Annotated in this window: 103 protein-coding genes, 2 tRNA genes and 2 riboswitches; of the genes, 61 read left to right on the forward strand and 44 right to left on the reverse strand. The window is 69.8% G+C overall.

All coding sequences use genetic code 11. The features are described from left to right. Positions 1-149 precede the first annotated feature (149 nt). The 3 genes from QRN26_RS05175 to QRN26_RS05185 all read left to right on the forward strand — a co-directional run bounded on the left by QRN26_RS05175 (position 150) and on the right by QRN26_RS05185 (position 2,763). Positions 150-221 (forward strand) — tRNA-Gln (locus tag QRN26_RS05175). Positions 222-268: 47 nt separating this feature from the next. After that, positions 269-1,750, forward strand: coding sequence for a bifunctional UDP-N-acetylglucosamine diphosphorylase/glucosamine-1-phosphate N-acetyltransferase GlmU (glmU, locus tag QRN26_RS05180; protein ID WP_285035689.1), 1,482 nt, complete (start codon positions 269-271; stop codon positions 1,748-1,750). A 35-nt stretch (positions 1,751-1,785) separates the two neighbouring features. Continuing rightward, positions 1,786-2,763 (forward strand): ribose-phosphate diphosphokinase, encoded by a 978-nt coding sequence (locus QRN26_RS05185; protein ID WP_056007484.1) that lies wholly within the window; start codon positions 1,786-1,788, stop codon positions 2,761-2,763. A gap of 136 nt (positions 2,764-2,899) precedes the next feature. Here the strand turns inward: QRN26_RS05185 and gnd are convergent, their stop codons facing one another. Continuing rightward, on the reverse strand, positions 2,900-4,360 hold the full coding sequence (gene gnd, locus QRN26_RS05190) for an NADP-dependent phosphogluconate dehydrogenase (RefSeq protein ID WP_056007481.1): 1,461 nt from the start codon (positions 4,358-4,360) through the stop codon (positions 2,900-2,902). 274 nt (positions 4,361-4,634) lie between these two features. On the opposite strand from gnd, the gene QRN26_RS05195 reads away from it, so the two are divergent. The 3 genes from QRN26_RS05195 (at position 4,635) to pth (ending at position 6,631) form a co-directional block, all read left to right on the forward strand. Then, positions 4,635-5,138, forward strand: a complete 504-nt coding sequence (locus tag QRN26_RS05195; RefSeq protein ID WP_285035693.1) for a gluconokinase — start codon at positions 4,635-4,637, stop codon at positions 5,136-5,138. A gap of 174 nt (positions 5,139-5,312) precedes the next feature. Beyond that, on the forward strand, positions 5,313-5,921 hold the full coding sequence (locus QRN26_RS05200) for a 50S ribosomal protein L25/general stress protein Ctc (protein WP_056007478.1): 609 nt from the start codon (positions 5,313-5,315) through the stop codon (positions 5,919-5,921). Between the two features lie 128 nt (positions 5,922-6,049). Further along, positions 6,050-6,631 carry an aminoacyl-tRNA hydrolase gene (pth, locus tag QRN26_RS05205; RefSeq protein WP_056007476.1) on the forward strand — a complete coding sequence of 194 codons (582 nt, stop codon included), beginning with the start codon at positions 6,050-6,052 and terminating at the stop codon, positions 6,629-6,631. A 51-nt stretch (positions 6,632-6,682) separates the two neighbouring features. On the opposite strand, the gene QRN26_RS05210 is transcribed toward pth, so the two are convergent. Together QRN26_RS05210 and folP are read right to left on the reverse strand one after the other, a co-directional pair. Further along, entirely contained in the window at positions 6,683-7,468 is a 786-nt protein-coding gene (locus QRN26_RS05210) for a pyrimidine reductase family protein (protein ID WP_285035696.1), read from the reverse strand. Between the two features lie 22 nt (positions 7,469-7,490). After that, a complete protein-coding gene (gene folP / locus QRN26_RS05215; RefSeq protein ID WP_285035697.1) occupies positions 7,491-8,429 on the reverse strand; it encodes a dihydropteroate synthase in 939 nt (312 codons plus the stop codon). A gap of 125 nt (positions 8,430-8,554) precedes the next feature. On the opposite strand from folP, the gene mfd reads away from it, so the two are divergent. The 15 genes from mfd (at position 8,555) to QRN26_RS05290 (ending at position 25,042) form a co-directional block, all read left to right on the forward strand. Next, on the forward strand, positions 8,555-12,178 hold the full coding sequence (mfd, locus tag QRN26_RS05220) for a transcription-repair coupling factor (RefSeq protein WP_056778434.1): 3,624 nt from the start codon (positions 8,555-8,557) through the stop codon (positions 12,176-12,178). Between the two features lie 72 nt (positions 12,179-12,250). Then, a complete protein-coding gene (locus tag QRN26_RS05225) occupies positions 12,251-13,219 on the forward strand; it encodes an alpha/beta fold hydrolase (protein WP_285035698.1) in 969 nt (322 codons plus the stop codon). A gap of 53 nt (positions 13,220-13,272) precedes the next feature. After that, positions 13,273-14,724 carry an aldehyde dehydrogenase family protein gene (locus tag QRN26_RS05230; RefSeq protein ID WP_285035700.1) on the forward strand — a complete coding sequence of 484 codons (1,452 nt, stop codon included), beginning with the start codon at positions 13,273-13,275 and terminating at the stop codon, positions 14,722-14,724. Continuing rightward, positions 14,721-15,401 (forward strand): nucleoside triphosphate pyrophosphohydrolase, encoded by a 681-nt coding sequence (locus tag QRN26_RS05235; RefSeq protein WP_285035703.1) that lies wholly within the window; start codon positions 14,721-14,723, stop codon positions 15,399-15,401. Before QRN26_RS05230 ends, QRN26_RS05235 begins: the two co-directional genes overlap by 4 nt. Positions 15,402-15,453: 52 nt before the next feature. Continuing rightward, the gene (hisS, locus tag QRN26_RS05240) at positions 15,454-16,761 is read left to right on the forward strand and encodes a histidine--tRNA ligase (protein ID WP_082455874.1); all 1,308 of its coding nucleotides are present in this window, start codon (positions 15,454-15,456) and stop codon (positions 16,759-16,761) included. Positions 16,762-16,903: 142 nt separating this feature from the next. Continuing rightward, positions 16,904-17,902, forward strand: a complete 999-nt coding sequence (locus QRN26_RS05245) for an endonuclease/exonuclease/phosphatase family protein (protein ID WP_056778423.1) — start codon at positions 16,904-16,906, stop codon at positions 17,900-17,902. A gap of 116 nt (positions 17,903-18,018) precedes the next feature. After that, positions 18,019-19,299, forward strand: a complete 1,281-nt coding sequence (eno, locus tag QRN26_RS05250; protein WP_056007454.1) for a phosphopyruvate hydratase — start codon at positions 18,019-18,021, stop codon at positions 19,297-19,299. Between the two features lie 74 nt (positions 19,300-19,373). After that, positions 19,374-20,168: an FtsB family cell division protein gene (locus QRN26_RS05255; protein ID WP_285035707.1), complete on the forward strand. Its 795-nt coding sequence runs from the start codon at positions 19,374-19,376 to the stop codon at positions 20,166-20,168. 38 nt (positions 20,169-20,206) lie between these two features. After that, positions 20,207-20,728 carry a DUF501 domain-containing protein gene (locus tag QRN26_RS05260; RefSeq protein ID WP_056007448.1) on the forward strand — a complete coding sequence of 174 codons (522 nt, stop codon included), beginning with the start codon at positions 20,207-20,209 and terminating at the stop codon, positions 20,726-20,728. A 101-nt stretch (positions 20,729-20,829) separates the two neighbouring features. After that, complete coding sequence (locus QRN26_RS05265) at positions 20,830-22,056, forward strand: S8 family serine peptidase (RefSeq protein WP_350223910.1); 1,227 nt, start codon at positions 20,830-20,832, stop codon at positions 22,054-22,056. Between the two features lie 66 nt (positions 22,057-22,122). Then, positions 22,123-23,676, forward strand: coding sequence for an NAD(P)/FAD-dependent oxidoreductase (locus tag QRN26_RS05270; protein WP_082455872.1), 1,554 nt, complete (start codon positions 22,123-22,125; stop codon positions 23,674-23,676). 102 nt (positions 23,677-23,778) lie between these two features. After that, a tRNA-Leu gene (locus QRN26_RS05275) sits at positions 23,779-23,852 on the forward strand. A gap of 36 nt (positions 23,853-23,888) precedes the next feature. Continuing rightward, the gene (locus tag QRN26_RS05280; RefSeq protein ID WP_200936392.1) at positions 23,889-24,104 is read left to right on the forward strand and encodes a histone-like nucleoid-structuring protein Lsr2; all 216 of its coding nucleotides are present in this window, start codon (positions 23,889-23,891) and stop codon (positions 24,102-24,104) included. 104 nt (positions 24,105-24,208) lie between these two features. Next, positions 24,209-24,457 (forward strand): hypothetical protein, encoded by a 249-nt coding sequence (locus QRN26_RS05285; RefSeq protein ID WP_157579812.1) that lies wholly within the window; start codon positions 24,209-24,211, stop codon positions 24,455-24,457. Positions 24,458-24,730: 273 nt separating this feature from the next. Then, positions 24,731-25,042 (forward strand): rhodanese-like domain-containing protein, encoded by a 312-nt coding sequence (locus QRN26_RS05290; protein ID WP_056007442.1) that lies wholly within the window; start codon positions 24,731-24,733, stop codon positions 25,040-25,042. A 65-nt stretch (positions 25,043-25,107) separates the two neighbouring features. On the opposite strand, the gene QRN26_RS05295 is transcribed toward QRN26_RS05290, so the two are convergent. Beyond that, entirely contained in the window at positions 25,108-27,315 is a 2,208-nt protein-coding gene (locus QRN26_RS05295; RefSeq protein WP_285035711.1) for an Ig-like domain-containing protein, read from the reverse strand. A 296-nt stretch (positions 27,316-27,611) separates the two neighbouring features. On the opposite strand from QRN26_RS05295, the gene QRN26_RS05300 reads away from it, so the two are divergent. From QRN26_RS05300 to QRN26_RS05320, 5 genes are all read left to right on the forward strand, one after another. Next, positions 27,612-28,856, forward strand: coding sequence for an MFS transporter (locus QRN26_RS05300; protein WP_285035713.1), 1,245 nt, complete (start codon positions 27,612-27,614; stop codon positions 28,854-28,856). Beyond that, entirely contained in the window at positions 28,856-30,100 is a 1,245-nt protein-coding gene (locus QRN26_RS05305; RefSeq protein ID WP_285035715.1) for an alanine racemase, read from the forward strand. The genes QRN26_RS05300 and QRN26_RS05305 overlap by 1 nt, the downstream gene beginning before the upstream one ends. Then, positions 30,097-31,410 (forward strand): D-arabinono-1,4-lactone oxidase, encoded by a 1,314-nt coding sequence (locus tag QRN26_RS05310; protein WP_502927372.1) that lies wholly within the window; start codon positions 30,097-30,099, stop codon positions 31,408-31,410. The genes QRN26_RS05305 and QRN26_RS05310 overlap by 4 nt, the downstream gene beginning before the upstream one ends. A 132-nt stretch (positions 31,411-31,542) precedes the next feature. Further along, a complete protein-coding gene (locus QRN26_RS05315; RefSeq protein ID WP_056007430.1) occupies positions 31,543-32,109 on the forward strand; it encodes a LemA family protein in 567 nt (188 codons plus the stop codon). Positions 32,110-32,127: 18 nt separating this feature from the next. Then, positions 32,128-33,012 (forward strand): M48 family metalloprotease, encoded by an 885-nt coding sequence (locus QRN26_RS05320; RefSeq protein ID WP_056007427.1) that lies wholly within the window; start codon positions 32,128-32,130, stop codon positions 33,010-33,012. Positions 33,013-33,147: 135 nt separating this feature from the next. Here QRN26_RS05320 and QRN26_RS05325 read toward each other — a convergent pair whose 3' ends face one another. Beyond that, positions 33,148-34,689, reverse strand: coding sequence for a zinc ribbon domain-containing protein (locus tag QRN26_RS05325; protein WP_285035721.1), 1,542 nt, complete (start codon positions 34,687-34,689; stop codon positions 33,148-33,150). A 109-nt stretch (positions 34,690-34,798) separates the two neighbouring features. After that, complete coding sequence (locus tag QRN26_RS05330) at positions 34,799-36,073, reverse strand: winged helix-turn-helix domain-containing protein (protein ID WP_285035723.1); 1,275 nt, start codon at positions 36,071-36,073, stop codon at positions 34,799-34,801. 107 nt (positions 36,074-36,180) lie between these two features. Here QRN26_RS05330 and QRN26_RS05335 point away from each other — a divergent pair, with 107 nt between their 5' ends. Further along, on the forward strand, positions 36,181-37,503 hold the full coding sequence (locus QRN26_RS05335) for an AI-2E family transporter (RefSeq protein WP_285035725.1): 1,323 nt from the start codon (positions 36,181-36,183) through the stop codon (positions 37,501-37,503). Then, the gene (ilvA, locus tag QRN26_RS05340; RefSeq protein ID WP_285035727.1) at positions 37,500-38,756 is read left to right on the forward strand and encodes a threonine ammonia-lyase; all 1,257 of its coding nucleotides are present in this window, start codon (positions 37,500-37,502) and stop codon (positions 38,754-38,756) included. The genes QRN26_RS05335 and ilvA overlap by 4 nt, the downstream gene beginning before the upstream one ends. Before the next feature lie 92 nt (positions 38,757-38,848). Here the strand turns inward: ilvA and greA are convergent, their stop codons facing one another. After that, a complete protein-coding gene (gene greA / locus QRN26_RS05345; protein ID WP_235522561.1) occupies positions 38,849-39,340 on the reverse strand; it encodes a transcription elongation factor GreA in 492 nt (163 codons plus the stop codon). A gap of 152 nt (positions 39,341-39,492) precedes the next feature. After that, a complete protein-coding gene (locus QRN26_RS05350) occupies positions 39,493-39,972 on the reverse strand; it encodes a DUF4307 domain-containing protein (protein ID WP_285035730.1) in 480 nt (159 codons plus the stop codon). A gap of 167 nt (positions 39,973-40,139) precedes the next feature. Between QRN26_RS05350 and mca the strand changes: the two genes are divergently transcribed. Together mca and QRN26_RS05360 are read left to right on the forward strand one after the other, a co-directional pair. Beyond that, positions 40,140-41,015 carry a mycothiol conjugate amidase Mca gene (gene mca, locus QRN26_RS05355; protein WP_056007409.1) on the forward strand — a complete coding sequence of 292 codons (876 nt, stop codon included), beginning with the start codon at positions 40,140-40,142 and terminating at the stop codon, positions 41,013-41,015. Then, on the forward strand, positions 41,012-41,332 hold the full coding sequence (locus QRN26_RS05360) for a hypothetical protein (protein ID WP_056007406.1): 321 nt from the start codon (positions 41,012-41,014) through the stop codon (positions 41,330-41,332). Before mca ends, QRN26_RS05360 begins: the two co-directional genes overlap by 4 nt. Before the next feature lie 45 nt (positions 41,333-41,377). On the opposite strand, the gene trhA is transcribed toward QRN26_RS05360, so the two are convergent. Beyond that, positions 41,378-42,094 (reverse strand): PAQR family membrane homeostasis protein TrhA, encoded by a 717-nt coding sequence (gene trhA, locus QRN26_RS05365; protein ID WP_056007403.1) that lies wholly within the window; start codon positions 42,092-42,094, stop codon positions 41,378-41,380. Between the two features lie 73 nt (positions 42,095-42,167). Between trhA and QRN26_RS05370 the strand changes: the two genes are divergently transcribed. The 4 genes from QRN26_RS05370 to QRN26_RS05385 all read left to right on the forward strand — a co-directional run bounded on the left by QRN26_RS05370 (position 42,168) and on the right by QRN26_RS05385 (position 46,427). Continuing rightward, positions 42,168-42,950, forward strand: a complete 783-nt coding sequence (locus tag QRN26_RS05370) for an isoprenyl transferase (protein WP_285036065.1) — start codon at positions 42,168-42,170, stop codon at positions 42,948-42,950. Beyond that, positions 42,947-44,113: an aminotransferase class V-fold PLP-dependent enzyme gene (locus QRN26_RS05375; RefSeq protein ID WP_285035733.1), complete on the forward strand. Its 1,167-nt coding sequence runs from the start codon at positions 42,947-42,949 to the stop codon at positions 44,111-44,113. Before QRN26_RS05370 ends, QRN26_RS05375 begins: the two co-directional genes overlap by 4 nt. Before the next feature lie 221 nt (positions 44,114-44,334). After that, complete coding sequence (phoH2, locus tag QRN26_RS05380) at positions 44,335-45,738, forward strand: RNA 5'-3' helicase PhoH2 (protein ID WP_235522560.1); 1,404 nt, start codon at positions 44,335-44,337, stop codon at positions 45,736-45,738. Between the two features lie 167 nt (positions 45,739-45,905). Beyond that, a complete protein-coding gene (locus QRN26_RS05385; protein ID WP_285035736.1) occupies positions 45,906-46,427 on the forward strand; it encodes a prepilin peptidase in 522 nt (173 codons plus the stop codon). Between the two features lie 70 nt (positions 46,428-46,497). Here the strand turns inward: QRN26_RS05385 and QRN26_RS05390 are convergent, their stop codons facing one another. From QRN26_RS05390 to xseA, 5 genes are all read right to left on the reverse strand, one after another. Next, positions 46,498-47,901, reverse strand: a complete 1,404-nt coding sequence (locus tag QRN26_RS05390) for a class II fumarate hydratase (RefSeq protein WP_082455866.1) — start codon at positions 47,899-47,901, stop codon at positions 46,498-46,500. A gap of 67 nt (positions 47,902-47,968) precedes the next feature. Next, positions 47,969-48,610: a carbonic anhydrase gene (locus QRN26_RS05395; RefSeq protein ID WP_056007395.1), complete on the reverse strand. Its 642-nt coding sequence runs from the start codon at positions 48,608-48,610 to the stop codon at positions 47,969-47,971. Further along, positions 48,607-49,302, reverse strand: a complete 696-nt coding sequence (locus QRN26_RS05400; protein WP_056778388.1) for a DUF4245 domain-containing protein — start codon at positions 49,300-49,302, stop codon at positions 48,607-48,609. Before QRN26_RS05400 ends, QRN26_RS05395 begins: the two co-directional genes overlap by 4 nt. Further along, complete coding sequence (locus tag QRN26_RS05405; RefSeq protein ID WP_056007389.1) at positions 49,299-49,535, reverse strand: exodeoxyribonuclease VII small subunit; 237 nt, start codon at positions 49,533-49,535, stop codon at positions 49,299-49,301. The genes QRN26_RS05400 and QRN26_RS05405 overlap by 4 nt, the downstream gene beginning before the upstream one ends. Positions 49,536-49,544: 9 nt before the next feature. Continuing rightward, positions 49,545-50,804 carry an exodeoxyribonuclease VII large subunit gene (gene xseA / locus QRN26_RS05410; protein ID WP_056007386.1) on the reverse strand — a complete coding sequence of 420 codons (1,260 nt, stop codon included), beginning with the start codon at positions 50,802-50,804 and terminating at the stop codon, positions 49,545-49,547. A gap of 121 nt (positions 50,805-50,925) precedes the next feature. Here xseA and QRN26_RS05415 point away from each other — a divergent pair, with 121 nt between their 5' ends. After that, positions 50,926-51,957, forward strand: coding sequence for a 4-hydroxy-3-methylbut-2-enyl diphosphate reductase (locus QRN26_RS05415; protein ID WP_056011366.1), 1,032 nt, complete (start codon positions 50,926-50,928; stop codon positions 51,955-51,957). Then, positions 51,954-52,556, forward strand: a complete 603-nt coding sequence (locus tag QRN26_RS05420; protein ID WP_056007383.1) for a DUF6264 family protein — start codon at positions 51,954-51,956, stop codon at positions 52,554-52,556. Before QRN26_RS05415 ends, QRN26_RS05420 begins: the two co-directional genes overlap by 4 nt. Positions 52,557-52,618: 62 nt before the next feature. Here the strand turns inward: QRN26_RS05420 and fbaA are convergent, their stop codons facing one another. Continuing rightward, positions 52,619-53,644, reverse strand: a complete 1,026-nt coding sequence (gene fbaA / locus QRN26_RS05425) for a class II fructose-bisphosphate aldolase (RefSeq protein ID WP_056007380.1) — start codon at positions 53,642-53,644, stop codon at positions 52,619-52,621. Positions 53,645-53,720: 76 nt separating this feature from the next. Between fbaA and QRN26_RS05430 the strand changes: the two genes are divergently transcribed. Together QRN26_RS05430 and glpX are read left to right on the forward strand one after the other, a co-directional pair. Continuing rightward, entirely contained in the window at positions 53,721-54,716 is a 996-nt protein-coding gene (locus QRN26_RS05430) for a fructose-bisphosphatase class II (RefSeq protein ID WP_285035742.1), read from the forward strand. Positions 54,717-54,766: 50 nt separating this feature from the next. Further along, the gene (glpX, locus tag QRN26_RS05435; RefSeq protein ID WP_194669535.1) at positions 54,767-55,765 is read left to right on the forward strand and encodes a class II fructose-bisphosphatase; all 999 of its coding nucleotides are present in this window, start codon (positions 54,767-54,769) and stop codon (positions 55,763-55,765) included. Positions 55,766-55,843: 78 nt separating this feature from the next. On the opposite strand, the gene QRN26_RS05440 is transcribed toward glpX, so the two are convergent. Further along, the gene (locus tag QRN26_RS05440) at positions 55,844-57,223 is read right to left on the reverse strand and encodes a DNA recombination protein RmuC (protein WP_285035744.1); all 1,380 of its coding nucleotides are present in this window, start codon (positions 57,221-57,223) and stop codon (positions 55,844-55,846) included. 58 nt (positions 57,224-57,281) lie between these two features. After that, complete coding sequence (locus tag QRN26_RS05445; protein WP_056007371.1) at positions 57,282-57,863, reverse strand: exonuclease domain-containing protein; 582 nt, start codon at positions 57,861-57,863, stop codon at positions 57,282-57,284. A 120-nt stretch (positions 57,864-57,983) separates the two neighbouring features. Between QRN26_RS05445 and ychF the strand changes: the two genes are divergently transcribed. Further along, positions 57,984-59,057 carry a redox-regulated ATPase YchF gene (ychF, locus tag QRN26_RS05450; RefSeq protein ID WP_056778371.1) on the forward strand — a complete coding sequence of 358 codons (1,074 nt, stop codon included), beginning with the start codon at positions 57,984-57,986 and terminating at the stop codon, positions 59,055-59,057. 174 nt (positions 59,058-59,231) lie between these two features. On the opposite strand, the gene QRN26_RS05455 is transcribed toward ychF, so the two are convergent. Together QRN26_RS05455 and QRN26_RS05460 are read right to left on the reverse strand one after the other, a co-directional pair. Continuing rightward, on the reverse strand, positions 59,232-59,945 hold the full coding sequence (locus tag QRN26_RS05455) for a hypothetical protein (protein ID WP_285035750.1): 714 nt from the start codon (positions 59,943-59,945) through the stop codon (positions 59,232-59,234). 50 nt (positions 59,946-59,995) lie between these two features. Further along, complete coding sequence (locus tag QRN26_RS05460) at positions 59,996-60,514, reverse strand: hypothetical protein (RefSeq protein ID WP_285035752.1); 519 nt, start codon at positions 60,512-60,514, stop codon at positions 59,996-59,998. A 122-nt stretch (positions 60,515-60,636) separates the two neighbouring features. Here QRN26_RS05460 and QRN26_RS05465 point away from each other — a divergent pair, with 122 nt between their 5' ends. Beyond that, positions 60,637-61,806 (forward strand): hypothetical protein, encoded by a 1,170-nt coding sequence (locus QRN26_RS05465; protein ID WP_285035754.1) that lies wholly within the window; start codon positions 60,637-60,639, stop codon positions 61,804-61,806. 42 nt (positions 61,807-61,848) lie between these two features. Here the strand turns inward: QRN26_RS05465 and QRN26_RS05470 are convergent, their stop codons facing one another. Continuing rightward, positions 61,849-62,196, reverse strand: a complete 348-nt coding sequence (locus QRN26_RS05470; RefSeq protein WP_285035756.1) for a LysR family transcriptional regulator — start codon at positions 62,194-62,196, stop codon at positions 61,849-61,851. A gap of 45 nt (positions 62,197-62,241) precedes the next feature. Continuing rightward, on the reverse strand, positions 62,242-63,525 hold the full coding sequence (locus QRN26_RS05475; RefSeq protein WP_285035758.1) for an ice-binding family protein: 1,284 nt from the start codon (positions 63,523-63,525) through the stop codon (positions 62,242-62,244). A 209-nt stretch (positions 63,526-63,734) separates the two neighbouring features. Between QRN26_RS05475 and QRN26_RS05480 the strand changes: the two genes are divergently transcribed. Beyond that, the gene (locus QRN26_RS05480) at positions 63,735-65,390 is read left to right on the forward strand and encodes an ABC-F family ATP-binding cassette domain-containing protein (protein WP_056778351.1); all 1,656 of its coding nucleotides are present in this window, start codon (positions 63,735-63,737) and stop codon (positions 65,388-65,390) included. Positions 65,391-65,403: 13 nt separating this feature from the next. Here the strand turns inward: QRN26_RS05480 and QRN26_RS05485 are convergent, their stop codons facing one another. The 7 genes from QRN26_RS05485 to QRN26_RS05515 all read right to left on the reverse strand — a co-directional run bounded on the left by QRN26_RS05485 (position 65,404) and on the right by QRN26_RS05515 (position 72,226). Then, positions 65,404-65,973, reverse strand: a complete 570-nt coding sequence (locus QRN26_RS05485) for a carboxymuconolactone decarboxylase family protein (protein ID WP_285035761.1) — start codon at positions 65,971-65,973, stop codon at positions 65,404-65,406. A gap of 221 nt (positions 65,974-66,194) precedes the next feature. Next, positions 66,195-66,410: a hypothetical protein gene (locus QRN26_RS05490; protein ID WP_056007346.1), complete on the reverse strand. Its 216-nt coding sequence runs from the start codon at positions 66,408-66,410 to the stop codon at positions 66,195-66,197. Between the two features lie 107 nt (positions 66,411-66,517). Continuing rightward, a complete protein-coding gene (locus QRN26_RS05495; RefSeq protein WP_285035765.1) occupies positions 66,518-67,660 on the reverse strand; it encodes a cysteine desulfurase family protein in 1,143 nt (380 codons plus the stop codon). Between the two features lies 1 nt (position 67,661). After that, positions 67,662-68,513: a carboxylating nicotinate-nucleotide diphosphorylase gene (nadC, locus tag QRN26_RS05500; RefSeq protein WP_285035766.1), complete on the reverse strand. Its 852-nt coding sequence runs from the start codon at positions 68,511-68,513 to the stop codon at positions 67,662-67,664. Next, complete coding sequence (gene nadB, locus QRN26_RS05505; protein ID WP_285035768.1) at positions 68,507-70,138, reverse strand: L-aspartate oxidase; 1,632 nt, start codon at positions 70,136-70,138, stop codon at positions 68,507-68,509. The genes nadC and nadB overlap by 7 nt, the downstream gene beginning before the upstream one ends. A 1-nt stretch (position 70,139) precedes the next feature. Beyond that, positions 70,140-71,447, reverse strand: a complete 1,308-nt coding sequence (gene nadA / locus QRN26_RS05510) for a quinolinate synthase NadA (protein ID WP_285035770.1) — start codon at positions 71,445-71,447, stop codon at positions 70,140-70,142. Further along, the gene (locus QRN26_RS05515; RefSeq protein ID WP_056007334.1) at positions 71,444-72,226 is read right to left on the reverse strand and encodes an NUDIX hydrolase; all 783 of its coding nucleotides are present in this window, start codon (positions 72,224-72,226) and stop codon (positions 71,444-71,446) included. Before QRN26_RS05515 ends, nadA begins: the two co-directional genes overlap by 4 nt. A 146-nt stretch (positions 72,227-72,372) precedes the next feature. Beyond that, a riboswitch (glycine riboswitch) is annotated at positions 72,373-72,458 on the forward strand. A gap of 1 nt (position 72,459) precedes the next feature. After that, positions 72,460-72,562: riboswitch (glycine riboswitch) on the forward strand. A 56-nt stretch (positions 72,563-72,618) separates the two neighbouring features. Between QRN26_RS05515 and gcvT the strand changes: the two genes are divergently transcribed. The 3 genes from gcvT to gcvP are packed head-to-tail and all read left to right on the forward strand — an operon-like array spanning position 72,619 to position 77,042. After that, a complete protein-coding gene (gene gcvT / locus QRN26_RS05520; RefSeq protein ID WP_285035774.1) occupies positions 72,619-73,743 on the forward strand; it encodes a glycine cleavage system aminomethyltransferase GcvT in 1,125 nt (374 codons plus the stop codon). A 3-nt stretch (positions 73,744-73,746) separates the two neighbouring features. After that, the gene (gcvH, locus tag QRN26_RS05525; protein WP_056007329.1) at positions 73,747-74,121 is read left to right on the forward strand and encodes a glycine cleavage system protein GcvH; all 375 of its coding nucleotides are present in this window, start codon (positions 73,747-73,749) and stop codon (positions 74,119-74,121) included. Further along, a complete protein-coding gene (gene gcvP, locus QRN26_RS05530) occupies positions 74,121-77,042 on the forward strand; it encodes an aminomethyl-transferring glycine dehydrogenase (protein WP_285035778.1) in 2,922 nt (973 codons plus the stop codon). Before gcvH ends, gcvP begins: the two co-directional genes overlap by 1 nt. An 84-nt stretch (positions 77,043-77,126) precedes the next feature. Here gcvP and QRN26_RS05535 read toward each other — a convergent pair whose 3' ends face one another. Further along, positions 77,127-77,936 carry a CPBP family intramembrane glutamic endopeptidase gene (locus QRN26_RS05535; protein WP_502927368.1) on the reverse strand — a complete coding sequence of 270 codons (810 nt, stop codon included), beginning with the start codon at positions 77,934-77,936 and terminating at the stop codon, positions 77,127-77,129. 336 nt (positions 77,937-78,272) lie between these two features. On the opposite strand from QRN26_RS05535, the gene QRN26_RS05540 reads away from it, so the two are divergent. The 4 genes from QRN26_RS05540 to QRN26_RS05555 all read left to right on the forward strand — a co-directional run bounded on the left by QRN26_RS05540 (position 78,273) and on the right by QRN26_RS05555 (position 83,603). After that, complete coding sequence (locus QRN26_RS05540; protein WP_056007321.1) at positions 78,273-79,895, forward strand: peptide ABC transporter substrate-binding protein; 1,623 nt, start codon at positions 78,273-78,275, stop codon at positions 79,893-79,895. 75 nt (positions 79,896-79,970) lie between these two features. Further along, positions 79,971-80,903: an ABC transporter permease gene (locus tag QRN26_RS05545; RefSeq protein WP_056007318.1), complete on the forward strand. Its 933-nt coding sequence runs from the start codon at positions 79,971-79,973 to the stop codon at positions 80,901-80,903. Positions 80,904-80,916: 13 nt separating this feature from the next. Continuing rightward, on the forward strand, positions 80,917-81,855 hold the full coding sequence (locus QRN26_RS05550) for an ABC transporter permease (protein WP_082455862.1): 939 nt from the start codon (positions 80,917-80,919) through the stop codon (positions 81,853-81,855). Next, entirely contained in the window at positions 81,852-83,603 is a 1,752-nt protein-coding gene (locus QRN26_RS05555; protein ID WP_056778319.1) for a dipeptide ABC transporter ATP-binding protein, read from the forward strand. Before QRN26_RS05550 ends, QRN26_RS05555 begins: the two co-directional genes overlap by 4 nt. 79 nt (positions 83,604-83,682) lie before the next feature. Here the strand turns inward: QRN26_RS05555 and QRN26_RS05560 are convergent, their stop codons facing one another. The 4 genes from QRN26_RS05560 to QRN26_RS05575 are packed head-to-tail and all read right to left on the reverse strand — an operon-like array spanning position 83,683 to position 88,355. Next, on the reverse strand, positions 83,683-84,297 hold the full coding sequence (locus QRN26_RS05560) for a hypothetical protein (protein WP_157579811.1): 615 nt from the start codon (positions 84,295-84,297) through the stop codon (positions 83,683-83,685). 48 nt (positions 84,298-84,345) lie between these two features. Next, a complete protein-coding gene (locus QRN26_RS05565; protein ID WP_056778313.1) occupies positions 84,346-86,481 on the reverse strand; it encodes an ABC transporter ATP-binding protein in 2,136 nt (711 codons plus the stop codon). Then, positions 86,444-87,367: an ABC transporter permease gene (locus QRN26_RS05570; protein ID WP_082498644.1), complete on the reverse strand. Its 924-nt coding sequence runs from the start codon at positions 87,365-87,367 to the stop codon at positions 86,444-86,446. Before QRN26_RS05570 ends, QRN26_RS05565 begins: the two co-directional genes overlap by 38 nt. A 4-nt stretch (positions 87,368-87,371) precedes the next feature. Continuing rightward, positions 87,372-88,355 carry an ABC transporter permease gene (locus tag QRN26_RS05575; protein ID WP_056007303.1) on the reverse strand — a complete coding sequence of 328 codons (984 nt, stop codon included), beginning with the start codon at positions 88,353-88,355 and terminating at the stop codon, positions 87,372-87,374. 296 nt (positions 88,356-88,651) lie between these two features. On the opposite strand from QRN26_RS05575, the gene QRN26_RS05580 reads away from it, so the two are divergent. The 3 genes from QRN26_RS05580 (at position 88,652) to QRN26_RS05590 (ending at position 92,947) form a co-directional block, all read left to right on the forward strand. Then, a complete protein-coding gene (locus QRN26_RS05580; RefSeq protein WP_285035787.1) occupies positions 88,652-90,376 on the forward strand; it encodes an ABC transporter family substrate-binding protein in 1,725 nt (574 codons plus the stop codon). Between the two features lie 161 nt (positions 90,377-90,537). After that, a complete protein-coding gene (gene typA / locus QRN26_RS05585; protein WP_056007297.1) occupies positions 90,538-92,445 on the forward strand; it encodes a translational GTPase TypA in 1,908 nt (635 codons plus the stop codon). Positions 92,446-92,515: 70 nt separating this feature from the next. Beyond that, positions 92,516-92,947 carry a hypothetical protein gene (locus tag QRN26_RS05590; RefSeq protein WP_056007294.1) on the forward strand — a complete coding sequence of 144 codons (432 nt, stop codon included), beginning with the start codon at positions 92,516-92,518 and terminating at the stop codon, positions 92,945-92,947. Between the two features lie 41 nt (positions 92,948-92,988). Here the strand turns inward: QRN26_RS05590 and efeB are convergent, their stop codons facing one another. From efeB to efeU, 3 genes are all read right to left on the reverse strand, one after another. Next, positions 92,989-94,320, reverse strand: a complete 1,332-nt coding sequence (efeB, locus tag QRN26_RS05595; RefSeq protein ID WP_056778305.1) for an iron uptake transporter deferrochelatase/peroxidase subunit — start codon at positions 94,318-94,320, stop codon at positions 92,989-92,991. Between the two features lie 110 nt (positions 94,321-94,430). Then, the gene (gene efeO / locus QRN26_RS05600; protein WP_056778302.1) at positions 94,431-95,642 is read right to left on the reverse strand and encodes an iron uptake system protein EfeO; all 1,212 of its coding nucleotides are present in this window, start codon (positions 95,640-95,642) and stop codon (positions 94,431-94,433) included. A gap of 57 nt (positions 95,643-95,699) precedes the next feature. After that, the gene (gene efeU / locus QRN26_RS05605; protein ID WP_285035794.1) at positions 95,700-96,548 is read right to left on the reverse strand and encodes an iron uptake transporter permease EfeU; all 849 of its coding nucleotides are present in this window, start codon (positions 96,546-96,548) and stop codon (positions 95,700-95,702) included. 201 nt (positions 96,549-96,749) lie between these two features. On the opposite strand from efeU, the gene QRN26_RS05610 reads away from it, so the two are divergent. The 4 genes from QRN26_RS05610 (at position 96,750) to QRN26_RS05625 (ending at position 100,210) form a co-directional block, all read left to right on the forward strand. Continuing rightward, positions 96,750-97,283, forward strand: coding sequence for a hypothetical protein (locus tag QRN26_RS05610; protein ID WP_056778299.1), 534 nt, complete (start codon positions 96,750-96,752; stop codon positions 97,281-97,283). Between the two features lie 38 nt (positions 97,284-97,321). Further along, positions 97,322-97,645, forward strand: a complete 324-nt coding sequence (fdxA, locus tag QRN26_RS05615) for a ferredoxin (protein ID WP_056007281.1) — start codon at positions 97,322-97,324, stop codon at positions 97,643-97,645. A 4-nt stretch (positions 97,646-97,649) separates the two neighbouring features. Beyond that, positions 97,650-98,771 (forward strand): succinyldiaminopimelate transaminase, encoded by a 1,122-nt coding sequence (gene dapC, locus QRN26_RS05620; RefSeq protein ID WP_285035798.1) that lies wholly within the window; start codon positions 97,650-97,652, stop codon positions 98,769-98,771. A gap of 179 nt (positions 98,772-98,950) precedes the next feature. Next, positions 98,951-100,210: a citrate synthase gene (locus QRN26_RS05625; protein WP_056011358.1), complete on the forward strand. Its 1,260-nt coding sequence runs from the start codon at positions 98,951-98,953 to the stop codon at positions 100,208-100,210. A 138-nt stretch (positions 100,211-100,348) separates the two neighbouring features. Here QRN26_RS05625 and dapD read toward each other — a convergent pair whose 3' ends face one another. Then, entirely contained in the window at positions 100,349-101,326 is a 978-nt protein-coding gene (gene dapD / locus QRN26_RS05630) for a 2,3,4,5-tetrahydropyridine-2,6-dicarboxylate N-succinyltransferase (RefSeq protein WP_056007275.1), read from the reverse strand. A 70-nt stretch (positions 101,327-101,396) separates the two neighbouring features. On the opposite strand from dapD, the gene dapE reads away from it, so the two are divergent. The 3 genes from dapE (at position 101,397) to QRN26_RS05645 (ending at position 103,984) form a co-directional block, all read left to right on the forward strand. Further along, positions 101,397-102,494 carry a succinyl-diaminopimelate desuccinylase gene (dapE, locus tag QRN26_RS05635; RefSeq protein WP_056007272.1) on the forward strand — a complete coding sequence of 366 codons (1,098 nt, stop codon included), beginning with the start codon at positions 101,397-101,399 and terminating at the stop codon, positions 102,492-102,494. Continuing rightward, the gene (locus QRN26_RS05640; RefSeq protein WP_285035802.1) at positions 102,484-103,707 is read left to right on the forward strand and encodes a hypothetical protein; all 1,224 of its coding nucleotides are present in this window, start codon (positions 102,484-102,486) and stop codon (positions 103,705-103,707) included. Before dapE ends, QRN26_RS05640 begins: the two co-directional genes overlap by 11 nt. 103 nt (positions 103,708-103,810) lie before the next feature. Continuing rightward, positions 103,811-103,984, forward strand: a complete 174-nt coding sequence (locus QRN26_RS05645; RefSeq protein WP_079002123.1) for a DUF3117 domain-containing protein — start codon at positions 103,811-103,813, stop codon at positions 103,982-103,984. Between the two features lie 87 nt (positions 103,985-104,071). Here the strand turns inward: QRN26_RS05645 and QRN26_RS05650 are convergent, their stop codons facing one another. Then, positions 104,072-104,704 (reverse strand): O-methyltransferase, encoded by a 633-nt coding sequence (locus tag QRN26_RS05650; protein WP_056007266.1) that lies wholly within the window; start codon positions 104,702-104,704, stop codon positions 104,072-104,074. 71 nt (positions 104,705-104,775) lie between these two features. Here QRN26_RS05650 and QRN26_RS05655 point away from each other — a divergent pair, with 71 nt between their 5' ends. Next, positions 104,776-105,204 carry a twin-arginine translocase TatA/TatE family subunit gene (locus QRN26_RS05655; protein ID WP_056007264.1) on the forward strand — a complete coding sequence of 143 codons (429 nt, stop codon included), beginning with the start codon at positions 104,776-104,778 and terminating at the stop codon, positions 105,202-105,204. Positions 105,205-105,244: 40 nt separating this feature from the next. Here the strand turns inward: QRN26_RS05655 and QRN26_RS05660 are convergent, their stop codons facing one another. The 3 genes from QRN26_RS05660 to QRN26_RS05670 are packed head-to-tail and all read right to left on the reverse strand — an operon-like array spanning position 105,245 to position 108,231. After that, on the reverse strand, positions 105,245-106,405 hold the full coding sequence (locus QRN26_RS05660) for an Mrp/NBP35 family ATP-binding protein (protein ID WP_285035805.1): 1,161 nt from the start codon (positions 106,403-106,405) through the stop codon (positions 105,245-105,247). Further along, positions 106,398-106,940: a DUF1003 domain-containing protein gene (locus QRN26_RS05665; protein ID WP_056007258.1), complete on the reverse strand. Its 543-nt coding sequence runs from the start codon at positions 106,938-106,940 to the stop codon at positions 106,398-106,400. Before QRN26_RS05665 ends, QRN26_RS05660 begins: the two co-directional genes overlap by 8 nt. Continuing rightward, positions 106,918-108,231 (reverse strand): magnesium transporter MgtE N-terminal domain-containing protein, encoded by a 1,314-nt coding sequence (locus QRN26_RS05670; RefSeq protein WP_056007255.1) that lies wholly within the window; start codon positions 108,229-108,231, stop codon positions 106,918-106,920. The genes QRN26_RS05665 and QRN26_RS05670 overlap by 23 nt, the downstream gene beginning before the upstream one ends. Positions 108,232-108,299: 68 nt before the next feature. On the opposite strand from QRN26_RS05670, the gene QRN26_RS05675 reads away from it, so the two are divergent. Then, a complete protein-coding gene (locus QRN26_RS05675) occupies positions 108,300-108,803 on the forward strand; it encodes a YflT domain-containing protein (RefSeq protein ID WP_056778286.1) in 504 nt (167 codons plus the stop codon). Between the two features lie 42 nt (positions 108,804-108,845). Here QRN26_RS05675 and QRN26_RS05680 read toward each other — a convergent pair whose 3' ends face one another. Further along, positions 108,846-110,243: an aminopeptidase P family protein gene (locus QRN26_RS05680; protein WP_056007250.1), complete on the reverse strand. Its 1,398-nt coding sequence runs from the start codon at positions 110,241-110,243 to the stop codon at positions 108,846-108,848. 41 nt (positions 110,244-110,284) lie between these two features. Beyond that, positions 110,285-111,322 (reverse strand): endonuclease/exonuclease/phosphatase family protein, encoded by a 1,038-nt coding sequence (locus tag QRN26_RS05685; RefSeq protein WP_285035810.1) that lies wholly within the window; start codon positions 111,320-111,322, stop codon positions 110,285-110,287. Between the two features lie 82 nt (positions 111,323-111,404). On the opposite strand from QRN26_RS05685, the gene QRN26_RS05690 reads away from it, so the two are divergent. Beyond that, positions 111,405-112,259, forward strand: coding sequence for a PHP domain-containing protein (locus tag QRN26_RS05690; protein WP_056007244.1), 855 nt, complete (start codon positions 111,405-111,407; stop codon positions 112,257-112,259). A 145-nt stretch (positions 112,260-112,404) separates the two neighbouring features. On the opposite strand, the gene QRN26_RS05695 is transcribed toward QRN26_RS05690, so the two are convergent. Beyond that, entirely contained in the window at positions 112,405-113,964 is a 1,560-nt protein-coding gene (locus QRN26_RS05695; RefSeq protein WP_502927369.1) for a DEAD/DEAH box helicase, read from the reverse strand. Positions 113,965-114,086: the final 122 nt, after the last annotated feature.

Here is a 114,086-nt window from a genome sequence, read left to right on the forward strand (position 1 = left end):
CTGCCCATCCATGGCAGAATTGACCACGCTCCGCCGTCAGGCTGAGTGGTCCGCCCATGGATGCAGTACGGCCGGCCTTCGTTCAGCGCTGACGAGGCTGCTGCCCATCCATGGCAGAATTGACCACGCTCCGCCGTCAGGCTGAGTGGTCCGCCATAGTGTAACGGCAGCACGGCAGCCTTTGGAGCTGTTCGGTCCAGGTTCGAATCCTGGTGGCGGAGCGACCGATCACCGACCGGGCGAGTGCCCGGACCGAGGGGGAGCACACGTGACCGACGACCGTCTGGCCATCATCATCCTGGCCGCTGGCCAGGGAACCCGCATGAAGTCGGCGACGCCGAAACTGCTGCATCCGCTCGGAGGCGTCCCGATCGTCGGGCACGTGCTCGCGACGGCGCGTTCGCTCGACGCCGCGCACGTCATCGCCGTCGTCCGCCATGAGCGCGACCGGCTCGTCGAGGCCATCGAGGCCGAACTGCCCGGCGCGACCATCGTCGACCAGGACGAAGTCCCCGGCACCGGCCGCGCGGTCGAGCAGGCGCTCGTGGCGCTGCCCGACGACTTCGACGGTGACGTCCTCGTCGTGAACGGCGACGTCCCGTTGCTGAACGCCGCGACGCTCACGACACTGATCGAACGCCACCGCAACCATGACGTCGCCGCGACGATCCTCTCGGCCGTGCCGGACGACGCGACGGGCTACGGGCGGATCATCCGGACCGACGCCGGGGCGCTCGACTACATCGTCGAGCAGAAGGACGCGACCGACGCCGAGCGTGCCGTGAACGAGATCAACGCCGGTGTCTACCTCTTCGGGGTGGGCCAGCTCCGCGACGCGTTGGCCGAGGTCACGACCGACAACGCGCAGGGTGAGAAGTACCTCACGGACGTCATCGGCCTGCTCCGGCGTGCCGGGTCCGAGGTCTCGGCGCTCCCGGTGAGCGACTCCTGGCTCGTCGAGGGCATCAACGACCGCGCGCAGCTGAGCGCCGCTGCGGCGAAGCTCAACGCCCTCCTCGTGCGCGCCTGGCAGCTCGCCGGCGTGACCGTCCAGGACCCGGCGACGACGTGGATCGACATCAAGGCGCGACTGCACGCCGACGTCACCCTGCTGCCGGGCACGCAGATCCTCGGAGCCACGGTCGTCCAGTCCGGCGCGACGATCGGTCCGGACACGACGCTCGTCGACACCGAGGTCGGTCCGGGTGCTCGGGTGCGCCGGACGGACGCGACGCTGTCGGTCATCGGCGCTGGTGCCGAGGTCGGGCCGTTCGCCTACCTCCGCCCCGGCACCGTGCTCGGCGAGCGCGGCAAGATCGGCACCTTCGTGGAGACGAAGAACGCCCAGATCGGCGAGGGCAGCAAGGTCCCGCACCTCAGCTACATCGGCGACACCGAGATCGGCGTGGAGTCGAACGTCGGCGCGGGCACCATCACCTCGAACTACGACGGCGTGCACAAGCACCGCACGACCATCGGGTCCCATGTCCGCACCGGTGCGCACAACACGCTCGTCGCTCCGGTCAGCGTCGGCGACGGCGCCTACTCGGGAGCCGGTTCGGTCATCCGCAGGGACGTCCCCGCCGGAGCGCTCGCCCTGACGGTCGCACAGCAGCGGAACGTCGAAGGCTGGGTCGAGCAGAAGCGCCCGGGTACCGCGGCGGCGTCGGCTGCAGCCGCGGCGACCGCGCCTCCGGCCGTGGATCCCGTGTCGGGCGACTCGGCTGCGGCTGGTAACGTCGACTCGTGAGTGAGGCCGGAGGATTCCGGCAGAAGGCAGGGTCTGTGTCAGGCATCACGGCGGACAACAAGAAGCAGCTGGTCCTCGTCTCCGGACGAGCCCACCCGGAACTCGCCGAGGCGATCGCCGCAGAACTCGATTCCGAGCTCCTGCCCACCGACGCCAGGACCTTCGCCAACGGCGAGATCTATGCGCGGTACGACGAGAGCATCCGCGGGACCGACGTCTTCGTCATCCAGTCCCACACCGCTCCGATCAACGAGTGGCTCATGGAGCAGCTCATCATGGTCGATGCGGCGAAGCGGGCGAGCGCGAAGCGCATCACCGTCGTCGCCCCGTTCTACCCGTACGCCCGCCAGGACAAGAAGGGTCGTGGCCGCGAGCCGATCTCGGCCCGTCTCGTCGCCGACCTCTTCAAGGCCGCCGGTGCCGACCGCATCATGTCGGTCGACCTCCACGCCGCGCAGATCCAGGGCTTCTTCGACGGCCCCGTCGACCACCTCTTCGCCATGCCGGTCCTCCTCGAGCACTTCCGCGCGAAGCTCGACCCGTCGACGCTGACCGTCGTCTCGCCCGACATGGGCCGCGTCCGCGTCGCCGACATCTGGAGCGACAAGCTCGGTGCGCCCCTCGCGATCATCCACAAGCGTCGCGACCCGCTGGTGCCGAACCAGGTCAGCGTCCACGAGATCGTCGGACAGGTCGAAGGGCGTGTGTGCCTCCTCGTCGACGACCTCATCGACACCGGTCGCACGATCGTCAAGGCGGCCGAGGCGCTCAAGAACGCCGGAGCGATCGGCGTCGTCGTCGCCGCCACGCACGCCGTGTTCTCCGACCCCGCGGTCGAGCTCCTGCAGAGCGAAGCGATCGACTCCGTCGTCGTCACCGACACGCTGCCGGTCGACGAGGCGAAGCGCTTCGACAAGCTCACCGTCCTCTCGATCGCCCCGCTCATCGCCCGCGCGATCCACGAGGTCTTCGACGACGGCTCCGTGACGAGCATGTTCGACGGCGCCGCATAAGGCCGAACCGCCAGAGTGACGCGAAACGCCCGGTCCGTCACGGACCGGGCGTTTCGCGTGCCGCCGGAGAGCCGGAGCAACGCAGAACGCCCGGTCCGAGGAAGACCGGGCGTTCCGCGTGTTCAGGGGCTGGGAGCTAGTGGCTCGAGCCCTCCTGCTCGACCTCGCTGCGGTCGCCCGACCACAGCGTGTGGAAGGTGCCGTCGAGGTCGACGCGCTTGTAGGTGTGCGCGCCGAAGAAGTCGCGCTGCCCCTGCACGAGCGCTGCGGGCAGACGCTCGGCGCGGAGCCCGTCGTAGTACGACAGCGACGAGGAGAACGCGGGGGAGGGGATCCCGGCCTGGGCGGCCGCGACGACCACGCGACGCCAGCTGTCCTGCGCCTCGGCGACGGCATCGCTGAAGTACGGTGCCGTCACGAGGGCGACGAGCTCGGGGTTCTCCTCGTAGGCCTCCGTGATGCGGTTGAGGAACTGCGCACGGATGATGCAGCCACCGCGCCAGATCTTCGCGATCTCGCCCTTCTTGATGTCCCAGCCGTACTGCTCGGCACCGGCGACGATCTCGTCGAAGCCCTGCGAGTAGGCGATGATCTTCGAGGCGTAGAGGGCCTGGCGCACGTCCTCGACGAACTGGTCGGGGTCGGCGACCGTCCACTCCTCGGAGGGGCCGGCGAGCTCACGGGCCGCGGCGCGCTGCGCCGGCTTCGACGAGAGCGAGCGGGCGAACACGGCCTCGGCGATACCGGACACCGGGATACCGAGGTCGAGGGCCGTCTGCACCGTCCAGGCACCAGTGCCCTTGGCACCGGCCTGGTCGAGGATGACGTCGATGAGCGGCTGCCCGGTCTTCGCATCCACCTGCTTGAGGACCTCGGCGGTGATCTCGATGAGGTAGCTCTCGAGGGTGCCGCGGTTCCACTCGGCGAAGATCTCCGCGATCTCGGCGGGCGACTTGCCCGTTCCACGGCGGATGAGGTCGTAGGCCTCGGCGATGAGCTGCATGTCGGCGTACTCGATGCCGTTGTGGATCATCTTCACGAAGTGACCGGCGCCGTCGGTGCCGACGTGGGTCACGCACGGCTCGCCCTCGGCGACCGCGGCGATCGACTTGAGGATCGGGCCCAGGGTCTCCCACGCCTCGGCGGAGCCGCCAGGCATGATCGAGGGACCCTTCAGGGCGCCCTCTTCGCCACCGGAGATGCCGGCGCCGACGAAGTTGATGCCCGTCTCGCGAACCGCGTGCTCGCGACGGATGGTGTCGGTGAAGAGCGCGTTGCCGCCGTCGACGATGATGTCGCCCGGCTCGAACACCTCGGTGAGCTGCTGGATGACGGCGTCGGTGCCCTTGCCCGCCTGCACCATGATGATCGCCGTCCGCGGCTTCGACAGCGAAGCGGCGAACTCCTCGATGGTCTTCGACGCCACGAAACCGGCCTCGGGGTGCTCGGACACGAGCAGCTCGGTGCGTTCGGGGGAGCGGTTGTACACGGCGACCGTGTTGCCCTCGCGGCTCGCCAGGTTGCGAGCGAGGTTGCTGCCCATGACGGCCAGACCGACGACGCCGATGTTGGCGTGCGCTTCGGCGGTGTTCACCATGTGGTTCTCCTTCAGAGTGGGTGATGCGGGAGGCGTTCCGAGTGCTCGGGGCTCGATCCGGCGGCGGTGTGACAGCAGTGACGCCCTCGTCGATCCGGGCACGGCCCGTGCTGCAACCGTAGCAAAGGGAGGTGTTCGCGCACCTCTCAATGACCTCCGAGGGCGGTGCGGTCCTGGGTCGATCAGGTGGGCTCCGACGGCGGTCGGGTATCGTGCTGTCCTGGTCGGACGAGCCGGCCACCGGTCACCGGCCGGATACCGCAGGGGGTTCCGTGTGAATGCACCGCTCGTCGTCGTCATGGGCGTGTCCGGGTCCGGGAAGAGCACGACGGGCGTCCTCATCGCCGATCGGCTGGGTGTGCCGTTCGTCGACGCCGACGCGCTGCACCCGCTCGAGAACGTCCGCAAGATGGCGGCGGGGACACCGCTCGAGGACCCCGACCGGTGGCCGTGGTTGGCCCTCGTGGGCAAGGCGCTCGCCGACGCCGAGGACACCGGGCTCGTGATGGCCTGCTCTGCGCTCCGCCGCGTGTACCGCGAGGCGATCCTCGCGGAGGCGCCGGGCGTGCGGTTCGTCCTGCTGCACGGCTCGCGCGAGGTGCTCGGCCGCCGCATGGAGGGCCGGAGCGGGCACTTCATGCCGCTGTCGCTGCTCGACTCGCAGTTCGCGCTGCTCGAGGAGCTCGACGCCGACGAGCCGGGGTTCATCGTCGACGTCGACGCGACCGTCGACGAGATCGTGGACGAGGCGGTCGCGGGCCTCCAGGCCGTGCGGTAGACTCTCCCATTGAACTTCGGCGAGGGAAGCGGCCCGTGGCAGCTTCCGTGATCGACGCGGTGGTCTGGCTTCCGGCTTTTCCTCACGCAGATACGCGTTCGAGTTGACTCATCCATTCCGCCGCGCAGCGTCGCGGCACGACCAACCGGGTGCAAGACCCGTGAGGAGAACATCATGTCTGAAGACCTGAAGGTAGCCGCGGAACTCCGCGAATCGTTCGGCAAGGGCGCAGCCCGCAAGCTCCGTGCCCTCGGCAAGATCCCGGCCGTGCTCTACGGCCACGGCACCGAGCCCGTGCACGTCTCGCTGCCCGGCCACCAGATGCTGCTCATCCTCCGCAAGTCGAACGCGGTCCTCGAGCTCGACATCGACGGCAAGGGCCAGCTCGCCCTGGTGAAGGACGTCCAGAAGGACCCCGTGCGCCAGATCATCGAGCACCTCGACCTCATCGTCGTCAAGAAGGGCGAGAAGGTCCAGGTCGACATCCCCGTGACCATCGAGGGCGAGTCCGCTGCCGGCACCATCCTCAACCAGGACGCCACCACGGTCAGCCTCGAGGTCGAGGCCACCCACATCCCCGAGCGCGTCACCATCAGCGTCGAGGGCCTCGAAGAGGGCGCCCAGATCCTGGCCGGCGACCTCGAGCTCCCGAAGGGCGCGTCGCTCATCACCGAGGCCGACGTCCTCATCGTCGCGATCACCGTGCCGTCCGCTCCGGCCGACGAGGAGACGGAGGCCGCTGAGGCCGCCGCCGAGGAGACCGCAGCCGAGGCCGCAGAGTAGTCACCACCCCAGCAGACGAACCTGTCGCCCGCCGGCCCCGATAGTCTCGGGGCATGGCAGGCGGCAGGTTCGCTCGGTTTCTGGCCGGTCTCACCGGGCGTACCGAGGCGTTCGATCAGGAAGGCAGCATGGCTGCAGACACATGGCTCGTCGTCGGGCTCGGCAACCCTGGCGAGCAATACGCCCGCAACCGGCACAACGTCGGACAGATGGTCCTCGACGAACTCGCGAAGCGGATCGGTGGCACCTTCAAGAGCCACAAGGGCAACGCCCGCGTGGCGGAGGGACGACTCGTCCCCGGAGGCCCGAAGCTCATCCTCGCGAAGCCGAACAGCTACATGAACCTGTCCGGTGGGCCGACCGCGGCGCTCGCCCAGTTCTTCTCGGTGGAGCCCGACCACGTCATCGCCGTCCACGACGAGCTCGACATCCCGTTCGACTCCATCAAGCTCAAGCAGGGCGGCGGCCACGGTGGCCACAACGGCATCCGCGACATCGCTGCGGCCCTGAAGACCCCGGAGTTCTCGCGGGTGCGCGTCGGCATCGGCCGCCCGCCCGGCCGTCAGGACGCAGCCGACTTCGTCCTCAAGGACTTCGCGGGGACGGAGCGGGAGCAGCTTCCGATGCTCGTCTCGGACGGGGCGGACGCCGTCGAGCTCCTCGTGTCCGAAGGGCTGCTGGCGGCCCAGACCCGGTTCCACGGGGCCTGACCCCCGAGAGTCGCAGAAGCGTCGGCGCCCAAGTGGTGCGCCGGGGGCGGGTCACCGGGTAGACGACTCCGGCGCGGACGTCGGTCGGGCTCGCACGTACCGGGAGAGCAGCAGGTCCTCCGAACGCAGGAGGTGCTGCAGGTGGAACCCGCGCGGCGCCGCCGGCGACGGCCCGGCCGAGATCCGCGAGCTCTGGCCACCGACGAGGGTCGGGCTGATCGTCAGGCAGAACTCGTCGACGGCGTCCGCGTCGATGAACGAGCCGAACAGCGCCGGCCCGCCCTCGCAGAGGATCTGCCGCAGGCCGCGTTCCGCGAGCGCCTCGACCACCCTCGCCGGTTCGACGTGCTCGTCGCCGCACACGACGACGTCGGCGACCGCTTCGATCGCCGCGCGCTTCGCCGGGTCGGCCCGATCCGTCGTGACGACGAGCGGGCGGACGGGAGCGAGGGTGAAGACGTCCGAGCGGAGGTCGAGGTCGAGCGAACCGGAGACGATCGCGAACACGGGGTGCAACGGGAGGTCGTGTTCGTCCCGCCAGGTCGCGGCGTCGACGTCGAGGCGCATCGCCCCGTACCCCTCGTCGCGTACCGTGCCCGCTCCGACGAGGACGACGTCCGCCAGTCGGCGCAGGATGTCGAACACGACCTTGTCGGCCGGTCCGCCGAGGTCTCCGGAGACGCCGTCGACGGTCGCGCCGCCGTCGAGGCTCGCCACGAAGTTGACGCGGACCGTCGTGACGGCGCGATCGTCGACGGTGTACGCGGCCACGAGGTCGTCGATCGACATGGCCTCGTCCCGTCCTGGGACGAGACTGGTGATGGTGGGGGTGCTCATCGGGCTCCTCGAGGGGTGTGGGTCAGAGGTTGTGGACGGGCGCGACCGGCGCGCGGAAGCCGAGGATCGCCTCGACCATGCGCACGGCGGCGATGGACTCCGGCACGGCGTGCATGCGCACGATGCGGGCACCGAGCAGGATGCAGGCGGTCGCCGCGGCGAGTGACCCTTCGAGGCGCTCCGTCTTCGGGCGGTCCAGGGATTCGCCGATGAAGTCCTTGTTCGACACGGCGGCGAGCGTCGGGAAGCCGAGTGCGGCGACCTCACCCAGGTGGCGGGTCAGTTCGAGCGTCTGCACCGTGGTCTTGTTGAGGTCGTGGCCCGGGTCGACGATGAGTCGGGACTCGGGGACGCCGTGTGCGATCGCGAGCTCCACCCGGTCGGCGAGGAACGCGGCGACCTCGCGCGCGACGTCGTCGTAGTGCGGTCGAGGGTGCGGCTGCCGGGGCTTCGCCAGGCTGTGCGTGATGACGAGCGTCGCCTCGCTCGCGGCGACCACGTCGGCGAGTGCCGGATCGTGGATGCCGGTCGTGTCGTTGATCACGGAGGCGCCGGCCGCGATGCAGGCGGCGGCGACCTCGGGGCGGAAGGTGTCGACGGAGATCACGACGTCGCTGCGAGCGGCGAGCGCCTCGACCACCGGGAGGACCCGGTCGAGTTCCTCGGCCGCCGGGATCTCCGGACCGGGGGCGAACTTCGCGCCGCCGATGTCGACCCAGTCCGCGCCCTGTTCCGCGGCCGTCACCGCCGCCTCGATGGCGCGGTCGAGAGAGAACGTCGCGCCCTGGTCGAAGAAGGAGTCGGGGGTGCGGTTGATGATCGCCATGACCGCGACCTGCTTCGAGAAGTCGAACGTCCGTGCGCCGATCCGGCGGATCGGCTGACGGATGGGCGGGAGGGGGAAGCCGCGAACCGGCTCCACCGCTGCGTACTGGTCGGGCCGGGGCTCCGTGCTGGTCATGGTTCAATCATGGCGCGTCAGGCGGACCGGGACGGCGCATGGGGCATCGTCCGCAGCCGATTGACAGCGGTGGCGGACGGGCCCGTCCGGTCACCGGTGTCGGTGGCTCGGCGTAGGCTGTCCCGGTGACGCTTCAGGGTTTGACTCACGCGCTTCGGCGCGCCGCAACGATCGACGACGCCCTCGCGTACGCGGGCAAGAGCGCGGACTTCTCCGTGATCGACGGCCTCCGTGCCCCGCTCCTCGCGGCGCTCATGGACGAACGCGGTCGCCAGGGTGCATCCCAGGCGGCCCTCGTCGTGACGGCGACCGGCCGCGACTCGGAGCGGCTCCGCTCCGCGCTCAGTGACCTCATGCCGGAAGCCGAGATCGTGGAGTTCCCCGCCTGGGAGACGTTGCCGCACGAGCGCCTCAGCCCGAGCGCGGAGATCGTCGGACGACGACTGGAGGCGCTGCGGCGGCTCGGCGCCTGGACCGGCGAGCGTCCGTTCCTCCTCGTGGCGTCGGTCCGAGCGGCCCTCCAGCCCGTGGCCGACAACCTCACCGACACCGCCCCGATCGAGCTCGTCCAGGGAGGCCGCGGGCACGACCTGGCCGCCATCGCCCTCCGGCTCGTCGAGCTGGCGTACACCCGCGTCGACATGGTGTCCCGGCGCGGCGAGTTCGCGCTGCGCGGCGGCATCCTCGACGTCTTCCCGCCCGTCGCGGACCACCCCTACCGGGTCGAGTTCTTCGGCGACGAGGTCGACGGCATCCGGGCGTTCTCGGTGGCCGACCAGCGCTCGCTGCCCGAGCCGGTCGACGCCATCCGCCTGCCGCCGTCGCGTGAGCTGCTCCTCAGCCCGGCCGTCCGGCAGCGCGCCGCGGAGATGCAGCACGAGTTCCCGAGCCTGACGGGCATCCTCGAGAAGATCGCGGAGGGCATCGCCGTCGAGGGCATGGAGTCGCTCACCCCGGCGCTCGTCGACCGCCTCGTGCCGCTGACGCACTACCTGCCGGACGGCGCGGCCGTGGCCGTCGTCTCACCGGAGCGCGTCGTGACGCGCTCGATCAGCCTCGCCGAGACGAACCGCGAGTTCCTCGCCGCCGCCTGGAGCGCGGCGACCGTGGGGGCGAACGCGCCGATCGACCTCGCGTCCGGCGACTTCATGTCGCTCGGGGCGCTGAAGGACTCCGTCACGTTCAGTGCGCCAGGGGCTCCGGCCCCCGACCACCCGTGGTGGACCCTCAGCGGCTTCCGTGCCGGGCCCGACGTCGAGACGCTCCCCGAGCACCTCGAACTCGACGAGCTGCTCACCGTCACGGTCGAGGGCGACACGGTGCCGAGTTTCCACGGCAACGTCGAGGGCGCCATCGAGCACGTCGCCGCCCGCGTCCGTGAGGGCTGGACGGTCATCGTCGCCGCGCGCGGGGTCGGCCTCGTCGAGCGAGCCGCCGACGTCCTCGCCGAGCACGAGATCGCCGCACGCATGGTCGACGAGCTGCCCGCCGACCCCGAGCCCGGGGTCGCCTATCTGCTGCAGGCCGACGTCGAGGGTGGCTTCGAGCTCGAGCCCTCGAAGCTCATGCTGCTCGGCGAGACCGAGTTCTACGGGCGGACGGCCGGCTACGACTCGCGACTCGTCAAGAAGCTCGCCACCCGCCGGAAGAACGTCGTCGACCCGATGCAGTTGCGCTCGGGCGACTTCGTCGTGCACCAGACCCACGGCATCGGCAAGTTCGTCGAGATGACCCAACGGGAGGTCTCGAGCGGTGGCCGCAACCCCGTGAAGAGCACGCGTGAGTACCTCGTGCTCGAGTACGCGCCGTCGAAACGCGGGTACCCGGGCGACAAACTCCTCGTCCCCACCGACCAGCTCGACCTCCTCACGCGCTACGTCGGCGGCGAGGCCCCGCAGCTCAGCAAGATGGGCGGCAGCGACTGGTCCCAGGCCAAGAGCAAGGCGCGCAAGGCCGTCCGCGACATCGCGGTCGAGCTCGTCAAGCTGTACTCGGCCCGCATGGCGTCCAAGGGGCACGCCTTCGGGCCCGACACCCCGTGGCAGCGCGAGCTGGAGGAGGCGTTCCCGTTCGCGGAGACGCCCGACCAGCTGCAGACCATCGACGAGGTCAAGGCCGACATGGAGCGGGAGATCCCGATGGACCGCCTCCTGTCCGGCGACGTCGGGTTCGGCAAGACGGAGGTCGCCGTCCGGGCGGCGTTCAAGGCGGTCCAGGACGGCAAGCAGGTCGCGATGCTCGTGCCGACGACGTTGCTCGTCAAGCAGCACTTCGAGACCTTCCAGGAACGCTTCGCCGGATTCCCGGTGCACCTCCGACCGCTCAGCCGGTTCCAGAGCGACAAGGAGGCGAAGGAGGCGCTCGCCGGACTGGCGGACGGCACCGTCGACGTCATCATCGGCACCCACCGCCTGCTGACCGACAAGGTGCACTTCAAGGATCTCGGTCTCGTGATCATCGACGAGGAGCAGCGGTTCGGCGTCGAGCACAAGGACGCCCTCAAGAAACTGAAGACGAACGTCGACATCCTGGCGATGAGCGCGACGCCGATCCCGCGCACGCTCGAGATGGCCGTCACCGGCATCCGGGAGATGTCGACCCTGGCGACGCCGCCGGAGGACCGGCACCCCATCCTGTCGTTCGTCGGGCCGTACAACGGCAAGCAGGTCTCGGCGGCGATCCGGCGCGAACTCCTCCGCGAGGGGCAGATCTTCTTCGTCCACAACCGTGTGTCGTCGATCAGCCGGGTCGCGGCCGACCTCGCCGAGCTCGTCCCGGAGGCGCGGATCGCGATCGCGCACGGCCAGCTGGGCGAGGCCGCACTCGAACAGGTCGTCGTCGACTTCTGGGAGCGCCGCTTCGACGTCCTCGTCTGCACGACGATCATCGAGACCGGCCTCGACATCTCGAACGCGAACACGATCATCATCGACCGCGCCGACAAGTACGGCCTGAGTCAGCTGCACCAGCTCCGTGGGCGGGTCGGGCGCGGTCGCGAGCGCGCCTACGCGTACTTCCTCTACGACGAGCACAAGCCCCTCTCCGAGACCGCCCACGACCGCCTGTCGACGATCGCGGCCAACAACGAGCTCGGCAGCGGCATGCAGGTCGCGCTCAAGGACCTCGAGATCCGGGGCGCCGGCAACATGCTGGGTGGCGAGCAGGCGGGGCACATCGCCGGTGTCGGGTTCGACCTCTACCTCCGCATGATCGGCGAGGCCGTGTCCACCTTCCGCGGTGACGTCGCCGAGGGCCAGACGGAACTCCGGCTGGAACTGCCGGTCGACGCGCACATCCCCGAGGAGTACGTGGACAGCGAGCGCCTGCGGCTCGAGGCCTACCAGAAGCTGTCCGCCGCCTCCGGTCCCGCCGCGAAGGACGGCCAGATCGACCTCGTCATCGACGAGCTCACCGACCGCTACGGCGAACCGCCGGCGCAGGTGAGCACGCTCGTGGCGGTCTCACGGCTGCGGCAGCGGGCGCAGCGTTCCGGACTCAGCGACCTCATCGCCGTGGGGCCGAACCTCCGGGTCACGCCCGCGGATCTGCCGGATTCGATTCAGACCCGGTTGCGTCGCATGTACCCCGGTGCGAAGTACCTGGCTCAGACGAACACGGTCATCGTGCCCTTGCCGCGGGTGGGTGATGAGGCCTTGGCCGACACGGACCTCATCGCGTGGGTCCAGCAGTTCCTGAACGCGATCTACCCGCTGCCGGAGGTACCTGCGGCCGAGACGCCGCGGTCCTGATGGGACTTCGGGACGACGAGATCGGCACCCGCGGCTGATCCGACAGGTGTCGTTCCTTCCTAGCGTGGAGGGATGAAGAAGTTCCTCCGCATCGTCCTCACCGGGGTCGTGGCGCTCGTCGCGCTCGTGCTCGCCGGGCTCCTCACGACCACCATCGTCAACACCGCCGCATCGGCTTCCGAGGCCACGCGCATCGAGGACTACGGGCAGCGGGTCGAGGTCGACGGCGGACGCATGAACGTCCAGGTGGCGGGGGAGGGCCCGCAGACGATCGTCCTGCTGCCGGGCTTCGGCACCGGTTCGCCCGTGCTCGACTTCTCGCCGCTCACCGACGAGCTGTCCGCGACGTACCGGGTGGTCGTCGTCGAGCCGCTCGGGTACGGGCTCAGCGACCAGACCGACGCGCCCCGCACGACCCCGAACATCGTCTCCGAGATCCACGAGGCCGTCTCCGAGCTCGGCATCGACCGGTACGTGCTCATGGGGCACTCCATCGCCGGGATCTACGCACTGGACTACGTCGAGCGGTTCCGTGACGAGGTGACGGCGTTCGTCGGTATCGACAGCAGCGTCCCCGACCAGCCCGGGATGGACGCGGCCCTACCGGTCGACGCCCTGCGCGCGGCCAAGGCGCTCGGTATCACCCGTCTCGTCACGGCTCTGTCGGGAGACCCGTACCCGGATCCGCCCTACGAGCAGCACACCCGGGAGCAGCTCGGGATGATTTCGCAGCGGAACACCTCGAGTGCCACGTCGTCGGACGAGATGTCCCGCATCGCGGCGAACTTCCGCGCGGCGAAGGGGAAGACCTTCCCGAGCGACCTCCCGGTGCTGCTGTTCGTGCAACGCCACAACCCGACGGTGGAGGGCTGGCTCCCGCTGCACGAGGACCAGGCGGCGAGCGTCATCCGCGGCGAGGTCGTCCCGCTCGACGCCGACCACTACCTGCACCACACGAGATCGCCCGAGATCGCGGCCGGGGTCGGGCGTTTCCTCGCCGCAGCCGGCGTCGATGAGGCAGCCGTCCCGCCCCGCGGGTGATCGGTCGGCGGACGTATGCTGGGGCGCACGATCCCGTCGAGTCGGAGGAACCCATGGCGACCAGTACCCGGACGATCCAAGACCCGGAGGCGGTCGTCGCCGACACCGTGGCCCGGCTCCGACAGGCCTTCGACCGCGGAGCGACGAAGCCCCTCGCCTGGCGCATCCGGCAGCTCCGTGCGGTGAAGCAGCTGCTGCTCGAGCGCGGGGACGAGTTGGAGCGGGCGCTCGCCACCGACCTGGGCAAGAGCGGCACGGAGGCGCAGATCACCGAGATCGGTCTCCTCATCAGTGAGCTCGACCACACGCTGAAGCACCTGAAGCGCTGGGTCAAGCCGCGGCGGGTGGCCGTGCCGCTGACCCTCGCGCCGGCCTCCGCGTCGGTCGTGGCGGAGCCGGTCGGCGTCGTCCTCGTGATCGGGCCGTGGAACTATCCGGTCCAACTGTCCCTCGGCCCGATGATCGGAGCGCTCGCCGCCGGGAACGCCGTCCTGCTGAAACCGAGCGAGCTCGCCCCCGCGACGAGCGCGGCGCTCGCCCGGCTGCTCCCCGAGTACCTCGACGACCGCGCGGTCGCGGTCGTCGAGGGCGATGCGGAGGTCGCCACCGCCCTCCTCGCCGAACGGTTCGACCACGTCTTCTACACGGGAGGGGCCCCCGTCGGGCGGGTCGTCGCCCGGGCGGCGGCGGAGCACCTGACGCCGATCACCCTCGAACTCGGTGGCAAGTCGCCGGTCTACATCGATGACACGGTCGACCTCGCGGACGCCGCCCGACGGATCATGTGGGGCAAACTCATGAACGCCGGACAGACCTGCGTCGCCCCCGATTACGTGCTCGCCACGAAATCCGTGGCCGACCGGCTGGTCCCGTACCTGCGCGATGCGGTCGCGCACCTCTACGGCGCCGATCCCGCCGGGAACGCCGACTACGGTCGCATCATCTCCGACCGACACTTCGGGCGGGTCAGCGGCCTCCTCGACGGGCTGGAACCGGTCATCGGCGGTGTGGTGGACGCATCTCAGCGGTACATCGCCCCGACGGTCGTGAACGGCGTCGACGCGTCCGCCGCGATCATGCAGGAGGAGATCTTCGGGCCGATCCTGCCGATCCTCCACGTGTCGGGTCTCGAGCAGGCCATCGCCCACATCCGCGCGGGGGAGAAGCCGCTCGCGCTCTACGTCTTCAGCGACAACGCGACCACCCGTCGCCGGTTCACCCGGGACACCTCGTCCGGGGCACTCGCCTTCGGCGTCCCGGCCGCCCACCTGATGGTCCCCGGACTGCCGTTCGGTGGCGTGGGAGCGAGCGGGATGGGTGCGTACCACGGTCGCCACTCCTTCGACACGTTCAGCCACGCCAAGGCGGTGTTCTCCAAGCCCCTCTCGCCCGACACCCTGTCGCTCGTCTATCCGCCGTTCACCGAAGCCAGGGACCGCATCGTACGGCTGCTGTCCCGGACCGGGCGCGCGGGCGACGCTCGTCTCGGCGGACCGCGCCGATGAGCAGTGTGCCTGTCGGCGACACCTCCGGTGCGCGCCTCGTCGACGCGATGCGCCAGATCCGCGACCGGTGCGTGTGGACGCAGGGCATCGACCACCGGATGCTCGTCCCGTACCTGATCGAGGAGAGCTACGAACTCGTCGAAGCCGTCGAGGCGGGGTCGCGCGAGGATCTCGTCGAGGAGCTCGGTGACGTGCTGTGGCAGGTCGTCTTCCACGCGGAGATCGCGTCACGCGACCCGGACGCACCGTTCGACTTCGACGACGTCGCCGAAGCGGTCACCCGCAAGATGGTCCACCGGCACCCGCACGTCTTCGGTGACGAGCAGGCACCGACCCCGGAGGACGTCCTGCGGGTCTGGAACGCCGCGAAGGCGACCGAGAAGGCGCAGCGGGCGAGCGCCCTCGAGGGGATCCCACAGGCGATGCCCTCGCTCGCCCTCGCCGACAAGGTGCTCGGCCGGGCCGCCTCGCTCGGCGTGCGGCCGGAGCCAGAGGCGGAGCGGTTCGCCGACGAGGACGCCCTCGGCGACCACCTCCTCGCCGTGGTCGCCGCAGCGAAGGCCGACGGGCTCGACGCCGAGCGGGCGCTGCGCACCGCGGTCCGTCGGCTCAGTGCACGGGTCCTCGACGCCGAGCGCCCCGGTGCGGCACCGACGACGGCCGACCGGGACGGCTGATCGCCGGTCACACCCTCACTGGACACCGTCGGCGCCGTGCCAGAATTGAGGCATGGCTGCTCCAGTGAACCCGCCGCGCGGCATGCGTGACTTCCTCCCCGCCGACAAGGCCCGTCGGGAGCACGCGCTGGGCACCATCCGCCGGGTGTTCACCGCGCACGGCTTCGACGAGATCGAGACACCGGTGGTCGAGGAGTACGACCGCCTGCACTCCGGGCTCGGCGGCGACAACGAGAAGATGGCGTTCAACATCCTCCGGCGCAAGCTCACGCCTGAGGCCATCGTGGCCGCGGCCGAGAACCAGACCGAGCTCACCGACCTCGGGTTGCGGTTCGACCTCACGGTGCCGCTCGCGCGGTTCTACGCCTCGCACCGGGCGGAGCTGCCACCGGTGTTCCGCTCCATCCAGATCGCGCCGGTCTGGCGCGGCGAGCGCCCGCAGCAGGGCCGGTACCGCCAGTTCGTGCAGTGCGACATCGACATCATCGGCGAAGCCTCGAACCTCGCCGAGGCCGAGCTCATCACCGCGACGCTCGCGACCCTGGTCGAACTCGGGATCACCGGGTCCACGGTGCGCATCAACGACCGCCGCCTGCTGATCGGCATGCTCGACGCCCTGGGCTTCCCCGCCGAGACGCACGCGCAGGTGCTCATCACGATCGACAAGCTCGACAAGATCGGCGAGGCGGGTGTGGTCGCCGAACTCCGCGGACGTGGTGTCGACGAAGCGGCGGTGGACGCCCTCGAGGCCTTCTTCTCCCGTCCGCAGACGATGGAGTTCAACACCTTCGGCGAACGCGCGATCCGGAAGGCCCTGCCGGCCGGCGCGGACGACACCGTGGTGGCGGAGCTCGACGCGCTCGGCAAGGCCGTTGCCGCGGCGAGCCCGCTCCAGGGTCAGCCGGCCGACCCGTTCGCGAACCCCCTCGTCTTCGACCCCTTCCTCGTCCGCGGGATGGGCTACTACACGGGTGCGATCTTCGAGATCGCCCACCCGGATCTCGGATACTCGCTCGGTGGTGGCGGCCGCTACGACGGGATGATCGGTCGCTTCCTCGGTCAGGACGTGCCCGCCGCCGGGTTCTCGATCGGGTTCGAGCGCATCGTGGACCTCGTCGAGCTCCCGAGCGACGCCGCCGGGGAGTCCGTCGTCCTCGTGCACGACCGCGACGTGGCCCCGGCCACGCTCGTCGCGCTCAAGGCGAGACTCGTCGCCGAGGGTCGCCGCGTCCGCCTCGAGGCACGGGTGAAGAACCTCCGAGCGCTCCTCGAGCGCGTGACGGCGGCCGGGTTCGGTTCCTTCGCCTTCGTGGCGGCGGACTCGACGCGCGAGTCGCTCGAGTTCAAGCCGCTCGACTGAGCCTCCGCGCGACGAGGTCCGCGACGCACGGCGCGCTTCCGAGCGCCTGCCCAGCTCTTCGGGGCAGGATGGAGCATTCCGACGGAACCGCACCGCGAGGTGGACGCCCGCTCACGACCCCTCGACCGAAGAACTGGTTCCGATGACCGCCATGGCCTCCCCGCCGCGCTCGCGCCGCGCGCCGGAGACGGCCGTCCCCGTCCGCCGCGGCGTCGGTCGTGTCCGTCGCAAGGCGACCACGATCGCGTTGCTCGTGGGCGTCCCGCTCGCGCTCCTCACGGCCGCACACACGCTCGTGCCGGATGTCCTCGGCCTGGGCCTCGTGTGGGACAACGCGTTGCCGTGGACCTGGGTCGTGCTCCCCGTCCTCGCCCTCCTGATGCTCGTGGCGCGCACGCCGGGAGCCGTCATCGGCCTGCTCGCCCCGACGCTCGTCTGGGGCTTCCTGTTCGGGCCGGGCGTCGTCCCGCTGGGCGATGCGCGGCAAGCCGTCCCGGCGGCGGCCTCACTGTCCGTCGCCAGCCAGAACCTCGGTCCCGAGGGCGACCCGGCGGTCATCGCGGGCTCGCTCGCGGCGAGCGGGGCCGACCTCATCGCGCTGCAGGAGATCGAGGACCAGGACCGAGAGCCCCTCGCGGCGACCCTCGACGCCGCCTACCCGTACTCCGTCGTCACCGGGACCGTCGGCCTCTGGAGCCGGTATCCGATCGAGGACTCGGTCGGCCTGAAGCTCGGCCTCGACTGGTATCGGGCGATCAACGCCGTCGTGGAGACGCCGGCGGGTGCGGTGAGCGTCTACGTGATCCACGCCGACTCCGCCCGCCCCGGCGCGCACGCCGAGCGCGACGTGATGCTCGAGGAGCTGGCGGAGGCCGTCGCGGCGAACACCAGGGACCGCGTCGTCGTCATGGGCGACTTCAACGCCTCCGCCTCCGACCGCGCGCTCGCCGCGTTGCAGAGCGAGGTCTCGGAACCGAATCAGAGCGAGGGCGGGTTCGGCCTCACCTGGCCGGCGGGCACCCCGCTCATGCGACTCGACCACGTGTTCGTGCGCGGCATGGTCGCGACCCACAACGCCGTCGGCGACGCGCAGGGGAGCGACCACCACGGCATCGTCTCGAGCTTCCGTCTCGACCGCTGAGGCGTGTCACCCGTCGACGGACCGGGGCCCTGCGCCCGTTCAGCCGATGTCACTAGACTGAGCGCGGGCGGCCGTCGTACCCGTCCCACGTCCCAATCCCCACAAGGAGAACATCAGTGGCACTCATCGAGGCAGTAGGCGCTCGCGAAATTCTCGACTCCCGAGGCAACCCGACCGTCGAGGTCGAGGTGCTCCTGGAGGACGGCACGGTCAGTCGTGCAGCAGTCCCGTCCGGCGCATCGACCGGTGCGTTCGAAGCGTACGAGCTGCGTGACGGCGATGCCGCACGGTACCTCGGCAAGGGCGTCGAGAAGGCGGTCGACGCCGTCCTCGACGAGATCGGCCCGGCCCTCGAGGGCATCGAGGCGGACGACCAGCGTCTCGTCGACCACACCATGATCGAGCTCGACGGCACCGAGAACAAGAGCCGCCTCGGCGCGAACGCCATCCTCGGCGCCAGCCTCGCGGTCGCCCGTGCCGCTGCGGACTCCGCGGACCTCTCGCTCTACCGGTACGTCGGCGGCGCCAACGCCCACGTCCTGCCCGTCCCGATGATGAACATCATCAACGGTGGCTCGCACGCCGACACCGGCGTCGACATTCAGGAGTTCATGATCCTGCCGATCGGTGCTCCGAGCTTCCGTGAGGCGCTCCGCTGGGGCACCGAGACGTACCACACGCTGAAGGGCCTGCTGAAGTCGAAGGGCTTCGCCACCGGCCTCGGCGACGAGGGCGGCTTCGCCCCCGACTTCGAGCACAACCGCGCAGCCCTCGACTTCATCGTCGAGGCCATCGAGCAGGCCGGCTTCACGGTCGGCACCGACATCGCGCTCGGCCTCGACGTCGCCTCCAGCGAGTTCTACAAGGAGGGCGCCTACCAGTTCGAGGGCAAGGCGCTCAACAGCACCGAGATGACCGCGTACTACGCCGACCTCGTCGCGAACTACCCGCTCATCACGATCGAGGACCCGCTGGCCGAGGACGACTGGGCCGGGTACGCCCACCTCACGCCGGAGCTCGGTTCCAAGGTCCAGATCGTCGGCGACGACCTGTTCGTCACGAACCCGAAGCGTCTCGCCGACGGCATCGCCAAGGGTGCGGCGAACTCGCTGCTCGTCAAGGTCAACCAGATCGGTACGCTCACCGAGACGCTCGACGCGGTCTCGCTCGCGCAGCGCTCCGGCTACACCACGATCCTCTCGCACCGCTCCGGTGAGACCGAGGACACCACGATCGCCGACCTCGCCGTCGCCACGAACGCGGGCCAGATCAAGACCGGTGCGCCTGCACGAAGCGAGCGGGTCGCGAAGTACAATCAGTTGCTGAGGATCGAAGAGGAGCTGGGCCAGGCAGCCGTCTACGCCGGCCGCAGCGCCTTCCCCCGGTTCACCGCCTAAGCATCGTCACCTGAAGGCTCTCAGGGGTGCCGATCGGCACCCCTGAGAGCCTTCGTCGTGTGCGGGAGGCGCCTGTGAAGAAGCCATCGATGCCGGCCGGAGGCGAGCCGAAGGGCACGCCGCCGACGAGCGGGACGTCGTCCGCCGGCACGGCGAAGCAGCGGTCGTCGGCGTCTCGGCGGCCGTCAGCCGACAAGGCGACCACGCCGCGGGGCGCCGCGCCGTCCAAGCGCGCAGCGGGAGCCACGGCGAAGCCGGCGCGATCCGCGACGAAGGCGACGCGACCCGCGACCAAGGCCGCCCGCTCGGCGGCCGCCGGTTCCTCGGGCCCGCGGACGCGGAACGGATCGACGAGGACGGCCCCGGCACGTCCGTCCGAGGCCGGCGGATGGCTGCGGAGTCTCCGCCTCTCGGGGTTCAGCGTGCTCCTCCTCGGCATCCTCGTCCTCGGTGTCGTCGTCCTCGCACCGAACCTCAAGACCTTTCTCGAGCAACGGCAGCAGATCGCGGTCCTGCAGGCCTCGGTCGCCGACACACAGGCCAAGGTCGACGCCCAGCAGGCGGAGCGCGAACGGTGGAACGACCAGAGCTACGTCATGACGCAGGCGCGCGACCGCCTGTTCTACGCGCTGCCCGGCGAGGTGAGCTACATCATCATCAACGACGTCGACCCGGCGTCGTTGCCCACGACCGAGACCCCGGTGAGCGACACCCTCGTCGACGCGAAGTCGGACTGGCTCGACGGACTGCTGGCCTCGCTCGTCGCCACGGGGTACTCGCCGGCACCGACCGCGACCGACGCCACCGACCCGGCGCAGACACCGGCGCCCGCGCAGACGACACCGGCCGCGCCGCCCGCCGGAGGCTGACGTCGAGCGACGTCGGTGATCCCGGCGATAATGGAACCATGAGCACCCCTCCCTTCGGCCCCGTCTCCGAGCGCGACGTCGAGATCGTGTCGGCGCAACTCGGACGTCCGGCACGGGACGTCGTGGGCATCTCCGCGCGCTGTGTGTGCGGCGCCCCGACCGTGGTCTCCACCGCACCGCGTCTCGCCGACGGCACGCCGTTCCCCACCTTCTACTACCTGACGCATCCTGCGGCCACCGCCGCGGTGTCCTCACTCGAGGCGACGCAGGTCATGAACGAGTACACCGAGCTGCTCGCCGAGGACGAGGAGCTGCGGAGCGGGTACGCGAGCGCCCACGCCGCCTACCTCGCCGACCGCACCTCCATCGCCGAGGTCGCGGAGATCGACGGGATCTCCGCCGGCGGCATGCCGGTCCGGGTCAAGTGCCTCCACGCGCTCGTCGGCCACGCCCTCGCGGCCGGCCCGGGCGTCAACCCCATCGGCGACCTCGCGCTCGAGCGCGCGACGTGGAGCCCGGAGGTCTGCGCATGCGCGGACGGCCAGGCGGGTCTGGGATAGCCCCCGCACGCGACGGAGGTCGCACGCGGGGGAGCGTCGGGGAGCGACACGGACGCCGTCCGCGTGGTCGCCGTGGTCTGCGCCCCGCGCTGGGTGCCCTGGTGGCGGTCCTCCTCGTCGTCGCACCGGCACTCCCGGCCTCGGCGGACACCGTCCGCGACATGCAGTACTGGCTCGACGACTACGGGTTCACCACGGCGTGGGAGACGACGAAGGGCGCCGGGGTCACCGTCGCGGTCATCGACACGGGCATCGCCGACGGTCCCACGGAGTTGAACGGTGCGGTGGCGGGCGGCGTCGACGTCTCCGGTCTCGGCAGCGCCGACGGACGGACCCCGGTGGGGTCCGAGGGGAGTGAGCACGGGACGCTCGTGGCGTCGATGATCGCGGGCCGCGGCCGGACGGGTGGCGCGGGCGTCATCGGCGTCGCGCCGGAGGCCCGGCTGCTCTCCATCTCGGTCGGGTTCGGCTCGGAGGGGTCCTCGGTCGTGCCCTGGGACGAGCAGATCGCCACGGCCGTCCGGTGGGCCGTCGACAACGGTGCGGACGTCATCAACATGTCCCTCACCCGCAACAGTCTCGACTGGCCGACCAGTTGGGACGACGCGTTCCTGTACGCCTTCTCGCACGACGTGGTCGTCGTCGCCGCGGCGGGCAACCGGGGGAGCGGGACCGTCGAGGTCGGCGCCCCCGCCACGATCCCCGGGGTGCTGACCGTCGCGGGAGTCGACCGGACGGGCTCGGCGAGCTTCGACGCCTCGAGTCAGGGCATCACGATCGCGGTCGCCGCGCCGAGCGAGCAGCTCGTCGGGGTGACGCCGGCCGGTTCCTCCGTGCAGTGGCAGGGCACGAGCGGTGCGGCGCCGATCGTCTCCGGGCTGGTCGCGCTCGTGCGCTCGGCGTGGCCGGACCTCAGCGCGGCCGACGCCATCGAGCGGGTGACCGCCACAGCGAAGCAGGTGGGCGATTCCGCCCAGAGTCCGATCTACGGTGCGGGCCTCATCGACGCCGAGCGGGCGGTCAGCGCCACCGTCGGGCCGGCGTCGACGTCTCCGGAGGAGCAATTGTCCGACTGGATCACGCTCTACCGACGCGCCCCGCAGGACACCGATCCGGCCGACGGGTTCCACCGGCCGACACCGGAACCGCAGCCACCGGCGATCCCGGAGGGCGAGGCCGTCGAGGTCCGCGCGAACCCCTTCCTGCCCACCCCGAGCACCCTGCTCTACGGGTCATTGCCGCTGGCGCTCCTGCTCGGAACTGGTAGCCTGGTGGCGCTCGGTGTCATAGGCGCTACCAGGCATTTCAAGCGGGTACTGCGGAAGTAGTACTCTGTTCCGATATTCTCAGACATTGATCTGAACCAATCGTCTTGACGTAGGAGATCGTTCGCCGTGCCCAAAATTCTGATCGTCGGTGGTGGTTACGCCGGGTTCTACACCGCCTGGAAGCTCGAGAAGCAGCTTCGCCGTGGCGAAGCCGAAGTCACCATGGTCGACCCGCTGCCGTACATGACCTACCAGCCGTTCCTCCCCGAGGTCGCCGCCGGTTCCATCGAGCCGCGTCACGCGGTCGTCTCGCCGCGTCGTCACCTGAAGTCCACCAACGTGATCACCGCCAAGGTCACGGGCATCAACCACGCCGAGAAGAAGGCGACGATCACGCCGGAGATCGGCGAGCCCTGGGAGGTCGACTACGACATCATCGTCGTCACCGCCGGCGCCGTCTCCCGCACCTTCCCCATCCCGGGTGTCGCCGACACCGCGATCGGTCTGAAGACGATCGAGGAGGCCGTCGCGATCCGCGACCGCGTGCTCTCCAACTTCGACAAGGCGGCCAACCTGCCCGCCGGTCCCGAGCGCGACCGCCTGCTCACGTTCACCGTCGTCGGTGGCGGGTTCGCCGGTATCGAGGTCTTCGCCGAGCTGCGTTCCTTCGCCAGCTCGCTGCTGAAGTTCTACCCGCAGCTCTCCTTCGAGGACACGCACTTCCACCTCATCGAGGCCATGGGGCGCATCATGCCCGAGGTCAAGATCGAGACGAGCCACTGGGTCCTCAAGAACCTGGCCGAGCGCGGCGCGCTCGTGCACCTCGACACGCAGCTGCAGTCCGCGGTCGACGGCAAGATCGAGCTCTCCACGGGTGAGTCGTTCGAGTCCGACCTCATCGTCTGGACCGCCGGCGTCATGGCGAACCCGGGTGTCGTCCGTGGTGGCGACCTCCCCGTCGAGGAGCGTGGCCGCATCAAGACCCGCGCCGACCTCCGCGTGGGCACCGACGACGACATCGTCGAGGGCGCCTGGGCGGCCGGCGACGTCTCCGCCGTCCCCGACCTCAGCGGCGGCGGCGTCGGCGGGTTCTGCGTGCCGAACGCGCAGCACGCCGTGCGTCAGGGCAAGCTCCTCGCGAAGAACATCACCGCGGTCCTCCGTGGCGAGGAGCCGAAGAACTACTTCCACAAGAACATGGGCGCGGTCGCCGGTCTCGGCATCGGCGTCGGCGTGTTCCAGTCGGGCAACCTCGCGATCAAGGGCCTCCCGGCCTGGTTCGCCCACCGTGGCTACCACGGTCTGGCCATGCCGAGCTTCGAGCGCAAGTTCCGCGTCTTCGGTGGCTGGTGGAACAACTTCTGGCTCGGACGCGACATCGTCTCCCTGCAGGCCGTCCAGACGCCCCGCGAGGCGTTCGAGACCTTCGCGTCGCGCCCGAAGCCGCCGGCGGACGCCGCGGCTCCCGCTGCGGCTCCAGCGGCTCCGGCAGCCGCAGAGAAGCCCGCCCGGAAGGCTCCCGTCAAGCGCAAGCCGAAGGCCGCTCCGGCCGAGGCCGCAGCGCCCGCCGCTGAGGCTCCCTCGTCGGAGGCTCCCGCCGCCGCCGCAGGTGCCCCGACCGGTGCCGGCGACGAGCAGGCCTACGCGACGCCTGCAGAGGACGTCAGCGCGAGCAAGTAGTGCGGCTGGAGCGTCCCGCTCCGTCCTTCGAGAGGCGCATGTCACCGGTCAGCCGGGACATGCGCCTCTCGGCGTCTCACGCCTCGATACGATGAGAGGCACGCCCCCGTAGCCCAACTGGCAGAGGCAGGCGACTTAAAATCGCCGCAGTGTGGGTTCGAACCCCACCGGGGGTACGACGATCCCCTCTCGGGAGGTGGGAGGATGGACGTATGGCCACCCGAACGATCACGACGCTCATCGACGACCTCGACGGTTCCGACATCCCACGCGGACTGGGGGAGACCGTCCGCTTCGGCATCGACGGCGAGAACTACGAGATCGATCTGACCGACGAGAACGCGGCTGCGCTCCGCGAGACGCTCTCCGCGTACGTCGAGGCGGCCCGGCCGATCGTCGCCGCGGCGTCGCTCCGCCGCCTGCACTGATCGCGGCCGAGGCGAACCGTCCCGGTGGCCTCGGAGGTCTGCACGTTCTCGACCATCCTGCAAGGGGCCGGGTGCGGACCGCGATGGCCAGTAGCGTGCTGAGCATGAGTACTCCGAACGAATCCGGCCTGAACGACGACGAGCAGACGACCAAGGACCGCTCCTACAGCCCCTCGAGCGAAGCCGAGACGGAAGCCAAGCAGGACGACGGACAGCCGGTCGTCCGCGACCCCGACATCGCCTCGGGCATGATCAACGTCGCCCCCGGTACGGGCGGGCCGGACGACGTCGGTGACGTGGACGTCGACCCGGGCGAGCTCCACCTCCCACGCGACCCCGACAGCGCCCACTGACCCTCCCGGCCGTCGGTGAGCACCCCCGAACGGGGGTCGCAATTTTCGCCTTCCGGGTCGCGACACGGCGGTCGACGTCACGGAAGGGGCCGACGGTCCGCTACCTTCGAGTGGGGGCGTCACCCGTGAGCCGGTCCCGGAAGCCGCAAGCTTCCAGGTCGATCGGTTGCTAGACGCCTCAAGTGAGGGCGAGGTATTCGGGTTACCTCGCCCTCACGTCTGCCCGCCGTCGGACCAGGCCGCGGGGCAGCGATGCGAGGGTAGGCTGATGCGATGCAGGAGATCACCCCAACCGAACTGAGCAAGCTCGACGACGCCGTCATCATCGACGTCCGTGAGGCCGACGAAGTCGCCGTCGCGAGCGTGGCCGGCGCGAGGCATCTGCCGATGTCGTCCTTCCTCGACCACCTCGACGAGGTCCCGCGCGAGGAGACGGTCTACGTGATGTGCCACTCCGGTGGCCGCAGCGCACGGGTCGCGGGGTACCTCGAGCAGCAGGGCTACGACGCGGTGAACGTCACCGGTGGCATCTCCGAGTGGGCTGCCAGCGGCCTGCCCGTCCAGCGCGCCGCAGACGCCGGCTGACGCTCCCTCCGCGTCCACCTGCCGAATCGCGTCCAGCGGGGCCGTCCGCGGACGCCACGGCGCCCTCAGTGCGCGTCGAGGAGCGGACGGATGTGTCGACGCCACGCCCACGCGCCGGCACCGATCGCCGCGAAGACGAGCGCACCCAGCAGGATCCCGACGAGGGTGTCGGTGGCACCGGGCATCGTCGCCGTCGGACCCAGGAGTCCGAACAGCAGGGTGAAGCCGAGGAAGGCACTCGCGAGCCACACCGGCTTGGACCAGTCGAGGACGGCGCGACCGCCCAGCGGACCCAGGGGGAGGAGCGCGATCGACGCCGACCCGATCCCGGCGATCGCGGTCAGGTTCACGGCCTCCACGGCCATCGCGCCGACGGCGCCGCTCGGCTCGCCGGCCAATGCGGACACGAACCAGGCGAGGGATCCGATCCCGGCGGCGGCGGCGATCCTCGCCAGAGCGAGGTGACCGGCGGTCCGTGTGGAGACGCCTGCCGCACGAGCCGGCGTGACGGTCCCTGAGGCCGTGTCGGCGTCATCAGACGCCTCAGCGCTCGGAGCTGGACGAAGGTCCGCCAGGAGGGCGAAGAGCAACGCGGGTTGCAGTGCGAACAGTCTCGACAGCGCGGTCACGAGGCCCACGGTCACGAGGCCACCGCTCCGGATGCTGACCCGCATCGGACCCAGTGCGGACCGCCGGGCGACGACGAGCTGGGCGAGGAGCCCTGCGACGTTGATGACGACCACGGCCAGCACGGATGCGAACCACAGGCGGAGGTAGGCCGGCTGTCCGACGACCGGGTGCGCGAACATCAGGATGCCGGCGGCGAGGACGGTGGTGACGACGGCGAGGATCGACCGGCTCGGCAGCGGCACGGACGGCGGGCGCTCGAACTCGCTGCGGGGCCGGTTGCGCCCCGTCACGGGTGCTCGACGGTGTTCGCCGACCATCGACAGCCATCCGGCGGTCGAGGTCGCGAGGAGCCGCGCCGGGACCGCGATGAGGGCCACGGCTGCGAGCGCGAGCAGGGCCGCGAGCCACCAGACGGGCTGACCACGGCCGTCGATCGTCGAGGAGAGGGTCTGGGAGAATGGCGTCGAGCCCGACCAGAGCCCGCCGCCACCACCGACCGGGGGAGCCGCACCGGGCGTCGGCTCGCCGCTCGGTGAGGGTGCCGGCTGCTGCGTCCCCGGCGGCTGGCTCCCGGGGGCTGGCGCCGGCGAGGCGCCCTCCGTCGGCAGCGGGGACGGCTGGGAGGGTGCGGGTGTGGCGGGTGCTCCGGCGGCGTCCCCGAAGGTGAGGGTGACGGCCGTGCTCGCGCCGCTCGTGTTGCCTGCCGCGTCCTGCTGGATGGCGAGGACCACGTGCGCGCCGGCCGGGACACCGGCACCCGAGCACGTCCAGGAGCCGTCGACGACGACCGCCGTGCAGACGGAGGTGGAGTCGGCGAACACGGTGACGGTCGCGCCCGCTTCGCCGGTGCCGGCGTAGGTGGAGGCGCCCAGGGGCATCGCCTGGCCGGCGACCGGCGAGGTCATCACCGGGGGAGCGGGCGCGTCCCGATCGATCGAGAGGACGACGGGGGCGGAGGCGTCGGAACGCTGTCCACCCGTGAACGACGCCTGCTGCGTGGCGGTGACGGAGAGGTCGCCGGCCGGCAGCGGCTCACCCAGCACGCAGAACCAGCTGCCCGAGCTGTCCGCCGCGAAGCTGCAGGTGGCGCCGGAGTCCGCACGCACGGTCACCGTCGCTCCCGGGTAGGCGGTACCGCGGACGCCACCGTTGCTCGGGGTCCCGTCCGTGATCGTGGGCGGGCCGAGCGCGGACACGGAGACCTGCGCGGACAGGGTCTCGGAGGCGCCGACCTCGACCGCGGTGATCGAGATGCCGCCGCCGTCCGGGAGGACGACCGAGCAGGACCAGTCGGTGCTGTCGTCCTGCGGCAGGATGCAGGCCGGTTCCATGCCGTCGCCGAGCTGGAGTTGGATGCCGGTCCCGGTGTCCTTCGTGCCCGTGACGGTGACCGACCCGCTGCCGATGAACGAACCGGCGGCCGGACTCGTGATCGTCGGACCGTCGAGTGGCGGCGGGGTCGGGGCCGCCGAGGTGTCGCTCGGGCTGGGAGCCGGAAGCGGTTCGGGCGTCGCCCAGGCGGGGGCGGCGACGGTCGTCGTCCACAGCCCCGCGAGCAGGAAACCGGTGAGGAGGATCGCGACGCGTCCGATCGAGCGATTCGATCGGACTCCTGTTCCTGCGCGCGCGTGTTCCCCGGTCACCGTCTCCATTCCCCCAAGATCGCCGCGCGAAGTCAACCTCCCTCGCCAGATCGGCCGACAATTCCCGGGCGATCCGCACCGGAGCCCGGCTCGGACAGGTGCGCCGCGACCGCTCGTCCGACATACTGGCCCGACTGGGTCGTCTGCCCCAGGCGGGCCGGTGGCGATGGAGCGGTACGACCCGGGAGCGCACCTGGAAGGGTCGCCATGGCGAGGATCCCCGCGATGCAGGAGCCACCGAGTGTCTCCGCCATGCGGACGCCCGGTCTCGAGCCCCAGGCCGAATCGCGACGACGATGAGCGGCACGGATACCGCCATGGTGGACCGACGCATCACCGGTCGCTGGGTCACCGCGTTCGCCGCCGCCTGGTTGGGCGTGTGGATGGCCCAGCTCGCACCCTTGCAGCTCCTGCTGCCGGCGCAGATCGACGCCCGGCTCGCCCCCGAGCACTGGGTGGACAGCGTCGTGGCCTTCGGCCTGGTCGCGGGGGCCGCGGGGCTCTGCTCCATCGTCGTCTACCCGCTGACCGGCGCCCTCTCCGACCGCACCAGGTCGCGGTACGGCCGGCGGCGACCGTGGATCGCCGCCGGGACGCTCTTGTTCGCCCTCGGACTCGTGCTGCTCGGTCTGCAGACCGACGTCGTCGGTATCGGCGTCTGCTGGTGCCTCGCCATCGTCGGCTTCTGCGTCCTCGGAGCGGCACTCACCGCGACCATCTCCGACCAGGTCCCCGTGGAGCGACGCGGGTTCGTCTCCGGATGGATCTCGGCACCCCAGGCCGTCGGCGTCATCCTCGGCATCGCCCTGCTGCTCCTCCTCGACACCCAGCCGTTCGTCGGCTACCTCGCGCTCGCGGTGATCCTCGTCGCGCTCGTCGTGCCCTTCCTCCGCCTGCCCGACCCGATCCCGGCGGGGGAGCGGCCCGCGCCGCTCACCCCGCGGACGCTCATGGAGAGCCTCTGGGTCTCACCGCGTCGGCATCCGGACTTCGCCTGGACGATGCTCAGCCGCGTCCTCGTCAACCTCGGCAACGCGTTCAGCACCTCCCTGCTCTTCTACTTCCTGCTGTACGGGCTCGGCGACGCCGACGCGGAGACCGACCTCCTGCTCGTCACGATCGTCTACACCGTGTTCGTCGTCGCGTCCTCGATCCTGCTCGGCCGCCTCTCCGACCGGCTCGGTCGTCGCCGGGCCTTCGTCGTCGCCGCGTCCGTGTCGCAGGCCCTCGCCGCGCTCCTGCTCGCGATCTGGCCGTCGCTGCCGATGGGCTTCGTCTCGTCCGCGTTGATCGGACTCGGCTACGGCTGCTTCATGTCGGTCGACCAGGCGCTCGCCACGCAGGTGCTCCCGGACCCCGCGTCTCACGGCAAGGACCTCGGCATCATGAACATCGCGCAGGCCGTGCCGCAGGCGGTCGCGCCGCTCATCGGCGCCGGTCTCGTCGCGTGGCTCGGCGGATTCGCCGGGCTGTACCTCGTCTCGGCGGCGTGTGCCGTCGCCGGGGCGATCGCCGTCACCCGAGTCAGAGGAGTGCGCTGATGTCCATCGAACTGACCGCGGGCGGTCGTGTGACCGACCCGACGCCGTGGCTCGACCCGAGGCGGTACTGGGGCGGCATCGAACGCGCAGTCGCCCACGTCGACTCGCCCGCCGCCATCCTGCACCTCGGGGCGCTCCGGTACAACACCCACGACCTGCTCCGGCGGGCCGCAGGCAAACCCATCCGCATCGCCAGCAAGTCGATCCGCGTGCGCGGCGTCATCGACGCCCTCCTCCGCCAGCCCGGCTACGAGGGCGTCCTCGCGTACTCCCTGGCGGAGGCGCTCTGGCTCGCGGAGACCGTCGACGACGTCGTGGTCGGGTACCCGACCGCGGAACGCGGCGCGATCGACCGGCTCGGCGCCGACGAACGGGCGGCTCGGAGGGTCACCATCATGATCGACTCGGTCGAGCACCTCGACCTCGTCGACAGCGTCGTGCCACCGGGGCGTCGCGCCGAGATCCGGGTCTGCATCGAGCTCGACGCCTCCTTCCGCACGCCGGCGCTCGGCCACATCGGCGTCCGCCGCTCACCGCTCCGCACCCCCGACGCGGTCCGGGCGCTCGCTGAGGTGGTCGACCGCCGGCCGGGCTTCCGGCTGGTGGGTGTCATGGCCTACGAGGCGCAGATCGCGGGGCAGGGCGACGACCTGGCCGGTCGGCCCGCCTGGTCGGCCGCCCTCCGCGCGATCCAACGGCGATCGTGGGCGGAGCTCCGGGAGCGGCGTGCCGCCGTCGTCGCCGAGGTGCGCGCGGTGACGGACCTCGAGTTCGTGAACGGCGGAGGGACCGGGTCGCTCGAACTGACCGCGTCCGATGACGCCGTGACGGAGATCGCCGCCGGCAGCGGTGTCTTCGGCGGCCACCTCTTCGACCACTACCGGGCCTTCACGCCGGCTCCCGCAGCTGCCTTCGGCCTGTCCGTGGTCCGCAAGCCGTCGGCCGAACTCGCGACCGTCCTCGGTGGCGGTTGGGTGGCTTCCGGGCCACCCGGGCTGGACCGGCTCCCGGCGATCGCCTGGCCCGAAGGCCTGCGGATGCTCCCGCGCGAGATGGCGGGGGAGGTCCAGACGCCGGTCTCCGGCGCGGCGGCGGCGGCTCTGCGGCTCGGCGACCGTGTCTGGTTGCGACACACCAAGTCGGGCGAGCTCAGCGAGCGCGTCGACGCGTTCCACGTGATCGGCGACGACGGGGTCGAGGCCGTCCTCCCGACGTACCGCGGTGAAGGCCGGGGGTTCATCTGATGCGCGGTCGGAGTGTGTGGACGAACTGGGCGCGCACCGAACGGGTGCGGCCGGTGCGCGTCGAATGCCCGGCGTCGATCGTCGAGGTGCAGCGTCTCGTGCGTTCCGCGGCAGGCGCCGGGCTGCCGATCAAAGCCGTCGGTGCGGGTCACAGTTTCACCGGGATCGCCGTGGCACCGGGGGTGCTGCTCGAACTCGACGCCTTGTCCGGGGTGGTGCGGGTCGACCGGGAGCGCGGCCGCGTGACCCTGCTGGCGGGGACCCGCCTCCACGACGTCCCGCGGCTGCTCGAACCCTATGGGCTCGCGATGCCCAACCTCGGCGACATCGACCGGCAGTCCATCGCCGGCGCGATCTCCACGGGGACGCACGGGACGGGGTCGGCCTTCGGCGGGATCGCCACGCAGGTCGTCGGCGTGGTGCTGGTGACCGCCGACGGCGAGCTGCTGACCGCCGACGACGAGCAGGAGACCGCGCTGCTGCCGGCGCTGGCGCTCGGTCTCGGAGCGCTCGGTATCCTGGTCGAGGTCACCCTGCAGTGCGTCCCCGCTTTCGTGCTGCATGCCGTCGAGCGACCCGAGCCGCTGGACGGGCTGCTGTCGGAGTTGCTCGCTCGGGCCGCCGCCGTCGACCACTTCGAGTTCTACTGGTTCCCGCACACCGGGACCGCCCTCACGAAGACGAACGTGCGACTCCCGGGTGATTCCGCGGTGCGCCCACTCCGGCCGCTCGAGCGGTGGGTCGACGACACCCTGCTCGCGAACGGGGTGTACCGCGTGCTCTGCAACGTCGGCACCGTGGCGCCCGCCATCGTCCCGGGGGTGAATCGACTCGCCGACCGGCTCGTCGGTGATCGGGAGTTCGTCGACCGGTCGACGGCGGTGTTCACGACCAGCAGGACGGTGCGGTTCGTCGAGATGGAGTACGCCGTCCCGCTCGAGCAGCTGCCGACCGCCTTCGCGAGGGTTCGAGCCCTCATCGAGGAACGCGGGTGGCGGATCTCGTTCCCGATCGAGGTGCGGGTCGCGGCATCCGACGAACTCTGGCTGTCCACGGCCTCGGGCCGGGCGACCGGCTATGTCGCCGTCCACCGGTTCTTCCGCGAGGATCCGGGGGAGTACTTCCGGGCCGTGGAGGCGATCATGACGGAGCTCGGGGGTCGGCCGCACTGGGGCAAGCTGCATGCTCGCGACGCCTCGTCCCTCCGGGGCGTGTACCCGCATTTCGACGACTTCCTCGCCCTTCGCGACCGTCTCGACCCGGGCCGGGTGTTCGGCAACCCGTACCTCACGCGCGTCCTCGGCGAGTGACGCCGGAGCGGGGCCCGCAGGCGCTGGCTGCATGGCGGCTGCGTGCTTCCTGCGAAGTCCCCAAGGGTTGCCGCGCCTCGCGGATAGAATAGACAGACCCGCTCTCCATCGATTCGCAAGGAGCCCATCCTCATGGAATGGCTGATCCCAGTCCTCATCGTCGTCGCCCTGGTCGTCATCGTCGGCATCTACTTCTGGGTGACGTACAACTCGCTCGTGACGCTGAACGTCCGCGTCGAGGAGGCTTGGAGCGACATCACGGTGCAGCTGAAGCGCCGCGCCGACCTCATCCCGAACCTCATCGAGGCGGTGAAGGGCTACGCCGCCCACGAGAAGGCGGTGTTCGAGAACGTGACGAAGGCCCGTGCCGAGACGTTGACCGCCCAGGGGCCGGCCGCGGTGAGCGAGGCTGAGACGCACATGCAGCAGGCGCTCAAGAGCATCTTCGCCGTCGCCGAGGCCTACCCGCAGTTGCAGGCGAGCCAGAACTTCCTGCAGCTGCAGTCGGAGATCGTCGACACCGAGGACAAGATCCAGGCCTCGCGTCGCTTCTACAACGGAGGCGTCCGGGAGCTCAACACGAAGATCAAGGTGTTCCCGAACAACCTCTTCGCCAAGGGGCTCGGCTTCTCCGAGAGCGACTTCTTCGAGGTCACCGACAACGCGGCGATCGCCGAACCGCCGCGCGTCCAGTTCTGATCGCCTGAGCGCCGTCCGGTGTACCGAGCGATCGCGCGGAACAAGCGCAACACCGTCCTGATCTTCATCGTCTTCCTGGCGATCATCGGCGGGCTCGGGTGGCTGGCCGGATACCTGTACCAGAACCTCACGATCACGATCATCGTCCTAGTCGTCGCCGTCGTGTACGCCTGTATCCAGTACTTCTTCGCCGGCCGCCAGGCGATCGCGATGACGGGCGCGCAACGCATCGAGCTCGCCGACCACCCGCGTCTGTACCGCATCGTCGAGAACCTCGCGATCACCACCGGTACACCGATGCCCGAGGTCTACCTCATCGTCGATCCGGCGCCGAACGCCTTCGCGACGGGACGCGATCCGGAGCACGCCATGGTGGCCGCGACCACCGGCCTCCTCGAGATCCTCAACGACGCTGAGCTCGAGGGCGTCATGGCGCACGAACTCGGCCACGTCCGCAACTACGACATCCGCGTCTCGATGGTCGTCTTCGGGCTCGTGGTCGCGATCGGGTTCCTCTCGGACATGCTCCTCCGGATGACGATCTGGGGCGGCGGCAACCGCAACAACAACAACGGCGGCAACCCCGTCATGCTCGTCATCGGGATCGTCGCCATGCTGGTGGCGCCATTGCTCGCGACGCTCGTCCAGTTGTCCATCTCGCGGCAGCGCGAGTACCTCGCGGATGCGACGGGCGCGCTCACCACCCGCCACCCGGAGGCCCTCGCGAGTGCGCTCGGCAAGCTGGCCGCCTACGGTCGACCCATGGCGAAGCAGAACTCGTCCATGGCGCACTTGTGGATCGCCGACCCGCTGAAGCCAGGGGCCGTGGCCCGACTCTTCAGCACGCACCCGCCGCTCGTCGAGCGCATCAAGCGACTCAGCACCATCGGCGACGGGTTCTAACGGGCAGGTCGGGTTCTCGGGGGCACCGTCTGGTTCCTGTCGGCGCGGTCTGGACCGGTCAGGGTTTCGAACCCGGACACACGAATGGGGCGACACCCGGAGGTGCCGCCCCATTCGGCGTTCAGGCGAGGACCGTTATTCGGTCTGCTCGTCGGAGTCGAACGTCACCGTGACCTTGTCATCGGCGTCGATCGTGATCTTGCCCGGGAAGTTCAGGTACGTGTCCCACACCTGCTGCCCGGTGACGGCGCTACCGTACCAGGAGGCGTCGAACGAGCCGTCGATGCGGCCGGCCGAGGTGTAGAAGTACGAACCGCTCTCATCGACCTCGACGGTCGGGGGAGAGGTGAGCGTCCACGTGACCGGACCGACGCTCGAGAACTGCTTCTGCTGCCAGTCGGGCATGACACCGCACTCGGTGTCGAGCGTGGTCGCGCCGAGGCACTTCTCGATCATGGCGACGACCTGCTTGGTCACCTCGGTCGTGAGGGCCTCCGTGGCCGTCACGTCGATGTCGACGAAGGCCGAACCTTCGCCGGCGGTGTACGAGGTCAGGGTGATGGTCTGCGCGTCGCCCTGCAGGAACTTGCTCTCCGGCGGCGCGATCGTGTACACGGCCGGGTAAGCGAAGAGGCTTGCGTCAGCCGCACCGTCGAAGTTGACGCCGTTGACGCTGAACGCGGTGCCGCCGAGACCGGTGTACACGCTGATGCTGCCGACGAGCGAGCTCGCGAGCTTCCACTGGTCGAAGAACAGGAACTGCTTGCCTTCGCTCTCGAGCGTGACCGTGTCCTCGTACTTCTTGCCGCCGAGCTCGTACGTGACCTGCACGCGAGCCTCGCCGTTGCGGTTGTAGACGCGGCCGACCTTCGGGTCCTTGATGCGCTCGTCCGCGGCCTTGAGGACCTCGTTCGTGAGCAGCGCCGTCGGCTTCACCGCGGTGGGAGCTGCAGCATCGGCGTCAGCGTCATCGTCGGGGGCTGCCGACTCGTCGGGGTCGGGGGTGGCTTCAGGTTCCTTCGTGGCTTCGGGCTCCGCCGTGGCGTCGTCCGTGCTGCCGACGATCGAGGGGTCGGGGGCCACGAGGCTGTTGGCGAGCTTGGCGTCACCCGCGGCGATGGCCTTGAGGTACTCCTCGACCTTCGCCTGCGGTCCGAAGGCCGTGGTGTTCAGGACACCGATCGTGATGGCTGCCGCTGCGATGAGGACGAGCGCTCCACCGGCGATCGACGACCACATGATGATCCGCTTCTTCTGCTTCGGATCCATCGGCTGCTTGGGCGCGCCCGTCGCGTAGGGGTTCTGCGCCGTCGCGTACTGGCCGTTCGGCTGCTGGCCTTGCTGGCCCTGCTGGTACGGGTTCTGCGCGCCGGTCTGGTGCTGGCCCTGCTGGTACGGGTTCTGGCCACCGGTCTGCTGACCGGTCTGCTGGCCGTACGGAGCCGGAGGTGCCTGGTTCGGCGTCTGCTGCTGGCCCGACTGGTAGGGGTTCTGCGGCGTCTGCTGGCCCTGCTGGTAGGGGTTCGGCGTCTGCTGCTGGCCCGACTGGTACGGGTTGTCGGACGGCTGCTGACCCTGCTGGTACGGGGACTGCTGCTGCCCCTGGTACGGCTGGTTCGGCTGCTCGTCCGGGTTCGGTCGGCCGGGTTGTGCGGGTGTGGTGTCGTCGTTGCTCATGGGCGGGTTCCCCTCGTTTCGGACCATGAAGGTGCTCATCAACTTAGCAGTCGGTGTGCATCCCCTGAGAGTGATTGCGCCCCCTGAGCATGGGGAGTAGTGCCCATGCCTACGCGGGTGGACGGGAGACGAGCGCGGTGCCGACCGCATGGGCCAGGGGAGCCGCGAGCGTCCCTCGATCGACGACGACCACTGCCTCGAGTCCCTGCCAGTGGGCCGTCTGCTCGAGCAACCCCGCGAGGCGCCCCGCGATCGCGTCGTCGGCGATGGGACGGAGCCCTCGGGCGATGTCATCCTCATGCCCACGCTCGAACCACGCGGACTGGACACGGAGGACCCCCGCCTGGCGGTCGCTCTTCAGATCGACGCGCGCGACGATCTCGCCGTCGATGAGGACCGGCAGGACGTAGTACCCGTAGACGCGCTTGGGCTCCGGCGTGTAGATCTCGATCCGGTAGTGGAGTCCGAACATCCGCAGTGCGCGTTCGCGGAACCAGACGATCGGGTCGAACGGGCTGAGGAGCGCAGCCCCCTCGACGCGTCGCGGTCGTCGGGCGTCGCGGTGGATCCAGGCCTCCTGCGGCCCGCCGCGTCGGTCCCAACCGGCGACGGAGACCGGCTCGAGGACGCCGGCGTCCACGAGCTCGTCGACCGCCAGGCGGACCGCCGTCTGCGGCTTGATCCGGAAATAGTCCGCCAGGTCGGCGAGGGTCGCGACGCCCTGCGCCGCCGCGGCCTGTTCGACGAGCGCGCGGATCGCGTCGGGCCGGGCGACGTCCACGTCGAGGAGGTGCTGCGGCAGCACCTGCTCGGCGAGCGCGTACCGGCGCTCGAACCGGTCGCGGCCGGCCGTGACCACCTCGCCGTAGAGGAACAGCACCTCCAACGCCCGCTTCACGTCGGACCATCCCCACCAGGGTCCGCGTCGGACGTTCGCGTCGTGTTCGATCTCGCTCGCCTTCAACGGCCCCTCGGCGCGCAGCAGGGCTCGCACCCAGTCCAACATCTCCGGGTTCTGGCTCGCCCAGGTGCCGTCGTCGCCCGCATGCTTCGCGCGGTTCGCCTCCATCCGCCAACGGAACAACGGCCACGACTCGCGGGGGATGAACGCCGCCTCGTGCGCCCAGTACTCCAGGTAGGGTGAGTCGGCCGCGAGGGTCAGGCGGTCGAGGAGGGCCTTGTCGTACCCGCCCAGCCGCGCGAAGAGCGGGAGGTAGTGACTGCGCTCGAAGACGTTGACGGAGTCGATCTGCAGGAGGCCGAGTCGGTCGATCGTGGAGCGGAGCGTGCGGGTCCCGGCCGGGGACGTGCGCGGTGGCCCGCCGAGGCCTTGCGCACCGAGCGCGATCCGTCGGGCGAGAGCAGGGGAGAGGGGAGCGGGCACGGCCCGACGCTAGCACCGGCCGCCGACACCCGGGCGGCCCACGACGAGGGCACAGAGCCCGTCATCCGCATGCTCGGACCGGCATGTGCCAGCCCTACACTTGAGCAATGGCGGACGACACTCCGAAGACCTGGTGGGGACGCTTCCTTCCCGAAGCGGCAACGCCCGTGCGCGAACCCGAGCTGAGCGGCTCGAGCAGTGTTCCGCGCGGCATGCGCGTGGCCGCAGCATGGTCCTGGCGGATCCTCCTGGTCGCCGCGGTCGTCGCACTGCTCGTCTTCCTCGTCGTGCAGCTCCGCCTCATCGTCATCCCGCTGCTCATCGCCGTCCTCGTCTCGGCGCTGCTGAAGCCCGTCGTCGACGTCCTGGTGCGGCATCGCTGGCCGAAGGGCCTCGCCATCGCGCTCGCGATGGTCGGCACGCTCTCCGTGGTCAGCGGACTGATCTTCCTCGCCATCTCGCAGATCACCTCGCAGTTCGCTTCCGTGCAGGCCCGCACCATGACCGCCTACGGCGACTTCAAGGCCTTCCTGCTCGCCAGTCCGTTGCACGTGACCGAGGCGCAGCTCAACGACTTCATCGCCCAGGCCTTCGACTCGCTCCAACAGGACGGCCAGGTGCTCCTCTCCGGCGCGCTGTCGATCGGTTCGACGCTCGGCCACGTCGCCACGGGCGTCTTCCTGACCCTCTTCTGCCTGCTGTTCATGCTCATCGACGGTCGGACGATCTGGCGCTGGACGGTACGCGTCTTCCCGCAGCGGGCACGTCCCGCCGTCGACAGCGCGGGCCGCGCGGGCTGGCGGACGCTCGGCAACTACGTGCGCACGCAGATCCTCGTGGCCTCGATCGACGCGGTCGGCATCGGCCTCGGCGCGTTCATCCTCGGGGTCCCCCTCGCCATCCCGGTCGCCGTGCTCGTCTTCCTGGGTTCGTTCGTGCCGATCGTCGGCGCCGTCGTCACCGGGGCCGTCGCGGTGTTCCTCGCACTCGTCTACAACGGACCGTTGATCGCCCTGCTGATGCTGGGTGTCGTCCTCCTCGTGCAGCAGCTCGAAGGGCATGTCCTCCAGCCACTGATCATGGGCACCGCGGTGAAGGTGCACCCCCTGGCCGTGGTGCTCGCGGTGGCCGGCGGCACGCTCGTCGCGGGCATCCCCGGCGCGTTGTTCGCCGTACCCGTGGTGGCCGTGATCAACGTGATGGTCCACACCATCGCCAGCGGCACCTGGCGGACCGGCGGCACCGCTCCACCGGAGCCGGACGCCGACGGCGCCATCTGGCAGACCGTCCCGAGCCCCAGGCGAATCCGTCCGGGCTCCCGCTCGTCCCACGAGCCCAAGGATCGCCCAGCCGATCAGGAGCCCCAGCACCCCAGCGACGACCTCCCAGCGACCCCGTCCCCAGAAAGTCCAGGACCCCGCACACCATGACCGATTCAACGACCACCGCACCTGTGATCCCCGGCCCGTCGCTCGCCGCGTTCGAGCGTGCCAGGGACACCCTCGTCGGCACCGTCCAACGCACCCCGATGGAGAGCTCCCGCTACCTCGCCGACGTCCTCGGCGTCCCGGTGCATCTGAAGTGCGAGAACCTCCAGCGCACCGGCTCCTACAAGATCCGTGGCGCGTACAACCGCATGTCGAGCCTGACGCCGGAGGAACGCGCTCGGGGCGTGGTCGCGGCCTCCGCCGGCAACCACGCGCAGGGAGTCGCGTTCGCCGCGCGCGAGCTCGGCATCGCCGCGACCATCTTCATGCCGGTCGGGGTCCCGCTGCCCAAGCTCGCCGCCACCCGCGACTACGGTGCCCACGTCATCCTGCGCGGTCACACGGTCGCCGAACCGCTCATCGCCGCCGCCGAGTTCGCCGCGGAGACGGGTGCGATCCTCATCCCGCCGTTCGACCACCCCGACGTCATCACGGGGCAGGGCACGCTCGGCCTCGAGATCCTCGAGGAGGTGCCCGACGTCGAGACGGTCATCGTCCCGATCGGCGGCGGCGGCCTCATCTCCGGCGTGGCCGGCGTCATGAAGCAGCGGGCGGCCCTGGACGGTCGCACCATCCGGGTGATCGGCGTGCAGGCGGCCAACGCCGCCGCGTACCCGGTGTCCCTGGAGGCGGGCACGCCGACGACCATCACCGTGCAGCCGACGATCGCCGACGGCATCGCCGTGGCCCGTCCCGGCGAGTTGAACTTCGAGATGATCAGTGCGCTCGTCGACGAGGTCGTCACCGTCTCCGAGGACGACCTGGCCCGTGCGATCGTCGTCCTCCTCGAACGCGCGAAACTCGTCGTCGAGCCGGCCGGGGCGGCCGGGGTCGCGGCGATCCTGGCCGGCAAGATCGAGCCGACCGGGACGACGGTCACGATCCTCTCGGGTGGGAACATCGACCCGCTCCTGTTGCAGCGGGTGGTGAGCCACGGGCTCGCCGCCTCTGACCGCTACCTGACCCTCCGCATCCCACTGCCCGACCGTCCCGGACAGCTCGCGCGGACGGCCGAACTCGTGGCGCAGGCGAACGCCAACGTCATCGAGGTGCTCCACACCCGGCACGGCCACGGACTCCAGATCAGCGACGTCGAGCTCGAGCTCAGCATCGAGACGCGCGGCCCCGACCACCGCGACCTGGTGGTGCAGACCCTCCGTGAGGCGGGCTACGACCCGCAGATCGTCGACGACTGAGTCGGGACGACACCACGCTCGACGACGAAGGGCCCCACCGCATCGGTGGGGCCCTTCGTCACGTCCGGGCGACCGCGGTGCGGCCGCCGGGATCAGGAACCGGTGTAGGTCTCGACGGCGCTGATCGACACGGTGATCTCCTTGCCGTTGGGCGCCTCGTAGGTGGTCGTCTCGCCGATCTTCAGTCCGAGGATGGCCGCCCCGAGCGGGCTGCCCTCGCTGTAGACATCGAGGTCGGTGTTGCCGGCGATCTCGCGGCTGCCGAGCAGGAAGCGCTCTTCGCCGCCCGCGACGACCGCGGTGATGACGGTGCCGGACTCGACGACGCCGTTCGACTCGGGGGCCTCGCTCACCTTGGCGTCGCGCAGCATCTGCGTGAGCGTGCGGATGCGCGCCTCCTGCTTGCCCTGCTCGTCCTTCGCGGCGTGGTAACCGCCGTTCTCCTTGAGGTCGCCCTCCTCGCGAGCCGCTTCGATGCGCTTGGCGATCTCCTCGCGGCCCGTGGTGCTGAGGTGCTCGAGTTCTGCCTGCAGCCGGTCGAAGGCCTGCTGGGTGAGGAACGTCTCCTGGATCTGCTCGGACACGATGGAACTCCTTTGCATGGTGGGTCGCACACGACGTCCGAAACGCCCGTCATATGCCAGACGCCCCGGCGGAATGCCGGGGCGTGAGAAGTACGTCCATCGAGTATCGCACGATCGCCGCAGGAGTGCGGCGCGGGCCGGGGTGCTCCGGGTCAGGAACCGTCCTCGACCACCCAGCACGTGTCGACGACGCCGGTGTTGCTGAGCTCCGTGGTCCGGACGAGTTCGGTGAGGTTCCGGGTACGCTGCTCCGACGGCGGCAGTTCGACGACCTTCCAGCCGACCACCGCGAACTGCTCGTTGAGCGCCTGCACCGAGCAGGCCATCGGGGTGTCCTGCGGGCCGGTCACCTCGAAGGAGACACTGACGAGGGTGTCGTCGACGATCTCGTGCGCGGTGTTGCGCGACTCGATGCTCGGGCGGCTGCCGTCGAGGCCCGCCCAGACAACCCAGGCGACGAAGACGACGGCGAACGCGGCCGCGGCGGACCAGATCAGGCGGCGGTCCCGAGCCCGATTCCGGGACGTGCGTCCGTACCGGGCCGCGATGGCGTCCGGGAGGACCGCCGACGGCGCTGCGGTGTCCTGGGAGTCGGCCGCGTGCGGGGCGGCGTTCCGAGGGGAGGGGGTCACGTCACGGGCTCCGGTTCGAACGGTTAAGCTTGACCAGGAGCGCGAGACGGCTCGAGGTCGACACCTCAAGCGTATTGCCTCTTCCTGGATGCGGCGTCCCGACCGCGTCGCCACGTCACGAGTCGCGAGGCCGTTCCTTGCGCAGACCAGCCGGAAGGCGGAGCACCATGACCATGAGACTGCTCGCGGTGCACGCCCACCCCGACGACGAGTCGAGCAAGGGTGCCGCGACGCTCGCGTACTACCGCAGCCTCGGCGCCGAGGTCATGGTCGTGAGCTGCACGGGAGGCGAACGCGGCGACCTCCAGAACCCCGGACTCGCCGACGTCGCGATGATCGAGCGCGACCTCCCCGGGTACCGCCGCCTCGAGATGGCCGCGGCTCAGGAGATCCTCGACATCGAGCACCGCTGGCTCGGCTACCAGGACAGCGGCATGGCCCGCGACGACGGCACGGTCCCACCGGCGAGCTTCGCCGACATCCCGCTCGAGGTCTCGACCGGCGTGCTCGTGCGGATCGTCCGGTCGTTCCGGCCGCAGGTCATCGTCACCTACGACGAGAACGGCGGGTATCCGCACCCAGACCACATCCGGTGCCACGAGGTGAGCGTCGCCGCGTTCGACGCCGCGGCCGACGCCGACCGCTACCCGGAGGCCGGCGAGCCCTGGCGCGTGGACAAGCTCTACTACGACCGCTCGTTCAGCCCGGCCAGGCTCGAGGCGGTGTACGCCTATCTCCTCGAGCACCACCCCGACGACCCGGCGGTCGAGCGACTGGCGGAGATGCGCGAGTGGATGGCCGGTCGGCCGGACCTCGCCACGACGCACGTGCGTGTCGGCGACTTCTTCGAGGCACGCGACGACGCGCTCCGGGCCCATGGCAGCCAGGTGCCGCCGGACTCACCGTTCTTCTTCTGGCCGAACGACGTCCTGCGCGCCGCGTGGCCGTTCGAGGACTACCAGCTGGTCACCTCGCACGTCGCGTCGGCCACCCCAGAGTCGGAGCTGTTCGACGGCGTCGACACCAGTGAAGGAACCGCATGATGCACCACCTGCTCACCGAGCTCGTCCTGGCGGTCACTCCGTCGCCGTCACCCTCACCGCAGTTCGACGAGAACCAGGTGACGCCGGGGCCCTGGGGCTTCGTCATCACCTTCGCCATCGCCGGCATCGTGGTCTTCCTCGTGATCGACATGGTGCGCCGTGTTCGCCGGGTCAACTACCGTGCCGAGATCGACGAGCGCCTCCAAGCGGAGGTCGCCGAGCGGGATGCGGCACGCGCCGACGGCGCTGACGGTCCGATCGCCCCCGATGGCGGCTCGACCGATCCCCTCCGGAAGCCGGACGACCCGCGCCGCTGAGCCGACGGTGTCGCACGGTCGGGCGTGCGCCCGACGCGACGATGATCAGCGGTGGTACACCGGGTCGATCGCGATCAGCAGGATGCCGCTCCAGTGGCACAGGAACGCGAGCACCGTGCACAGGTGGAACAGTTCGTGGAACCCGAACCGCCCGGGCCAGGGGTTCGGCCGCTTCATGGCGTACATGATCGCCCCGACCGTGTAGAACAGCCCGCCGGTCGCGATGAGCACCATCGTCGCGACGTTGCTGTTCGCGATCTCGCCGAGGTAGGCGACTGCGCCCCACCCGAGCGCGAGGTAGAGCGGGACGTAGAGCCAGCGCGGAGCACCGATCCAGAACACTCGGAACCCGATGCCGAGGAGCGCGCCACCCCACACGAGGACGAGCAGGAGCGTTCCCTGCTCCGGCGGGAGGGCGAGGACCGCGAGCGGGGTGTAGGTACCGGCGATCAGCAGGAAGATGTTGGCGTGGTCGATCCGCTTGAGGAGCAGCTTCACGCGGGGCCGCCAGGAGAACCGGTGGTACAACGCCGAGTTGCCGAACAACAGCATCGACGTGAGCACGAACACGGTCGAACTCCACTTCGCCGCAGCACCCTGCGCCAGCGTCACGAGCACGATCCCGGCGATGATGGAGATGGGGAAGATCCCGGCGTGGAGCCAGCCGCGCCAGCTCGGTTTGACCTCGTCCGGTGTGGCGGCGTCGACGGCGGCGACCTCGAGCAAGGGCAGGTTCGGCAGCTCGGGCTCTCCGGTCGTCATGTGCTCAGGATACGGGGTGGTGCGGAACTCCTCCTGGGAGCAGCGGAGGAAACTGCACTAGCGTTGCAGGGTGATGACGAGGCATTCCGCACCGGTGGACGGCTTCCTGTACGGCCTCTACGCGAGACGCCTGCGGAAGACGTTCAGTCCGCAGACACTGCCGCACCATGTCGCGATGATCATCGACGGCAACCGGCGGTGGGCCAAGCAGCTCGGCTACGAGACGGCGGCCCACGGTCACCGCGCCGGTGCAGCGAAGATGCGCGAGTTCCTCACCTGGTGCGACGACCTCGGCATCGGTGTCGTCACCCTGTACCTGCTCTCGAGCGACAACCTCGTGAACCGGGCCCCGGACGAACTCGACGACCTCGTCGACATCATCGCCGATCTGGCCGAGAGACTGTCCCACTACCGCGACTGGCGGGTGAAGCACGTCGGGTCGAGCGCGGGGCTCCCCGAATCGCTGCGCACCGCGCTCGAGAGCGCCGAGGAGCGCACCGCCGATCGCGCGGGGATGCACATCAACCTCGCCGTCGGGTACGGCGGACGGACGGAGATCGTCGACGCCATGCGGGCGATCGTCGCCAAGCACCACCTCGAGGGCAGAAGTCTCGAGGACCTCGCTGCCCTGCTCACCCCCGACCTCATCGGTGAGCACCTCTACACGGGTGGCCAGCCCGACCCTGACCTCGTGATCCGCACGAGCGGGGAGCAGCGGATGAGCGACTTCATGCTGTGGCAGAGCGCGCACAGTGAGTTCTACTTCGTCGAGGCGCTCGGTCCAGACCTCCGAGAGGTCGACTTCCTGCGTGCCCTCCGCGACTTCTCCAGGAGGCAGCGGCGGTTCGGCGGATGAACCGGAACCCCGACGAGCAGACCGCGGACCAGGGCGACGCCGACGACCGTCTGTCCGCTTTCCAGGGCGACTTCGGCGAGGACACCGGCTACCTCAACTACGGCAGCGTCGGGCCGCTGTCCCGGAGCGCCGGAGCCGAGGCCGCCCGGTGGAACGAGGTGCTCGGTCAGGCGGCCTTCGGCGGGCTCGTCGACGTCGACGCGATGGACGCGCGGATGCGCGCCGCCGTCGGTGCGCTCACGGGGTTCCGGCCCGATCAGATCGTCGCCCAGCCGAACACCTCGCAGGGCCTCGTCCACACGATGTTCGGCCTGCGCGGCGTCGTCCTCCTCTCCGCGGCCGAGTACCCCTCGCTCCCGTTGGCGGCTGAGCGGGCGTCGCAGCACCGGGGCGTCCTCACACCGCGCTGGTTGGAGACCGATCGCGGCCACGTGACTCCGGACCGCATCCGCGCGCAGCTCGACGACGAGGTGACCGCGGTCGCCGTCAGCCTCGTCGACTACCGGACGGGGTTCCTGGCCGACCTGCACGCGATCCGCGAGGTGATCGGGGATCGTCTGCTGATCGTCGACGCCATCCAGGGCTTCGGCGTCGTCGACGCGCCGTTCGAGGCGGCCGACGTCGTCGCCAGCGGCGGACAGAAGTGGATGCGGGCCGGGTGGGGCACCGGGTTCCTCGCCATGAGCGATCGGGCCCTGGACCGTCTCGAGCCCGTCCTCTCCGGGGTCACCGGAACGGACGAACCCTGGCCGTTCAGCGCGACCCCGGAACCGAGCCGGACCGCGAGCGCGTACTCGATCACCCGGGCCGACCCCCTCGCGGCTGCACGCTTCGCCGCATCCCTGGAGGCCACCTTGGCCTTGGGCACACCGGTCGTCCAGAGCACCATCGCCGGACTCGTGAGTGAGGTCATCGAGCTGGCCGACGAGTTCGGCATCCCCGTGCTCACCTCGCGCGACGAGCGTGAACGAGCCGGGATCGTCGCGTTGGAGCCCGAGGAGGCGGTCCTCGAGACCCTGTCGACGTCGCTGGCGAACCACGGCGTCACCGCGACCACGCGCGGCACGACCGTGCGGCTCAGCGTGCACGCCGGCACCACACGCGAGACGCTGGAGCTGCTCCGCGGGGCACTGGTGTCGTTCGCGACCGCAGCGAGCTACTGATCCGCCGCTCCACCGCCGGTTCGTCGGGCGACCCCCATCTGTTCACCTCCCCGTAACAGGACACGGGGCGTGTCGTCGCATCGATGTCGGTGGCCGGACGTACGTTCATCTCATCGGGCATGGAGCCCGGTCGAGACGGCCACACAAGTTCGGCTCGAAACCCTGCAGGCGGCCGTTTCGCACAGTGATCCGAGCATCAGTTGCTCGGGGTGGGAGTGGTTGTGGCCTCGCGAGACATCCAGAACACGTCAGCCGACACCGAGACGCGGACCGCGTCGACGGACACACGCCGACGACCCGCAGACCGCACGGCGAGCGGAGGTGGTCAGGCGCAGGCCGAGATCACCTACGTGCTCGACACCTCCGTGCTGCTGTCGGACCCGAAGGCGCTCTTCCGCTTCGCCGAGCACGCCGTCGTCATCCCGGTCGTGGTCATCAGCGAGCTGGAGGGCAAGCGCAACGACCCGGAGATCGGGTACTTCGCGCGTCAGGCGCTCCGCATCCTCGACGAGTTGCGGATCGAGCACGAGCGGCTCGACTTCCCGATCCCCGTCGGCGACGGCGGCTCGTTGCGCGTCGAGCTCAACCACTCGAGCATGGCGGCTCTGCCGTCGGGGCTTCAGCTGGGCGACAACGACTCACGCATCCTCGCGGTGGCCCTGAACCTCGCCAACGACGGCCTGGCCGTCACGGTCGTCTCCAAAGACCTGCCGCTCCGGGTCAAGGCGGCGTCCATCGGTCTGCAGGCGGAGGAGTACCGCGCGGAGTTGGCGGTCGACTCCGGTTGGACGGGGATGTCCGAGATCACCCTCGGCGCCGACGACATGAGCGTCCTGTACGAGCGCGAGGAGGGGACCACCCCGCTCGTCGAGGACATGCCCGTCAACACCGGACTCGTCATCCACTCGGATCGCGGCTCGGCACTCGGGCGGGTGACCGGCAAGCGCAGCTACAAGCTCGTCCGAGGCGACCGCGACGTCTTCGGCCTCCACGGTCGTTCGGCCGAGCAGCGCCTCGCGATCGACCTGTTGCTCGACCCCGAGATCGGGATCCTGTCGCTGGGAGGTCGAGCAGGGACGGGGAAGTCCGCGCTCGCCCTCTGCGCGGGTCTCGAAGCGGTCCTCGAACGCCAGGCGCACAAGAAGATCATGGTGTTCCGCCCGCTGTACGCGGTCGGTGGTCAGGAGCTCGGGTACCTGCCCGGCGACCAGGGCGAGAAGATGAACCCCTGGGGACAGGCCATCTTCGACACCCTCGGTGCCGTCGTGTCGCAGAACGTCCTGGACGAGGTGGTGGAGCGCGGCATCCTCGAGGTGCTCCCGCTGACCCACATCCGTGGTCGATCGCTGCACGACGCGTTCGTGATCGTCGACGAGGCGCAGTCGCTCGAGCGCAACGTCCTGCTGACGGTGCTCAGCCGGATCGGGCAGAATTCCCGGGTGGTGCTCACGCACGACGTCGCGCAGCGCGACAACCTCCGGGTCGGCCGCCACGACGGGGTCGCGTCGGTGATCGAGACGCTCAAGGGACACCCGCTGTTCGCCCACGTGACGCTGACGCGCTCCGAGCGCTCGGCGATCGCGGCGCTGGTCACGGAGATGCTCGAGGGCAACGAGCTCGCCTAGCCCTGGCCCGGGCGGAGTCGGGGTCGGTCGACCTCGGCTCCACCCGGGGCTGTGGAGAACTCCCGCGGCGGTGGCGGCGGCCGACCTATCCTGACGGCATGCCGACACGTCCGAGGAGCCGTCCTCGCTCGCGCCGCAGGCTTTCCTCGGCCGTATGGATGGTCCCGATGGCCGCAGTGCTCATCGCCGGCACGGTGGCGAGTGAGGGGCTGCACCTCCGCCCGGTGGCGATCCTGCTGGTGTGGCTCGCCTGCATCACGCCGCCACTCGTCCGCATCGACCTCGCCGAGCATCGCCTGCCGAACCGCATCGTGCTGCCGGCGCTCGCGGTCGCCGTTCCGCTCGGCATCTTCGACGCGATGGTCGTCGGGCGGATGCCCGCCGAGCCGCTCCTCGCAGGCCTGCTCGTCGGTGGGGCGTTGTACGCGTGCGCAGCTTTCGGCGGCCTCGGCATGGGCGATGTGAAGCTCGGCGCCCTGCTCGGTGTGACGGTGGGGTGCTTCGGGATGACGGCGGTGCTGCCGTTCGCTGTGGTGTCGATCTGCTCCGCCGGGGTCGTCGGCGCGATCGTCGTGGTCGCCACGCGGTCCACCGGCGGTTCGGCCGGCTGGAGGACGAGGATCCCGTTCGGACCCTTCCTCCTGCTCGGCTGCTGGAGTGCGGTCGCCCTGCTCGTCATCACCGGTTAGGGCGACGGAACGGCCCCGGATCCGAGGGGATCCGGGGCCGACACGGTGGGTCTGCGCGAAGCGTCGAGACTCAGCCGGGGTGCGTCATCGAGAGGACGTCGAGGGCGGTGTCCAACTGCTCCTCGGTGATCTCGCCGCGCTCGACGAAGCCGAGGTCGACGACGGCCTCACGGACGGTCAGGCCCTTCGCGACCGAGTGCTTCGCGATCTTCGCCGCCGACTCGTACCCGATGATCTTGTTGAGCGGGGTCACGATCGACGGCGAGGAGCCGGCGAGGGCTGCCGCGCGGTCGAGGTTCGCCTCGAGGCCGTCGACGGTCTTGTCGGCGAGGACCCGCGTGGCGTTCGACAGGAGCCGGATGCTCTCGAGGAGCGCCGTCCCCATGACGGGGATCGCGACGTTGAGTTCGAAGGAACCGGAGGCACCGGCCCAGGCGATGGTCGCGTCGTTCCCGATCACCCGGGCGCCGACCATGAGGACGGCTTCGGGGATCACGGGGTTGACCTTGCCGGGCATGATCGAGGAGCCCGGCTGGAGGTCGGGGATGTGGAGTTCGCCGAGGCCGGTGTTCGGCCCGGAACCCATCCAGCGGAGGTCGTTGCAGATCTTCGTGAGGCTCACGGCGATGACGCGGAGGGCACCGGAGGCGTCGACGAGTCCGTCGCGAGCGCCCTGGGCCTCGAAGTGGTCCTGGGCCTCGGTGATGGGCAGCTCGGTCTCCTGCGCCAACAGCTCGATCACGAGCTGCGGGAAGCCCTTCGGCGTGTTGATGCCGGTGCCCGTCGCGGTGCCGCCGAGCGGGACCTCGGCGACCCGGGGGAGTGCCGTGCGGACACGCTCGATCCCGAGGCGCATCTGGCGGGCGTAGCCGCCGAACTCCTGGCCGAGCGTCACCGGGGTGGCGTCCATGAGGTGCGTCCGGCCGGGCTTCACGGCGGTCTTCCAGAGCTCGGCTTTGCGCTCGAGCGACACGGCGAGGTGGTCGAGCGCGGGGATCAGGTCGTCGATGAGCGCGCTCGTCACCGCGATGTGCACCGAGGTCGGGAAGACGTCATTGGAGGACTGCGAGGCGTTGACGTGGTCGTTGGGGTGCACGGGGCTTCCGAGACGCGCACTCGCGAGCGTCGCCAGGACCTCGTTCATGTTCATGTTCGAGGAGGTGCCGCTGCCGGTCTGGTACGTGTCCACCGGGAACTGCGCGTCGTGCGCGCCGGTGATGACCTCGTCGGCCGCGGCGGCGATCGCGTCGGCGACACCCTGGTCGAGGACGCCGAGCTTCGCGTTGGCGAGTGCCGCGGACTTCTTGATCCGTGCCAGCGAGGCGATCTGCGCCGACTCGAGTCCGCTGCCCGAGATCGGGAAGTTCTCGACGGCCCGCTGCGTCTGCGCACCGTAGAGCGCGTTCGCGGGGACCCGCACCTCACCCATGGTGTCGTGTTCGATGCGGTACTCGGTTGCTGAGGTGTCTACCACGCTGTTCGTTCTCCTTCGTGCGATTGCGTCGGTGCTGCGCTCGACCGGTCGGCCGGCGCGGTGGAGGTCATTCGGGGACGGTGACGTCGCCGATCACGATGTCGGCCACGGCGGTGCCCTCGAGGAGCTTGTAGTTCGCGCCGATGATCGCGACCGTCCCGGCGGCCACGGCGTCGCTGATGAGCTCGGAGCGCGAGACGACCTCCATGACGGTGCGGCGGAGGTGGCGTCGTCCGACTTCGGAGGTGTCCACCGAGGCGGCGTCGATCGGCGCCGGGCCGGCGACCGCACTCACAGCGGGGACGATCTGCTGGATCAGCTGGTCGATGTAGGGCGGCAGCGGGACGGCGTCCTCGATCTGCGAGTCGATCGCCGCGCGGACCGCACCGCACTCGTCGTGCGCGAGCACGAGGATGAGCGGGACCTCCAGGACGCCGACCGCGTACTCGAGGGTGCCGAGCACCGAGTCGGAGACGATCTGGCCGGCGTTGCGGACCACGAAGAGGTCGCCGAGGCCCTTGTCGAAGATGATCTCAGCAGCGAGACGGGAGTCCGAGCAGCCGAAGATGACGGCCTCAGGAGCCTGCGAGTGCGCGAGGGTCGCTCGTCGCTCGACGTCCTGGCGGGGGTGGGCTGGCTGTCCGGCGACGAACCGCGCGTTGCCGCGCTGCATCTCGCGCCAGACGGCACCGGGGCGCTTCTGGGTCATTCTGAGTCCGTTTCTGCAGGGGCGCCCGATGGGGCGTCGAGGTTGGCGGTGACCCCGGCGCGCACGGAGCGTGCGACGTCGAGGACGTACTCGGGCTTCGCCGTGCCGAACACGGCGATGGTGCTGCGCCCGGCGACGGTCGAGAGGGCGTAGCCGACGTTGCCGTCCTCGGCACCGCTGCCGTTCGCGTATTCGACCCAGTCGACGCCGTCGATCGTGACGGTGCCGGTCGGGCGGGCGTCGTCCAGTTCGGCCACCAGCCAGGTGTCGTTCGCGTCGACGCCCTGCACGAGGCCGACGAACTCGTCGTCGGGGGAGATCAGGCCGACGTTCCAGGAGCGGATGTCGGGGGTGCCGGCGACGGGCGAGCTGCCGGTGCGCACCTCCGCGTAGTTGCTGCCCCAGTCGTCGCCGAGTTCCGGCGTGAGCAGCGGGACCGGGAGGTCGGGCTGTGCCTGGCCGGCGAGCTGCGCGTAGTCGACGGTCGGACGCTCCGGTGCTTCACCGCGGGGGACGGCGAGCACGATCACGACGACGAGCCCGACCGTGGCCAGGAGCGAGAGGACGAGGTTGTTGACGGTCTTGCGGGATCGGTAGAGCCGGGAGTTCTCGGCCTTGCGGTCGGCGGTCTCCTGCGGCGTCTCCGGGCGGCCGAGCTCGGCCACGACGCGAGGGGGCTTGGTGTCCTTCACCGTGGCGCGTCCGTCGGTGCGGATCCGAGCTGTGCCGCGCGGGCGGCGTCCAGCCGGGCCTTCGCGCCGATCAACCATTCCTCGCAGCGTTGGGCGAGCTGTTCGCCGCGTTCCCAGAGCCGGAGGGAGTCCTCGAGCGAGGCCGAGCCCTGTTCCAGCTCGGACACGACACGCACGAGTTCGTCGCGTGCCTGCTCATAGCTGAGCTCCTGGACATCGGAGGGGGTTGGCATGCTTCCATCCTATTCGTCGTCGGTCACGACGGCAGCCGTGGCCGGGCCGGTGCTGGCGGCGCCGATCGCGCCGGAGGCGAGGGTGATGAGGAGTTCGGTGCCCGCCGGGGCGTCGCCGTCGGCACGGATGACCGCGCCGCCGGGCACGTCCCCCTGCGGGTCGGCCCGCTGGACGATGGCGTACCCGCGATCGAGCGTCCGCTGCGGCGACAGGGCGCGGAGGTGGGCGCGGAGCTCCGTGACCTCCCGCTGGGCGCGCTCGACGGCGCGGTCGACCAGCTCCGCGCCGCGCGCGACGGTGCGGGTGAGCTCGTCGGCTCGGGAGTCGACGATCCACGACGGGTCGGCGAGGGCTGGACGCGTCCGGAGGGTGGCGAGTCGGTCGATCTCGTGACCGATCATCGACGTCACGCGGGACGAGAGCCTGGTGCGTGCCTGCTGCACTCGGGCGAACTCCTCCGCGACGTCGGGGACGACCCGTTTGGCGGCGTCCGTGGGCGTGGAGGCCCGGAGGTCGGCCACGTCGTCGAGCAGAGGGCGGTCGGCCTCGTGGCCGATCGCACTCACGAGCGGGGTGCTGCACGCGGCGGCCGCCCGGACCACCCGCTCGTCGCTGAAGCCGAGGAGGTTCTGGAAGTCGCCGCCACCACGAGCGACGATGATCACATCGACCTCTGGATCGGCGTCGAGGGTCTGGAGGGCGCTCACCACCTCGCCCGGCGTGCGGTCGCCCTGGACCGCGGCGTGGACGACGCGGAACCGGACCGACGGCCAGCGCAGCTCCGCGTTCCGCAGGACGTCCTTCTCGGCGTCGGAGTCCTTGCCGGTCACGAGGCCGATGCACTGCGGCAGGAAGGGGAGCGCGCGCTTCCGGGACGCGTCGAAGAGCCCTTCGTCGGCGAGCTGACGCCGCAGCCGCTCGAGGCGCTCGAGGAGGTCGCCGATCCCGACGTGCTTCATCGCCATCACCTGCATGGTGAGGGTGCCGCCCTTGAGCCAGTAGTTCGGCTTGACGAGCGCGACCACGTGGTCGCCCTGCTTGAGGTCGGCAGGGATCTTCGCCCGAACGGACGACCAGATGGTGAAGCCGACGGTCGCGTCGACCTCGAGGTCCTTCAGCTTGCCGTAGACGTTGCCGCCCGAGGCGCCCCACTGGGTCAGCTCGCCCTCGACCCAGACCGTGCCGAGGCGGTCGATGTAGTCGCGGAGCTTCGTTCCGAGGAGCGCGACCGGCCAGGGGGCTTCCATCGTGGCCGGTGCATCGCTCATCCCTCCAGCCTAGCCGCGGGCACCGACGGGGCGGCGGTCCGCTCACGGCCGACTCCCGAGCGCTGCCGCGTAGAATCCACTCGTGACCGATCTCCGCGACGCCCCAGCCATCGGCCTCGGCATGCCGAGGCTCCGACGCGTCGCCGGACGCCTCGTCGACCTCCCGGTCGCCGGTGAGAAGCGCGTGCTGCTCGCAGCCCCACGCGGCTACTGCGCGGGTGTCGACCGAGCCGTGATCGCCGTCGAGAAGGCGCTCGAGCACTACGGTGCGCCCGTCTACGTCCGGAAGCAGATCGTCCACAACGTCCACGTCGTCGATCAGCTCGAGGCCCAGGGTGCGGTCTTCGTCGAGGAGGTCGACGAGGTCCCCTCCGGTGCGCACATCGTGTTCAGCGCGCACGGGGTCTCGCCCGCCGTCGTCGACGCCGCGGCCGAGCGCGGCCTGCTCGCGATCGACGCGACCTGCCCGCTCGTCACCAAGGTGCACCGGGAGGCCGTGCGCTTCGCTCGCGACGACTACGAGATCCTGCTCATCGGACACGAGGGGCACGAAGAGGTCGAGGGCACCGCCGGCGAGGCACCCGACCACGTCACCCTCGTGACGAGCCCGGAGGCCGTGGACGGACTCGTCGTCGCCGACCCCGAGAAGGTCGTGTGGTTGTCGCAGACGACGCTGTCGGTGGACGAGACCATGGAGACGGTCCGACGCCTGCGTGAGCGCTTCCCGAAGCTGCAGGATCCGCCGAGCGACGACATCTGCTACGCGACCCAGAACCGCCAGGTGGCGATCAAGAAGGTCGCGCAGGACGCCGACCTCGTGATCGTCGTCGGATCGGCGAACTCCTCGAACTCGGTCCGTCTCGTCGAGGTGGCGCTCGAGTACGGCGCGAAGGCCGCCTACCGCGTCGACTACGCGCACGAGATCCAGCAGGCCTGGCTCGAGGGCGTCGGCACGGTCGGCGTGACGAGCGGTGCCTCCGTGCCGGAGGTCCTCGTGGACGAAGTGCTCGAAGAGCTCGCGGGCGCCGGCTACGGCACCGTGCAGGAAGTCAAGACGGCCGAGGAGGACCTCATGTTCTCCCTGCCGAAGGAGCTCCGCAAAGACCTTGCGGGCACGACCGATCCGCGCGCCCTGGGAGGGCGCAGAACATGAGCGAACCCCGCCCCCGTCCGCAGTTCGGCGAGTACGCGACTCCCGAGGAACAACGCGCGAGCATCGCCGAGCCGATCGACGCCCAGCGAGCCGAAGAGCTCGGTGTGGCACCCGTCGTCCCGGCGGATCACGGGCCGGCGCAGCCGACCCTGCGTGAACAGACCCGTCACACGACCGACGCGGCCCCGGTGACGGCTCCGGCTCCATCCACCGGACGGACCCCTCGACGACCGGTGACCGGCGACCGACTCGCGACGTCGATCCTGCTCGGTCTCGGCCTCGTCAGCCTCATCGTGATGATGCCGGGGCTGCTGGACCTCCCCGGTCTCATCCGCCCGGCGCTCGTGCAGATGGGTGTCTCCGGCTACTCGTCCGACGGCCTGGCGAGTGCCATGGGCGTCTTGGCGCTCGGCCTCCAGATCGCCCTGTGGGTCGGAGCGATCATCCTCTCCGGGCGCTCGCTGCGCGCCGGACGACTGACGTTCTGGATCCCGCTCGTCGCCGGCGTCGCCGCGAACATCGTCGTGGTGATCTGCCTGGCCATCGCCATGGGCGCCGACCCCGCGTTCATGGAGTACGTCCGCTCGCAGCAGCCGTAGTCGCGCACCACACGAAGAACGGGCCCGGCAGCGATGCCGGGCCCGTTCTCGTGGTGCGACTGCTAGGAGGTGCTGGTGCCGTACGAGCCGAGCTGCTTCGTCGCCTCGGCGACGCGAGCGGCCATGGCCGACTCGGCGACCTTGCCCCAGGCGCGCGGGTCGTAGAGCTTCTTGTTGCCGACCTCGCCGTCGACCTTCAGCACACCCTCGTAGTTGGAGAGCATGTAGCCGGCGATCGAGCGGGTGAACGCGTACTGCGTGTCGGTGTCGATGTTCATCTTGACGACACCGTTCGCGACGGCCTCGGCGATCTCGGCGTCGGTCGAACCCGATCCGCCGTGGAAGACGAGGTCGAGGGGCTTCGGGCCGTGGCCGTACTTCGCGGTGAGACCGTCCTGGATGGTCTTCAGCAGTTCGGGCTGGAGCTTGACGTTGCCGGGCTTGTAGACGCCGTGGACGTTGCCGAAGGTGAGGGCGGCCATGTAGCGGCCCTGCTCGCCGAGACCGAGCGCCTCGACGGTCGCGATCGCGTCGTCGAGCGTCGTGTACAGGTGCTCGTTGATGTCGTGGCTGACACCGTCCTCCTCGCCGCCGACGACGCCGATCTCGACCTCGAGGATGGCGTTGATGGCCTTGGTGCGCTTGAGCATCTCGGTCGCGATCTCGAGGTTCTCGGTGAGCGGGACCGCCGAGCCGTCCCACATGTGGGACTGGAAGATCGGGTTGCGGCCGGCCTTGACCTCCTCCTCGGAGGCGGCGATGAGCGGCATGACGAAGCCGTCGAGCGCATCCTTCGGGCAGTGGTCGGTGTGGAGCGCGACCGTGACCGGGTAGTTCTTGGCGACCTCGGTGGCGAACTTGGCGAAGGCGATGGCGCCCGCTGCGCGGTTCTTGACCGTGTGGCCGGCGAAGTAGTCGGCGCCGCCCGTGGTCACCTGGATGATGCCGTCGGAACCGGCCTCGGTGAGGCCCTGCAGGACGGAGTTGATGGTCTGGCTGCTCGAGACGTTGAACGCGGGGTACGCGAACCCGTTCGACTTCGCCTTGTCGAGCATCGCTGCGTACTGTTCCGGGGTGGCGACGGGCATGTCTTCTCCTTGCGTGGGGACGATTCGCCTAGAAGTCTAGTGAATCGGGCCGGGCGGCATAGGGCACGATGAGGACATGACCGAGCGCACTCCGGACACCGACCTCCTCGACGGCTTCCTCGACGCGACGCGGGCGGCGGCGGCCGCGGTCGCGGGTCTCGTGGGTGGCGGCGACGGCATGCGGATCGACGGGGTGGCCGTCGACGCGCTTCGTCGGGCACTCGAACCGTTGGCCGTCGACGGCCGCGTCGTGGTGGGGGAGGGCGAGAAGGACCAGGCGCCCATGCTCTTCGTGGGCGAGCGGTTCGGGACCGGCGTCGGCCCCGCGATCGACCTCGCCGTCGACCCGGTGGACGGCACGAAGCTCGCGGCCACCGGCAGGCCTGACTCCGTCGCCGTCATCGCGGTCGCCCCGCGCGGCGCCATGTTCGACATCGGACCGGCCTACTACCTCGAGAAGCTCGTCGCGGCGGACGCGGGTCGAGGGCTGTCCCTCGCGGACCCCGTCGCGGTGACGCTCGACCGGCTCGCCACCAGCCTCGGTCGCCCGGTCTCGACCCTGCGGGTCGCCGTCCAGGACCGTCCGCGGAACGCCGCGACCGCGCAGGCCGTGCGCGCCGCCGGGGCCGAGCTGGTCGGTTTCGCGGACGGCGACGTCGCGCTGTCGCTCCGCGCCGCGGCGGCCGACGGCGACCTCGACCTGCTCCTCGGGATCGGCGGAGCCCCCGAAGGCATCCTGACGGCCGCCGCGGTGCGAGCGCTCGGTGGCTGGATGACGGCGCGGTTCGCTCCTCAGTCGCCCTCGGAACACACGCGACTCGTCGAGGTCGGCGTCGACCTCGCCCGCGAGGTGCCGCTCGACGAACTCTGCACCGCTGACGCGTGGTTGCTCCTCAGCGCCGTCACCTCGACGGCGCTCGCCGCCGGGGCCGAACTCGCCGGGGTGAGCCTCGACGCGGACGGTGGTGTCACGGTGGAGTCGGTCGTCGTCGGACCGGGCAGCCCGCTCACGAGGTCACGGAAGCGCCTCGATCCCGACACGCCCCGAGGCCTTCCCAGCCCTGTTCGCTAGGCTGAAACCCTCATCCACCGAAGCGTCGTGTCCCACGAGGCGAGCGATCCATGGAGGATCCAGTGACCCAGCCTGAAACCGGCTCCCACTATCTGCAGCCCGACCGCAACCTCGCCATGGAGCTCGTCCGAGCGACGGAGGCGGCCGCCATCCGTGCGGCGCCGTTCATCGGTCGCGGCGACAAGAACGCCGCCGACGGTGCCGCCGTCGACGCGATGCGTGCCTTCCTCGGCACCGTCAACTTCGACGGCGTGGTCGTGATCGGTGAGGGCGAGAAGGACGAAGCGCCCATGCTGTTCAACGGCGAACACGTCGGCAATGGTCGCGGCCCGTCCTGCGACATCGCGGTCGACCCGATCGACGGGACGAGCCTCACAGCTGCCGGACGTCAGAACGCGCTCTCGGTCATCGCGGTGTCCGACCGCGGCAGCATGTTCGACCCCTCGGCCGTGTTCTACATGGACAAGATCGTCACGGGTTCCGACGGCATCGGCGTCGTCGACATCAGCCAGTCCATCGGCGACAACATCCGTGAGCTCGCCAAGGCCAAGGGCAAGCAGCCCGAGGACATCCGTGTCGCCGTCCTCGACCGGCCGCGTCACGCGGAGCTCATCGAGGAGATACGGGCCGCCGGCGCCGGGACGCGTCTCCTCCTCGACGGCGACGTCGCGGGCGGCATCAACGCCGCACGGTACGACTCGCGCATCGACATGTGCGTCGGTATCGGCGGCACCCCAGAGGGCATCATCACCGCGTGCGCCGTGAAGGCGCTCGGCGGGCTCATCCAGGGCAAGCTCATGCCGAAGGACGACGCGGAGCGGGAGCGCGCCCTCGCGGCCGGTCACGACCTCGATCGTGTCCTCGGCGCGAACGACCTGGTGCGGGGCGACAACACCTACTTCGTCGCGACGGGCGTCACCCACGGCGAGCTCGTCGACGGCGTCCAGCGCAAGGGCCCGATCATCCGCACGGAGAGCCTCGTCCTGCGGTCGCGCTCGGGCACCATCCGCCGCGTCGAGGCCGACCACCTCGCGGCGAAGTGGCTCTAGCCACTCCTCGTGCAGCGTGAAGCGCCCGGTCCCTCCTCTCGGTGGGGCCGGGCGCTTCGTCGTTCCGGGCAGGCCCGGTCAGTCCTGCAGCCGGTGGGCCAGGCGCGCCTCGAGTTCGCTCGGTTCCTGATTCGACGGCTCAGGTGCCGGCTGTGCCTCCGGTGCGGTGAGGCGTTTCGGCGACGCGTCGCTCTGGCTCACCTGCCCGATGACCGTGGCCTCGTCGAGGGCGTCGAGCTTGCGGGCCGTGACGAGCACCCGGGTCTCGAACGAGGACGCGAACTGGTTGTAGTTCGTGACGGTGCTCTCGATGGAACGGCGCAGGCGGTCGGCGTGGTCCGACAGCGTGGACAACCGCTGGTAGAGCTCCTTGCCGAGATCGAACAGCCGCTTGGCGTCCTCCGTGAGGACGTCCTGCTGCCAGGTGAACGCGACCGTCTTGAGCACCGCCCAGAGGTTGACGGGGGAGGCGAGCGCCACCCGCTTGCCGAAGGCGTAGTCGAGCAGACTCGCGTCGGCCTCGAGGGCGGCCGCGAGGAGTGACTCGCTCGGGATGAAGCAGATGACGAACTCCGGGCTCGACTCGAGACCGCGCCAGTACCCCTTGGCGGACAGCGCGTCGACGTGCGACCGCACCGCCTTCACGTGCTGCGCGAGGAGCGCGGTGCGTCGAGCGGCCTCCTCGCCCGTCGCCGTCACCGGGATGGTGCTGGCTTCGAGGTACTGCGCGAACGGGACCTTCGCGTCCACGGCGATGGACTTACCGCCGGGGAGGCGCACGACCATGTCGGGTCGGCCAGTGCCGTTGTCGGAGGTGATGCTCGACTGGAGGTCGAAGTCGACGCGCTGGGTGAGCCCGGCCGCCTCCACGACGTTCCGGAGCTGGGTCTCGCCCCAGACGCCACGGGTCGCGTTGTTGCGGAGCGCTGAGGCGAGCGACTCCGTCGTCGAGCGCAGTCGTTCCTCCGACTCGGAGGCCGTCTTCAGCTGCTGGGCGAGTTCGCCGTGCTGGCGGCTGCGCTGCTGTTCGAGTTCTGCGACCTTCGCCTGCATGTGTTCGAGGCTGTGCTGGACGGGGGCGAGGGCCTGGAGGACCTGGCTCTCCTCGTGCTCCTGCTGCGAGCGTCGCTCGGCATCCGCGCGTTGGCGTTCGAGGAGTTCGCGGTACTGCTCGCGCTGGGTCTGCAGTTCGCGCCCGAGTCCGTCGGCCGTGGCGTCGAGCGCGGCCAGCTCGGCGCGGAGGGCGGCCCGGATGTCGGCCTCCCGCGCCGAGGACTCGGCGAGGAGCTGGGCCTGCTGACCACGGACGTCGGCCAGCTGGGCGGCGTGTCTCGCCTCCAGGAGCGCGGGGTCGATCGTCGCTCCGCCGTTCCGGCGTTGCAGCAGGATCACCATGACGGCCGCGCCGATGACGAGTCCGATGAGGAGGCCGATCCCGAGGGCGAGTGCGCTGTCCATGTCCTCAGTGTGTCGTGGGCCGCCGACATCGATCGGAGGCCGCGCGGCGGCCGGACCGTCAGGCGGCGACGGCCGTGCCGATCCGCCCGATCTTCACGCTCGTGAGCTGGGCGAGTTCGGCGATGGAGGAGGCACCGTGGCGGGCGGCGGCGTGGATGATGATGTGTGCGGAGGCCTCGGCGTCGCCCGTGGCGTCGTGGTGCTGGAAGTCGTCGAACCCGGCGGCGAGGGCCGCGACGGGGAGCCGGTAGGAGTCGAGCTGGTAGGTCTTGCGGGCCACGTTGAGGCTGCAGAGGTAGCTGAGCTCGGGGCAGTCGAGCCCGGTGGCTGCGCATCCGCCGCGGATCACGCCCATGTCGAAGCCGGCGTTGTGGGCGACGAGCGCGTCGTCCTGCGCGAAGTCGAGGAGCGCGTCGAGTTGCTCGGCCCACCCCGCTGCTCCGAGGACGTCGCTCGCGACGATGCCGTGGATGCGGGTGTTCCACTCGAGGAACGCGTCGTGTCCGGCAGGGGGCCGGATGAGCCAGCCCGCGCGGTCGACGACGATGCCGTCCCGCACGCGGACGAGGCCCACGCTGCAGGCGGAGGCGGATGACGAGTTCGCGGTCTCGAAGTCGATGGCGGTGAAATCCAGTGGCACGTCCTCACCCTCGCACCAGGGTCCGACACCGCCCGGTCGGCTCGCCGCGTCACGCCCGATCGACCGGCCCGATCCGAGCGGCGACGCACGGGCCGTCTCGGCCGCGTACGATAGACCCTCGTGGCTCTTACTCTCGGCATCGTCGGCCTGCCCAACGTCGGCAAGTCCACCCTGTTCAACGCGCTCACGCGCAACAACGTGCTCGCAGCGAACTATCCGTTCGCGACGATCGAGCCGAACGTCGGCGTGGTCGAACTGCCCGACGCCCGACTCGGCAAGCTCGCCGAGATCTTCGGCAGCGAGCGCATCCTGCCCGCCGCGGTGTCCTTCGTCGACATCGCCGGCATCGTCAAGGGCGCGAGCGAGGGGGAGGGGCTCGGCAACAAGTTCCTCGCCAACATCCGTGAGGCCGACGCCATCGCGCAGGTCGTCCGCGGCTTCGCCGACCCCGACGTCGTGCACGTCGACGGCGACGTGAACCCTGCCTCCGACATGGAGACGATCAACACGGAGCTGATCCTCGCCGACCTCGAGACCCTCGAGAAGGCCGTCACCCGCTTCGAGAAGGAGGTCAAGGGCAAGAAGCTCGACCCCTCCGTGCTCACGGCCGCCAAGGAGGCGCAGGACGCGCTGAACGCCGGCACCCCGCTCTCGGCGACGAAGATCGACCTCGCGCCCATCAAGGAGCTCGGCCTCCTCACGGCCAAGCCGTTCATCTACGTGTTCAACGTCGACGAGGACGTCCTCCAGGACCAGGGCAAGCTCGACGAGCTCGCCGCGCTCGTCGCGCCGGCGAAGGCCGTGTTCCTCGACGCGAAGCTCGAGTCGGAGCTCGTCGACCTCGATGAGGACGACGCCCGCGAGATGCTCGAGTCGACCGGCCAGACCGAGTCGGGCCTCGACCAGCTCGCCCGCATCGGTTTCGCGACGCTCGGCCTGCAGACCTACCTCACCGCAGGTCCGAAGGAGTCGCGCGCGTGGACGATCCCGCAGGGTGCGAAGGCGCCGCAGGCTGCCGGTGTGATCCACACGGACTTCGAGAAGGGCTTCATCAAGGCTGAGGTCATCTCGTTCGACGACCTCGTCGAGACCGGCTCCGTCGCCGAGGCCCGCTCCAAGGGCAAGGCCCGCATGGAGGGCAAGGACTACGTCATGCAGGACGGCGACGTCGTGGAGTTCCGCTTCAACGTGTAGGTGAGGGCTGCAAGAAGCGTCCCTCGTCGGTCAGGAGCCTTGAGCCGGAACCGCTCCGTGTCACAGCCGAGCAGGCGAAGCACGAGGTGGAGCGGCTGGACGATCATGACTGGGTCGACCCGCAAGCCGGTCACCGTTCTGGATGCGTCCCGCATGCAGGTCGGCAGATGAGATCTACACGCGCGGCCTTTCGGGACCGCTGACGCTCCACCCCTCGCCGCCGGCGCGCGCCGTGCGCACTGCGGACGCCCACGCCTCGGCGTCGATCAGATTCATGTGCGCGGCAAGGTCACCTCGCGGGCGAGGAGTTGAAGGAGGGGCGGTGTCAGCGAGTCCGACAGCGCGACTCCGTTCGAACATCATGTGAGGTCGGATGGCGCTGATGCGGCTGCTGTACGGCTCGGTCACCGTGAAGCCCTGGTAGTGGGCATCCTGCGCGAGCGCCGTGGTGACGGCGAAGAGGCGTTCCCTCCGGATCAGGCGAGCCTCGTCGAGGTTCATCGGCCAGCACTCGATGCGTTCGAGGTCTGCGAGGAGCGACGCCTCGTCCGCGTATCCCGCCACCGCATCCGGTTCCTGGGCGATCGCCTCGCCGTACTCGACTCGCCACCCGTTCACGGTGTTCGTGATTCTGGTCGGTACCCGCCACGGGGTGTGTCGCGGTCCGTGCATCTGTGGCCGGCGCCGCATGACCTCGTCGCTCCAGTCCGGCAGACCGCCGTAACCGACCGGTGCCGTCGGAGGCCAGAACCACTCGAGAGGCTGGCCGTCGGGGACCCTGAGGTCGGTGACCGCCCATCCTCGAGAGGCGAGATCGGACTGCACGTCGTTGCCGAGGAGTCGGAGGGCGTCCTCAAAGAAACGGAACTCCTCGCTCGGATCTGTCATAGCTCTATCTTCCCGGCAACCGCCGACGGCCGGAGGCGTTGGCTCCTCGGTCACCACCAGCGTCTGGCGCGGGGGATCAAGTCCAGGAGGGCTGCGAGCCCGGCGAGGGCGCAGACCACCCCGACAAAGCCCGCGGGGGTGTCGCGGAGCGGCCCGACGACGAGCACCACTCCGAGGCCGATCGCGGCCACGCCGAGCCCGGCGCGCCAGTGGCGCCTGGACTTCGCCGACGTGCGGCGACGGGGCAGGTCGGTGGCTCGCGGGCGCGCTCGGCGCCGCGCGCTGAGCGGTGGTCCGGCGTCGTCGGGCCCGTCGACGACGCGCCCGAACTCGTCCACCCACGGTCCGGCGCCGAGCTCGGGGCAGCGGTCATGGACGTTCACGTCGCGCGTGGAGGCATCCGCCGGGTGCGCGGGCATCGCCCAGGCGAGATTCACGTCGAATCGGACTGATCCGTCCGGCAGGAGCGCGTCATAGCCGACGAGCCGTACCGGCCGCCGCCGCCATCGGGACGTGCCGCGGAACGCGGTCGCACGGACGGCGACCGGTCGGACAGGCGATGCACGCATGGATCGATGGTGGCACGTCACACGTGCACACCGCGACGGCCGCGCACTGCCGCGCCGCGGGCCGAAACGGGCGGTACGCTCGATGAGGCGTCACGCGAACCGGCGCCTCCAGGAGGCAAGCGGTGACGATCGATCTGGCGAGCATGCTGGTCGTCGCGGTGATCGTCTGCGCCGCATGCGGGATCTTCTATGCGCTCGACAGCGCGCGCACCCTCGCCGGCCGCCACATGGCCGCCTGGATGTCCGGCTTCGCCACCACCCTGCTCTCGGCGGTCAGCTACCTCGCGGCCACCCTCAACGGTGACTCCGTCTGGATCGTCGCCATCGCCAACGCCTCGATGGTCGCCGCGATCGCCGCCCTGTGGGTGGGCTGTCGGCTGTTCAACGGTCGCCGCAGCCTCGTGCTCCTCGGAACGCTCCTCGTCGGCGTGACGGCGCTCTCGGCCGTCCTGGACCCCACCGACGACCCCGAGTGGGCCGGCACGATCACCCGGCTCGGCTCGCTGATCGTCCTGTCGCTCCTGGTGGTGTTCGAGGCTCGACGCGGTCGCATGCGGACGGCCTCGGCGTCGCTCGTGCTCGTGATCGTCATCGGCCTGCACGCGGCGTTCACCGCCGCCCGCTTGGCGGTGTACATCGCGGAAGGTCCTCACTCGGAAGCGTTCGAGCGGATCTTCGGCACCGCACTCGTGACCTACATGAACCTCGTGTTCGTGATCCTGGTCGCGGTCGGCCTGGTCCTGCTCCGCTCATGGGAGCGCAAGGAGCGGCTCGCGTCCGAACGCGAGGGCATCCGCACCGTGGGTCGCAAGGCCTTCGAGGTCGAGGCGACCGCGCTCCGGACGACGCTCGAGCCGGGCGAACGGCTCGCCGTCGTCGAGGTGGCCATCGACGGATACGGGGACCTTCGGCGTGCCTACGGTCTGGCTTCGGCCGGAGAACTCGAAGCGCTGCTCGCCGAGGCCGTGTTCCGTGCGCTCCCGTCGGGCGCCGTCTGCACACGCGTCCGCGGGGGGATCGTGCTCGTCGCGATGGCGGTCGAGGACGGACCCACCGCTGCGGTGGGCTTGCGTGACCTCTCCACCGGTATCGCAGCCGGGTACCGGGAGGCGGTCGTCGTGCAGCTCGACGGGTTCGCCGGCGCCGCAAAACTCGGCGCCGCGATCGATCCAGAACCCTCGGTCCCCGTCGCCAGGCTCACGGCCGCAGCACGATCGGCGAGGGACGAGGCGGAGCGCCGTGGCGAGCTGCTGCGGTTCGCGCACACGGAGTCCGAGTCGCTCGATCGCTGACCGCGCCCTCTCACCGCGAGGGCTTGCCGAGCGGCCTCCGGCTCAACGACCCTGGCGCTTCTTGTACGGCAGGGGCTCGCCCTTGACCTTCGGAGCGCGGCCCTTGCCCTTGTTCGCCTTGGCCTTGCCGCCGGGAGCGGGAGCCGACTTCGCGGCGGCTGCTGCAGAAGCGTCGAGCTGACGCCGGGCGTCGATGAGGAACGCGTAGCCGGCGTCCGTCAGCTGCGTGGATTCGACGTCGCGGGCGAACAGCTCCGCGCCGAGGATCTCCTCCAGCTTCCGGACGTCGGCGACGACGGTGCTGCGTGGCACACCGAGCGCCTTCGCCGCCTTCGCGAAGTGGAGCGTTTCCGCGGAGGCGACGAAGGAGCGCAGCTGCTTGTGGTCCATGCCCTCAGCCTACGGGGGCGGCGTCGGACCGTGGACCAGCGTGGGTCAGCTGTTCATCGCGCGACGGCGGCGCAGGACGACCGAGCCGACGGCGGCGAGGATGCCGAGGAGCAGCAGGGATGCACCGATCGCGACGATGAGCGTCCCGTTCACGCCCGTTTCAGCCAGGCGGTCGATGTCGCTGACCGGGACCGTCGGGATGTTCGGCTGAGCGTTGACCGGCGGGGAGACCGGCGGGATCACCGGGGTGACCACGGGCGGAGTGACGACCGGAGGCACGACGACCGGCGGCACCAACGGCTGGATCACGATCGTCGATTCGATCGAGTCGTCGGGTGCGGTGCCGTTACTGGCCGTCACGGTGACGGGGTAGCTGCCGGGAGTCGTCGGGGTGCCGCTCACGGTGCCGGTCACGCTGTCGAGGACAAGGCCCGGGGGAAGGGCGCCAGAGGTGACGGTGTAGGTCGCGTCCGGGCTACCGGTCGAGGTGACCGTGCTGTCGTACGTCGTACCGACCGTGCCTCCGGGCAGGGGAGCCGAGGTGATCTCGGGGCTCGTCGTGACCTCGGAGCCGCTGCCGTCGTCACAGTCGGCAGGACGGGTGATCACGGTGTTGATGAGCGTCACCGCGCCGGTGGACGCGAGGAGACGTCCCTCGACGACCGTGCCCGCTCCCGTGGAGATGGACGTGTCGGCGAGGATCGTGCCGACGAAGGGCGCGCCGCCGTTGAGCGTGGCTTCGCTGCCGACACGCCAGAACACGTTGCAGGCGCTCGCGCCGCCGACGAGGGTGACCGAGGAACCGGTGGCGGTCTTCAGCGTGCTCGCCGCCTGGAAGACCCAGACCGACTCCGCGGTACCGGTGAGCGTCACGTTCCCGGTGAGGGAGATCTCTCCGCCGGCGTAGACGCCGGGAGAGAGGTTGAGGTCGGTCAGATCGCCGACCTGCTGCGGGGCCGGCGTGAGGCTGGAGGCCACGCCCATCGCCTTGAGGAGGTCGTTCTTGGCGAGGGCCGCGGGCTCGTTCGTCACGTTCTGGGTGCCGTTGACGAGGCCCGGCGGGAAGCCGGTCACGGCGCTCCCCGGGCTCAGCCCGAGGTCGCCGTTGATGGTGGTGGCCCCGGTGTTCGTGATGGTCGACGACGCGAGGACGCCGTAGTCGGCTGCCGTGCCGAGGAAGATCGGGCCGTCGATCCCGGTCGCGGCGTTCGCGGGCGCGGTACCGATGGCCAGGAGCCCGACCGTGACGATTGCCGCTGCGGCGAGGAGCCGTGGGCGCGTGCGACCGGGTCTGGCGCTGTGGGCGGGTGGAGAGAGTTCGAGGCGCATGCGTGCCCCTTCCGTGTGGGAGGGGCGCGAAGCCAAGAGGATGGCGACATCAACCGCAACTGCTCCCTGTGTAACACCAATGGGGGGTGCCGCGACCCGTAGCGGGGTGGATTGTACTCAATCGTGATGTTGTGCTATGCGGGCGCACGCGCGCGCCTGGCGCGGAATGAACGGTCAGGGTTCGTCCGCCGGAATGAGACGATTGCAGCATGACTGCAACGCTCGTCGCCCAAGGCCTCGCCGGCGGACATGGCCACCGCACCCTGTTCGACAGCCTGGATCTGACGGTCGCGCCGGGTGACGTCATCGGCGTCGTCGGGATGAACGGGGCCGGTAAGTCCACGCTGCTCCAGCTGCTCGGCGGCTCCCTCGAACCGCAGGCCGGCACGATCACCCTGTCGCCGTCGGACGCCTTCGTCGGATCCCTCCCGCAGGAACACGAGCGCGTCGTCGGTGAAAGCGTCGCCGCGTACATCGCCCGACGCACCGGGTGTGCCGCAGCGACCGAGGCGATGGACGCGGCGGCGGCGGCGCTCGCCGAACCGCCCCAGGCCGGCGAGGACCCGGCCGACGTCTACTCCGCCGCCCTCGACCGTTGGCTGGCGAGCGGCGCAGCCGACCTCGAGGAACGGATCCCGGCGGTGCTCGCCGACCTCGGACTGGACCTCGACGCCGACGTGTCGTCCACCATGATGACGTCGCTGTCCGGAGGTCAGGCCGCCCGGGTCGGACTCGCCGCGCTCCTGCTGTCGCGCTTCGACATCGTGCTGCTCGACGAACCGACGAACGACCTCGACCTCGACGGTCTGGAACGACTCGAACGCTTCGTGCAGGGGCTCCGCGGCGGCGTCGTGCTCGTCAGCCACGACCGCGAGTTCCTCGCCCGCTGCGTCACCCGCGTGCTCGAGCTCGACCTCGCGCAGCAGAGCAACCGCGTCTTCGGCGGTGGGTACGAGGCCTACCTCGAGGAACGCGAGGTCGCCAGACGGCATGCCCGCGACGCGTACGACGAGTTCGCGGACAAGAAGGCGGACCTCGTCGGCCGTGCTCGGGTGCAGCGGGAGTGGTCCAGCCAGGGCGTCCGCAACGCCATGAAGAAGGCACCGGACAACGACAAGATCCGCCGGAAGGCCTCAGCGGAGTCCTCCGAGAAGCAGGCGCAGAAGGTCCGCCAGATGGAGAGCCGCATCGCCCGCCTCGACGAGGTGGAGGAACCTCGCAAGGAGTGGCAGCTGCAGTTCACCATCGGGAGCGCACCGCGCTCGAGCACGGTGGTCGCGACCCTGTCGCAGGCCGTGGTGCAGCAGGGCGACTTCCGGCTCGGTCCGCTGTCGCTCCAGGTGAACGTCGGCGACCGGATCGGCATCACCGGTCCGAACGGTGCGGGGAAGTCGACGCTGCTCGCGACGCTGCTCGGCCGCCGGACGCCCGACGAGGGCACGGCGAGCCTCGGATCGAGTGTGCGCATCGGCGAGATCGACCAGGCTCGCTCACTGCTCGTCGGCTCGGAGCCGCTCGCGGACCGGTTCGAGGCGATCGTGCCCGAACTGTCGCCGGGGGAGGTCCGGACGTTGCTGGCCAAGTTCGGGTTGAAGGCCGACCACGTCAACCGCCCGGTCGACGAGCTGTCGCCGGGAGAGCGCACCAGAGCCGGGCTCGCCGTGCTGCAGGCCACCGGCGTAAACCTGCTCGTCCTCGACGAACCGACGAACCACCTCGACCTCGCCGCCATCGAACAGCTCGAAGAGGCACTCGAGAGCTACGAGGGGACGCTCCTGCTCGTGACCCACGACCGACGCATGCTTGACACCGTCCGCATCGAGCGCCGTTGGGTCGTCGAGGCGGGGCAGGTCACCGAGCACTAGTGCTCGGCGGGGCTCAGAGGCCCTGCACGAGTGCGTCGCGCAGTTCGGGTCCGATGTCGTCAGGAACGTCGACGTCGACCGCAAGTGCCTGGAGCGCCCGGCTGTAATAGTTGCGGGCGGCAGCGGCGAGGGCGATGTCGAGGATCTCCCGATCGGAGAAGCCGTGCTCGCGCAGGGTCAGGCTGTCGGCGTCGGTCATGCGGTCCGAGTCGCGACCCACCCGTTCCGCGAAGGCCATCATCGCAACCTCAGCGGGGCTCAGGCCGGCGTCACGATAGTCGGTTGCGATGCGCACGAGCTGGTCTTCGCTGAACAGCGAGAGCGACTTCCTGCCGTGAGCGAGACGGCAATGTCGTGACCGTGTCCCTCGCGCCGCGGCGAGCGTCACGAGCTCGTAGCGTCGCTTGCCGAGCGGCCGGGCGATCGCCCCGATCAGCGCCTCCCAAGCGGCGTATGCCTCGGGGTTCAACGCCATCACCTTCGTGTGCGCAGCGACGAAGCCCTGGTCGGCGATGTCGTCGTCGTACAGCGCGGCCGTCGTCGCATCGGCATCGGCTTCGGGAATGGTTCGCAGGATCGACATGTCGGCCACCTCGCCGGAACGGGTCGCGGGCCGGGCGTCCGCGGCTACCGCTCATGATGGCACTCGACACAGGCGCTGTCAGCACGTCTTCCGCCGGACGTCGGCGATCACGTCGACCTCACCAGGCCCGTCTGTCGCCGGGGAGACCCACATTCCACGCATGAGCGAGGACCCCGCGGCGTTCGCCAGGCGGGGTCCTCGTCGTTCAGGGGGAGAGCGCGTCAGTCGCGCAGCTGCTCCTTGTAGTCGTTCTTCGCCTCGGTGGAGTCGCGTTCGGCCTCGGCCTTCTTGACGTCGGCCTCCGCCTGCTTCACCTTCGCGTCGGCCTTGGCCTCGTCGACCTTGTCGCCGAGACGTTCCTTCGTGTCCTCGACGGCTTCGCCGATCTTCCGACCGGTCGCCTCAGCCGCGTCCTTGGCGTTGTCCAGGAATCCCATGTCAGCTCCGTCTCTGCTCCCGAGTCTCGGTCACAGGATCCACCCTGCCGAACCGCCCGGACGGCGACAACCGGTTGTGTTCCCAGCTGAACGGGGCTAGACCCTCGTCAACCCAGTGAGGCCACGGCGGCGACGGCGGCGACCACGGCGCTCGCCGCATCGTCCAGTTCCCGCGCGGTGACGGCTGTCGTGCAGCTGAGACGCACGGCCGTCTGCGCGACCGTCGGTTCGACGCCGATAGCGAGCAGGACGGCGGAGGGTTCGTCGCTGCCGGCGGCACACGCGGAGCCACTCGACGACACGACGCCTCGGCGTTCGAGTTCGAGGAGGACCGCCTCGCCGCTCGTCCCCGGGAAGACGAACGAGGCGATGCCGGGCAGGCGGTGCTCGGGATGACCGGTGAGTCGCGCAACGGGGACCTCCTGCAGGACCCGCGCGATGAAGGCGTCCCGCAGGAGGGTGACGCGTTCGGTGGCGCCGAGTCGTTCCTGTTCGGCGAGTTCGACGGCGGTGGCGAGGCCGACGGCTGCGGCGACGTTCTCCGTCCCGCTCCGTCGCCCGCGCTCCTGCCCGCCGCCATGGACGAGCGGCTCGAGGGGGAGCGCGCCGCGGACGGCCAGCAGCCCGACCCCCTTGGGAGCGCCGAGCTTGTGTCCGGACAGGCTGAGGGCGTCGACGCCCAGCCGATCGAGCCCGAGCGGGAGCCATCCCGCCGCCTGGACGGCGTCGGTGTGCAGGGGGACCCGTGCGGCTCGCGCGATCGTGCCGAGGGCGGCGAGGTCCTGGATCGTGCCGATCTCGTTGTTCGCGGCCACGATGCTCGCGAGGACGGTGTCCGGCCGGAGCGCAGCCCCGAACTCCTCCGGATCGACGCGGCCCGTGTGGTCCACCGGCAGCGTCGTGACCTCGACGTCGTGGAAGCGGCGCAGGTAGGCGAAGGACTCCGCGACGGCCTCGTGCTCGACGGCCGAGGTGACGACGTGCCGGCCGCGCGTGATCGAGCCGAGCGTGAGGCCCTTCACGGCCAGGTTGTCCGCCTCCGTCCCGCCGGCGGTGAAGACGATGTCGCCGGGGCGGGTGCCGAGCACCGTCGCGATGCGGCGTCGGGCGTCGTCGAGTCCGGCGGCGGCCGCCTCACCGACGGTGTGGTGGCTCGATGGGTTGCCGAAGGTGGTCGTCAGGTACGGCCACATGGCCTCGATCACCTCCCGCCGGACAGGTGTCGTCGCGGCGTTGTCGAGGTACAGCACCTCAGTCCACCGACACGTCGAGGCCGAGGTCCAGCGACCGCACGCTGTGGGTGAGCGCCCCCGACGAGATCACATCGACCCCGGTCGCAGCGATGTCGCGGACCGTCGCCAGGGTCACGTTGCCGCTCGCCTCGACGACCGCCCGGCCGGCGATGAGCGCGACCCCCTCGCGGAGCTCGTCGATGGTGAAGTTGTCGAGCATGATCGTGTCGACACCGGCGGCCAGGACGGCCTCGATCTGGTCGAGCCGGTCGACCTCGACCTCGATGCTCGTCGTGTGGGGGAGCTCCTCGCGCGCCCGCAGCAACGCCTCGGTGACGGTGAGGCCGCGCTCGAGCAGCACCGCGAGATGGTTGTCCTTCACCATGACGGCGTCCGACAGCGAGTGCCGGTGGTTGCGCCCGCCACCCGACCGGACCGCGTGCCGTTCGAAGGCGCGGAGGCCTGGCGTGGTCTTCCGGGTGTCGACGATGCGCGCCCGGGTGTCGGACACGGCGCTGACGTAGGCCGCCGTCATCGTCGCGATCCCGCTCATCCGTTGCACGAAGTTGAGGGCGACCCGCTCGGCGGTGAGCACCGCCCGAGCCGGGCCGGAGACCATCGCGATGGTGTCGCCGGCGGAGAACGACTCACCGTCGGCGACGAGGAACGCGACGCTGATCCCCGGGTCGGTGAGTCGGAACGCGGCCTCGAACACCGCGGCGCCACTGAACACGCCGGCCTCCCGGGCGTTCAGCGACGCTGACGCCTGGGCCGCTGCGGGGATGAGGGCGTCGGCCGTGAGGTCGCCCCAGGGAGCGTCCTCGTCGAGAGCGGCGGAGACGACGGTGTCGATGAGTCGAGGGGTCAGCATGGCGAGAGCACGGATCCGTTCAGGAGCGGGAGGGGAGACGGGTCGGAGGATGACGGTGCCGGCACCGGAGCGAGGATGACGGAGATCGGCCGGGCCTCGGCGACGTCGATCACCGGGTGGTCGTCGCGAGCGTGGGCGCCGCGCGACTCGGTGCGCTGCAACGCCGCGGCGACGACGGCGCGGGCGAGGAGCAGGAGGTTGCGATCCTCGGCCGTCGCCGACGCGTCACCGTGGGTCGGGTGGCTCGGCGAGCCGGACGCCCACCGCGCGAGCGTCCGCGACGCCTCGGTGAGCCCGGACGCGTTCCGGACGAGCCCGGCATGCCGCCACATGAGGTCGTGCAGGGCCTGGCGGCTGAACGGCGGCGCGGCCGATGTCGTGCCGTCGCAGGCGGTGGCTGTGGATTCGAGGTCGATCGTGACGGAGCCGAGTGCCGGACGGCCGGCGATCGGACGGCCGCTTCCGGACGCGTCGATCGCCGCGACGGCTCGCGCGGCGAAGACGGCACCCTCGAGGAGTGAGTTCGAGGCGAGTCGGTTCGCCCCGTGGACGCCCGTCCGAGCCACCTCACCGATCGCGTACAACCCGGCGACCGTCGTCCGGCCGTCGAGATCGGTGGCCACGCCGCCCATCCAGTAGTGGGCGGCCGGAGCGACCTCGACGGGCGTGGTCGACCAGTCGACCCCGGACGCTCGGACGTGCGCGTCGATGCCGGGGAAGCGTTCGGCCAGCCGTTCGGCCCCGAGCGCGGTCGCGTCCAGGGTGACCGGGCGGCCCCCCTGCGCCGCCATGGCCTGCGCGATCCCGCGCGCGACGACGTCCCGCGGTGCGAGCTCGGCGTCGGGATGGAGCAGGTGCATGAACCGGTGGCCCGTGGCGTCCCGGAGGACCGCACCCTCACCACGGACCGCCTCCGAGACGAGGAAGCGCTCCGGGGTGGTCAGGGCCGTGGGGTGGAACTGGACGAACTCGACGTCCGCCAGGACCGCTCCGGCCCGGAGCGCCACCGCTGCGCCGTCACCGGTCGCGACCGACGGGTTGGTGGTGAACGGGTAGAGCTGGCCGACCCCGCCGGTCGCGAGGACGATGTGGTCCGCGGGAAGCGTGACGTGCCCGCGCTCGGCGGACCACAGGTGGGCGCCGACGGCGACGCCGTCCCGGAGGTCGAGGTCGAGGAGCACGGTGTGCTCGAGGACCTGGACCCCGCGGGCTTCGAGCGTCCGGACGAGTGCCGTCTCGATCGCCGCGCCCGTCGCGTCGCCACCCGCGTGCAGCACGCGGGGATAGGAGTGCGCCGCCTCGAGCCCCTTCGCGAACTGCTCGCCGTCGCGGTCGAACGCCACCCCGAAGGCGATGAGCTCTCTGATCCGCTCAGGACCCTCGGTGCAGAGCACGCGCACTGCGGCCTCGTCGCAGAGTCCCGCTCCCGCCAGCAGGGTGTCGCGGACGTGGTCCTCGACGCGGTCGTCCTCGAACATGACCCCGGCGATCCCGCCCTGGGCGTACCGCGTGTTGCTCTGGCCGAGCACGTCCTTCGTGACGACGACGACCTCGTGACGCTCGCTTGCACGGATCGCGGCCACGAGCCCCGCGATCCCGCTCCCGACGACGAGCACCCTGGCCATGTCAGCCGACCCGCGGCACGGTGGTCGCCGGTGGTTTCGCGGCGAGCATGCGCTCGAGCGACAGCCTCGCGGGCACGGCGACGTCGTCGGAGACCGTGATGCGGTTGAGGACCTCACCGCTGACGAGTCCCTCGAGCACCCAGGCGAGGTAGCCGGGGTGGATGCGGTACATCGTCGAACACGGGCAGATCACGTCGTCGAGGCAGAAGATCGTGTGCTGCGGGTACTGCGCCGCCAGACGCTGCACCATGTTGATCTCCGTGCCGATGGCGAAGGTCGTGCCGTCCGGTGCCGCCGCGATCGCCTTCTGGATGTAGTCCGTCGAGCCCGCCTCGTCGGCCGCGTCGACCACCGGCATCGGGCACTCGGGGTGCACGATGACCCGCACTCCGGGGTGCTGGGCGCGCGCCCGGTCGATCTGGTCCACGGTGAACCGCTTGTGGACGGAGCAGAACCCGTGCCACAGGATGACCTGGGCCTCGGCCAGCGCCGGTGCCTCGTTGCCGCCGAGCGGGCGGTTCGGGTTCCACATCGGCATGCGCTCCAGCGGCACACCGAGCTTCTTGGCGGTGTTCCTCCCGAGGTGCTGGTCGGGGAAGAACAGCACCCGCTGGCCGCGCTCGAACGCCCACCGGAGCACGGTCTCCGCGTTGCTCGAGGTGCAGACGATCCCGCCGTGCCGGCCGCAGAACCCCTTCAGCGCGGCGGAGGAGTTCATGTAGGTGACCGGGATGACCGGCACGCGGCCGTCTGCGTCCGGCTCGGTCCCGTACAGCGCCTCGAGCGCCTCCCAGGCCTCCTCGACCTGGTCGATGTCCGCCATGTCGGCCATAGAACACCCGGCAGCGAGGTTCGGCAGGATCACCGCCTGATCCGGCCCCGACAGGAGGTCGGCGGTCTCGGCCATGAAGTGCACACCGCAGAAGACGATCGCCTCAGCCTCGGTGCGGGCCTTGGCGGCGTTCGCCAGCTGGAAGGAGTCGCCGATGTAGTCCGCGTGCTGCACGACCTCGTCGCGCTGGTAGAAGTGCCCGAGGATGACGACGCGGTCGCCGAGGGTCTCCTTCGCGGCGACGATGCGTCGGTGGAGGTCCTCGGGGGCGGCGTCGCGGTAGGCGACCGGCAACTGCCCCTGACGCGGTGAGCCGGTCGGGATGACGTCGCCCATGGATGCTCCCGGGCCGTAGCTCGGCGGCTGCAGGTCGAAGACCCACGGGCCCGCCGCGAGCTCCGGTGCGCAGGTCGCGCCGTCCGACGTGCCCTGCGTGATCTGCTGGATGGTGTCGTCGACGGATGCGGTGATCGTCATGCTGGCTCCTGGGACGTCGCTCGGGGGGTGGTGGGGGTGTTCGAGGTGCGGGCGCTCGCCGGACGGGACGCGGCGGGCGTGTCCGGTCGGGCGATCGGCTGGGTCCAGCGGTACAGCCGTGCCGGGCGGTGCCGGCCACCCGTCCGGAGAGCGTCCGTCGCGAGCACCAGGCCGGACGCCTCCACCTGGCGACGGAAGTTGGCCGGATCGAGTTGCTTCTGCAGCACGGCCTCGTGCACCTCGCGGAGTTCCGTGAGGGTGAAGGTGTCGCCGAGGAAGGCGTGGGCGATGTGGCTGTACTCGAGTTTGTTGCGGAGGCGCCAGAGCGCGTACTCCACGATCTCCCGGTGGTCGAACGCGAGTGGCGGCAGCGCGTCGGCGGGGAACCAGCGCACGTTCTGCCCGAGGTGGGTGCGTTTCGCCTCCTCGGATCCGACGAGCGCCCAGTAGACGATCGAGACGACGCGTTCAGCGGGGGAGCGGTCGAGGTCGCCGAAGGCGTAGAGCTGCTCGAGGTAGCGCGGGCGGAGTGACGTGGTCGCCTCGAGCGTGGACGCCGCGGCGTCGGCGAGCGACTGCGCTGCCCCGAGCGGCCCGCCGGGCAGGGCCCAGCGTCCGTCGTACGGTTCCCGGATCCGGCGCACGAGCGGGAGCCAGATGGCGGGCGTCGCGTCGCCGGCCCCGAAGCCGTCGTCGGCCCGCAGGGTGAAGATCACCGTCGAGACGGCCAGCTCGACGGGCGTCGCGTCGTGCTCCGCGGGCGTCGTGGTGCGCTGCATGGTGGCTCCTGGATCGGGGCTGCAGCGTCTTATGGTTCACCTGACACTTACTCGCCTGGGACTTAGTGTACACCGGACCTGAACAGATGCCCCCGCTTCACCGACGACTCGCGATATGCTGGCGCTCTAATCGAACATCGGGCCGCAAACACGATGCGGGAGAGCCGGTACGCCGGCACCGAAGGAGCAAGCCTCCCCGCCAATCTCTCAGGTCCTGTACCGCATCGGACTGGCCACTCTGGAAAGCAGCGCACGTTCCTGGCGCGCTCGCCGACGGTGAAAGCAGGGCCCGCGCCATCGGCCCCGCGAAGCTCTCAGGCCAATGACAGAGGGGGAGTTCCCAACGGACGCCGGTAGGCGTCCGCAGCGCACCACGCGACCCCGGAGAACTCGTGACCGACCCCGAACGAACCAGCCCGCTGTACGCCGTCCACGAAGCCGCCGGCGCGAGTTTCACCGATTTCGCGGGCTGGCAGATGCCCGTGCGCTACTCGAGCGACCTCGCCGAGCACCACGCCGTCCGCACGGCGGCCGGGATCTTCGACATCTCACACATGGCCGAGATCCAGGTCGTCGGCGAGGACGCCGCCGCCTTCCTCGACCAGGCGCTCGCCGGTCGGCTCTCGGCGATCGAGCTGCTGCAGGCCAAGTACTCGCTGCTGCTGAACGAGGCGGGCGGCATCATCGACGACCTCGTCGTCTACCGCAATGGTGAGCACGAGTACCTCGTCGTGGCGAACGCCGGCAACCGGGAGGCGGCCGTCGCCGCGCTCACGGAGCGCGCAGCCGCCTTCGAACACCTCGCCGTGGTCGACCGCAGCGATGAGATCGCACTCATCGCGGTCCAGGGCCCCGCCTCGCGCGCCATCCTGCAGGCGACCGAGGGACTGCACGTCCTCGACGAACTGCCCTCGCTCGACGAGGTCAAGTACTACCGCGCGACCGGTGCCTCCTTCGAGAACGGCACCGTCTTCATCGGACGCACCGGGTACACGGGCGAGGACGGCTTCGAACTGTACGTCGACGCCGCTGACGCCGTGGAACTGTGGAACGCGATCGTCGCCGCCGGAACGCCCCTCGGCCTCGTCCCGGCCGGACTCGCCAGCCGCGACACCCTCCGCCTCGAGGCAGGCATGCCGCTCTACGGCCACGAGCTCGGCCCCGACATGCTGCCGGTGCAGGCCGGGCTCGGCCGGGTGGTCGCGCTCGCCAAGCACGGCTCCTTCGTCGGGCGCGACGCGATCGAGGCCGGCCCGGCCGCCGACGCACGCGTGCTCGTCGGGCTCGTCTCCGAGGGACGTCGTGCGGGTCGCGCCGGCTACGCCGTCCTGGTCGGCGACGACGTCGTCGGCGAGGTCACGAGCGGCGCGCTGTCACCGACCCTCGGGCACCCGATCGCGATGGCCTACGTGCACCCCGACCACACCGAGCCGGGCACCGTGCTCGACCTCGACGTCCGCGGCACGCGGATCACCGCGACCGTCACCACGCTCCCCTTCTATTCGAGAGAGAAGTAACCCATGGCCGACAAGACCACCCTCAAGTACACCGCCGAGCACGAGTGGATCCGCGTCGAGGGCGATCTCGCCGTCATCGGCATCACCGACTACGCCGCCGAGAAGCTCGGCGACGTCGTGTTCGTCGACCTGCCGGCCGTCGGTGCGGCGCTCTCCGCGAGCACCGTCGTCGGCGAGATCGAGTCCACGAAGTCCGTCGGTGAGCTGTTCGCACCGCTCGACGGAGAGGTCGTCGAGGCGAACGACGCCGTCGTCGACGACCCGTCGCTCGTGAACAGCGACCCGTTCGGCGCCGGTTGGCTCGTCTCGGTGCGCTACGACGCACTGCCCGACACGCTGCTCAGCTGGGACGACTACAGCAAGCTGGTGGGCGAGTGATGGCGGACCGGTTCGCAGATCGGCACATCGGGACCGACACCGACGCCCAGGCGACCATGCTCGCAGCGGTCGGGTACGCGAGCGTCGACGAGCTGCTGTCGGCAGCCGTCCCGTCGGCCATCACGGCAGCGGAACTGGCGTCGTCGAGCATCCCCGCCGCCGCGAGCGAGCGTGCCGCGCTGGCGGAACTCCGTGAACTCGCGGGCCGCAACACGGTGAACCGGAGCCTCATCGGCCTCGGGTACTTCGACACGATCACGCCCGCGGTCATCAAGCGGAACGTGCTCGAGAACCCCTCCTGGTACACCGCCTACACCCCGTATCAGCCGGAGATCTCGCAGGGGCGCCTCGAGGCGCTCATCAACTTCCAGACGATGGTGTCCGACCTCACGGGCCTCGACACGGCGAACGCCTCGATGCTCGACGAGAGCACGGCCGTCGTCGAAGGGATGCTGCTCGCCCGTCGCGCCTCGAAGCTCGCCGAGACGACCTTCATCGTCGACGCCGACGCCTACCCGCAGACCAAGGCGCTCCTCCACAGCCGTGCCGAAGCGGTCGGCATCGACCTCGTCGAGCTGCCGCTCTCGAGCACCGCACCGACCGACCTCCCGGCCGCGTTCGGCGTCTTCGTGCAGTACCCCGCGGCCTCCGGACTCGTCTGGGACCCGTCCGCGGTCCTCGCGGCGGTGAAGGCCGGTGGCGGTGTCTCCGTCGTGGCGGCGGACCTCCTCGCCCTGACGCTGATCTCCTCGCCCGGTTCCCTCGGTGCGGACATCGCGGTGGGCACGACGCAGCGCTTCGGCGTGCCCATGGGCTTCGGCGGCCCGCACGCCGGGTACCTCGCGGTCCGCAAGGGACTCGAACGCCAGATGCCAGGACGGCTCGTCGGTGTCAGCCAGGACGCGGCGGGTCACCCCGCCTACCGGCTCACGTTGCAGACCCGCGAGCAGCACATCCGCCGCGAGAAGGCGACAAGCAACATCTGCACCGCGCAGGTCCTGCTGGCCGTCATGGCCGCGATGTACGCCGTCTACCACGGCCCCGCCGGGCTCAAGCGGATCGCGCAGTCGGTCCACGCGGCGACCGCGACCGCGGCACACCTCCTGCAGTCCGCGGGGGTTGAGGTGCTCACCGAGCAGTACTTCGACACGCTGCAGGTCCGCGTCGACGACAGCGCGGCGGTGGTGGCCGGAGCGCACGACCGCGGCCTCCTGCTGTGGGCCGTCGACGAGACGACCGTCTCGATGAGCTTCGACGAGGTGAGTGCCCAGGAGAGCGTCGTCCCGACCCTCGTCGAGGTCCTCACGACCGCCGGGGCGGCCACGGCCGGCGAGCCGTCCGCGTACGTCTTCGACGAGGCCTCGTCCGCCTCGGCCTTCGGACCGGGAGCCGTGTCGGCGTACCCGGCCGCGCTCGCCCGCGAGACCGGGTACCTGACGCACCCGGTGTTCAACACGCACCACTCCGAGACCGCCATGATGCGGTACCTCAAGCAGCTCGCGGACCGCGACTACGCGCTCGACCGCGGGATGATCCCGCTCGGTTCGTGCACGATGAAGCTCAACGCGGCGACGGAGATGGAAGCGGTCACCTGGCCCGAGTTCGCCGGACTCCACCCGTTCGCGCCGCGTGAGGACGTGGCCGGTTCCCTCGAACTCGTCGACCAGCTCGAGACGTGGCTCGCCGAGGTCACCGGCTACGACTCCGTCTCGCTGCAGCCCAACGCGGGCAGCCAGGGGGAGCTCGCGGGTCTGCTCGCGATCCGTGGCTACCACCGCGCGAACGGCGACGAGCAGCGCACGGTCTGCCTGATCCCGTCGAGCGCGCACGGCACGAACGCGGCCTCCGCGGTCCTCGCCGGCATGCGCGTCGTCGTCGTCGCGTGCGACGAGCAGGGCAACGTCGACCTCGACGACCTCCGCGCGAAGATCGCGTCGAACGCCGAGTCCCTCGCAGCCCTCATGATCACCTACCCGTCGACCCACGGCGTGTACGAGCACGAGGTGAAGACGATCACGCAGGCGGTCCACGACGCCGGCGGCCAGGTCTACGTCGACGGTGCGAACCTCAACGCCCTGCTCGGGTACGCGCGCTTCGGCGAGTTCGGTGGCGACGTCTCGCACCTGAACCTGCACAAGACGTTCTGCATCCCGCACGGCGGCGGTGGTCCGGGCGTCGGTCCGGTCGCCGCGAAGGCGCACCTCGCTCCGTTCCTCCCCGGGCACCCGCTCGCCCAGCGCGACGAGCACCCGCTGCTCGGCGGCGGCACCGTCGTGCACGCGGGCGGCCCGATCTCGGCGGCGCCCTACGGCAGCCCGAGCATCCTGCCGATCTCGTGGGGCTACGTCCGCATGATGGGCTCGGAGGGCCTCCGTGAGGCGACGGGTGCCGCAGTGCTCGCCGCGAACTACATCGCCGCACGGTTGCGGGACCACTACCCGGTCCTCTACACGGGCGACAGCGACCTGGTCGCGCACGAGTGCATCCTCGACCTCCGCCCGCTCAAGGAGACGACCGGGATCACGGTGGACGACGTGGCCAAGCGCCTCGTCGACTACGGCTTCCATGCGCCGACGATGTCGTTCCCCGTCGCGGGGACGCTCATGGTCGAGCCGACCGAGAGCGAGGACCTCACCGAGGTCGACCGCTTCGTCGAAGCGATGATCGCGATCAAGGCGGAGGCCGACGCCGTCGCCGCGGGCGAGTGGCCGGCCGACGACAACCCGCTCGTCGGGGCGCCGCACACGGCGCAGTCGGTGATCGAGGGGGAGTGGACCCACGCGTACTCGCGTGAGCTCGCCGTCTACCCCGTGCACACGTTGGTGCGGACGAAGTACTGGCCCCCGGTCCGCCGGATCGACCAGGCGTACGGTGACCGCAACCTCGTGTGCGCCTGCCCGCCGCCCGAGGCGTTCGCCTAGGCGAACGCACCGTCGAACGAGGACTCCCTCGCCCCGTCGTGGGCGGGGGAGTCCTCGTTCGTCCGAGGACAGGCAGGTCGTCGGTCAGGACGCGGTCGGGGCGAAGATGCCCGGCCACCAGGCGACCGCGAGGGGGAAGCCGGCGAAGGAGATCACGTCGATGATCGTGTGCGCGACGACGAGCGGCATCACCCGGCCCCAGCGCTTGTAGCACCAGCCGAACGCGATCCCCATGGCGACGTTGCCGAAGAACGGTCCGATGCCCTGGTACAGGTGGTAGCTCCCGCGCAGGACGGCGGTCGAGAGGATGATCGTCCACCACCCCCATCCGATCTCGCGCAGCCGGGTGTACAGGTACCCGATGATGATGACCTCCCCCTGCAGCCCGGCGCGGAGCGCGGAGAAGACGAGCATCGGGATCGTCCACCAGTACATGGTGTCGGGGAAGGTCGACACCGCGACCGTGACCCCGAGCGCCCGGCCGAGCGCGTACACCCCGATACCGGGGATGCCGATCGCGGCGACGAGCAGCGCGCCACGTCCGAGGTCGCGTCCTGGTGCGCGGAGGTCGAGTCCCATGCGGGTGAAACCGCTTCGCCCCGGTTGCCAGAGCAGATAGATGACGAGCGCGACGGGCGCGAGCTGGAAGAACAGCCCGAGGAACTGGTAGCTGAAGTCGAGCCACTCCCGGGTCGCCTGCGTCGTGTTGATGGCCGCCGACTGGTCGGCGAGCGGCGGCCCCGCGGTGAGCTTCGCGATGAGCGAGATGACGGAGTACACCGCCGACGCGCCGAGGCTCAGCGCGAGGACGATCCCGATCTCCCACCAGCGGCGCGCGACCGGCGACCGTTCGGGGAGGTCCGGCTGTTGCACGGTCGCGTTCTGCTCGTTCACCGGTCCATTGTGCGGGCTCCTCGCTTCGTGCGCACCGCATAGCATCTGAACGCCCGCGTCTCGGACGCCATCGGCGGGCGGGCTTACGATTCGTATCCGCGGCCGGAGTCCGCTCGCACGAGTTTTGCGATCAGCGTCGTTCTCTTGCGTCGCGGGCGGGATACGTGCACGGAAACTCGTCCGCGAGCAACAATCCTCCGATTCGGTTACCGCTGTGTAACGTTTGGCGTCCCAGTTTGCTCGTCGTCCTGCTTCAACTTATCGTCAGAGTATTCAAAGAGCGGTCCAGCGCACACGATGCGCCGGTTTCGCTTGCCCTTTCCCCAAGGAGGAACTGTGAAGTTCAGTCGGTTCGGCTCTGCCGCCGCCATCATCGCAGCAGGGGCTCTCGTCCTCACCGGATGTTCCGGTGGCGGTTCCAGCAGCGAGAGCACCAGCGGCAACACATCCGCCATCATCACGACCAACGGCTCCGAGCCGGAGTCGGGTCTCATCCCCAGCGACACCAACGAGGTGGGTGGCGGCAAGATCCTCGACGAGATCTTCGCGGGCCTCGTCTACTACGACGCCAAGGGCAAGCCGGTCAACGACCTCGCCGAGTCCATCGAGACCGACGACTCGATCACCTTCACGATCAAGATCAAGCCCGACCAGAAGTTCACCAACGGTGACCCGGTCGACGCCGAGTCGTTCGTGAACGCCTGGCAGGACGCCGCGCTCCTCTCGAACGCGCGCAAGAACAGCTACTTCTTCGAGGACATCAAGGGCTTCAGCTACGACGCCGACCAGCCCCTCACCGGCCTCAACGTCGTCGACGACACGACCTTCACGGTCGAGCTCAACGAGGCTCGCTCGGACTTCCCGCTGCGCCTCGGCTACTCCTCGTTCTACCCGCTGCCCAAGTCGGCGTTCGACGAGGCCGGCAAGGTCACGGCCGACTTCGGTCAGAACCCGGTCGGCAACGGCCCGTACAAGCTCGACGGTGAGAAGGCGTGGAAGCACAACGAGTCCATCGCCCTCGTCACCAACGACGAGTACAACGGTGGTCGTAAGCCGCAGAACGGTGGCGTGACGATCAACTTCTACGCCAGCTTCGACGCGGCGTACGCCGACCTCCTCGGTGGCAACCTCGACGTCCTGGACCAGATCCCGGACTCCGCGATCTCCACCTTCCAGGACGACCTGGGTGACCGCGCTGTGAACCAGCCCGCCGCCGTGTTCCAGTCCTTCACCATCCCGTCCCGCCTCCCGCACTTCAGCGGCGAGGAAGGCGAGCTGCGTCGTCAGGCGATCTCCTACGCGATCAACCGCAAGCAGATCACCGACGTCATCTTCGAGGGCACCCGCACCCCGGCGACCGACTTCACCTCGCCCGTCATCGACGGCTACTCGAAGGACATCCCCGGCAACGAGGTGCTGACCAACGACGACAAGAAGGCCAAGGAACTCTGGGCCAAGGCTGACGCCATCTCCCCGTGGGACGGCTCCTTCCAGATCGCCTACAACGCCGACGGCCCGCACCAGGCTTGGGTCGACGCCGTGACGAACAACATCAAGAACACCCTCGGCATCGAGTCCTCCGGTGTTCCGGTCGCGGTCTTCGGCGACTTCCGTGAGAGCATCACGAGCCGTCAGATCCAGACCGCGTTCCGCAGCGGTTGGCAGGCCGACTACCCGGGTCTGTACAACTTCCTCGGCCCGCTGTACGCGACCGGCGCCTCCTCGAACGACGGCGACTACTCGAGCCCCGAGTTCGACAAGCTCCTCTCCGAGGGTGCTGCCGAGTCCGACCTCGACGCCGCGAACAAGAAGTTCCAGGAAGCTCAGGAGGTCCTGTTCAAGGACCTGCCCGCCATCCCGCTCTGGTACCAGAACGTGAGCGGTGGATTCGGCGAGGGCGTCCAGAACGTCCAGTTCGGTTGGAACTCCGTGCCTCTCTACTACGAGATCACCAAGTAATCTTGTAGACGGCACAACTGGGTGGGTCCGGTTCTTCCGGGCCCACCCAGTTTTCACGAGTTCAGGAGTCCCGCTTTGGGCAATTACATCCTCCGCCGCATCCTGCAGGCCATCCCGGTCCTGCTCGGTACGACGTTCCTCATCTATTTCATGGTGTTCGCGCTCCCGGGCGACCCCATCCTCGCGCTCTTCGGCGACCGGACGCCGAGCCCGGCCGTCCTCGAGCAGCTCCGCGCGGAGTACAACCTCGACAAGCCGTTCATCGTGCAGTATCTGCTGTACCTCGGCGGCATCCTCACGGGCGACCTCGGCACCTCGTTCTCCGGTCAGCCGGTCGCCGAGATCCTCGCGCAGACCTTCCCGGTCACGCTGCGTCTCGCCGTCCTCGCCGTCTTCTTCGAGATGGTCGCCGGCATCACGATCGGCCTCGTCTCCGGCCTCCGCAAGGGCGGCATCTTCGACGCGTCGTTCCTCGTCGTGAGCCTCATCCTCATCTCCCTGCCGGTCTTCGTGGTCGCGTTCATCGCCCAGTTCGTCTTCGGCATCCAGCTCGGCTGGTTCCGGGTCACGGTCGGTGCCGGTGCGCCGATACAAGACCTGTTACTCCCGGCACTCGTGTTGGCGACGATCAGCTTCGCGCAGATCACGCGCCTGACCCGCGGCGCCGTGATCGAGACCCAGTCGCTCGACTTCGTGCGCACCGCGGCCTCGAAGGGCCTCAGCCGCCGCCGGATCATCCCGGTGCACATCCTCCGCAACTCGCTGATCCCGGTCGTCACCTACCTGGCGGTCGACTTCGGTGTGCTCATCGTCGGAGCGACGGTCACGGAGGGCATCTTCAACGTGCCCGGCGTCGGCCGGACGCTCTACCAGGCGATCATCCGTGGCGAAGGACCCACCGTCGTGTCCTTCGTGACCGTGATGGTGCTCGTCTACCTGCTCGTCAACCTGCTGGTCGACCTGCTGTACGCCGTGCTCGACCCGAGGATCCGCTATGTCAAGTCATGATCAGGAACCACAGATGAAGCGTTCATCCACGCACTTCGTCGCCCCGCTGGAGGAGACGCCGCTCGCGGTGATCGACGCCGTCAAGGTCGACGAGAAGCCGAGCAACCTCTGGACCGACGCCTGGGCGTACATGCGCCGTCAGCCGATGTTCTGGATCTCGGCCGTGCTCATCGTCCTCGTCGTCGTGGTGTCGCTCCTGCCCGGCCTGTTCTCGCAGGTCGACCCGCGCAGCTGCAACCTCGACAACAGCCTCGGTGACCCGTCGCTCGCGCACCCGCTCGGGTTCACAAAGCAGGGCTGCGACATCTACTCGCGGGTCATCTTCGGCGCGAACACCTCGCTCGCGGTCGGCCTCATCGTCACGGCGATCGTCTGCGTGCTCGGTATCAGCTTCGGCGCGCTGTCGGGCTTCTACGGCGGTTGGGTCGACTCGGTGCTCTCCCGCATCGGCGACATCTTCTTCTCGATCCCGTACATCCTCGCCGCCGTCGTCGTCATGTCGGCCCTCGCCGCCTACCGGAGCGTCTGGACCATCTCGCTCGCGGTCGGTCTGTTCGTCTGGCCGAGCGTCGCGAGAGTCCTGCGTGCCGAGATCCTGCGGGTCAAGAACGCCGACTACGTGCAGGCCTCGATCGCCCTCGGCGTCTCTCGGTTCCGCATCCTCGTGCGCCACGTCCTGCCGAACTCGATCGCCCCGGTGATCGTCGTCATCACGCTGTCGCTCGCTTCGGCGATCGTCGCGGAGGCGACCCTGTCGTTCCTCGGCGTCGGACTCGGATCCGAGTCGATCTCGTGGGGCGCGGACATCTCCCAGGCGCAGCGCGACCTGCGGACCGCTCCGCAGGTGCTCATCTACCCGTCCATCGCGCTCTCGCTCACCGTGCTCAGCTTCATCATGCTCGGCGAGGTCCTGCGTGATGCACTCGACCCGAAGGCGAGGGCACTCCGTTGAGCACCCCCACACCCCAGGCCGGTGCACGCACCGGGCAGCCGCTCCTCGAGGTCAAGGACCTCGAGGTCGGGTTCCGCACGCAGAGCGGCACCGTGCAGGCCATCCGCAAGACCAGCTTCACGATGATGCCCGGTGAGACGGTCGCGATCGTCGGCGAATCGGGATCCGGGAAGTCGACGACGGCGCACGCCATCATCAACCTCCTCCCCGGCACGGGCAAGATCACGGGCGGTGAGATCCTCTTCGAGGGTCGCGACCTCTCGAAGCTCCCGCGCAAAGAGATCGAGGACGTCCGCGGTCGCCTGATCGGCTTCGTGCCGCAGGACCCGATGTCGAACCTCAACCCGGTCTGGAACATCGGGTTCCAGGTCGAGGAGGCCATCCGCGCCAACGGCATCGCCGAGGGCAAGCAGGCCGTGCGGGCGAAGGCGATCGAGGTCCTCCAGCAGGCCGGTCTCTCCGACGCCGACCGTCGCCTCAAGCAGTTCCCGCACCAGTTCTCCGGCGGTATGCGGCAGCGCGTGCTCATCGGCATCGGCCTCTCCTCGAGCCCGAAGCTGCTGATCGCTGACGAGCCCACCTCGGCGCTCGACGTGACCGTGCAGCGGAAGATCCTCGACCACCTCGAGAGCCTGACGCGCGACAGCGGAACGGCGTTGCTCTTCATCACGCACGACCTCGGCCTCGCGGCCGAACGTGCCGAGAAGCTCATCGTCATGTACAAGGGGCAGATCGTCGAGGCCGGTCCCTCGGTCGAGATCCTGCAGAACCCGGTGCACCCGTACACGCAGCGCCTGGTGGCCGCAGCGCCGAGCCTCGCCTCGCGGCGGATCCAGTCCGCGACCGGGCCGCTCGAGACGCTCGAGCACGAGGCTCCGGCCGGCTCGGAGGGGATCGACCTGATCGTCGCCGCCGAGCATCGTGCGGCGGCGCAGCTCGACCTCGCGAAGGTGGAGCCGGCGATCGTCGTGGACGATCTCGAGAAGGTCTACAAGATCCGTGGACAGAAGGGCCAGGCGAGCGAGCTGAAGGCCGTGGACGGCGTCTCGTTCCAGATCCCGAAGGGCACCACCATGGCGCTCGTCGGGGAGTCCGGTTCGGGGAAGTCCACCGTCGCGAAGCTCCTCCTGCAGCTCGAGACACCGACCTCGGGCAGCATCCGCATCGGCGGGAAGGCGATGGAGGGACTCGACCGCAAGGGTCTCCTCGCGCTGCGCCGGACGATGCAGCCGGTCTTCCAGGACCCCTACGGTTCGCTCGACCCCCTGCGCAACATCGGGAACACCATCTCGGAGCCGCTGCAGACCCACAAGGTCGGCGACAAGGCCTCCAGACGCGCACGCGTCCTGGAACTCCTCGACCAGGTGTCGCTGCCGCAGTCGGTCGCGACGCGCTACCCGAACGAGCTCTCGGGTGGTCAGCGTCAGCGCATCGCGATCGCCCGGGCGCTCGCGTTGAAGCCGGAGATCGTGGTCCTCGACGAGGCCGTGTCCGCGCTCGACGTGCTCGTGCAGGCGCAGATCCTGCAGTTGCTCGCCGACCTCCAGTCGGAACTGCAGCTGACCTACCTCTTCATCACCCACGACCTCGCGGTCGTGCGGGTGATCGCCGACAACGTGGCGGTCATGCAGAAGGGGAAGATCGTCGAGGCGTCGACCACGGACGACGTCTTCGAGAACCCGAAGCAGCAGTACACGCGTGAACTCCTCGACGCCATCCCCGGCGCCGGGATCGAGCTCGCGCTGTAACGAGCCGTCACGCCGAAGGGCGGTGCCGCGGAGCGATCCGCAGCACCGCCCTTCGTCGTTCCCGGGATGGGCCGGAGGGTCAGCCGAGGAGCGCCGAGGCGGCGCCCCAGACCATCAGCGCGGCGGTGACCCCGAGGGCGACGACGTCCCAACGTGAGGCGGCCAGGCGCGTGTCGGCCGGGTCGATCTTCCCCCAGCGCTCGTGCGCCCGGTCGATGAGGTCGACGGCCGAGGGGCCCTCGTTGCCCGCCCGTCCTGGTCGGCGGACGCCCGAGGCGCGTTCCTGGTGGTCGACGTCCCGTCGTCCGCGACCGCCGGTCAGGGAGGGGCGGTCGAGGCCGGCGCTCGGCGCACCCCAGCTGGTGATCTTCCGACCGTCGCGCAGGAGCACGGTGAGCTGGTACCGGCTCGTCGCCTCCTCCAGGCGAGACCAGGGGATCTCGTGGAGCCGACCGACGTTCACGATCGTCAGCCGCTCGGGCTCGATGACGATGCAGGGGCGGACGAGGACCAGGTACACCAGCCAGACGACGAGCAGCTCCCAGGGCAGCGCCAGGAGGGCGAACCCCCAGGCGCCGCGGCCCACGGCGTCGATGATGAAGAAGACCATGAGGAGGGCGGTGACCCCGAGGATCCAGTAGCCGCTGGTGCTCCTCAGGGTGGTCCGGTTGCGGGCGTTCGTCGCGTCGTTCACGTCGTCCATCCTTCCAGGCCGCCGACCCGTGGTCGTCGGCCGCGTCCGTCAGGCGGTGACGAGTCGATCGCTCTCCGCGTGGTGGCACGCGACCAGGCGACCGTCGACGGGACGCTCACGCGGATCATCCTGCTCACAGACCGACTGCTTGTCCGCCGGAAGGAGCTGGTACAGCGGGCAGCGGCTGCGGAAGCTGCAGCCCACGCGGTCGTCGCTGGGGGAGGGGAGGTCGCCGTTCAGCAGGATCCGCTGCCGGCTGCGTTCGAGCTCGGGGTCGGGCACCGGCACGGCCGAGAGGAGCGCCTGGGTGTACGGGTGCTTGGGGTCGGCGAAGATCGTCGCACTCGGCCCGTACTCGACGATGCGGCCGAGGTACATGACCGCGACGTCGTCGGCGATGTGGCGGACGACGGCGAGGTCGTGCGCGACGAAGAGGTAGGACAGGCCGAGTCGCTGCTTGAGGTCCTCGAGGAGGTTGATGACGCCGGCCTGGACGGAGACGTCGAGTGCGGACACCGGCTCGTCGAGGACGAGGATCTTCGGCTCGACGACGAGCGCCCGGGCGATGCCGATGCGCTGCCGTTGGCCACCGGAGAACTCGTGCGGGTATCGGCCGGCGAACGACGGCTCGAGGCCGACGAGTTCGAGCATGGCACCGACGCGGTTCCGGATCTCCGCGGGGGAGACGCCGTGCACGGTCAACGGTTCGCCGATGATGTCCTCGATCGTCATCCGTGGATCGAGCGAAGCCATCGGGTCCTGGAAGACCACCTGGATGTCGCTGCGCAACTTCCTGCGGTCGGGCTTCGAGAGGGTCGCGGTGTCGACGCCATTCACGTGGATGGTGCCACCCTGCGTCCGGGCGAGCTCGAGGATCTCCATGATGGTCGTCGTCTTCCCGCAACCGGACTCACCGACGAGGCCGAGCGTGCGGCCGCGCTGGACGCTGAAGGAGACGCCGTCGACGGCGCGGACGGTGCCGATGTTGCGACGGAAGACCACGCCCTTTGTGAGCGGGAAGGCGCGGGTCAGGTCCTTGACGTCGAGGACGGTCTCAGGCGCGACCTCGGCGACGAGTTCCTCCGGCACCTCGTCAGGCCGGGGGAAGATGTCGGGGCGGAGCAGCGATCCGTCCGCGATCTCGCCGGCGCGGATGCACGCGGCCGTGTGCTCGATGGAGGTGGCCGGATCGGTGGCCGGGCCGTCGAGCACGGGGAGGAGCGCCGGTTCGCCCTCGAGGCACGCGGCCACGGCGATCGGGCAGCGCGGGGCGAACGGGCAACCGGTCGGGACGTTCGTCAGCAGCGGGGGACGACCCTCGAGGGGGACGAGCCGCTCCTGCTGGTTCGCCGCCATGTTGGGCATCGACCGGAGCAGGCCGATCGTGTACGGCATGAGCGGCTCGCGGAACAGCGGCACGACCGGGGCCGTCTCGACGATCCGGCCCGCGTACATCACGGCGACCCGGTCGGCGTTGCCGGCGACGACGCCGAGGTCGTGGGTGATGAGGACGACGGCGGCGCCGGTGATGTCCTTCGCTTCCTGGAGCACCTCGAGGATCTGCGCCTGGATGGTGACGTCGAGGGCGGTGGTCGGCTCGTCGGCGATGATGAGCTGCGGGTCGTTCGCGATCGCGATCGCGATCATGGCCCGCTGGCGCATCCCGCCCGAGAACTCGTGCGGGAAGGACTTCGCCCGGCGCTCCGCGTTCGGGATCCCGACGATCTTGAGGAGTTCGACCGCGCGGGTGTCGGCGGCGCGCTGGGAGAGCGCCGAGTCGTGCAGCCGGAGTCCCTCGGCGATCTGCTGGCCGATGGTGTACACCGGGGTCAGCGCGGAGAGCGGGTCCTGGAAGATCATCGCGATGTCGCGGCCCCGGATCCGCGACAGTTCGCGGTCGGACTGCCCGAGCAGCTCGACGCCGTCGTACCGGATGCTGCCGCTGACCTGCGCGTTGGTCGGCAACAGGCCCATGACGGCCATCGACGACACGCTCTTGCCGGAGCCGGACTCGCCGACGATCCCGAGGAACTCGCCCCGGTGGACGTCGTAGGACACGCCGCGGACGGCGTGCACCGGTGTTCCGGCGTTCGGGAAGGTGACGCTGAGGTCGCGGACCTGGAGGAGCGGCTTGGCCGCCTGGGGGTCAGTCACGGTTGGCTCCTGAGGTCGGGTCGATGGCATCGCGGAGGGCGTCGCCGAGCAGGCTCGACGCGAGCACGGTGATGACGAGGATCGCTGCGGGGAAGACGAACAGCCAGGGGCGGGTGACGGCAGCACTCGCGCCCGCGGCCAGCAGGGTGCCGAGGGAGACGTCGGGTGCCTGGACGCCGAAGCCGAAGAAGCTCAGGGTCGTCTCGGACAGGATCGCCGCTCCGATGCCGAGGGTCGCGTCGATGATGAGGAGGCTGGCGACGTTCGGGATGATGTGCCGACGGATGATGGTGAACCCGGGGACGCCCATGAACCGCGCCGCCTTGACGTATTCGCGCTCCCGCAGGGACATCGTCTGTCCGCGGATCACCCGGGCGAGCACCATCCATCCGAAGAGCACGAGGAACACCACGAGGGCGAGCCAGGAGAGCGACTTGAACGCGGGGCTCAGCAGGACGAGGAGGAAGAAGCCGGGGATGACGAGGAGGAGGTCGATGAACCAGACGATCGCCTTGTCCCAGACGCCGCCGACGTAGCCGGCGATCGCGCCCACGAGCCCGGCGATGATGGCCGCCCCCGGTCCCACGATGAGTCCGATGACGATCGACTTCTGCAGCCCGACGAGGGTCTGCGCGTACACGTCCTGGCCGATGTTGTTCGTGCCGAACCAGTGGTCGAGCGACGGCGGCTGGCTGAAGGCGAGGCCGTCCTGGTCGGTGAAGGACCACGGGGACAGCAGCGGTCCGATGAAGGCCCACAGGATGATGAAGAGCAGGACGCCGCCACCGATGCGTGCGCGCTTCGTGGCGAGCACCTTCCGGAGGATCGTGCGACCACGTGACTGCGGGCGCTTGGGTGCGCCGCGCATCGTCTCGGGTTCACCGACGGTCAGCGTCGTTGGGTCGGTCAGTGCCATGTCGTTACACCCGCACTCTCGGGTCGAGCGCCGCATAGATCACGTCGGAGAGCGTTCCGGCGATGAGGACGAGGATGGAGGTGAAGAGGATGGTCCCGGCCGCGGCGTTGATGTCCGAGTTCGAGACGCTGGTGAGGAGGTACTCGCCCATGCCGTGCCAGCTGAACACGTTCTCGGTCACGCTGGCACCCGTGAGGATGAGCCCGAACGAGTAGGCGAAGAAGGTGGACATCGGGATGAGGGCGACGCGGACGCCGTGTCGGATGATCGCCGAGCCGCGGGTGCGACCCTTCGACCGGGCGGTGCGGATGTAGTCGGCGCTCATCACGTCGAGCATCGCGCTCCGCTGGTACCGGGAGTAGGAGGCGACGGCGCCGACGGTCAGGGTGATGGTGGGGAGGAGCAGGTGCATGGCCCGGTCGCCGAGCTGGGTCCAGAAGCCGCCTTGGAGGCCGGCGGTGTACTCGCCGGTGAAGTTGATGATGTTCGTGCCGACCGTCTGGTTGAGCGTCGTCGCCAGGATCATGAGCACGACGCCGATGACGAACACCGGCATCGCCAGGATCGTGAACGAGGCGTAGGTGATGATCTGGTCGCTGGCCCGGTACTGGCGGACGGCGCCCCAGACGCCGAGGGCGACGCCGATGACCGCGCCGAGGATCGTGCCGATGACGAGCAACCGGAGGCTCGTGCCCGACCGCTCGAAGATGTCCGCCGTCACTTGCGTCCCGCGGGTGCTCACCCCGAGGGAGCCGGTGGTCACGAGGTGCGTCACCCAGTCCCAGAGGCGCTCAAGCAACGGCACCTTCGGGTTGACGCCCATCTTGTCCAGCGCGGCGTCGATCGAGGCTTGGGGGATGGGTGGGTTCTTGCCGAGGAACCGGGCCGAGGGCTGGAGGGTCATGCTCACGAGGACGTAGCCGAGCATGGTGGCGATCGCGGAGAGGAACAGGTAGTTGACCAACCGCCGTGCAATGAACCCGATCATGTACCAGCCTTGCGAAGTCGTGGACGGGGACCGCGTCGTCCCGTCAGCTGTGCTCCCCTCGTGGGGTGGAGACACTGTAACCCCCAACCGCGGGGAATCAGAAAACGACGCGTGTTCTCAGGAAACGAAACGTATGTTTCCGGCTCGTGCCGTCGAGAAATCGAAACGGTAACAATTCGTGCCCACTTGTGGGGGATCGTCGGAGCGGGTGCAAGATGGTCCACATTGGCCTGCGCGCCTTCCGCTCCGCATCGGTGCGGGCTCGTGCAGTAACACGTCACGAAAGGTGGATCTCGATGAGTTCCAGAACACAGGGATCGCGGCGCCGCGGCGGGATGATCCTCGCCGGCGTCTCGATCGTCGCCCTCGCATTGACGGCTTGCACCGGCGGCGGTTCAGGCGGAGGCGGCTCCACCGCGAAGCCGATCGAGCTGTCCGGTACCGGTTGGGAGCGAGCGGACGCCGACCAGATCGCGCAGGGCGGCACGCTCAACCTCGCGGTTGACGCGATCCCCGCGAACTGGAACCTGTACAACCTCGACAGCGGCACCGTCGACGACCAGTTCCTCAGCAACCTCTACACGCCGTCGTTCATCAACATCAAGGAAGACGGCACCTGGGAGGCGAACCCAGACTTCGCGACCTCCGTCGAGTTGAAGACCGAGGACCCGCAGGTCGTCGAGGTCAAGATCAACCCAGACGCCGTCTGGTCGGACGGTACCGCGATGAGCGTCGACGACTTCGCCGCGACGTGGAAGTCGCTCAACGGCGTCGACCCCGCGTACGCGCCCACCGCCACCAACGTCTGGAAGGACATCGAGTCCGTCACGGCCGGCGACAGCCCGCAGGACGTGCTCATCACGTTCAAGAACAAGAACGCCGACTGGCCCTCCATCCTCGGCAACATCTGGCCGAAGTGGCTCGGCGCGACGCCCGAGTCCTTCAACACCCTCTGGGCGACCGGCCCCTACGCCGCCGACGGCAGCACCTACGTCTCCGGCGGTCCGTACATCGTCAGCAAGATCGACCAGACCGGTGCGGTCGTGACCTTCGAGCCCAACCCGAAGTGGTGGGGCGACAAGCCGAAGCTCGACAACATCATCTTCAAGCAGGTCTCCCGCTCGGGTCTCGCCCAGGCGTTCTCGAACAGCGAGATCGACGTCTTCAGCATCGGTTCCAACGCCGACAACTACCAGACGGCTCAGAAGCGCAGCGACGCACAGATCCAGCGGTCGCGCGGCACGAACTACAACCACATCACGCTGAACGGCACGTCCGAGGTCCTGAGTGACCCCGAGGTCCGTCAGGCGTTCGCGAAGTCGATCAACCGCAAGACCATCGCCGAGTCCCGCCTGGCGGCGATCGACGCCCCGACCGACCTGCTGAACAACCTCATCTTCCTCCCCGGCCAGGACGGCTACGAGGACGACGCCTCGAAGGTGCTCGGCTACGACATCGACGCCGCCAAGAAGCAGCTCGAGGACGCCGGTTGGACCGAGGGCAGCAATGGGATCCGTGAGAAGGACGGCAAGAAGCTGACCATCCGCTACGTCATCGACTCCGAGAACCCGGTCTCGGCCGAGACCTCGCAGCAGGTGCAGGCCCAGGTGAAGGAAGCCGGTTTCGACCTGCAGATCGACACCGTCCCGGCCGACGACTTCTTCACGAAGTACGTCACCACCGAGACCCGCGACTTCGACGCCGTGAGCTTCGCCTGGCAGGGCACCGCGTTCCCGATCTCCAGCACGGAGTCGATCTTCTACCCGGCCGACTCCGGGCAGAACTTCCCCGGTGTCACCGACGACTCGCTCGGCGAGCTGTGGGCGAGCGCGAACGCCGAGCTCGACCCGCAGAAGCGTCTCGAGATCGCGAAGGAGATCGACAAGAAGATCGTCGCCCTCGCGACGACGATCCCGCTGTTCCCGGTGCCGTACACCTACGGCGTCAAGACCGGGCTCGTGAACTACGGCCCGACCCAGTTCGAGACCATCGACTGGAAGAACGTGGGCTGGAAGAAGTAGGCGACACCACGGGGCTCACCTGAGCCTCGGAACGACGGGCATCGGCGGTCCTTCCGCCGGTGCCCGTCGGCGTTCAGGCGCCGGAGAGGTCGCCTGCGGTATGATGGTCCGTCGGCACCATCGTGCCCGAATCCCATCCACTTGAAGGAAGCCACCCTTTTATGGCGCTCGCCACTCGTTCCGATCTGCGCAATGTCGCGATCGTGGCCCACGTTGACCACGGCAAGACGACCCTCGTCGACGCCATGCTGCGACAGACCAACTCTTTCGCCGAACACGCCCACCTCGAAGAACGCGCCATGGACTCGAATGAGCTCGAGCGCGAAAAGGGCATCACCATCCTCGCCAAGAACACGGCGATCTCGTACAAGGGCGAACACGCCACCGACGGCCCGATCACGATCAACGTCATCGACACCCCGGGCCACGCCGACTTCGGTGGTGAGGTCGAGCGCGGCCTCTCCATGGTGGACGGCGTCGTGCTGCTGGTCGACGCCTCGGAGGGCCCCCTCCCGCAGACCCGCTTCGTGCTCCGTAAGGCGCTCGAGGCCAAGCTGCCCGTCATCCTGCTCGTCAACAAGACCGACCGTCCCGATGCGCGCATCGACGAGGTCGTCGTCGAGAGCCAGGACCTCCTCATCGGTCTCGCGAGCGACATGGTCGACGACGTCCCCGACCTCGACCTCGACGCCGTCCTCGACGTCCCGGTCGTCTACGCCTCGGGCAAGGCCGGCCGCGCGTCGTCCAACAAGCCCGCCAACGGCGAACTGCCCGACAGCGAGGACCTCGAGCCGCTGTTCGCAGCGATCCTCGAGCACATCCCGGCTCCGCAGTACGACGACGAGCACCCGCTCCAGGCGCACGTCACCAACCTCGACGCCTCGCCGTTCCTCGGTCGCCTCGCGCTCCTGCGCATCTTCAACGGCACGCTGAAGAAGGGCCAGACGGTCGCCTGGGTGCGCCACGACGGCGACGTCCACAACGTCCGCGTGACCGAGCTCATGATCACGAAGGCCCTCGACCGCTACCCGGCCGAGAGCGCCGGCCCCGGCGACATCGTCGCCGTCGCCGGTTTCGCCGACATCATGATCGGCGACACGCTGGCCGACCCCGAGGACGTCCGCGCCCTCCCGGCCATCACGGTCGACGACCCGGCCATCTCGATGACCATCGGGACCAACACCTCGCCGCTCATGGGCAAGGTCAAGGGCCACAAGCTCACCGCCCGCATGGTCAAGGACCGCCTCGACCGCGAGCTGATCGGTAACGTCTCGCTCAAGGTCCTCGACATCGGCCGCCCCGACGCCTGGGAGGTCCAGGGTCGTGGAGAGCTCGCGCTCGCCATCCTCGTCGAGCAGATGCGTCGCGAGGGCTACGAGCTCACCGTCGGCAAGCCGCAGGTGGTCACCAAGCGCATCGACGGCAAGGTCCACGAGCCGTACGAGCACCTGACCATCGACGCACCCGAGGAGCACCTCGGCGCGATCACCCAGCTCCTCGCCGCTCGCAAGGGCCGCATGGAGAACATGGCGAACCACGGCACCGGCTGGGTCCGCATGGAGTTCATCGTCCCGTCGCGCGGCCTCATCGGCTTCCGCTCCGAGTTCCTCACCGCCACGCGCGGTACGGGTATCGCCAACGCGTTGGCACACGGCTACGGCGAGTGGGCCGGTGCGATCACGACGCGCAACAACGGCTCGATCGTCGCCGACCGCTCCGGTGTGGTCACGCCGTTCGCGATCATCGCCCTGCAGGAGCGCATGTCGTTCTTCGTCCAGCCGACCGAAGAGGTCTACGAGGGCATGGTCATCGGCGAGAACTCGCGCAACGACGACATGGACGTGAACATCACCAAGGAGAAGAAGCTGACCAACATGCGTCAGTCCTCCGCGGACAACTTCGAGTCGATGACGCCGCCGCGCGTCCTCACGCTCGAGGAGAGCCTCGAGTTCGCCCGCGAGGACGAGTGCGTCGAGGTCACGCCCGAGCACGTGCGCATCCGCAAGGTCGAGCTCGACGCTCAGGCCCGCCAGCGCAGCTACTCGCGTCTCAAGAAGCAGTCCGAGTAGGCAGCACGTTCGCATCGCCGACGCCCGGTCCTCCCAGGAAGACCGGGCGTCGGCTCGTTAAGCTGATGGCATGCGCCGACCCGCCTCCCTCGCCCTGCTGGCCGCCCTCGTCCTCGCTCCCACGCTCGCCGGGTGCAGCGTCATCGAATCGACCGTGAAGGACTCGGTCGAGCAGGGCATCCGAGACGCGACCGGCGGGGACTTCGACGTCAACCTCGATGAGGGCCTGCCGGACGGCTATCCGACGGACGCCGTCCCGGTCGTGGAGGGCACGGTCAACGGCGGTCGCGGCACGGTCGATGGCAAGGACACCTTCGTCGTCACCGTGCAGGCGACGGACGCCGCGACGGCCGCGAAGGACGCCCTCGTCGCGGCCGGCTTCACGATCGACGGGGAGATCGCGAACGGCGACGGTTCGATCGTGACCCTGTCGACGACGGCCTACGACGTGAAGCTCGTGGCCTCGGCCGACAGCATCCTCTACACCGTGACCGTCAAGTAGCACGTCGACCGGCTCAGTGTCCGGGGTTGGCCCGACGGACGCTACGCGAAGAGCGTCTCGCCCACCCAGCCGTCGGTGCTCGCGCCCGGGGGCACGGCGAAGATCGCGGAACCGACGTGCTTGATGTACTCGTTGAGCGCGTCCGTCGCGAGGGCACGCTGCACGTCGATGAACTGCTGCGGTGAGCGCTGGTACGACATGAAGAACAGGCCGGCGTTCAGCCGCCCGAGGTCGTCGTTGCCGTCGACGAAGTTGTACCCGCGCCGGAGGAGCTTCGTGCCCTTGAGCTGGGTCGGGTGCGCCAGGCGCACGTGGGAGTGCTTGTCGATGAGCGGCTGGTCCGTCGCGCCGACCGCGGCGAAGTCGGGTTCCGTGAACTCCTTGCCGCCCGACAGCGGAGCGCCCTCGCCCTTGCTCCGGCCGATGACGCGCTCCTGCTCCTGGAGCTGCGCGCGGTCCCAGGTCTCGATGATCATGCGGATCTTGCGGACGACGAGGTAGGAGCCGCCGCTCAGCCAACTGGCCGTGTCGCCGTCCTGCACCCACACCTGCGCTTCGACCGTCTTCGTCTCCTCGGACTTCACGTTGGCGGTGCCGTCCTTGAAGCCGAACAGGTTGCGCGGGGTGACCTGGCTCGTGGAGGTGGAGGACGTCCGACCGAAGCCGAGTTGCGACCAGCGGATGGAGGCGCGTCCGAACGCGATGCGGCTGAGGTTGCGGATCGCGTGGACGGCGACCTGTGGGTCGTCGGCGCACGCCTGGATGCAGAGGTCGCCGCCGGTGAGGCCGGCCTGCAGGTTGTCGCCCGTGAACCGGGGCAGTTTCTGCAGCTCGGGCGGCCGACGGTCGGCGATGCCGAAGCGGTCGGTGCCGTCCTCCGCGGCGAAGAGGGTGGGACCGAACCCGAAGGTGATCGTGAGTCCACTCGCGGGGAGCCCGAGCGCCTCTCCGGTGTCGACCGGGGGAGCGAGCGGGGAACCGTCGACGGCGCCACCCGCCGCGACCTCCTGCCCCTGCGTCATCCGTGCCGCGGCGACACTCCAATCCTGGAGCAGCTCGATGAGTTCCTCCCTGGTGGTGCCCGCCGACACGTCGTAGGCGGCGAAGTGCAGCCGGTCCTGAGCCGGCGTCGTGATCCCGCTCTGGTGCGCTCCGGCGAACGGGTACACGGTGGTGACGCCCGCGCTGCTCGCCGAGGCCGTCGCGGCCGCGGTGATCGCTGCCGTCGCGCCAGCGCCTGCCGCGAGTCCGGCGGCCCCGGCTCCGGCCAAACCGAAGAGCGCCCGGCGCGAGAGACCCCGCGGTGGGGTGTCGTCCGTCGGGGTGGACGGCGCCTGGGGGTCAGGACTGGTGGGGGGAGTCTGCTCGGTCATCGGACCTCATGCTATTCAGGGATGGCTGGAAGACCGCGGGGCCGGAACCCCCAGAATGCTCTGAGTCGTTCCGGCCCGGTGTGCCGCGACGGCGGCGGACCCGGCGGGGTCTACTCGGCGACGCCGAGCACGGTGTGGGTGAGCTGCGAGAGCGGCTCGGCGAGGGCGTTGACCTGGTCGGAGAGTTCCTTGCGCTGGTCCTCGGTGACGGTGTCGTAGCTGACGAAGCCGCTGTCGAGGCTGCCGTACTTGGCGAGCAGGTCCTGCAGCGCCGTGAACTCCGTTTCGATCTTGCCCACGAGTTTCGTGCCCGCGTCGCCCTTGCTGGCAGCGATGTCCTTCACGTTGCCGAAGGCCACCTCGGCGCCCTGGACGTTCGCGGCGAAGTCGTAGAGGTCGGTGTGCGACCACCAGTCCTCCTCACCGGAGATCTTGCCGACGGCGACCTCGTCGAGGAGGCCGATGGCGCCGTTCGAGATGTCGCCGAGGCTCACGGTGAAGTCCTTCTCGGAGACGAGGTCGAAGAGCTGCTGGACGTCGTCGACGAGTCCGGTGGCGAACTGCTGACGCTGCTCCGGCGTGGACGCCGTCCAGTCCATGAGGGCGCTCGTCCCGTCGGAGTTGAGGGCGTCGGCTGCCGGCGGCCAGAGGTCCTTCTCGATCCGGTGGAAGCCGGTCCAGTCGAGACCCTCCGCGACGGCGTCGACCTCGCGGTAGTCGATCTTCGGATCGAGGTCGCCGAAGGCCTCGGCGGTCGGCTCGATGCGCTCGTAGGAGACACGGGTCGAGGCGAAGAGTGCGCGGGCGGTCTCGTCGTCGCCGGCCGCGTAGGCGTCGGTGAACGCCTTGACCTGCGGCACGAGCTCGGCGACCTGCGACTTGATGTACGCGACGTAGTTCGTGACAGCCTGGTCGGTGAGCTCCTGCTCGTCCTTCGACACGGCGGCGTTCTCACCGCTGACCGTGAACTCGGCGAGGCCGACGGGAGCGCCGACGAGCTGGAACTTGCAGGCCGTGTAGTACGTGCCCGGGTTCAGCTGCGCGACGTAGGAGACGGTCTGCCCGGGGGTGACGTTCTCCTTCTCGCCGACGATGCGGAGCTTGTCGGAGGCGAGGATCTCGAACTCGTTGACGTCGGTGCCGTTGTTCGTGATGGAGAACGTCACGGCGCCGGCCGTCGCCTTGGCGACGGACACGGAGCACGAGTCGTCCGTGATGTCGACGGTGAGCGCGTCGGTGCCCGTGTTGTTCGGGACGCAGCCCGTGAGCGCGAGGGCGAGGACGCCCGCGCCTGCGAGGCCGGTCATGATGCGGTGCTGCATGGAGACTCCTGTCGGAAGGTGCTGGTGCTGTGCTGTGTGAACGTGGGCCCGGCCGCGTCAGCCGCTCGTCGCGACGCGGTTGGTGACCGTGGTCGGGCGGCGACGCCCAAGCCCTGAGACCCGGACGAAGCAGACGAGTGTGACGACCAGGTACAGCAGCCACGCGATGAACTGTGCCCAGGTCGGAGCGGGGGTGAAGTTGAAGAGGCCGCCGAGGACGGTGCCGTACCAACTGGTGGGCGGGACGACGGCGCTGAGGTTGAAGGCGGCCTGGCCCCAGCCGGGGATGACACCGGCCTCCTGGAGGTCGCCGACCCCGTAGGCGAGGACGCCTGCGGCGACGACGACGAGGAACAGCCCGGTCCAGGTGAAGAAGGTGCCGAGGTTGATCCGGACGAAGCCGCGGTAGATGAGGTAGGCGACGACGACGGCGGTGAGGATGCCGAGGAGGGCACCGACGGAGCCGACGACGGCGTTCTCGCCGGAGTTGACGCTGGCCCAGATGAACAGGGCGGTCTCGATGCCCTCGCGTCCCACGCTGATGAAGCCCAGGACGACGATGCCGACGGCGGAACCGGCGACGGCCGCGTCGAGTCGCGACTCGAGGTCGTGCTTCAGCTCGCGGGCGTTGCGGCCCATCCAGAAGATCATCCAGGTGACGAGGCCGACGGCCAGGATGGAGAGGCCGCCGCCGAGGATCTCCTGCGCCTGGAAGCTCAACCCGTACGGCCCCCAGGTGAGGATCGCGCCGACGCCGAGCGAGACGACGATCGCGACGGCGACGCCGAGCCAGAGCCGGAGGAGGACGTCGCGTCGGCCGAGCTTGTTCAGGTAGGCGACGAGGATGCCGACGATGAGGCCGGCTTCGAGGCCTTCGCGGAGGCCGATGAGGTAGTTCGCGAGCACGTGACCGGACTTTCGGGCGTCGAGCAGGCGGTCGCCCGGGGGAGGCCGTCGTTGCTGGGTGGGAGGCTTCCGAGGGCGCGCCGGGCGAGGACCGTGGTCCGGGCGGGGCGCTGCGACTTCGGAACGCGGTTGGGTAAGGCTAACCTTATCCGCCCTCGACCATAGCGGCAGACGCCGAGACTGTCCAGATACAATCGGCGGATGACCGATCCGGCTTCCGACCCCCGCTTTGCAAGCGCTCCCGCCGCTGCCGACCGCTGGCTCCCGGCGCCGACGGAACCGGACGACGCTCCGCGCGAGCAGACCACCGCGTCCCGCGTCATCGGGGTCGTCCTCGCCTTCCTCGTGGGGCTCGCCTACGGGGCCATCGGCACGGTCGCGCACGCCTGGGCGCCGTCGGTGCTCGGCATCGCCCTCCCCGTCGGGCTGATCCTCGGGATTCTCGGCGTCGGCATGCTGCTGCTCGGTCTGCGGATCGTCCTCGGCGACCGGCTCGCGGCCGCTGCGGCCGCCTTCGGCGTCATCCTCATGATCGGCGTGCTGCTGCTCGAGAGCACCGGCGGGTCGGTCCTCATCCCGCAGAGTGTCTCCGGCCTCGTGTGGACCATCGCCCCCGGCCTCGTCGCCGTCCTGGTCGTGGCCTGGCCGAAGCTGCCCGAGCGTAAGCGCGAGACCCCGGTGGCACGTCCCGCCGGGCCGCCGTCGGAGCCGTTCGCCACCTCGCCGCAGGCGTAGACTGGACACTCAGTGCTCGTGAAGGGAGCCACCCGCCCGTGACCTACGTGATCGCCCTGCCGTGCGTCGATGTGAAGGACCGCGCCTGCATCGACGAATGCCCCGTCGACTGCATCTACGAGGGTGAACGCTCGCTCTACATCCACCCCGACGAGTGCGTCGACTGCGGTGCGTGCGAGCCGGTCTGCCCGGTGGAGGCCATCTACTACGAGGACGACCTGCCCGAGGAATGGGCGGACTACTACAAGGCCAACGTCGAGTTCTTCGACGAGGTCGGGTCGCCCGGTGGTGCCGCCAAGGTCGGGGTCATCCCGTCGGACCACCCCCTCATCGCCGCGCTGCCGCCGCAAGCCCACGAGTAGCCGCATGGCACTGCAGCCGCTGCCCGACTACCCCTGGGACCTCATGGCCCCGTATGCGGAGCGGGCGCGTCGGCATCCGGACGGCATCGTCGACCTGTCGATCGGGTCGCCGGTCGATGCGACGCCGGACCTCATCCGCGACGCCCTGCGTGACGCCACCGACGCTCACGCGTACCCGACGACGATCGGTACGCCCGAGCTCCGTCAGGCGATCATCGCCTGGTTCGCCCGCCGCCGCGGTGTCGGCGGACTGTCACCCGACGCCGTCCTGCCGACGATCGGCTCCAAGGAACTCGTGGCGCTGCTCGCCTTCCTGCTCGGGCTCGGCGAGGGCGACACGGTCGTGCACCCGGTGGCCGCCTATCCGACGTACGCCGTCGGCGCGGCGATCGCCGGTGCCGACGCGGTCGCGGCCGACGATCCGGCCGAGTGGCCCGAGAGCACCCGCCTCGTCTGGCTCAACTCGCCGGGCAACCCGGACGGACGGGTGCTCTCGATCGAGGAACTGCGCGCCGCGTTGGTTCGGGCGCGCGAACTCGGTGCCGTCCTCGTGGGCGACGAATGCTACGCGGAACTCGGCTGGGAGGGGGAGTGGTCCGACACCCCGACCCCGTCGGTGCTCGACCCGCGCGTGACCGATGGGGACCACAGTGGCGTCCTCGCGATCTACTCGCTGAGCAAGCAGTCGAACCTGGCCGGGTACCGTGCCGCCTTCCTCGCCGGAGACGAACGGCTCGTGCAGCGCCTGGTCACCGTGCGGAAGCACGCGGGACTCATGCTGCCGGCCCCGCTCCAGGCGGCCATGGTCGCCGCCCTGGGTGACGACGAGCACGTGGCCGAGCAGAAGGCGCGGTATCGCGCCCGGCGCGAGGTGCTGCTCCCGGCGGTCCGCGAGGCGGGCTTCCGCGTCGACCACAGCGAGGCCGGCCTCTACCTGTGGATCACCGAGGGTCGCGGCGCGTGGTCCAGCATCGACCGCCTGGCGTCCATCGGCATCCTCGGGGGCCCTGGCGTGTTCTACGGTGACGCCCACCCCGATCACGTGCGGTTGTCGTTGACGGCGAGCGACGAGCGGATCGCCGCGGCCGCCGAGCGACTCCGAGGCGTGCGCCCGATTTCAGGGTGAACTCCAAGGAAGTCGCCGGATCACTGTGGGAAACAGCAGTGGGCCCGGAACCCGATTAGGCTGTATGTGACACGCCGTCGTATCGGAGGGCGATGTCCAGTCCCTATCGCACGAAGATACGAGGAGGCGCCGTGGGCGACGTCGAGAAACAGGCTTCCACCGAGACGCAGCAGGTCACCCTGAACTACCCCGGCGGAACAGCCGAATTCCCGATCCACCGGTCAGCCCAAGGCGCGTCGAGTATCGACGTCTCCTCGCTCACCCGGCAGACCGGCCTGACGACGCTCGACTACGGGTTCGTCAACACGGCTGCCACCAAGTCGGCGATCACGTACATCGACGGCGACCAGGGCATCCTCCGCTACCGCGGGTACCCGATCGAGCAGCTCGCCAAGCAGTCGACGTTCCTCGAGGTCGCCTGGCTCCTGATCCACGGTGAGCTCCCGACCGCCGACGAGCTCGGCGGGTTCGACGAGAAGATCCGTCGTCACACGCTGCTGCACGAGGACCTCAAGCGGTTCTTCTCGGCGCTCCCGCACACGGCGCACCCCATGGCGGTGCTGTCCAGTGCCCTGCAGGCGATGTCCACGTACTACGAGTCGGACGCGAACCCGCACGACCCCGACCACGTCGAGCTCACCACGGTCCGTATGCTCGCGAAGCTCCCGGTCATCGCGGCGTACGCGCACAAGAAGTCCGTGGGCCAGGCGTTCCTGTACCCGGACAACTCCTTGAGTTTCGTCGACAACTTCCTCAAGTTGAACTTCGGCAACCTGGCCGAGCCCTACGAGATCGACCCGGTCCTGTCGAAGGCCCTCGACCTGCTCCTGATCCTCCACGAGGACCACGAGCAGAACGCGTCGACCTCCACGGTCCGTCTGGTCGGGTCGACGGGCGCCAACCTGTACGCCTCCGTGTCGGCTGGCATCAACGCCCTCTCCGGGCCGCTGCACGGCGGTGCCAATGAGGCGGTGCTGCAGATGCTCGGGCGCATCCAGGAGTCCGGCGAGGGCGTCCAGCGCTTCGTCGACCGGGTCAAGAACAAGGAAGACGGCGTGAAGCTCATGGGCTTCGGGCACCGCGTCTACAAGAACTACGACCCGCGGGCCAAGCTCGTCAAGGAGAGCGCCGGCGAGGTCCTCCGTGCGCTCGGGATCAACGACCCGCTGCTCGACCTGGCGCAGGAACTCGAGCAGATCGCCCTCGAGGACGACTACTTCAAGGAGCGGAAGCTCTACCCGAACGTCGACTTCTACACGGGCGTCATCTACAAGGCCATGGGCTTCCCGACGCGGATGTTCACGGTGCTCTTCGCCATCGGGCGTCTTCCCGGATGGATCGCGCACTGGCGTGAGATGAACCTCGACCCGCAGACCAAGATCGGTCGCCCGCAGCAGCTGTACACGGGTTCGCCCGAGCGGTCCTTCCCGACGCGGTAGTCGCGCCTCGGCCGATCACGAGAACGGCCCCGCATCCGAGGATGCGGGGCCGTTCCGTGTCTGTGACCGTGATCGGGGACCCGGGCCCGCCGTCCGGTCCCTGAGCCGGACGTGCGGTCCCTGAGCCGGTCGAAGGGCTCAGGCGTGCAGGGCCGCGTTCAGCTCGACGCCGGAGCCGGAGCGGGGGAGGACCTCCACAGCGCCCGTGAGCGAGTTGCGCCGGAACAGGAGGTTCGGCACCCCGGAGAGCTCGACGGCCTTGACGGTGCGCGGAGCCCCCTCGGTGGTCGCGGCGGCTCCGGCGAGGACGACCTTGGTGCCGGCCGTCACGTAGAGGCCGGCCTCGACGACCGAGTCGTCGCCGATCGAGATGCCGATGCCGGAGTTCGCCCCGAGGAGTGCGCGCTGGCCGATCGCCACCCGCTGCGTGCCCCCGCCGGACAGGGTACCCATGATGGATGCGCCGCCGCCGATGTCGCTGCCGTCACCGACGACGACACCCTGGGAGATGCGGCCCTCGACCATGGACGACCCGAGGGTGCCCGCGTTGAAGTTGACGAAGCCCTCGTGCATGACGGTCGTCCCCGGAGCGAGGTGGGCACCGAGCCGGACGCGGGAGGCGTCGGCGATCCGCACCTTGTCCGGAGTCACGTAGTCGAGGAGCCGCGGGAACTTGTCGATGCCGGTCGCGTGGATGCCCGCGCGGAGGAGCGACGGTCGGAGTCGGTCGAAGTCGGCCGGGTGCACCGGTCCTGCATTCGTCCACACGACGATGGGCAGGTGTGCGAAGACGCCGTCGAGCGAGATCGTGTTCGGACGGACGAGGAGGTGGCTGAGCAGGTGCAGGCGCAGGTAGGCGTCCGGCGTGTTCGCCGGGGCGGCCTGCAACTCGATCTCGACGGTGACGATGTCGATCCGCACGGCCCGCCGGTCGTCGTCGGTCGCGAGGGCCTCGAGCTCCGCCGGAGCGATCCAGCGGTCGCGGCCCTCGGGGATCCGGCCGAGCGTCGGCTCAGGGAACCAGGTGTCGAGCACGGTTCCGTCGCTGGCGATCGTCGCGAGGCCGGAGCCCCAGGCGTGGGTCGGAACGGGCGTTTCGGCAGTCGCGGCAGTCATGGCTCCAGGGTAGCGGCGAACGTCCGGAGAGACGGCCGACGCCCAGGGTCGCGGCCAATACACTGGTTCCATGCCAGCCGATGTCCCCGTACTCGACCTGTCCGTCTCCTCCGTGGAACTCACCCGGCAGCTTTGTGACATCGCCTCAGTGTCGGGGGACGAGGTGCGGATCGCCGACGCGGTGGAGGCGGCGCTCGGCGGGTGCGACCACCTCACGATCGTGCGCGACGGCGACACGGTGGTCGCGTCGACGTCCCTCGGCCGCGCGCAGCGGGTCATCATCGCCGGCCACCTCGACACCGTCCCGATCAACGGCAACGTCCCGACCCGCTTCGAGGAGCATGCGGGCGAGGCGACGCTGTGGGGGCGCGGAACGGTCGACATGAAGGGTGGTGTCGCCGTGCAGTTGAAACTCGCGGCCGAGCTCACCGACCCCATCGTCGACATCACCTGGATGTGGTACGACAACGAGGAGGTCGCGTCGGACCGCAATGGTCTGGGCCGGCTCGCGAAGCACCACCCGGAGCTGTTCGTCGGGGATTTCGCCATCCTCGGGGAGCCGAGCAACGCGGGCGTTGAGGGCGGGTGCAACGGCACCCTCCGCGTCGAGGTCAGCGCCTTCGGCAAACGCTCGCACGCGGCGCGGAGCTGGGTCGGCGTCAACGCCATCCACGCGATCTCGCCGGTCCTCGCGACGCTCGCCGCCTACACTCCTCGTGAGGTCGAGGTCGACGGGCTCGTCTATCGCGAGGGCGTCAACGCGGTCGCCATCCACGGCGGCGTCGCCGGGAACGTGATCCCGGATCTGGTCACCGTCGAGGTGAACTACCGGTTCGCGCCCAGCCGGACGGGAGCGGAGGCACTCGCCCACCTCGAGGAGCTCTTCTCCGGCTTCGAGGTCGTGCAGACCGATGTCGCGGAAGGTGCCCGCCCGGGCCTCGACGCGCCAATCGCCCAGGACTTCTTGGCGGCGGTCGGGGGGACGCCGGCACCGAAGTACGGCTGGACCGACGTCGCCCGCTTCTCCGCGTTGGGCGTGCCCGCGGTCAACTACGGCCCGGGCGACCCGTTGCTCGCGCACGCGGACGACGAACGCGTCCCGCTCGCCCAGATCGAGGAGTGCGAGCGGGGCCTCCGCGCCTGGCTGCAGGGCACCGATGGCCGCTGACGCGGAGGTCCGGGTAGCGGTCGACGAACGGCCCTCGATGCTCCGGCGGTGGGTGCGCCTGCCCGTGTGGGGGCGCATCGGCATCGTCTACGTGCTGTCCCGGCTCGTGACGACGGCGATGTTCGCGTTCGCGAGCCTCCTGTCGGCTCCGGACTCCCGGTTCGGTGCGTTCCCCTCGCTCGGCACCCTCGCCGCCGGGTGGGACGGCCAGTGGTACTGGTGGATCGCGACGTACGGCTACCCGAGCCAGCTGCCGCTCGACAGCGCCGGACGGGTCGCCGAGAACGCCTGGGCCTTCATGCCCGTCTATCCCGGTGTGGTGAAGGGGCTGTCGGTCATCACGTTCCTGCCGTGGCCGGTCATGGCGGTCGTCGTGTCCCTGGGCTGCGGGTTCGGCAGTGCGCTGCTGTTCCACCGGCTGATGCGGACGCGTCTGGACGCCGGCCGGTCGATGTTCGCCGTCGTCCTGTTCTGCATCGCACCGCTCAGCGCCGTGTTCCAGCTCGCCTACGCGGAGTCGATGTTCCTCCTCCTGCTGACGCTGGCGCTGTTGCTCCTCGTGACCCGCCGGTACGGGTGGTTGCTCGCGGTCATCCCGGTCATGGCCTTCACCCGCCCCGGGGTCCTGGCGTTCGCGCTCCTGCTTGGCCTCCACCTCGTCGTTCGGGTGGTCACGCGACGCCGCGACCCGCTCGCCAGGCGCGAGGTCCTCCTCATCCTCATCGGGGGAGCGTTGGCTGCGGTGGCGGGCTTCGCCTGGATGGTCATCGCCGGCCTCGTGACGGGCCGTCCTGAGGCGTACCTCCAGACCGAGCTGGCCTGGCGCGCCGCCTTCATCGGCGAGCAACCGCTCGTGCCGTTCTCGGCGTGGATCCAGGGCGGGCAGTTCTGGTTCGGGGATGGGCCAGGCCTCGTGGTCGTCCTCGCCGTCTTCGTGGGCTCCGCGCTCCTCCTGTTCGTCCCGGCGGTCCGTCGCCTCGGCGTCGACCTCCGGCTGTGGGTGGCGTCGTACCTGCTGTACCTCTTCGCGGTCTTCTTCCCGCAGACGAGCGTCTTCCGACTGCTCATCCCGGTCTTCCCGCTCCTCGGCGCCGTCCCCGTCCCGCGAAACCGGTGGTACCGCGGTGGTGTCGTCGTCCTCTCCCTGGCGCTCCAGTGGTGCTGGATCTTCGTCATGTACGGCCTCGCGAACGCCTATTGGACCATTCCGTAGCCGTTGATCAGTCGTCATCCCGCGCCTCGCCGCGTTCAGGATTATCACGAGCCCCCGTGATACGCGATAATAGGGGTCAGTCGAATAACGAGAGGGGACTCGCATGGCCGCAATGAAGCCACGCACCGGAGACGGGCCAATGGAGGCCGTGAAGGAGGGTCGGCTCATCATCGTGCGAGTGCCTCTTGAAGGGGGAGGGCGTCTCGTCGTGTCGGTCAACGACGCAGAGGCTCAAGAACTGCACGATGCACTCGCGGGTGTGGTGAGCGCGGGCTGAGCCCCGTCACCGACGCCGCATGAGCTGAGGACCGGCCGTCATCATCGCCCCAGGGCGAGGGTGGCGGCCGGTTCGTCGTACTCGGGCTCAGACGCCGGGCTTGGTGATCTGGAGCAGACCGTCTCCGGCGGGGGAGAGGGCGCTGACGACCGCGTCGGACGCGGAGATCTCCTGGACGAGCGATCGGAAGAGGCCGGTGGTCTCGTCGCGCTGCGTCGGGTCGGCGACCTTGCCGCGCCAGAGTGCGTGCGGCACGAGGACGGTTCCGCCGGGCCGGACGAGTCGGAGGCCATGCTCGACGTACTCGATCACAGATCCCGGATCGCCGTCGACGAGGACGAGGTCGTAGGAGTTCTCGTTCATCCGGGGCAGCACGTCGAGCGCGCTGCCGGTGATGAGGCGGATACGGTTGGTGGTGATGCCGGCCTCCGTGAACGCCGCCCGAGCCTGCTGCTGGTGGACGATCTCCGTGTCGATGGAGGTCAGCACCGCGTTCGTGGCGCCACGGAGGAGCCAGAGTCCGGAGACGCCCGTCCCGGTGCCCACCTCGACGATGGACTCCGCACGGGTCGCCGCGGCGACCACCGCGAGCTGTGCGCCGATCGCCGGGGAGATCGCCTCCACGCCGAGTTCGTGCGCGTGCGCACGAGCGGTGTGCATCGCAGCACTCTCGACGACCACGTCGCCCGCGTACTTCCAGTTGAGATTGTGTTCTGACACCTTGCCTCCGGATCTCAGCGTATGGCCTGCAAGGGCTCCGCGAGCTGAGGCTCGCGCGGTAGTCTGATCACGTGTTCGGTCTGACGTTCGACAAACTCCTCATCATCGGGGTCATCGCCGTGTTCCTGCTCGGTCCCGAGCGTCTGCCGTATTACGCGTCCCAGCTGGCGAGGCTCGTCCGGACCCTCCGCGACCTGGCCTCCGGCGCGAAGGACCGGATGCGCGAGGAGATGGGCCCGGAGTTCGACGAGGTCGACTGGAAGAAGCTCGATCCCCGACAGTACGATCCCCGGCGCATCATCCGCGAAGCCTTGCTCGACGACGAGCCGCCGGTGACGCCGACGACCGCGCCCCTGGCTGCTGCGCCGGCAGCCGCGGCGGCCGCGACCGCCCCGTCCCTCGAGAAACCGAAGTCGATCCAGGCGTCGACCGACGAGCGTCTCCGCCGCCTGGCCGCCGGGGAGACGGCGGCACCGCCGTTCGACCTCGAAGCCACCTGAGTCCGGAGCGTCCTGCGCGGCGCGTTCCGCGCCGGCCGCTTCAGCTCGTGCTGACGCCCAGACGCTTCCCGGCCAGGCCACGTGGACGGCCCGCGAGCTGCCCCGCCAGACGGAGGATCTCGGCGGCCGCCGGATCCGCCGGGTCCGAGAGCACGACCGGTCGTCCGGTGTCGCCGCCCTGCCGGAGCGTGACGCTCAGCGGGACGGAGGCGAGCAGCGGTACCGGTTCGGTCTGACCGACGGAGAGCCTCGTCGAGAGTGCCTCGCCGCCACCGGTGCCGAACAACGGCAGGATGCTGCCGTCGGGCTGTGGAAGGCCCGCCATGTTCTCGATGACGCCGTACACGCGTTGGCCGGTCTGCCGTGCCACCACCCCGCTGCGCTCCGCGACCTCGGCGGCGGCCGGCTGCGGCGTCGTGACGACGAGCACCTCGGCGTGCGGGAGCAACTGACCGATCGAGATCGCGACGTCACCCGTGCCCGGGGGGAGGTCGAGCAGCAGGACGTCGAGATCGCCGAAGAACACGTCCGTGAGGAACTGCTGGATCGTGCGGTGGAGCATCGGGCCGCGCCAGGCGACGGCGACGGCGGTGGTCCCGTCGGTCGGCGCGTCGATGAACATGCCGATCGACACGACCTTCACGCCGTGCGCGACGGGCGGCAGGATCATGTCACCGACCTGGGTCGGTTTCACAGCGACGCCGTTCTCGACGAGGCCCAGCAGACCCGGGATGGAGAAGCCGTGGACGTCGGCGTCGACGAGCCCCACCCGCAGGCCTCGGGCGGCGAGGGCGACGGCCAGGTTGGCGGTCACCGTGGACTTGCCGACACCACCCTTGCCGCTCGTGACCGTGTACACCCGCGTCAGCGAGTCCGGACCGAACTGGACGCCTCGCGCGCCGCGGCCCCCGCGGAGACGGTCGGTCAGGGCCTGCCGTTCCGCCGTGGACATCACCTGGACGTCCACCGCGACCTGCGTCACCCCGGGGGTGGATGCGGCGGCCTCCCGGACGTCGCGTTCGATGCTCGTCGCCGCCGGGCACCCGACGATGGTGAGCTTGATCGTGATGTCGGCCGCGCCCTGATCGTCGACGTCGATCGCGCCGACCATGTCGAGTTCGGTGATCGGCTTGCGGATCTCGGGGTCGATGACCCGTCCGAGCGCCGTCCTGATCCGGTCGGCGAGCTCCGCGTCAGCCACGCCGGCGCTCTGGCCCGTCGTGCTCGGGCTGATCGGTGCGGTCCCGGTCCAGCTCCTCGAGCAGGGAACGCAGCTCGGCGCGGATGAAGTCCTTTGACGCCATGTCCTTGAGCGCCAGGCGGAGCGCGACGACCTCGCGGGCGAGGTACTCGGTGTCGGCGAGGTTGCGCTCGGACCGCTGACGGTCCTGTTCGATCTGCACGCGGTCGCGGTCGTCCTGACGGTTCTGAGCCAGCAGGATGAGCGGCGCGGCGTAGGACGCCTGGAGCGACAGCACCAGGGTCAGCGCGACGAAGCCGATGTCGACGGAGTCGAACCGGAGGGACATCGGGCCGTACGTGTTCCAGGCGATCCAGAGGATGACGAAGAGGGTCAGGCCGACGAGGAACCAGGGCGTCCCCATCGCCCGGGCGATCCACTCGGTGAACCGTCCGAAGCGGTCGCGCGAGGCGGGCGCGCGCCGGATGGAACGGACGGAGCTGCGCAGCCCCTTGGGTGCGTCGAGTCGGACTTCATTGCGGGGAGCTCGTGCCACGACCTGCCCTCCTTCCGTTCGATCCGATGCGCTGTTCCGCAGCCGGGAGTTCGTCGTTCTCGTCGATGCTCCGCCAGTCGTCGGGGAGGAGGTAGTCGAGCACGTCGTCGATCGTCACGACCCCGAGCAGCCGATGCTGCTCGTCCACGACGGGGACCTGGACGAGGTTGTAGCTCGCGAGGATGCGCGAGACCTCGGCGGCCGAGGTGCGGACCCCCACCGGATCGAGACTCTGGTCGAGCAGCGTCCCGAGCCGCTCGTGCGGCGGGTACCGGAGCATCCGCTGGAAGTGCACCATGCCGAGGAACCGGCCCGTGGGCGATTCGTACGGCGGAAGCGTGATGCAGACCCCGGCGGCCAGTGCGGGGGCCAGCTCGGAGCGCCGGATCGACGCGAGGGCCTCGGCGACCGTCGCGTCGGCGGAGAGGATGATCGGTTCGGTCGTCATGAGCCCACCCGCGGTCTCCGGATCGAACCGGAGGAGCATGCGGACGTCCTCGGCCTCCTCCGGCTCCATGAGCTCGAGGAGGTGTTCACCACGATCCTCGGGGAGCTGGGCGATGAGGTCGGCCGCGTCGTCGGGTTGCATCTGGTCGAGGACGTCGGCGGCGCGGTCGTCGTCGAGCTGCGCGAGGATGTGCACCTGGTCGGTCTCGGGCATCTCCTCGAGCACGTCGGCGAGCCGGTCGTCGGACAGCTCCTCGGCGACCTCGATCATCCGATCGCGCGGGAGGTCGAGGAGGGTGTTGGCGAGGTCGGCCGGCTTCAGATCGGCGTACGTCGCGATCAGCTGCTCGGCGGACTGCGCCTCACCGAGCTCCTGCTCCTCCCGCAGTTCGTTCCAGGTGGCGAAGGTCGTCGGGCCCTTGACGAAGGGCGAGGCGGTGGTCTTCGGGCGTCGGACGAAGAGTTGCGACACCTGCCACTCGCCAGGGCCCTGCTCCTCGATCGCGACGTCCTCGATCGTCGCCTCCTCGCCGTTCGCCCGGAAGACGACGCGCCGCCCGAAGAGTTCGGCGATCACGCGGACCTCGCCGCCGCGCTGTTCGAACCTGCGGACGTTGATGAGGCCGGTGGTGATGATCTGCCCGGCACCGATGCTCGTGACGCGTCCGATGGAGACGAAGACGCGACGTTTGCCCGGGATCTCCACGATCAGGCCGACGACGCGCGGGGATTTGCCGGTGCGGTAGACGACGAGCACGTCCCGGACCTTGCCGACACGATCGCCCGCGGGGTCGAAGACGGTGCACCCGGCGAGCCTGGCGACGAACACTCTGGTTGCACTCACGCCTACTAACCTACCCGCCGGTGGCCTGCCAGGACGGACCCCTCGGGGTGGGATGAGAGGATGGAGGCATGAGTGATCCGCGACAGTTCGGCCGCAAGGGCGCCCCGGCGCTCGGCGTCATCCCGCGAGGCGAGACGGTGGCCAGCTACGACAGCTACGAGTCCGCGCAGGCCGCGATCTCCTCCCTCGCGCACACCGACTTCCCGGTCAAAGAGATCTCGATCGTGGGCAGTGACCTGAAGAGCGTCGAACGCGTGACCGGGCGGCTCAGTTACGGGCGTGCCGCGGGCGCCGGTGCCGTCAGCGGCGCCTGGCTCGGTCTGTTCCTCGGACTCGTCCTCGTCATCTTCAACCCGGAGACGAACCTCATGCTGTTGGGCGCGGCGGTGCTCATGGGTGCCGCGTTCGGCATGCTGTTCGGCATCGTCTCCTACTCGGTGACGCGGAAGCGTCAGGAGTACACCTCGGCCACGCTCGTCATCGCCACGCGGTACGACCTCGTCGTGGGCGACGAGCTCGCGAACCGGGCGCGCAACCTGCTCGAGCGTGGCCCGGCGTCCGACGCGGGCTGACCCGCGGCGTCGGACGCCGAGCGGCGGAACGACGGGCGGGCCTCAGCGGGCGAGCCAGGCCTCGACCTCGTCGGCGGTGCGCGGGATGCCGGCGGACAGGTTCTCCGCGCCATCCTCGGTCACGAGGATGTCGTCCTCGATCCGGACGCCGATGCCGCGGTACTCCTCGGGGACCGTGAGGTCGTCGACCTGGAAGTACAACCCGGGCTCGATCGTGAACACCATGCCCGGTTCGACGACCGCGTCGGCGTACATCTCGCGCCGCGCCTGGGCGCAGTCGTGCACATCCGTCCCGAGGTGGTGGCTCGTGCCGTGGACCATGTACCGCCGGTGCTGCTCGTTCTCCTTGAGCAACGCCTCCTCCGCGGTCACGGGGAGCAGTCCCCACTCGGCCGTCTTCCGGGCGATGACGGCCATCGCCGCGGCGTGCACCTCGCGGAACCGGATGCCGGGGCGGACGATGGCGAAGGCTTCGTCTGCGGCCTCACGGACCGCCTCGTACACCCGACGCTGCACCTCCGTGAAGGTGCCCGAGACCGGGATGGTCCGCGTGATGTCCGCCGTGTAGTAGCTGTCGAGTTCCACGCCGGCGTCGATCAGGATGAGGTCGCCCGGGAGGACCCGTCCGTCGTTCCGCGTCCAGTGGAGGATGCAGGCGTGGGGTCCGGCGGCGGCGATGGTCTCGTAGCCCACGCCGTTCCCGTCGGCACGGGCGCGACCCGCGAAGACGCCCTCGACGATGCGCTCGCCACGCTCGTGCGCGAGCACCTTGGGCAGCTCGGCGATGACGTCGTCGAACCCTCTCGCGGTCGCATCGACGGCGAGGCGCATCTGAGCGATCTCGTACCGGTCCTTCACGAGGCGCATCTCGGAGACCGCCCGGGTGAGGTCGGCGTCGACGTCGACCGTCAGGTCGGTCGCGTCCGCGTGGAACGCCGAGAGGTCTGCGGTCGCGATCGCGAGATCGGCGGCCACCTGGGCCAGCGACGGGCGGGCTCCGATCCAGAACTCGCCGATGGCGGCGTTCGTGTAGAACTCGTCGGTGTCGCGCCCTGCCCGCTCCCGGAAGTACAGCGTCGCGGTGTGGCCGGACTCCTCCGGGTCGAGGACGAGCACGCTGTCCGGCTCGGCATCCGCTGCCCAGCCGGTGTAGTACGAGAAGGCCGAGTGCGCCCGGTAGAGGTAGTCGGTGTCGTTCGAGCGCTGCTTCATCCCACCCGCGGGGAGGACGAGGCGCTGGCCGGGGAACAGCGCCGACAGCCGGTCGCGACGGGCCGCGGCGAGGCTCGCCGTCTCGCGTGGCTCGGGGAGCACCTCGGGGCGGTCTGCCCAGCCGGTGCCGATGAACGCGCGGAAGCCTTCCGACCAGGCGGCCGCCCGGTTGGAGGTCGCCTCGGTCTGGACGGTGTTCGAACTGGATGTGTCTGCGGAAGTCGCCATGGTTCCATTGTCGCACCGGGACCGATGCGCCGGCCCGTCGGTCAGCGTGGGGTCCGGGGGAGCAGGGTCACGACCACCGGTCGGTGGTCGCTGCCCGTGCCGTCGACGTCGGTCAACACATGGGCCGACACGGACACCCACGTCGGGCTGGCCATGACGTGGTCGATCGGCGCACCGAGGACGGCGGGTAGCTCCGTCGGCCAGGTGCCGAGCCCTGCGGCGGCGTCCGCAGCCGCGGCGTCGTCGCAGTCGCCCAGGTCGCCGTCGCCTCGCAGACCGGCCAGGTGGTCGAGCGTCGCGTTGAAGTCGCCGGCCATGATGACGTCGGTGCCGGCGACGCAACGTCCGGCGAGGTCGGCGAGCTCCGCGCGCCAGTCGTCGAGCCGGCTCGGCAGCGGGGCCGTCGTGTGGACGGCGACGAGGGTCGGTCCACGACCGAGGACCGGGTCCGCGACGAGCGTCTCCGAGTCCTCGATGGCCGTCGACCCGGTCGGGGAGGGGGCGCGGATCGCGTACTCGCCGAGCCCGGTGCTCACGAGCAGGCTCGTCCCGTGGGCGTCCGATGCCGTCGAATGGGCCACCATCGGTCGGCCGGAGGCGGTCATCGCGGCGGCCACCGCACCGGCGGCCGCGGCGGAGGTCTCCGGCAGGGATACGACGTCGGCACCTTCACGGACCGCGATGGCCGCGATCGTCCCCGGGTCTACCGCGTCGCCCAGCGTGTTCCACGCGAGGACGGTGACCTGGTCGGCGAGGTCGGTCGCCTCGCCCGCGACCACCCGGTCGTCGACGCCTCGACTCGCGGTGACGACGGCGCCGGTCACCGAGACGACGGCGAGCGCCGAGGCGAGCACGAAGGGGAGCACCCGGCGGGATCCCCTGAGCAGGACCCCCACCACGACGGCCAGGAGGGCGGCGCCCGCCGCCAGGATCGCGAGCAGCAGCCGGAACGCGCTCAGCTGGACGATGATCTGCGTCTGCTCCAGCCCGAAGAGGCCGGGCAGGATGGCGACGCCGAGCAGGACCGTGACCGCTGTCGCGATCACGGCCGCGATGACGGCACCGACGGTCTTCAGCATTCGCGCCAGCGTAGGCGAGCGGTCTGGGAGTCACCGGAGGACGAGCTGCGACTAGGGTGGAACCGTGGTGAGCGCTCGAGACATGCACGGTCCCGCCGATCTGCACACGCACTCGAGTGTCTCGGACGGCACGGAGACGCCGACGCAACTCATGCGCGCGGCCGGCGCCGCGGGGCTCGGCACCATCGCCCTCACGGACCACGACTCGACCGCAGGTTGGGCCGAGGCGTCCGTCGAGTCGCGTCGGCAGGGCATCACCCTGCTCCCCGGGATGGAACTCAGCACCCGGTACGAGTGGCGGAGCGTGCACCTGCTCGCCTACCTCATCGATCCGCTCAACGGCGACCTCCTCCAGGAGACCGCCAAGATCCGCGAGTCCCGCTTGCGCCGGGCCGAGGCCATCGTGGCTCGGATCGGCGGCGACTACCCGCTCTCCTGGGCCGACGTCCTCGCGCAGACCCGCGAGGGTGCGACGGTCGGTCGTCCGCACATCGCCGACGCGCTGATCGCCCTCGGCATCGTGGCGGACCGCGGTGAGGCCTTCGACGGCATCCTGCATCCGCGCACGGGGTACTACGCGCCGCACTACGCCCCCGACCCGCTGACCGCGGTCAAGCTCGTCCGCGCCGCCGGTGGTGTGCCCGTGATCGCCCACCCGGTCCCGGCCGGCCGCGACCGGATGCTGCCTGAGCCGTACTTCCGCGAACTCGCCGACGCGGGACTGTTCGGGCTCGAGATCGAGCATCGCGAGAACACCGAGGAGGGCAAGGTCGTCGTGCGGCGGATCGCCTCCGAGCTGGGCCTCGTGGCGACCGGTTCGAGCGACTATCACGGGACCGGTAAGCCGAACCGCCTCGGCGAGAACACCACGGACATCGACGTCGTCCGGCGCATCGTCGACGAGGCCACCGGCTCGGAACCCGTCCTGCCCGACTGATCCGGCGCTGCCGGCGTCCCGGTCGAACGTCCTTCGGTCACCGAGCTTGCCGACGTGCGCACGGGGGTATCCAGCTCCAAGCGGAGCGCTCGCGACACGTAGAACGCCCGCACCCCTCAGGGTGCGGGCGTTCTGCGTGACGGATCTACGCCGTGGGGGCCGGGGGTGCGGTGCGGCGCGTCCGGCTGCGACGGCGGGGAGCGCTGTTGCCGTCGCGGTGCTCCGGACCGTGGCCGTCGTGGGTGCCTGCTGCGGGCGCGCTGCGGTCGACGGTGTCGGTCGAGGCGGCGTCGTGCGTCCGCGAGTGGGCGCGGGTGCTCGGCTGGGACTCGAGCCGGGTGCTGCTCGGCTGCGTGCGCTCGCCTCCGCGTCCGCCGCGCTCACCACCGCGACCGCCGCTGGTCCGCGAACCGTCGCGTCCGCCGCTGCCCCGCGAACCGTCGCGTCCGCCTGCGCTCCGCGAACCCTCGCGGCGCGGAGCGGGCTCGACGGCCTTGGCGGGCTTCAGCCGGCCCTTCGTGCCCTCGGCGATCCCGAGGTCGGTGAACAGGTGCGGGCTCGAGGAGTAGGTCTCCGTCGGCTCCGGCTGGCCGAACTCGAGGGCGCGGTTGATGAGCGCCCACTTGTGGAGGTCGTCCCAGTCGACGAAGGTGACGGCGATACCCGTCTTCCCGGCGCGACCGGTACGGCCGACGCGGTGGAGGTACGTCTTCTCGTCCTCGGGGATCGTGTGGTTGATGACGTGGGTGACGTCGTCGACGTCGATGCCACGGGCGGCGACGTCGGTGGCGATCAGCACGTCGCGCTTGCCTGCCTTGAAGGACGCCATCGCGCGCTCGCGCTGCTCCTGGTTGAGGTCGCCGTGGACCGCTGCGGCGTTGAACCCGCGGTCGCTGAGTTCCTCGACCAGTTTCGCGGCCGCACGCTTGGTCCGCGTGAAGATCACGGTCTTGCCGCGACCCTCGGCCTGCAGGATGCGCGAGATGACCTCGTCCTTGTCGAGCGAGTGCGCGCGGTAGATGAGGTGCTTGATGTTGGCCTGCGTGAGCCCCTCGTCGGGGTCGCTCGCGCGGATGTGGATCGGCTTGCTCATGAAGCGGCGGGCCAGGGCCACGATCGGACCGGGCATGGTCGCGGAGAACAGCATCGTGTGGCGCGCGGCGGGCGTCTTCGAGAAGAGCTTCTCGATGTCGGCGAGGAAGCCGAGGTCGAGCATCTTGTCGGCCTCGTCGAGCACCATCTCGGTGATGCCCGAGAGGTCGAGGAGGCGCTGGTTGTTGAGGTCGATGAGTCGGCCGGGCGTGCCGACGACGATCTGGGCGCCGGCCTTCAGCTGCTCGATCTGGCCTTCGTAGGCCTTGCCACCGTAGATGGAGACGAGCGTCGTGGACCGGTTCGAGATGAGGATCTCGATGTCCTCGGACACCTGGACGGCGAGCTCGCGGGTCGGGACGACGACGAGCGTCTTGACGCCGGGTGCCGGGTCGAGACCGAGGCGCTGGACGATCGGGATGCCGAACCCGAAGGTCTTGCCCGTTCCCGTCTTGGCCTGGCCGATGATGTCCTGGCCGGCGAGTCCCAGGGGGATCGTCTGCTCCTGGATGGGGAATGGGTCGATGATGCCCTTGGACGTGAGGGCGTCGACGATGTCTTGGTCGACACCGAGATCAGAGAAAGTCACGGAGATACCTGTCAGTGCAGTCATGGTCTACACCTTCGATTGCACACAGGTGTAGGGCCCCGATCCGACGCCGGGGCACGGCTATTCTACCCGGGAGGTCCCGAGAGGCCGCTGGGCGCGCGGAACACGGTGATCGGCGCACGACG

This window comes from Plantibacter sp. ME-Dv--P-095 (assembly GCF_030209365.1).
Classification (GTDB): Bacteria; Actinomycetota; Actinomycetes; order Actinomycetales; family Microbacteriaceae; genus Plantibacter.

Excerpts from the sequence above, each read along its gene's own strand:
- QRN26_RS05485 (WP_285035761.1), bottom strand. The coding sequence starts at position 65,973 with ATGTCGATCCTGCGAACCATTCCCGAAGCCGATGCCGATGCGACGACG.
- QRN26_RS05230 (WP_285035700.1), top strand. The coding sequence starts at position 13,273 with ATGGCGACCAGTACCCGGACGATCCAAGACCCGGAGGCGGTCGTCGCC.
- QRN26_RS05420 (WP_056007383.1), top strand. The coding sequence starts at position 51,954 with ATGAGCGAACCCCGCCCCCGTCCGCAGTTCGGCGAGTACGCGACTCCC.
- QRN26_RS05640 (WP_285035802.1), top strand. The coding sequence starts at position 102,484 with ATGGCCGCTGACGCGGAGGTCCGGGTAGCGGTCGACGAACGGCCCTCG.
- QRN26_RS05280 (WP_200936392.1), top strand. The coding sequence starts at position 23,889 with ATGGCCACCCGAACGATCACGACGCTCATCGACGACCTCGACGGTTCC.
- QRN26_RS05225 (WP_285035698.1), top strand. The coding sequence starts at position 12,251 with ATGAAGAAGTTCCTCCGCATCGTCCTCACCGGGGTCGTGGCGCTCGTC.
- QRN26_RS05385 (WP_285035736.1), top strand. The coding sequence starts at position 45,906 with ATGGCCGCAGTGCTCATCGCCGGCACGGTGGCGAGTGAGGGGCTGCAC.
- QRN26_RS05235 (WP_285035703.1), top strand. The coding sequence starts at position 14,721 with ATGAGCAGTGTGCCTGTCGGCGACACCTCCGGTGCGCGCCTCGTCGAC.
- QRN26_RS05325 (WP_285035721.1), bottom strand. The coding sequence starts at position 34,689 with ATGAGCAACGACGACACCACACCCGCACAACCCGGCCGACCGAACCCG.
- nadA (WP_285035770.1), bottom strand. The coding sequence starts at position 71,447 with ATGACGATCACCGCATCCGTCGACGACACCATCCAGCAGATCACGCAG.
- QRN26_RS05490 (WP_056007346.1), bottom strand. The coding sequence starts at position 66,410 with ATGGGATTCCTGGACAACGCCAAGGACGCGGCTGAGGCGACCGGTCGG.
- QRN26_RS05245 (WP_056778423.1), top strand. The coding sequence starts at position 16,904 with ATGACCGCCATGGCCTCCCCGCCGCGCTCGCGCCGCGCGCCGGAGACG.
- QRN26_RS05480 (WP_056778351.1), top strand. The coding sequence starts at position 63,735 with ATGACTGCAACGCTCGTCGCCCAAGGCCTCGCCGGCGGACATGGCCAC.
- QRN26_RS05475 (WP_285035758.1), bottom strand. The coding sequence starts at position 63,525 with ATGCGCCTCGAACTCTCTCCACCCGCCCACAGCGCCAGACCCGGTCGC.
- gnd (WP_056007481.1), bottom strand. The coding sequence starts at position 4,360 with ATGGTGAACACCGCCGAAGCGCACGCCAACATCGGCGTCGTCGGTCTG.
- QRN26_RS05680 (WP_056007250.1), bottom strand. The coding sequence starts at position 110,243 with ATGGCGACTTCCGCAGACACATCCAGTTCGAACACCGTCCAGACCGAG.
- dapE (WP_056007272.1), top strand. The coding sequence starts at position 101,397 with ATGCCAGCCGATGTCCCCGTACTCGACCTGTCCGTCTCCTCCGTGGAA.
- QRN26_RS05645 (WP_079002123.1), top strand. The coding sequence starts at position 103,811 with ATGGCCGCAATGAAGCCACGCACCGGAGACGGGCCAATGGAGGCCGTG.
- typA (WP_056007297.1), top strand. The coding sequence starts at position 90,538 with ATGGCGCTCGCCACTCGTTCCGATCTGCGCAATGTCGCGATCGTGGCC.
- QRN26_RS05200 (WP_056007478.1), top strand. The coding sequence starts at position 5,313 with ATGTCTGAAGACCTGAAGGTAGCCGCGGAACTCCGCGAATCGTTCGGC.
- QRN26_RS05455 (WP_285035750.1), bottom strand. The coding sequence starts at position 59,945 with ATGACAGATCCGAGCGAGGAGTTCCGTTTCTTTGAGGACGCCCTCCGA.
- QRN26_RS05260 (WP_056007448.1), top strand. The coding sequence starts at position 20,207 with ATGAGCACCCCTCCCTTCGGCCCCGTCTCCGAGCGCGACGTCGAGATC.
- QRN26_RS05290 (WP_056007442.1), top strand. The coding sequence starts at position 24,731 with ATGCAGGAGATCACCCCAACCGAACTGAGCAAGCTCGACGACGCCGTC.
- QRN26_RS05685 (WP_285035810.1), bottom strand. The coding sequence starts at position 111,322 with ATGCTGAAGACCGTCGGTGCCGTCATCGCGGCCGTGATCGCGACAGCG.
- QRN26_RS05370 (WP_285036065.1), top strand. The coding sequence starts at position 42,168 with ATGACGAGGCATTCCGCACCGGTGGACGGCTTCCTGTACGGCCTCTAC.
- hisS (WP_082455874.1), top strand. The coding sequence starts at position 15,454 with ATGGCTGCTCCAGTGAACCCGCCGCGCGGCATGCGTGACTTCCTCCCC.
- efeB (WP_056778305.1), bottom strand. The coding sequence starts at position 94,320 with ATGACCGAGCAGACTCCCCCCACCAGTCCTGACCCCCAGGCGCCGTCC.
- QRN26_RS05375 (WP_285035733.1), top strand. The coding sequence starts at position 42,947 with ATGAACCGGAACCCCGACGAGCAGACCGCGGACCAGGGCGACGCCGAC.
- QRN26_RS05210 (WP_285035696.1), bottom strand. The coding sequence starts at position 7,468 with ATGAGCACCCCCACCATCACCAGTCTCGTCCCAGGACGGGACGAGGCC.
- QRN26_RS05565 (WP_056778313.1), bottom strand. The coding sequence starts at position 86,481 with ATGCCATCGACCCGACCTCAGGAGCCAACCGTGACTGACCCCCAGGCG.
- gcvH (WP_056007329.1), top strand. The coding sequence starts at position 73,747 with ATGGCCGACAAGACCACCCTCAAGTACACCGCCGAGCACGAGTGGATC.
- QRN26_RS05300 (WP_285035713.1), top strand. The coding sequence starts at position 27,612 with ATGAGCGGCACGGATACCGCCATGGTGGACCGACGCATCACCGGTCGC.
- QRN26_RS05590 (WP_056007294.1), top strand. The coding sequence starts at position 92,516 with ATGCGCCGACCCGCCTCCCTCGCCCTGCTGGCCGCCCTCGTCCTCGCT.
- QRN26_RS05580 (WP_285035787.1), top strand. The coding sequence starts at position 88,652 with ATGAGTTCCAGAACACAGGGATCGCGGCGCCGCGGCGGGATGATCCTC.
- QRN26_RS05695 (WP_502927369.1), bottom strand. The coding sequence starts at position 113,964 with ATGACTGCACTGACAGGTATCTCCGTGACTTTCTCTGATCTCGGTGTC.
- QRN26_RS05360 (WP_056007406.1), top strand. The coding sequence starts at position 41,012 with ATGATGCACCACCTGCTCACCGAGCTCGTCCTGGCGGTCACTCCGTCG.
- QRN26_RS05460 (WP_285035752.1), bottom strand. The coding sequence starts at position 60,514 with ATGCGTGCATCGCCTGTCCGACCGGTCGCCGTCCGTGCGACCGCGTTC.
- nadC (WP_285035766.1), bottom strand. The coding sequence starts at position 68,513 with ATGCTGACCCCTCGACTCATCGACACCGTCGTCTCCGCCGCTCTCGAC.
- QRN26_RS05415 (WP_056011366.1), top strand. The coding sequence starts at position 50,926 with ATGCCGAGGCTCCGACGCGTCGCCGGACGCCTCGTCGACCTCCCGGTC.
- dapC (WP_285035798.1), top strand. The coding sequence starts at position 97,650 with ATGGCACTGCAGCCGCTGCCCGACTACCCCTGGGACCTCATGGCCCCG.
- QRN26_RS05405 (WP_056007389.1), bottom strand. The coding sequence starts at position 49,535 with ATGCCAACCCCCTCCGATGTCCAGGAGCTCAGCTATGAGCAGGCACGC.
- dapD (WP_056007275.1), bottom strand. The coding sequence starts at position 101,326 with ATGACTGCCGCGACTGCCGAAACGCCCGTTCCGACCCACGCCTGGGGC.
- efeO (WP_056778302.1), bottom strand. The coding sequence starts at position 95,642 with ATGCAGCACCGCATCATGACCGGCCTCGCAGGCGCGGGCGTCCTCGCC.
- QRN26_RS05305 (WP_285035715.1), top strand. The coding sequence starts at position 28,856 with ATGTCCATCGAACTGACCGCGGGCGGTCGTGTGACCGACCCGACGCCG.
- trhA (WP_056007403.1), bottom strand. The coding sequence starts at position 42,094 with ATGACGACCGGAGAGCCCGAGCTGCCGAACCTGCCCTTGCTCGAGGTC.
- QRN26_RS05335 (WP_285035725.1), top strand. The coding sequence starts at position 36,181 with ATGGCGGACGACACTCCGAAGACCTGGTGGGGACGCTTCCTTCCCGAA.
- QRN26_RS05315 (WP_056007430.1), top strand. The coding sequence starts at position 31,543 with ATGGAATGGCTGATCCCAGTCCTCATCGTCGTCGCCCTGGTCGTCATC.
- fbaA (WP_056007380.1), bottom strand. The coding sequence starts at position 53,644 with ATGCCCGTCGCCACCCCGGAACAGTACGCAGCGATGCTCGACAAGGCG.
- nadB (WP_285035768.1), bottom strand. The coding sequence starts at position 70,138 with ATGGCCAGGGTGCTCGTCGTCGGGAGCGGGATCGCGGGGCTCGTGGCC.
- folP (WP_285035697.1), bottom strand. The coding sequence starts at position 8,429 with ATGACCAGCACGGAGCCCCGGCCCGACCAGTACGCAGCGGTGGAGCCG.
- QRN26_RS05570 (WP_082498644.1), bottom strand. The coding sequence starts at position 87,367 with ATGGCACTGACCGACCCAACGACGCTGACCGTCGGTGAACCCGAGACG.
- QRN26_RS05430 (WP_285035742.1), top strand. The coding sequence starts at position 53,721 with ATGACCGAGCGCACTCCGGACACCGACCTCCTCGACGGCTTCCTCGAC.
- gcvP (WP_285035778.1), top strand. The coding sequence starts at position 74,121 with ATGGCGGACCGGTTCGCAGATCGGCACATCGGGACCGACACCGACGCC.
- ilvA (WP_285035727.1), top strand. The coding sequence starts at position 37,500 with ATGACCGATTCAACGACCACCGCACCTGTGATCCCCGGCCCGTCGCTC.
- QRN26_RS05470 (WP_285035756.1), bottom strand. The coding sequence starts at position 62,196 with ATGGACCACAAGCAGCTGCGCTCCTTCGTCGCCTCCGCGGAAACGCTC.
- xseA (WP_056007386.1), bottom strand. The coding sequence starts at position 50,804 with ATGAGCGATGCACCGGCCACGATGGAAGCCCCCTGGCCGGTCGCGCTC.
- QRN26_RS05575 (WP_056007303.1), bottom strand. The coding sequence starts at position 88,355 with ATGATCGGGTTCATTGCACGGCGGTTGGTCAACTACCTGTTCCTCTCC.
- QRN26_RS05550 (WP_082455862.1), top strand. The coding sequence starts at position 80,917 with ATGAAGCGTTCATCCACGCACTTCGTCGCCCCGCTGGAGGAGACGCCG.
- QRN26_RS05285 (WP_157579812.1), top strand. The coding sequence starts at position 24,209 with ATGAGTACTCCGAACGAATCCGGCCTGAACGACGACGAGCAGACGACC.
- QRN26_RS05395 (WP_056007395.1), bottom strand. The coding sequence starts at position 48,610 with ATGACCCAGAAGCGCCCCGGTGCCGTCTGGCGCGAGATGCAGCGCGGC.
- glpX (WP_194669535.1), top strand. The coding sequence starts at position 54,767 with ATGGAGGATCCAGTGACCCAGCCTGAAACCGGCTCCCACTATCTGCAG.
- pth (WP_056007476.1), top strand. The coding sequence starts at position 6,050 with ATGGCTGCAGACACATGGCTCGTCGTCGGGCTCGGCAACCCTGGCGAG.
- QRN26_RS05610 (WP_056778299.1), top strand. The coding sequence starts at position 96,750 with ATGACCGATCCGGCTTCCGACCCCCGCTTTGCAAGCGCTCCCGCCGCT.
- QRN26_RS05690 (WP_056007244.1), top strand. The coding sequence starts at position 111,405 with ATGCACGGTCCCGCCGATCTGCACACGCACTCGAGTGTCTCGGACGGC.
- mca (WP_056007409.1), top strand. The coding sequence starts at position 40,140 with ATGACCATGAGACTGCTCGCGGTGCACGCCCACCCCGACGACGAGTCG.
- QRN26_RS05515 (WP_056007334.1), bottom strand. The coding sequence starts at position 72,226 with ATGCAGCGCACCACGACGCCCGCGGAGCACGACGCGACGCCCGTCGAG.
- QRN26_RS05440 (WP_285035744.1), bottom strand. The coding sequence starts at position 57,223 with ATGGACAGCGCACTCGCCCTCGGGATCGGCCTCCTCATCGGACTCGTC.
- QRN26_RS05675 (WP_056778286.1), top strand. The coding sequence starts at position 108,300 with ATGAGTGATCCGCGACAGTTCGGCCGCAAGGGCGCCCCGGCGCTCGGC.